Origin of the sequence: Bradyrhizobium sp. BR2003, assembly GCF_009720285.1 — a bacterium.
Classification (GTDB): Bacteria; Pseudomonadota; Alphaproteobacteria; order Rhizobiales; family Xanthobacteraceae; genus Bradyrhizobium; species Bradyrhizobium elkanii.
Genome location: NZ_SMYJ01000014.1, coordinates 53858 through 166916, shown reverse-complemented (window position 1 = coordinate 166916; position 113059 = coordinate 53858). Strand labels below are relative to the sequence as shown.

The 113059-nt window shown below is 65.3% G+C and carries 112 protein-coding genes and 1 pseudogene (1 of these 113 only partly in view); 58 read left to right on the top strand and 55 right to left on the bottom strand.

Annotated features, from left to right (window positions below):
• Positions 1-754, top strand: the 3' portion of a protein-coding gene (locus E2I15_RS09240; protein WP_137479728.1) for an MFS transporter. The gene continues 464 nt to the left of window position 1, outside the view; 754 of the gene's 1218 nt are visible here — the last part of the coding sequence; the start codon falls outside the window, past its left edge; the stop codon is at positions 752-754.
• 28 nt (positions 755-782) lie between these two features.
• Here E2I15_RS09240 and E2I15_RS09235 read toward each other — a convergent pair whose 3' ends face one another.
• Both E2I15_RS09235 and E2I15_RS09230 read right to left on the bottom strand, forming a co-directional pair.
• Positions 783-1430 (bottom strand): Vgb family protein, encoded by a 648-nt coding sequence (locus tag E2I15_RS09235; protein WP_137479729.1) that lies wholly within the window; start codon positions 1428-1430, stop codon positions 783-785.
• A gap of 133 nt (positions 1431-1563) precedes the next feature.
• Complete coding sequence (locus E2I15_RS09230; RefSeq protein ID WP_137479730.1) at positions 1564-2784, bottom strand: winged helix-turn-helix domain-containing protein; 1221 nt, start codon at positions 2782-2784, stop codon at positions 1564-1566.
• A 155-nt stretch (positions 2785-2939) separates the two neighbouring features.
• Between E2I15_RS09230 and E2I15_RS09225 the strand changes: the two genes are divergently transcribed.
• Complete coding sequence (locus tag E2I15_RS09225) at positions 2940-3125, top strand: hypothetical protein (protein ID WP_196238898.1); 186 nt, start codon at positions 2940-2942, stop codon at positions 3123-3125.
• Between the two features lie 5 nt (positions 3126-3130).
• Here the strand turns inward: E2I15_RS09225 and E2I15_RS09220 are convergent, their stop codons facing one another.
• Entirely contained in the window at positions 3131-4222 is a 1092-nt protein-coding gene (locus E2I15_RS09220; protein ID WP_137479792.1) for an adenylate/guanylate cyclase domain-containing protein, read from the bottom strand.
• A 77-nt stretch (positions 4223-4299) separates the two neighbouring features.
• On the opposite strand from E2I15_RS09220, the gene E2I15_RS09215 reads away from it, so the two are divergent.
• Complete coding sequence (locus E2I15_RS09215) at positions 4300-4758, top strand: SRPBCC family protein (protein WP_137479731.1); 459 nt, start codon at positions 4300-4302, stop codon at positions 4756-4758.
• Positions 4759-4765: 7 nt separating this feature from the next.
• On the opposite strand, the gene E2I15_RS09210 is transcribed toward E2I15_RS09215, so the two are convergent.
• The gene (locus tag E2I15_RS09210; protein WP_016842805.1) at positions 4766-5407 is read right to left on the bottom strand and encodes an HD domain-containing protein; all 642 of its coding nucleotides are present in this window, start codon (positions 5405-5407) and stop codon (positions 4766-4768) included.
• 205 nt (positions 5408-5612) lie between these two features.
• Here E2I15_RS09210 and E2I15_RS09205 point away from each other — a divergent pair, with 205 nt between their 5' ends.
• Both E2I15_RS09205 and E2I15_RS09200 read left to right on the top strand, forming a co-directional pair.
• On the top strand, positions 5613-6578 hold the full coding sequence (locus E2I15_RS09205) for a GlxA family transcriptional regulator (protein WP_137479732.1): 966 nt from the start codon (positions 5613-5615) through the stop codon (positions 6576-6578).
• A gap of 86 nt (positions 6579-6664) precedes the next feature.
• Positions 6665-7231 (top strand): histidine phosphatase family protein, encoded by a 567-nt coding sequence (locus tag E2I15_RS09200; protein WP_137479733.1) that lies wholly within the window; start codon positions 6665-6667, stop codon positions 7229-7231.
• A 21-nt stretch (positions 7232-7252) separates the two neighbouring features.
• Here E2I15_RS09200 and E2I15_RS09195 read toward each other — a convergent pair whose 3' ends face one another.
• The gene (locus E2I15_RS09195) at positions 7253-7606 is read right to left on the bottom strand and encodes an MmcQ/YjbR family DNA-binding protein (protein WP_137479734.1); all 354 of its coding nucleotides are present in this window, start codon (positions 7604-7606) and stop codon (positions 7253-7255) included.
• Between the two features lie 202 nt (positions 7607-7808).
• On the opposite strand from E2I15_RS09195, the gene E2I15_RS09190 reads away from it, so the two are divergent.
• The 5 genes and pseudogenes from E2I15_RS09190 to E2I15_RS09170 all read left to right on the top strand — a co-directional run bounded on the left by E2I15_RS09190 (position 7809) and on the right by E2I15_RS09170 (position 11723).
• Positions 7809-8429, top strand: a complete 621-nt coding sequence (locus E2I15_RS09190; protein WP_137479735.1) for a PadR family transcriptional regulator — start codon at positions 7809-7811, stop codon at positions 8427-8429.
• A 23-nt stretch (positions 8430-8452) separates the two neighbouring features.
• Positions 8453-9097 carry an O-methyltransferase gene (locus E2I15_RS09185; RefSeq protein WP_137479736.1) on the top strand — a complete coding sequence of 215 codons (645 nt, stop codon included), beginning with the start codon at positions 8453-8455 and terminating at the stop codon, positions 9095-9097.
• Positions 9098-9205: 108 nt separating this feature from the next.
• Positions 9206-9899, top strand: a pseudogene (locus E2I15_RS09180) (GNAT family N-acetyltransferase).
• Positions 9900-9999: 100 nt separating this feature from the next.
• Complete coding sequence (gene hchA, locus E2I15_RS09175) at positions 10000-10875, top strand: glyoxalase III HchA (protein WP_137479737.1); 876 nt, start codon at positions 10000-10002, stop codon at positions 10873-10875.
• A 143-nt stretch (positions 10876-11018) separates the two neighbouring features.
• On the top strand, positions 11019-11723 hold the full coding sequence (locus E2I15_RS09170; RefSeq protein WP_137479738.1) for a PA1136 family autoinducer-binding transcriptional regulator: 705 nt from the start codon (positions 11019-11021) through the stop codon (positions 11721-11723).
• 48 nt (positions 11724-11771) lie between these two features.
• Here the strand turns inward: E2I15_RS09170 and E2I15_RS09165 are convergent, their stop codons facing one another.
• Positions 11772-12713, bottom strand: a complete 942-nt coding sequence (locus E2I15_RS09165) for a LysR family transcriptional regulator (protein WP_137479739.1) — start codon at positions 12711-12713, stop codon at positions 11772-11774.
• A gap of 98 nt (positions 12714-12811) precedes the next feature.
• On the opposite strand from E2I15_RS09165, the gene E2I15_RS09160 reads away from it, so the two are divergent.
• Both E2I15_RS09160 and E2I15_RS09155 read left to right on the top strand, forming a co-directional pair.
• Positions 12812-14035 (top strand): MFS transporter, encoded by a 1224-nt coding sequence (locus E2I15_RS09160; protein ID WP_137479740.1) that lies wholly within the window; start codon positions 12812-12814, stop codon positions 14033-14035.
• A gap of 62 nt (positions 14036-14097) precedes the next feature.
• Positions 14098-14442, top strand: coding sequence for a Lin0512 family protein (locus E2I15_RS09155; RefSeq protein ID WP_026192671.1), 345 nt, complete (start codon positions 14098-14100; stop codon positions 14440-14442).
• 32 nt (positions 14443-14474) lie between these two features.
• Here the strand turns inward: E2I15_RS09155 and E2I15_RS09150 are convergent, their stop codons facing one another.
• Positions 14475-15356, bottom strand: a complete 882-nt coding sequence (locus tag E2I15_RS09150) for an SDR family oxidoreductase (RefSeq protein WP_137479741.1) — start codon at positions 15354-15356, stop codon at positions 14475-14477.
• A gap of 78 nt (positions 15357-15434) precedes the next feature.
• Between E2I15_RS09150 and E2I15_RS09145 the strand changes: the two genes are divergently transcribed.
• A complete protein-coding gene (locus E2I15_RS09145; RefSeq protein WP_137479742.1) occupies positions 15435-16139 on the top strand; it encodes a glutathione S-transferase family protein in 705 nt (234 codons plus the stop codon).
• On the opposite strand, the gene E2I15_RS09140 is transcribed toward E2I15_RS09145, so the two are convergent.
• Together E2I15_RS09140 and E2I15_RS38700 are read right to left on the bottom strand one after the other, a co-directional pair.
• Positions 16136-16690, bottom strand: coding sequence for a disulfide bond formation protein B (locus E2I15_RS09140; protein WP_137479743.1), 555 nt, complete (start codon positions 16688-16690; stop codon positions 16136-16138). The two genes, E2I15_RS09145 and E2I15_RS09140, sit on opposite strands and share 4 nt — an antisense overlap.
• Positions 16691-16698: 8 nt before the next feature.
• Positions 16699-16857 (bottom strand): DUF5993 family protein, encoded by a 159-nt coding sequence (locus E2I15_RS38700; RefSeq protein ID WP_170991581.1) that lies wholly within the window; start codon positions 16855-16857, stop codon positions 16699-16701.
• Between the two features lie 140 nt (positions 16858-16997).
• Here E2I15_RS38700 and E2I15_RS09135 point away from each other — a divergent pair, with 140 nt between their 5' ends.
• Together E2I15_RS09135 and E2I15_RS09130 are read left to right on the top strand one after the other, a co-directional pair.
• Complete coding sequence (locus E2I15_RS09135; protein WP_137479744.1) at positions 16998-18326, top strand: dicarboxylate/amino acid:cation symporter; 1329 nt, start codon at positions 16998-17000, stop codon at positions 18324-18326.
• A 412-nt stretch (positions 18327-18738) separates the two neighbouring features.
• Positions 18739-19380 carry a glutathione S-transferase family protein gene (locus E2I15_RS09130; RefSeq protein WP_137479745.1) on the top strand — a complete coding sequence of 214 codons (642 nt, stop codon included), beginning with the start codon at positions 18739-18741 and terminating at the stop codon, positions 19378-19380.
• A gap of 33 nt (positions 19381-19413) precedes the next feature.
• On the opposite strand, the gene E2I15_RS09125 is transcribed toward E2I15_RS09130, so the two are convergent.
• The 3 genes from E2I15_RS09125 to E2I15_RS09115 form a co-directional block, all read right to left on the bottom strand.
• A complete protein-coding gene (locus E2I15_RS09125; RefSeq protein WP_137479746.1) occupies positions 19414-19995 on the bottom strand; it encodes a TetR/AcrR family transcriptional regulator in 582 nt (193 codons plus the stop codon).
• Between the two features lie 47 nt (positions 19996-20042).
• Positions 20043-21509, bottom strand: coding sequence for an amidase family protein (locus tag E2I15_RS09120; RefSeq protein ID WP_137479747.1), 1467 nt, complete (start codon positions 21507-21509; stop codon positions 20043-20045).
• 336 nt (positions 21510-21845) lie between these two features.
• Positions 21846-23399: a winged helix-turn-helix domain-containing protein gene (locus tag E2I15_RS09115; protein WP_137479748.1), complete on the bottom strand. Its 1554-nt coding sequence runs from the start codon at positions 23397-23399 to the stop codon at positions 21846-21848.
• Positions 23400-23664: 265 nt separating this feature from the next.
• On the opposite strand from E2I15_RS09115, the gene E2I15_RS09110 reads away from it, so the two are divergent.
• The 3 genes from E2I15_RS09110 (at position 23665) to E2I15_RS09100 (ending at position 25940) form a co-directional block, all read left to right on the top strand.
• Entirely contained in the window at positions 23665-24705 is a 1041-nt protein-coding gene (locus E2I15_RS09110; RefSeq protein WP_137479749.1) for an alpha/beta fold hydrolase, read from the top strand.
• Positions 24706-24784: 79 nt separating this feature from the next.
• Positions 24785-25294, top strand: a complete 510-nt coding sequence (locus tag E2I15_RS09105) for a cytochrome P460 family protein (protein WP_137479750.1) — start codon at positions 24785-24787, stop codon at positions 25292-25294.
• Positions 25295-25571: 277 nt separating this feature from the next.
• Positions 25572-25940 (top strand): ArsC family reductase, encoded by a 369-nt coding sequence (locus E2I15_RS09100; protein WP_137479751.1) that lies wholly within the window; start codon positions 25572-25574, stop codon positions 25938-25940.
• A gap of 45 nt (positions 25941-25985) precedes the next feature.
• Here E2I15_RS09100 and E2I15_RS09095 read toward each other — a convergent pair whose 3' ends face one another.
• Entirely contained in the window at positions 25986-26603 is a 618-nt protein-coding gene (locus E2I15_RS09095) for a hypothetical protein (RefSeq protein WP_137479752.1), read from the bottom strand.
• Positions 26604-26606: 3 nt separating this feature from the next.
• Positions 26607-26768 (bottom strand): hypothetical protein, encoded by a 162-nt coding sequence (locus E2I15_RS09090; protein ID WP_155262286.1) that lies wholly within the window; start codon positions 26766-26768, stop codon positions 26607-26609.
• Positions 26769-27108: 340 nt separating this feature from the next.
• Between E2I15_RS09090 and E2I15_RS09085 the strand changes: the two genes are divergently transcribed.
• The 7 genes from E2I15_RS09085 to E2I15_RS09055 all read left to right on the top strand — a co-directional run bounded on the left by E2I15_RS09085 (position 27109) and on the right by E2I15_RS09055 (position 33576).
• Positions 27109-27864 (top strand): ABC transporter ATP-binding protein, encoded by a 756-nt coding sequence (locus E2I15_RS09085; RefSeq protein WP_137479753.1) that lies wholly within the window; start codon positions 27109-27111, stop codon positions 27862-27864.
• Positions 27857-28600, top strand: a complete 744-nt coding sequence (locus tag E2I15_RS09080; RefSeq protein WP_137479754.1) for an ABC transporter ATP-binding protein — start codon at positions 27857-27859, stop codon at positions 28598-28600. The genes E2I15_RS09085 and E2I15_RS09080 overlap by 8 nt, the downstream gene beginning before the upstream one ends.
• Positions 28601-28640: 40 nt before the next feature.
• Positions 28641-29870, top strand: a complete 1230-nt coding sequence (locus E2I15_RS09075; RefSeq protein WP_137479755.1) for an ABC transporter substrate-binding protein — start codon at positions 28641-28643, stop codon at positions 29868-29870.
• A gap of 64 nt (positions 29871-29934) precedes the next feature.
• A complete protein-coding gene (locus E2I15_RS09070) occupies positions 29935-30798 on the top strand; it encodes a branched-chain amino acid ABC transporter permease (protein ID WP_137479756.1) in 864 nt (287 codons plus the stop codon).
• Between the two features lies 1 nt (position 30799).
• Positions 30800-31768 (top strand): branched-chain amino acid ABC transporter permease, encoded by a 969-nt coding sequence (locus tag E2I15_RS09065; RefSeq protein ID WP_137479757.1) that lies wholly within the window; start codon positions 30800-30802, stop codon positions 31766-31768.
• Between the two features lie 145 nt (positions 31769-31913).
• Complete coding sequence (locus E2I15_RS09060; protein WP_057019846.1) at positions 31914-32558, top strand: DUF47 domain-containing protein; 645 nt, start codon at positions 31914-31916, stop codon at positions 32556-32558.
• Positions 32559-32571: 13 nt separating this feature from the next.
• Positions 32572-33576: an inorganic phosphate transporter gene (locus E2I15_RS09055; RefSeq protein ID WP_137479758.1), complete on the top strand. Its 1005-nt coding sequence runs from the start codon at positions 32572-32574 to the stop codon at positions 33574-33576.
• Positions 33577-33634: 58 nt separating this feature from the next.
• On the opposite strand, the gene sugE is transcribed toward E2I15_RS09055, so the two are convergent.
• Positions 33635-33949: a quaternary ammonium compound efflux SMR transporter SugE gene (sugE, locus tag E2I15_RS09050; RefSeq protein WP_137479759.1), complete on the bottom strand. Its 315-nt coding sequence runs from the start codon at positions 33947-33949 to the stop codon at positions 33635-33637.
• 153 nt (positions 33950-34102) lie between these two features.
• Here sugE and E2I15_RS09045 point away from each other — a divergent pair, with 153 nt between their 5' ends.
• The 10 genes from E2I15_RS09045 (at position 34103) to E2I15_RS09000 (ending at position 44460) form a co-directional block, all read left to right on the top strand.
• Entirely contained in the window at positions 34103-35722 is a 1620-nt protein-coding gene (locus E2I15_RS09045) for a peptide chain release factor 3 (protein ID WP_018271257.1), read from the top strand.
• Positions 35723-35949: 227 nt separating this feature from the next.
• Positions 35950-36561, top strand: coding sequence for a UCP034077 family protein (locus E2I15_RS09040; RefSeq protein ID WP_137479760.1), 612 nt, complete (start codon positions 35950-35952; stop codon positions 36559-36561).
• A 149-nt stretch (positions 36562-36710) separates the two neighbouring features.
• Positions 36711-37295: an NnrU family protein gene (locus E2I15_RS09035; protein ID WP_137479761.1), complete on the top strand. Its 585-nt coding sequence runs from the start codon at positions 36711-36713 to the stop codon at positions 37293-37295.
• Between the two features lie 2 nt (positions 37296-37297).
• Positions 37298-38119: a 3-methyl-2-oxobutanoate hydroxymethyltransferase gene (gene panB / locus E2I15_RS09030; RefSeq protein WP_137479762.1), complete on the top strand. Its 822-nt coding sequence runs from the start codon at positions 37298-37300 to the stop codon at positions 38117-38119.
• A 10-nt stretch (positions 38120-38129) separates the two neighbouring features.
• On the top strand, positions 38130-39740 hold the full coding sequence (locus tag E2I15_RS09025; protein WP_137479763.1) for a class I adenylate-forming enzyme family protein: 1611 nt from the start codon (positions 38130-38132) through the stop codon (positions 39738-39740).
• A gap of 354 nt (positions 39741-40094) precedes the next feature.
• Positions 40095-40751 (top strand): tetratricopeptide repeat protein, encoded by a 657-nt coding sequence (locus tag E2I15_RS09020; RefSeq protein ID WP_016839891.1) that lies wholly within the window; start codon positions 40095-40097, stop codon positions 40749-40751.
• An 86-nt stretch (positions 40752-40837) separates the two neighbouring features.
• Positions 40838-41392, top strand: coding sequence for a hypothetical protein (locus E2I15_RS09015; protein ID WP_137479764.1), 555 nt, complete (start codon positions 40838-40840; stop codon positions 41390-41392).
• Between the two features lie 52 nt (positions 41393-41444).
• A complete protein-coding gene (gene der / locus E2I15_RS09010; RefSeq protein ID WP_137479765.1) occupies positions 41445-42827 on the top strand; it encodes a ribosome biogenesis GTPase Der in 1383 nt (460 codons plus the stop codon).
• Positions 42824-44071 (top strand): MFS transporter, encoded by a 1248-nt coding sequence (locus E2I15_RS09005; RefSeq protein WP_137479766.1) that lies wholly within the window; start codon positions 42824-42826, stop codon positions 44069-44071. The genes der and E2I15_RS09005 overlap by 4 nt, the downstream gene beginning before the upstream one ends.
• On the top strand, positions 44041-44460 hold the full coding sequence (locus E2I15_RS09000; protein ID WP_283810536.1) for a hypothetical protein: 420 nt from the start codon (positions 44041-44043) through the stop codon (positions 44458-44460). Before E2I15_RS09005 ends, E2I15_RS09000 begins: the two co-directional genes overlap by 31 nt.
• 194 nt (positions 44461-44654) lie before the next feature.
• Here E2I15_RS09000 and E2I15_RS08995 read toward each other — a convergent pair whose 3' ends face one another.
• The 9 genes from E2I15_RS08995 to E2I15_RS08955 form a co-directional block, all read right to left on the bottom strand.
• Positions 44655-45881, bottom strand: a complete 1227-nt coding sequence (locus E2I15_RS08995; protein WP_137479767.1) for an ABC transporter substrate-binding protein — start codon at positions 45879-45881, stop codon at positions 44655-44657.
• A 148-nt stretch (positions 45882-46029) separates the two neighbouring features.
• The gene (locus tag E2I15_RS08990; protein ID WP_137479768.1) at positions 46030-47169 is read right to left on the bottom strand and encodes an NHL repeat-containing protein; all 1140 of its coding nucleotides are present in this window, start codon (positions 47167-47169) and stop codon (positions 46030-46032) included.
• 196 nt (positions 47170-47365) lie between these two features.
• Positions 47366-48106, bottom strand: a complete 741-nt coding sequence (locus tag E2I15_RS08985) for an SDR family NAD(P)-dependent oxidoreductase (RefSeq protein WP_137479769.1) — start codon at positions 48104-48106, stop codon at positions 47366-47368.
• Between the two features lie 153 nt (positions 48107-48259).
• The gene (gene purF, locus E2I15_RS08980; protein WP_137479793.1) at positions 48260-49786 is read right to left on the bottom strand and encodes an amidophosphoribosyltransferase; all 1527 of its coding nucleotides are present in this window, start codon (positions 49784-49786) and stop codon (positions 48260-48262) included.
• A 34-nt stretch (positions 49787-49820) separates the two neighbouring features.
• The gene (locus E2I15_RS08975; RefSeq protein ID WP_026192677.1) at positions 49821-50456 is read right to left on the bottom strand and encodes a CvpA family protein; all 636 of its coding nucleotides are present in this window, start codon (positions 50454-50456) and stop codon (positions 49821-49823) included.
• Between the two features lie 189 nt (positions 50457-50645).
• Positions 50646-52115 (bottom strand): DNA repair protein RadA, encoded by a 1470-nt coding sequence (radA, locus tag E2I15_RS08970; protein WP_137479770.1) that lies wholly within the window; start codon positions 52113-52115, stop codon positions 50646-50648.
• A gap of 96 nt (positions 52116-52211) precedes the next feature.
• The gene (locus E2I15_RS08965; protein WP_246668156.1) at positions 52212-52772 is read right to left on the bottom strand and encodes a hypothetical protein; all 561 of its coding nucleotides are present in this window, start codon (positions 52770-52772) and stop codon (positions 52212-52214) included.
• Positions 52773-52998: 226 nt separating this feature from the next.
• Positions 52999-53286, bottom strand: a complete 288-nt coding sequence (locus tag E2I15_RS08960) for a hypothetical protein (RefSeq protein WP_137479772.1) — start codon at positions 53284-53286, stop codon at positions 52999-53001.
• 449 nt (positions 53287-53735) lie between these two features.
• Positions 53736-54461 (bottom strand): sulfite exporter TauE/SafE family protein, encoded by a 726-nt coding sequence (locus E2I15_RS08955; protein WP_137479773.1) that lies wholly within the window; start codon positions 54459-54461, stop codon positions 53736-53738.
• Between the two features lie 473 nt (positions 54462-54934).
• Here E2I15_RS08955 and E2I15_RS08950 point away from each other — a divergent pair, with 473 nt between their 5' ends.
• A complete protein-coding gene (locus tag E2I15_RS08950; RefSeq protein ID WP_155262285.1) occupies positions 54935-55876 on the top strand; it encodes an IS110 family RNA-guided transposase in 942 nt (313 codons plus the stop codon).
• Positions 55877-55926: 50 nt separating this feature from the next.
• Here the strand turns inward: E2I15_RS08950 and E2I15_RS08945 are convergent, their stop codons facing one another.
• The 3 genes from E2I15_RS08945 to E2I15_RS08935 are packed head-to-tail and all read right to left on the bottom strand — an operon-like array spanning position 55927 to position 59583.
• Positions 55927-56709, bottom strand: a complete 783-nt coding sequence (locus E2I15_RS08945; RefSeq protein ID WP_155262284.1) for an exodeoxyribonuclease III — start codon at positions 56707-56709, stop codon at positions 55927-55929.
• An 18-nt stretch (positions 56710-56727) separates the two neighbouring features.
• On the bottom strand, positions 56728-58032 hold the full coding sequence (gene alr, locus E2I15_RS08940; protein ID WP_137482788.1) for an alanine racemase: 1305 nt from the start codon (positions 58030-58032) through the stop codon (positions 56728-56730).
• 48 nt (positions 58033-58080) lie between these two features.
• On the bottom strand, positions 58081-59583 hold the full coding sequence (locus tag E2I15_RS08935) for a replicative DNA helicase (RefSeq protein ID WP_137482787.1): 1503 nt from the start codon (positions 59581-59583) through the stop codon (positions 58081-58083).
• A 468-nt stretch (positions 59584-60051) separates the two neighbouring features.
• Here E2I15_RS08935 and E2I15_RS08930 point away from each other — a divergent pair, with 468 nt between their 5' ends.
• Entirely contained in the window at positions 60052-60357 is a 306-nt protein-coding gene (locus tag E2I15_RS08930; protein WP_155262283.1) for a hypothetical protein, read from the top strand.
• 20 nt (positions 60358-60377) lie between these two features.
• Here E2I15_RS08930 and E2I15_RS08925 read toward each other — a convergent pair whose 3' ends face one another.
• Positions 60378-61631, bottom strand: a complete 1254-nt coding sequence (locus E2I15_RS08925; protein ID WP_137482786.1) for a cyclopropane fatty acid synthase — start codon at positions 61629-61631, stop codon at positions 60378-60380.
• Positions 61632-61889: 258 nt separating this feature from the next.
• Here E2I15_RS08925 and E2I15_RS08920 point away from each other — a divergent pair, with 258 nt between their 5' ends.
• From E2I15_RS08920 to E2I15_RS08910, 3 genes are all read left to right on the top strand, one after another.
• On the top strand, positions 61890-62858 hold the full coding sequence (locus E2I15_RS08920; RefSeq protein ID WP_137482785.1) for a prolipoprotein diacylglyceryl transferase: 969 nt from the start codon (positions 61890-61892) through the stop codon (positions 62856-62858).
• Between the two features lie 92 nt (positions 62859-62950).
• Entirely contained in the window at positions 62951-63556 is a 606-nt protein-coding gene (locus E2I15_RS08915; protein WP_137482784.1) for a TetR/AcrR family transcriptional regulator, read from the top strand.
• Complete coding sequence (locus E2I15_RS08910) at positions 63553-64014, top strand: PaaI family thioesterase (RefSeq protein WP_137482783.1); 462 nt, start codon at positions 63553-63555, stop codon at positions 64012-64014. Before E2I15_RS08915 ends, E2I15_RS08910 begins: the two co-directional genes overlap by 4 nt.
• Before the next feature lie 120 nt (positions 64015-64134).
• On the opposite strand, the gene rplI is transcribed toward E2I15_RS08910, so the two are convergent.
• The 4 genes from rplI to rpsF form a co-directional block, all read right to left on the bottom strand.
• Positions 64135-64737 carry a 50S ribosomal protein L9 gene (rplI, locus tag E2I15_RS08905; RefSeq protein WP_016844289.1) on the bottom strand — a complete coding sequence of 201 codons (603 nt, stop codon included), beginning with the start codon at positions 64735-64737 and terminating at the stop codon, positions 64135-64137.
• A gap of 51 nt (positions 64738-64788) precedes the next feature.
• Positions 64789-65757 (bottom strand): DUF2232 domain-containing protein, encoded by a 969-nt coding sequence (locus E2I15_RS08900; protein ID WP_137482782.1) that lies wholly within the window; start codon positions 65755-65757, stop codon positions 64789-64791.
• Between the two features lie 126 nt (positions 65758-65883).
• A complete protein-coding gene (gene rpsR / locus E2I15_RS08895) occupies positions 65884-66123 on the bottom strand; it encodes a 30S ribosomal protein S18 (protein ID WP_016844287.1) in 240 nt (79 codons plus the stop codon).
• Positions 66124-66129: 6 nt separating this feature from the next.
• On the bottom strand, positions 66130-66594 hold the full coding sequence (gene rpsF / locus E2I15_RS08890; protein WP_028335160.1) for a 30S ribosomal protein S6: 465 nt from the start codon (positions 66592-66594) through the stop codon (positions 66130-66132).
• Between the two features lie 337 nt (positions 66595-66931).
• Between rpsF and E2I15_RS08885 the strand changes: the two genes are divergently transcribed.
• From E2I15_RS08885 to gmk, 9 genes are all read left to right on the top strand, one after another.
• Positions 66932-67648, top strand: a complete 717-nt coding sequence (locus E2I15_RS08885) for a TetR/AcrR family transcriptional regulator C-terminal domain-containing protein (RefSeq protein ID WP_137482781.1) — start codon at positions 66932-66934, stop codon at positions 67646-67648.
• A complete protein-coding gene (locus tag E2I15_RS08880; protein WP_038383697.1) occupies positions 67645-68670 on the top strand; it encodes a fatty acid desaturase family protein in 1026 nt (341 codons plus the stop codon). Before E2I15_RS08885 ends, E2I15_RS08880 begins: the two co-directional genes overlap by 4 nt.
• Before the next feature lie 224 nt (positions 68671-68894).
• Positions 68895-69848, top strand: a complete 954-nt coding sequence (gene fabD, locus E2I15_RS08875) for an ACP S-malonyltransferase (protein WP_137482780.1) — start codon at positions 68895-68897, stop codon at positions 69846-69848.
• Between the two features lie 21 nt (positions 69849-69869).
• Positions 69870-70607: a 3-oxoacyl-[acyl-carrier-protein] reductase gene (gene fabG, locus E2I15_RS08870; RefSeq protein WP_024581467.1), complete on the top strand. Its 738-nt coding sequence runs from the start codon at positions 69870-69872 to the stop codon at positions 70605-70607.
• A gap of 289 nt (positions 70608-70896) precedes the next feature.
• A complete protein-coding gene (locus E2I15_RS08865; protein ID WP_002716125.1) occupies positions 70897-71136 on the top strand; it encodes an acyl carrier protein in 240 nt (79 codons plus the stop codon).
• Positions 71137-71232: 96 nt separating this feature from the next.
• Complete coding sequence (gene fabF / locus E2I15_RS08860; protein ID WP_026192681.1) at positions 71233-72498, top strand: beta-ketoacyl-ACP synthase II; 1266 nt, start codon at positions 71233-71235, stop codon at positions 72496-72498.
• 226 nt (positions 72499-72724) lie between these two features.
• Positions 72725-73975: an endolytic transglycosylase MltG gene (gene mltG / locus E2I15_RS08855; protein ID WP_137482779.1), complete on the top strand. Its 1251-nt coding sequence runs from the start codon at positions 72725-72727 to the stop codon at positions 73973-73975.
• A 212-nt stretch (positions 73976-74187) separates the two neighbouring features.
• Positions 74188-75075, top strand: a complete 888-nt coding sequence (locus tag E2I15_RS08850; RefSeq protein WP_137482778.1) for a YicC/YloC family endoribonuclease — start codon at positions 74188-74190, stop codon at positions 75073-75075.
• A 3-nt stretch (positions 75076-75078) separates the two neighbouring features.
• On the top strand, positions 75079-75732 hold the full coding sequence (gene gmk, locus E2I15_RS08845; protein ID WP_170991745.1) for a guanylate kinase: 654 nt from the start codon (positions 75079-75081) through the stop codon (positions 75730-75732).
• 61 nt (positions 75733-75793) lie between these two features.
• Here the strand turns inward: gmk and E2I15_RS08840 are convergent, their stop codons facing one another.
• The 10 genes from E2I15_RS08840 to lptF form a co-directional block, all read right to left on the bottom strand.
• The gene (locus tag E2I15_RS08840; protein WP_137482776.1) at positions 75794-76855 is read right to left on the bottom strand and encodes a hypothetical protein; all 1062 of its coding nucleotides are present in this window, start codon (positions 76853-76855) and stop codon (positions 75794-75796) included.
• 175 nt (positions 76856-77030) lie between these two features.
• Complete coding sequence (locus E2I15_RS08835) at positions 77031-77534, bottom strand: hypothetical protein (protein ID WP_196238894.1); 504 nt, start codon at positions 77532-77534, stop codon at positions 77031-77033.
• A 32-nt stretch (positions 77535-77566) separates the two neighbouring features.
• The gene (locus E2I15_RS08830; protein WP_137482775.1) at positions 77567-78931 is read right to left on the bottom strand and encodes a caspase family protein; all 1365 of its coding nucleotides are present in this window, start codon (positions 78929-78931) and stop codon (positions 77567-77569) included.
• Between the two features lie 153 nt (positions 78932-79084).
• On the bottom strand, positions 79085-80143 hold the full coding sequence (locus tag E2I15_RS08825; protein WP_137482774.1) for an alcohol dehydrogenase: 1059 nt from the start codon (positions 80141-80143) through the stop codon (positions 79085-79087).
• A gap of 19 nt (positions 80144-80162) precedes the next feature.
• A complete protein-coding gene (gene rsmA / locus E2I15_RS08820) occupies positions 80163-81017 on the bottom strand; it encodes a 16S rRNA (adenine(1518)-N(6)/adenine(1519)-N(6))-dimethyltransferase RsmA (protein ID WP_137482773.1) in 855 nt (284 codons plus the stop codon).
• Positions 81018-82019, bottom strand: a complete 1002-nt coding sequence (gene pdxA / locus E2I15_RS08815) for a 4-hydroxythreonine-4-phosphate dehydrogenase PdxA (RefSeq protein WP_137482772.1) — start codon at positions 82017-82019, stop codon at positions 81018-81020. It abuts the gene before it with no gap.
• Between the two features lie 17 nt (positions 82020-82036).
• On the bottom strand, positions 82037-82984 hold the full coding sequence (locus tag E2I15_RS08810; protein ID WP_137482771.1) for a SurA N-terminal domain-containing protein: 948 nt from the start codon (positions 82982-82984) through the stop codon (positions 82037-82039).
• Between the two features lie 78 nt (positions 82985-83062).
• Positions 83063-85486 carry an LPS-assembly protein LptD gene (locus tag E2I15_RS08805; RefSeq protein ID WP_155262282.1) on the bottom strand — a complete coding sequence of 808 codons (2424 nt, stop codon included), beginning with the start codon at positions 85484-85486 and terminating at the stop codon, positions 83063-83065.
• Between the two features lie 77 nt (positions 85487-85563).
• Positions 85564-86661 (bottom strand): LPS export ABC transporter permease LptG, encoded by a 1098-nt coding sequence (gene lptG, locus E2I15_RS08800; RefSeq protein WP_137482769.1) that lies wholly within the window; start codon positions 86659-86661, stop codon positions 85564-85566.
• Positions 86658-87824, bottom strand: coding sequence for an LPS export ABC transporter permease LptF (gene lptF / locus E2I15_RS08795; RefSeq protein WP_016847429.1), 1167 nt, complete (start codon positions 87822-87824; stop codon positions 86658-86660). The genes lptG and lptF overlap by 4 nt, the downstream gene beginning before the upstream one ends.
• A 370-nt stretch (positions 87825-88194) precedes the next feature.
• On the opposite strand from lptF, the gene E2I15_RS08790 reads away from it, so the two are divergent.
• The 3 genes from E2I15_RS08790 to E2I15_RS08780 all read left to right on the top strand — a co-directional run bounded on the left by E2I15_RS08790 (position 88195) and on the right by E2I15_RS08780 (position 90832).
• Complete coding sequence (locus tag E2I15_RS08790; protein ID WP_137482768.1) at positions 88195-89697, top strand: leucyl aminopeptidase; 1503 nt, start codon at positions 88195-88197, stop codon at positions 89695-89697.
• A gap of 25 nt (positions 89698-89722) precedes the next feature.
• Positions 89723-90175 carry a DNA polymerase III subunit chi gene (locus E2I15_RS08785; RefSeq protein WP_137482767.1) on the top strand — a complete coding sequence of 151 codons (453 nt, stop codon included), beginning with the start codon at positions 89723-89725 and terminating at the stop codon, positions 90173-90175.
• 102 nt (positions 90176-90277) lie between these two features.
• Positions 90278-90832: a hypothetical protein gene (locus E2I15_RS08780; RefSeq protein WP_137482766.1), complete on the top strand. Its 555-nt coding sequence runs from the start codon at positions 90278-90280 to the stop codon at positions 90830-90832.
• Here the strand turns inward: E2I15_RS08780 and E2I15_RS08775 are convergent.
• The 3 genes from E2I15_RS08775 to E2I15_RS08765 form a co-directional block, all read right to left on the bottom strand.
• Positions 90829-92691 carry an ABC-F family ATP-binding cassette domain-containing protein gene (locus tag E2I15_RS08775; protein ID WP_137482765.1) on the bottom strand — a complete coding sequence of 621 codons (1863 nt, stop codon included), beginning with the start codon at positions 92689-92691 and terminating at the stop codon, positions 90829-90831. The two genes, E2I15_RS08780 and E2I15_RS08775, sit on opposite strands and share 4 nt — an antisense overlap.
• 108 nt (positions 92692-92799) lie before the next feature.
• Positions 92800-92970 carry a hypothetical protein gene (locus E2I15_RS08770; RefSeq protein ID WP_246668341.1) on the bottom strand — a complete coding sequence of 57 codons (171 nt, stop codon included), beginning with the start codon at positions 92968-92970 and terminating at the stop codon, positions 92800-92802.
• 223 nt (positions 92971-93193) lie between these two features.
• Complete coding sequence (locus E2I15_RS08765) at positions 93194-93457, bottom strand: hypothetical protein (protein WP_018271306.1); 264 nt, start codon at positions 93455-93457, stop codon at positions 93194-93196.
• 344 nt (positions 93458-93801) lie between these two features.
• Between E2I15_RS08765 and ndk the strand changes: the two genes are divergently transcribed.
• Both ndk and E2I15_RS08755 read left to right on the top strand, forming a co-directional pair.
• The gene (gene ndk / locus E2I15_RS08760; RefSeq protein WP_137482763.1) at positions 93802-94224 is read left to right on the top strand and encodes a nucleoside-diphosphate kinase; all 423 of its coding nucleotides are present in this window, start codon (positions 93802-93804) and stop codon (positions 94222-94224) included.
• Positions 94225-94337: 113 nt separating this feature from the next.
• Positions 94338-95177, top strand: coding sequence for a TerC family protein (locus tag E2I15_RS08755; protein ID WP_137482762.1), 840 nt, complete (start codon positions 94338-94340; stop codon positions 95175-95177).
• 114 nt (positions 95178-95291) lie between these two features.
• Here the strand turns inward: E2I15_RS08755 and ppx are convergent, their stop codons facing one another.
• The 4 genes from ppx to E2I15_RS08735 form a co-directional block, all read right to left on the bottom strand.
• Complete coding sequence (gene ppx / locus E2I15_RS08750) at positions 95292-96794, bottom strand: exopolyphosphatase (protein ID WP_018271308.1); 1503 nt, start codon at positions 96792-96794, stop codon at positions 95292-95294.
• Positions 96795-96806: 12 nt separating this feature from the next.
• A complete protein-coding gene (locus E2I15_RS08745; RefSeq protein ID WP_137482761.1) occupies positions 96807-99011 on the bottom strand; it encodes an RNA degradosome polyphosphate kinase in 2205 nt (734 codons plus the stop codon).
• A 132-nt stretch (positions 99012-99143) separates the two neighbouring features.
• Positions 99144-99821 carry a P-loop NTPase family protein gene (locus E2I15_RS08740; protein ID WP_137482760.1) on the bottom strand — a complete coding sequence of 226 codons (678 nt, stop codon included), beginning with the start codon at positions 99819-99821 and terminating at the stop codon, positions 99144-99146.
• An 88-nt stretch (positions 99822-99909) separates the two neighbouring features.
• Complete coding sequence (locus E2I15_RS08735) at positions 99910-100452, bottom strand: CDP-alcohol phosphatidyltransferase family protein (protein ID WP_016847415.1); 543 nt, start codon at positions 100450-100452, stop codon at positions 99910-99912.
• 160 nt (positions 100453-100612) lie between these two features.
• Here E2I15_RS08735 and purM point away from each other — a divergent pair, with 160 nt between their 5' ends.
• Together purM and purN are read left to right on the top strand one after the other, a co-directional pair.
• Positions 100613-101686 carry a phosphoribosylformylglycinamidine cyclo-ligase gene (gene purM / locus E2I15_RS08730; RefSeq protein ID WP_137482759.1) on the top strand — a complete coding sequence of 358 codons (1074 nt, stop codon included), beginning with the start codon at positions 100613-100615 and terminating at the stop codon, positions 101684-101686.
• On the top strand, positions 101683-102333 hold the full coding sequence (gene purN, locus E2I15_RS08725; RefSeq protein WP_137482758.1) for a phosphoribosylglycinamide formyltransferase: 651 nt from the start codon (positions 101683-101685) through the stop codon (positions 102331-102333). The genes purM and purN overlap by 4 nt, the downstream gene beginning before the upstream one ends.
• An 80-nt stretch (positions 102334-102413) precedes the next feature.
• On the opposite strand, the gene E2I15_RS08720 is transcribed toward purN, so the two are convergent.
• Positions 102414-102617 carry a cold-shock protein gene (locus E2I15_RS08720; protein WP_016847412.1) on the bottom strand — a complete coding sequence of 68 codons (204 nt, stop codon included), beginning with the start codon at positions 102615-102617 and terminating at the stop codon, positions 102414-102416.
• A gap of 360 nt (positions 102618-102977) precedes the next feature.
• On the bottom strand, positions 102978-104126 hold the full coding sequence (gene rnd / locus E2I15_RS08715) for a ribonuclease D (RefSeq protein ID WP_018271312.1): 1149 nt from the start codon (positions 104124-104126) through the stop codon (positions 102978-102980).
• A 696-nt stretch (positions 104127-104822) separates the two neighbouring features.
• Between rnd and E2I15_RS08710 the strand changes: the two genes are divergently transcribed.
• Positions 104823-108290, top strand: a complete 3468-nt coding sequence (locus tag E2I15_RS08710) for an ATP-binding protein (RefSeq protein WP_137482757.1) — start codon at positions 104823-104825, stop codon at positions 108288-108290.
• A 144-nt stretch (positions 108291-108434) separates the two neighbouring features.
• Here E2I15_RS08710 and E2I15_RS08705 read toward each other — a convergent pair whose 3' ends face one another.
• From E2I15_RS08705 to E2I15_RS08690, 4 genes are all read right to left on the bottom strand, one after another.
• Complete coding sequence (locus E2I15_RS08705; RefSeq protein ID WP_155262280.1) at positions 108435-109589, bottom strand: acyltransferase family protein; 1155 nt, start codon at positions 109587-109589, stop codon at positions 108435-108437.
• A 70-nt stretch (positions 109590-109659) separates the two neighbouring features.
• A complete protein-coding gene (chrA, locus tag E2I15_RS08700) occupies positions 109660-110883 on the bottom strand; it encodes a chromate efflux transporter (protein ID WP_210241906.1) in 1224 nt (407 codons plus the stop codon).
• Between the two features lie 401 nt (positions 110884-111284).
• A complete protein-coding gene (locus tag E2I15_RS08695; protein WP_137482756.1) occupies positions 111285-111779 on the bottom strand; it encodes a YciE/YciF ferroxidase family protein in 495 nt (164 codons plus the stop codon).
• Between the two features lie 25 nt (positions 111780-111804).
• Positions 111805-112008 (bottom strand): hypothetical protein, encoded by a 204-nt coding sequence (locus E2I15_RS08690; RefSeq protein ID WP_137482755.1) that lies wholly within the window; start codon positions 112006-112008, stop codon positions 111805-111807.
• A 579-nt stretch (positions 112009-112587) separates the two neighbouring features.
• On the opposite strand from E2I15_RS08690, the gene E2I15_RS08685 reads away from it, so the two are divergent.
• Positions 112588-113010 (top strand): hypothetical protein, encoded by a 423-nt coding sequence (locus E2I15_RS08685; RefSeq protein ID WP_137482753.1) that lies wholly within the window; start codon positions 112588-112590, stop codon positions 113008-113010.
• Positions 113011-113059 lie beyond the last annotated feature (49 nt).

Below are 113059 nucleotides of genomic sequence, written 5' to 3'. Positions count from 1 at the left end.
GCTGATCTCCCACCACGACTGGCGCACCGCGATGCTGATCGTCTCGGGCGTGGTCGGCGCGATCATGATCCCGGTCTCGTTCCTGGTGCGCCGCCCGCCGGCGCTGCAGGGCGACCACACGGAGGCGGTCTCGGAGAACGGCGAGCCGCCGATGTCGCTGGCGCAGGCGCTGCGCTCGCCGCAATTCATCATCCTGATCGCGACCAATTTCTTCTGCTGCGCCACCCATTCGGGCCCGATCATCCATACCGTGAGTTACGCGGTCATCTGCGGCATTCCGATGGTCGCCGCGGTGACGATCTACAGCGTCGAAGGGCTCGCCGGCATGGGCGGCCGCATCGCCTTCGGTCTGCTCGGCGACCGTTTCGGCGCCAAGCGCGTGCTGGTGCTTGGCCTGCTGGCGCAGGCGTTCGGCGCGCTCGGCTACGTCTTCGTGCGCGAGCTTGCCGCATTCTACGCGGTGGCGGCGATCTTCGGCTTCATCTATGCCGGCACCATGCCGCTGTATTCCGTGCTGATACGCGAGAATTTTCCGCTGCGGATGATGGGCACCGTGATCGGCGGCACGGCGATGGCCGGCAGCCTCGGCATGGCGACCGGGCCGTTGGCCGGCGGCCTGATCTACGACACCTTTGCGAGCTACACGTGGCTTTATGTCGGCTCCTGGGCGGTCGGCATCGGCGCGTTCCTGATCATGATGACTTTCCGCCCGATGCCGGCTGCGCGGCCCACCGCAGTGCCTGCGCCGGCGTGAGACCGGCGCGCGCGTGAAGCGATTCGCTTCACGCGCGGCTGCGCTTCGGTCGCCGGATGGCACGCACCTTGTTGTTGGCGGAGCCGCTGCCGCAGAAGAAGCGGTCTTTGCCGTCGGACTCCAGCCCGGAGACGAACACGCCCTGCGGCATCTCCAACCGTTCGATGACGTCGCCGGTCTGCGGGTCGATGCGTCGCACGTCGCTTTCATCGCCTTCCCAGGTGCCGTGCCAGAGTTCGCCATCGACCCAGGAGACGCCGGTGACGAACCGGTTGCTTTCGATGGTGCGCAACACCTTGCCGGTTTCCGGATCGATCTGAACGATGGTGCGATCGCGATACTGGCCGACCCACAGCGAGCCCTCCGCCCAGGCAAGGCCCGAATCGCGGCCGCCGCCGGGTGACGGGATGGTGGACACCACGCGCCCGCTGTTCGGCTCGATCTTCAGAATGCGGTCCTCGGCGATCTGGTAAAGGTGCTTACCGTCGAAGGCGGTGCCGGCATGGGCCGCGATATCGAGGGTGCGGGTGGTGTTGCCGCTGTCGGGATCGAAGGCGACCAGGCGATCGCCGGCCGCGAACCAGACCTGCTCGCCGTCGAAGCTGACGCCGCCGACGTTCTCGACGCCGTCGAAGGGGCCGTATTCCCGGATGATCTCGGCCGTGGCCTTTTTCATGCTGCGCTCCTGTCGCCTGGAGCTTCGGTTCTGATTGAATCAGAACCGAATCTCCAAATTTCCTCTTTGACGCGTTTTCTTCACACGAAGCGATATCCGCTTGGCTCGAAAACGCTCCAATTGCGCCCCGATGCTAGCCGTTCGGCAGCGGGGCAGGGAGTAACAAGGTCGTCGTGAATCCCGGTACCGGCGGCGTCATCCACCGCCGGGCGCGGGCACGGCCGACCGACTGCACCTTGCCGGTGGCGGCCAGCGCGTCGAGCGCACGCTGCACGGTGCGCTGGCTCGCCCCCAGCGCGACCGACAGCGCCGAGCTCGACCAGGCCTCGCCGTCGGCGAGGAAGGCCAGCACCGCGGCGTGCTCCTCCTCGACCGGCAGCGCCAGAACTGTCACCTCACGCCGGCCATGCGGCTCCAGCACAAAGCCGTCAGGCGTGGCGCTGAGGTCGGCGAGCGGCCGCAGCGCGCGGCGCAGCCGTCCGATCTCGACGCGTAGCCGCGCACGGTGTGATTCATCGGCGTGCTTGCCGCGAAACGCCCGCGCGATCAGCGTGCCGCGCGACACGTCCTGCGGCCACGCCTCGCCCAGCGCGCGGGCGAGCGCGAACAGCACCGGCCGTCGCGTCAGCGAGACCGTCGTGCCGATATCGCGCACGACGTAGCGGCAGGCATCGACGACGAGGGCCCTCGATGCCATCAGGGCCTCGACCTCCTCGAGCAGCAGCGGCCGCTCGCTGCCGCGCGCGATCAGACGCGCCGCGGGCGTGGCGAGCAGGCGCGCGGTGCCCTCGACCTCGGCCGCGAGCTCGGCGATGCCGGCGCGGCGTGCGGCTTCCCTCGCGCGGGCCAGCGCTTCGCGTGCCGGCTTGGTCCGCAGCCGCCGCATCGCGATTCCGGCGACGACCAGTTCATGGCCGGCCCGCAGCGCCGGCGGGAACGGCGCCGGGTCGAGGCCATCAAGCATGCGCTCGGCCGCATCGAGGCTCCCGATCAGCAGCAGGCGGCGGATTTCGAGATAGCCGGCATGGGCGGCATTGAGTGCATCGCCTCGAGCCGCGAGCGTTGCGCGCGCCGCGGCGAGGCTCTTCCCGGGAAAGGAAAGGTCGCGCGATACCAGCGCGATCTCGGCCTCCGCCACCACGCAGCGTGCCCGCGCGACCGCTTCGCGCGGGCCGAAGGCGCGACCTGCGCGCCGCAACAGCTCCTTGGCGCGGGCGAAATCGCCGAGCCGGGCCATCGCGATGCCGCGCAGCGCCAGCGCCGGCGCATCGTCGCGCAGGGCCACCCGTTTCAGTGCGCCGAGGGGATCACCCGCCGCGAGCGCGCGCGCTGCAGCTATGATCAGCGAGTCCATTCGAATCCCGACACACTTGTCACTCTCACCCTCCGCGGCCCGATCCTAACCTAGCACATGACGACATGGATCATCTCCCGAGAGATCGAACGATGACCGGTATTGAAACACGAGAAGATTGGGTGAGGGGGCGGCTCAGTGGACGCGGGCCCATCGTGGCGCGCTTTCTGTCGCTGGCAGCGGCGCCGACCTTCGCCGTGATGGCGCTGATTGCCGCGATGGCGCCGGCCGACATGATCTGCGGCGCGATGCAGGGACCGCTGTCATTGCAGGGCATGGTCCCGATGTACGCGCTGATGAGCGCATTTCATCTGGCGCCATGGCTGCGCCTGTTCAAATGACCGGCTCACGTCTCCGGCAAAGTGAAGACCGCGCATGGCCGCGCGATGCCGCGCAATTCATGACTGCCGAGCGCGACCAGCGGCGTCTCGGTCTCGGCGGCGAGGGCGCCCGAAACCAGCACGGTCTGCTCCAGCGGCTTGCAGAGCCCTTCGAGCCGGCTCACCAGATTGACCGCGGCGCCGATCGCGGTGAAGTCGAGGCGGTCGGCGGCGCCGATATTGCCCCAGTGCACCTCGCCGAGATGCAGCGCCGCGCCGAATGGCAGCGGCGGCAAGCCCTGCTTGCGTCGCTCTACGTCGAGATGCGCCATGCCGACGCGCGCCGCCGACACCGCGCGCAATGCCGCCTCGGATGCGCTGTGCGCGCTGGTCGTGACCGGAAAGATCGCGAGCAGGCCGTCGCCGATGAATTTCAGCACCTCGCCGCCGAAGGCGTGGATGGCGCCCGCGATGCGGTCGAACCAGGCATCGAGTGCCGCGATCACCTCGGCAGGCGGATGACTTTCCGACAGGGCGGTGAAGCCGCGGAGGTCGGCAAACAGCAGCGCCGCCCGGATGGTTTCGCCGGTATTGCGTCGCAATGGCGATGCCAGCACGCGCGCTGCGCTGCGCCGGCCGAGATACGCCTCCAGCGCCGCCGTCAGTGTCGCGCGTGCCGCGAGCGCGGCGAGCGGCGCGGCCATGAACCGCGCCGCCGCGCGCAATTGATCCGCCTCGGCAGGTGTGAAAGCGCGTGTCCCGATCCATCCGATGGTCGGGCCATCCGGCCGCGTTCCAATCGTGCCCTCGTGGATCGGGCCGGGCGCGAGGGTTCCGAGCCAGCGCCGGCCGGCGTCGCCGGATCCCACCATATCGGGCATCGCAAAGGGTTGTTCCGGCGCGAATCCGAGCGCTTCGATGACCTCGCCATTGTCGGCACGCCACAGCCAGGTTCGTCTTGCAATCAGGGGGTGCGGAACCTCGAGCGTCAGGGCGCCCCCGGCCAGCGGCAGGCCATCCGTGATAAGGTGGCTACCGAGGTCTGCCAACAACCGGTTGGCGCCCGCGGTCTCGGCGGCGGCGTCGACCAGCCAGCTCAACGTCGAGGACAATTGCATCACGCCATCATGGGGTTGACGCACCGCCCTTGTCACGAATTATCCCTCAGCACCGACTGTCAATGGAGCATGGATCGATGACTGAAGCCTTCATCGTTCAACGCGAGATCCAGATCGCGGCCCCGGCTGCAACCGTGTTCGCCTTCCTGACCGACCCGCAGAAGATCGTGAGCTGGATGGGGCTGGAAGCCGCGACCGAGACGCATCCCGGGGGCCTCTACTTCCTCAAGGGGCTCGGCAGCGATGGCAGCCGCGCCGCGCGCGGTGCGTTCCGCGAGGTCGTGCCGGTGCACCGTCTCGCCTACAGCTTCGGCTGGGAGGGCAGCGAGGAGGTGCCGCCGGGATCGAGCCTGATCGAGATCGACCTGATGGAGCGGGACAACGGCACGCTGCTCCGCATGACCCATAGCGGCCTGCCGAACGCCGCGCAGTGCGAGAGCCATGACAAGGGTTGGGCGCACTATATGAGCCGGCTCTCCCACGCGGCCGCCGGTCGGGATCCCGGGCCCGACCACGGTCTCGCCAACCGCCATTGACGTCGCGTCATGTCGGCCATTTCGAGCCGAGGATGATCGAGCAGAAGTTCATCCTGGTGTAGTTCATGTCCTTCAGCGCCAGCACGTCGGCCTTGACGTTGCCGAAGGTCGTCAGCGGCTTCCTGATGGTGCCGGCGGCGAAATGATCGATGATATTCTCCTTGAAGTTCGCCTCGCGCGGATGGTGCGCGCAGACATGGTCGCGGTGCTCGTGCGGGAAATCGTCATAGGCGATGCCGAGCACGTCCATCTCGACGCCGGCGGTGACCAGCGCAATGGTCGGACGCATATGCTCGGGGACACCGGGCGTGGTGTGCAGGGCGATTGAGGTCCAGACATCCTCGATGTCGCGCTCCGGAACGCCATAGCCCTTGAGGAAGTCGCGCGCGGCGTTGGCGCCGTCGACCTCGAAGCGCAGATCGGGGCTCGCATGAGCAGCGGTGAGGCCCATGTCGTGAAACATGGCACCGATATAGAGCAGCTCGGGGTCGAATTTCAGCTTGCGGCGGTTGCCGGTCAGCGCGCCCCAGAAGAACACGCGGCGGCTGTGATTGTAGAGCAGGTCGTCCTCGGTATCGCGCACCAGCTGGGTGGCGGCGCGGGCCATCGCGCTGTCGGGTACGCGGATGCCGGCGATGATCTCGGTCATTTCAAGACGCTCCTCGATATGGCAAGACGACGCCGTGGCGTGCGAACACGCGAGCCCGGCGCTTGTCTCTGCGGTGTGTAGGGATCGCCGGATGGCGCGATCCGTGGGGTGTTTGTCGTCCGTTTTGACCCGATCCCGCAACGATCGCGCGCCGCCGGATCGGGCCAACCAGACGTCGTTTCGCGCCAGCGGGCAGGGAGAAGGTATGGCGGTTCAGAGAGTCGCGATCGCGATACACGAAGGGGTGCAGGCGCTTGATGTCGCGGGTCCCGTCGATGTGTTCGCGGAGACGAACGGCTTTGTGCCGGCGGGCGATGGCTATGAGACCGTGCTGGTCGGGGCCGGCTGCGAACCGCTGCGCGCATCGAACGGCATGAAGATATCGGCCGACCTCAGCTTCGCCGAGGCACAGGAGAGGTTCGATATCCTGCTCGTCGCCGGCGGGCCGGCACTGCCCGACGCCGCGCAGGATCCCGAACTGACACAGTGGCTGCGCGGGGCGCCCGCGCGCGCCAAGCTCTATGGTTCGATCTGCACCGGCGCCTTCGCGCTCGGCCATGCCGGGCTGCTCGACGGCCACAAGGTGACGACGCATTGGCAGAATGCGCAGCGGCTGGCGGCGCGGTTTCCCGCGGCCGAGGTGATCTTCGACCGCATCTACATTCGCGACGGACATCTGATGACCTCGGCCGGCGTGACCGCGGGGATCGATCTCGGGCTCGCGCTGGTCGCCGAGCGGCACGGGCCGCAGGTTGCGGTCGCGGTGGCCAAGAGGCTGGTCGTGGTGGCGCAGCGCCAGGGCGGGCAGTCGCAATTCAGTCCCTATCTGACCGCGCCGGTCGACGAGGATTCGCCGATTGCGCGCGCGCAGGCGCATGTCATGCAGCATGTCGGCGAGCGCCACACGCTGCAGTCGCTGGCGGAGGCCGTCGGCATGAGCGTGCGCAATTTCGGCCGCGCCTTTGCGCAGAAGACCGGTATTACGCCGCACGAATTCGTCGAGCGGGCGCGGGTCGACGCCGCGCGCCGGCTGCTCGAGGGCTCGGACCGCCCGCTGAAGGCGGTTGCGTTCGATTGCGGCTTCGGCTCGGCCGACCGGATGCGCATCGTCTTCACCGAGCGGCTCGGTGTGTCGCCGGCGCAGTACCGCGCGAGTTTTCGCAAATTGTGACGCCGTTCATGACGCCGACGCTTCATCAGGGATAGGATCGACGGCGCCGCCGTTTCCCGCCACACATGTTCTCCCGCGAGGCCGCCATGGACGCGCTCACGCTCTTCATCATCCGTCACGCCGAAAAGCCTGATGATGCCTGGCCGGGGCCCGGCTTCACCGCGGACGGTGTGCCCGATACCGAGTCGCTGGTCCTTCGGGGCTGGCAGCGCGCCGGCGCTTGGGCTGCATTGTTTGGCACCGACCTCGCCAAGGGCGACTATGCCAAACCTGACGCGATCTATGCCGCGACGCCCGGCACCACGCCCAACCGCGGCCCGAGCAGCCGTCCAGCCGAGACGATCTCGGCGCTGGCGGCGCGTCTTGGCGCGACGCCCAACGAAGATTTCGGCAAAGGTCATGAACCGGCGCTGATCAAGGCGCTGCTGGCGCTGAATGGCGTTGTGCTGCTGTGCTGGGAGCACAAGGCAATCATCGCCGACGTCCTTCCGTTGATACCAGTTAGCAGGGGCAAGCCGCCCACCAAATGGGACGCCAGCCGGTTCGACGTCGTGCTGCGCTTCCATCGCGCTAAGGGCGAAGACAAGTTCGCCTTCAAGGAGCTGTTTCCGAGATTGCTGTCGGGCGATTCCGACAAGCCGTTTGACGGCTGAATAGCGTCGCAGCTTGGCCGATCAGTCGAGACCGAGCGCCTTGCGCGATTTCCGCGTGAGCTTTCCGACAATCAGCGCATGCGCCTGGTCGAGATAGGCCTTGAGCTCGGCATCGGGCAGGGAATCGTTCGCCATCAACTGCACCCATTTGGCGCGCGCCAGATACGGCGCCGGCCGCGCCAGGCCCTGCTCGATCAGCAACTCGTAGGCCATGTTCGAGGTCTTGAACATGAAGCCGCCGGTGCTCTCGATGTAGCCGCCGGCCAGCGCGAACATCTTGCCGCCGACCTTGAACACCGACGTGCCTTCCCATTGCACCACCTTGGTGGCGGCGGGCAGGCGCAGGCAATGAGCTTCGAAGGTCTTGGGGCGCATGAGTCGGAGGGCTGGAAGGCGTTCAAAGGCTTAGGCCAGCCGCATGAAGGTCCACAAGCCCTGGACTGAGCCCGGCCAGCCCTTAGTCGGCACCAGCCGCCGCTTCATCCCGACGTCTCACGAAAACGTGGGTTGCCGTCGTTCTGTCTGTAGGTATATCGTAAGACATGTCTTTAGTAAAGAATGAGCAATGAGAAAATCGATGTTTCATGACCGGGACGATGACGGCTTCCGGTTTGGGTTCTTCACGATGGGGCGGCATGGCCGAGGCGGCCATCGCTTTGGCCGCGGCGGCCATGGCTTCTTCGGGCGGGGTGGCGGTGGCGATTTTCCGGGATCGCGGCGGCTCTCGTCGCAGGACCTGCAACTCGTGATCCTGGCGCTGCTCGGCGAGCAGCCGGCGCACGGCTATGAGCTGATCAAGCGGATCGAGGAGCGGTCGGACGGCTTCTACAGCCCGAGCCCGGGCGTGATCTATCCGGCGCTGACATTCCTCGAGGAGATCGGCCATGCCAGCGTCACCCAGGACGCGGTGCGCAAGCTCTACAGCATCACCGAGCAGGGCAGGGCGCATCTCGGCGAGAACCGCACGACTGCGGATACCATTCTCGAGGCGCTGTCGCGGATCGGCCGCCGCATGGAGGAGGTGCGCGAAGCCTTCGCCGGCGTGAGCGATCTCGATGGCGAAGCGTCCGACGAGGTGCACCGCGCCCGTCACGCGCTGAAGAGCGCACTGCGCCAGAAGCGCGGCTGCGATGCCGCCGAGGCGCGGCGGATCGCAAAGATCCTCGACCGCGCGGCCGCTGAGATCCTGCAGCAATGACGCAGTCGCAAAGGAGACCCTTCATGTACAACGCCGAACCGCACAGCGCGATCCGTGATGCGCGCGTCACGGCCGTCATCGACCGCCTGCAGGCCACCCGCCGGGCGCCGGTGCGCGGCACCCCGATGCGGAGCGGCAGCCGCGACCCGCACGACTATGCCGAGCAGGGATTCTCGATCCACCCGGAGCAGGGCGAGCTGATCTATCTGTTGTGCCGCGGCCTGCGCGCCCAGCGCGTCGCCGAGTTCGCGACCTCCGTCGGAATGTCGACGCTCTATTTCGCCGCCGCGATGCGCGACAATGGCGGCGGCACCGTGATCGGATCGGAGATCGTGCCGGCCAAGGTCGCAGCGGCGAAGCGCAATCTCGCGGAGGCCGGCCTTGCCGATTTCGCCGACATCCGCGAGGGCGATGCGCGCAAGACGCTGCGCGATCTCGGCGGTCCCGTCGACTTCATCCTGATCGACGGCTGGCCGGGCGACAAGGGGCCGACGCTGGCGCGCCAGGTGATCGAGATCGTCGCGCCGCAGCTTCGCGTCGGCGGCTATGTCATGAACGACAATGCCGAGGCGGATTTCCTGGAGTTCGTGCGCGATCCCAACAACGGCTTCGTCTCGATCACGCTGCCGCTCAAGGGTGGCACCGAGCTCTGCCTGAAGGTGGCGTAGCGGGGGTTCACCTGCTGGCGTGATTGTGAGCCGCAACCACACCATGCCATGCTGGATTTTGCCGGGGCTTCTTGCTCTGTTCGAGGAAAATCAGGAGCGAAGCGCCGCATGTCCGAAGCCCCGCCGATTCATCCACTCGATCGCCCAATCTGGAGCGCGCTGACCACGAGACAACGCGAGCTGGCGGAAGGCGGCGCCGACGCCCGCCGCTTTCCGGTCGCGATCGCACCCTTCGCCGACATGGTCGACATCTCGCCGAAGAGCTTTGCCGCGCTCGGCGCGCTGCTGTCGGGACCTGATCGCGGTGCTGTTCACGCCTGATCCTGTCCAAGTGCCGCCGGAGTTCAAGGTACTGCTGGCCGAGACCGGCGAGCAGATGATCGGTGTGCCCGCTGACCATTCTGTGCCCGGCGTCGAGATCGTCACGCTCGGCGCTGCCGACGTTCTTGCGATGATGGCGTTGACGGAGCTGACAAAGCCCGGACCGTTCAGTGCGCGGACGCATGAGCTCGGCAGTTTTTTCGGCATCCGCGTTGGCGGCGAGCTGGTCGCGATGACCGGCGAGCGGATGAAGCCGGGGAACTACACCGAGATGACCGCCGTCTGCGTGCATCCCGAGCATCGCGGCCGCGGCTATGCGCAGGCGCTGCTGTCGGCGGTCGCCCGCCACATCGTGGCGCGCGGCGAAGTTCCATTCCTGCACGTCTTCACCAGCAACGTCCCGGCGATCGCGCTCTATCGCCGCCAGGGCATGGAGATCCGCCGCCGCCTGCACATCACCGCGTTGCAGAAACAGGGATAGGGATGCTCGGTAAAGCGGGTTGAGGGAAATCCCTCATTCCTCGTCGCCGATCTCGTGCTTACCTTTGCCGGATCGCAACACGATGAAAGAGGATATCTCGATGTCCGAGCAATCCCAGGACAAGCGTCCCGTAGCCGATCCGGCGGAGAACAATGCTTTCTTTCCGTCGCCTTATTCACTTGGGCAGTTTACCTCGGCCAGGTCGGATCTCTCCGGCGCGGACTATCCCAACGCCTACAGGGGTGGCCGCTGGAAAATTCTGATGATCGCCGCGGACGAGCGCTATCTGCTGTTGCAGAACGGCACGATGTTCTCGACCGGCAACCATCCCGTCGAGACCTTGTTGCCGATGTATCACCTCGACAAGGCGGGCTTCGAATTCGACATCGCGACCGTGTCGGGCAATCCGGTCAAATTCGAGCTCTGGGCGTTTCCGAAGGAGGACGATGCGGTCAAGAGCATCTACCAGAAATATCTCGCCAGGCTGAAGCAGCCGCTGAAGCTCTCCGACGTGATCGAAAACAAGCTCGGCAAGGAGTCCGACTATATCGCGGTGTTCATCCCGGGCGGCCATGGTGCACTGATCGGCTTGCCTGAAAGCACCGACGTGAAGGCCGCCCTGAAATGGGCGCTCGACAACGACAAGCACATCATCTCGCTCTGTCATGGCCCGGCGGCGCTGCTGGCGTCCGCGGTCGGCGAAGCCAAGGGCGACTATCCCTTCAAGGGCTACAAGATCTGTGCATTTCCCGACGCCATCGATCGGACCACGCCCGATATCGGCTACATGCCGGGCGCGCTCACATGGGCTTTCGGCGAACAGTTGCAGGCGCTCGGCGTCGAGATCCTGAACAAGGACATCACCGGCAAGACCCATCAGGATCGCAAGCTGATCACCGGTGACAGCCCGTTCGCCGCCAACAATGTCGGCAAGGCCGCCGCAAAGGCCCTGCTCGATACGCTGGGCGGGCGCTGAGCGATCGGCGGCTCAACCTGCGGGCGCGGCGAACCCCGCCGCGCCGGCCGGTGCGCGCCTTGCAGGCGGACCTCGCTTGAGGGAAAATCCTCAACGCGCCGGGCCGCGCGCGAGCGGCCTTCCGCAAGACACGATGGCACCGCATGGACCGCTACATCGAAGCCGTGGTTGCGATCGAGGGCAGCGAGAGCTTGCCCGCGATCCAGGCGGCGGTGCGGTCTGCGAGCGTGCCGCTCGGCTACGATCGGTTCGTGATGTTCTCGGCATCGCCGGCACGTGAGGATCTGGTTGACCGGATCTACTGGGTCGAAGGCGACTGGTTCGGCACAGGCGTGACCGTCGATGCCGAAACCTATGTCCGGCATTGCCCGGTGACGCGCAATTTCCTCAGCGTGGACGAGGCGTTTTTCTGGACCAAGGTGATGTCGGCGCGCGGTGAGAAGTACCGCGTGGTGCGCACGCCGCGCGGGCCCGGTTTCCATGGACTGCAGGTTCCGGTGTTCGGGCGCACCGGCCTTGAAGGCGCGATGAGCTTCGCCGGGACGCGGATCGATGCGTCGCCGCGGACCCGTGCGGCGCTGACGATGATCGGCGCCGCGGCCTTCCGCGCCGCTCGCGGACTGATGGAAGCGCACGAGCCGAACGGTGCGTCGAGCCTGTCGCCGCGGGAACGCGAGGTGTTGCGCTGGATCTCCGCCGGACGGCGCCAGGCCGACATCGCGGCATCGCTCGGCCTGTCCGAACGCACGGTCGAGAACCATTTGCGGCGCGCGCGGCTTCGGCTCGGCGTCGCCACGACAGCGCAAGCCATCCGGCTCGCGATCCGCAGCGGCGAGATCGAGGACTGAGGCGCTTGCGGACGGCCGCCGCAGGGCCGGGGAAGCGATCGTTGCGGCTCAGTGTTTCTGCGCCGTCTTCGCCCTGGTCTTCGGCGTATGCATGCCCGCAGCGATCCGGGTCAATGCATCGGCAAATGCACGTGCCGCAGGTCCCAGCGGTTCATCGAGCCGGTGGGCGAGATAGGCCTCCATCGCAAGCGCGGCGTTGCGGCCGAGCGCGCCGGTTTCGACCCGCACAAGGCGGCGCTCCTTCAGGTCGCGCGCCACCTGCCAGAGCGGCAGCCGGCCCCAGCCGAGCCCGGCCAGGATCATGGCGTGCTTGGTGTCCTGATTGCTGACTCTGCAAATCTGCGGCGAGAGCACGCCGAAGCTGCGGCCTTCCGACAGTGGGGTCGGATCCGACAGCACGATCTGCAGATGATCGGCGAGATCAGCCACACTCTTGCGGCCGCGGCGGCCGAGTGGATGGCTTGCGGAGGCGACGGCGACAATCTGCACCGCGCAGATCGCATCGAGCGCGAGGCGGGGATCGCGAAAATCCTCGCCGACCGTGACCGCGAGCGCGCTGCGCCGTTCGGTCAAGCCGGTGATCGGACCGCCCATCGGTTCGACCGCGAGCCGCACGCTGACGGACGGATAGGCCGCCCGCATTTCCGTCAGCGCCGCGCCGACCGCGGCGATCGGAAACAGCGTATCGACGACGAGCGAGAGTTCCGATTCCACCCCGTCGCCCAGGCCGCGCGCCCGCGCCCGCATCGCGTCGACACGAAGCAGCAGGTCGCGCGCGTTGCCCAGCAGCGCCTTGCCCTCGGCCGTCAGCGCCGGGCGATGGCTGGAGCGGTCGAACAGCGTGAGGCCGAGCTCGGCCTCGAGGTTGGCGATGGCATGGCTGACCGCGGATTGCACCCGCGCCAGCTTGGCCGCGGCGGCGCGAAAGCTGCCGCTCTCGGCGATGGCGACAAAGGTGCGAATCTGATCGAGCGTGAGGTTATCGAGCATGATCTATGAAATCGATCAATCGGATGCAAAACATATCACTCCTGTCGATGGTCGTGAAACGCTATCTGTGTGTCGTGAGCCAGGGGCGGAGTGGACGCATGACGATCGAGACGGCCGTGATGCAGCAGAGCGAGGCGAAGCGATGGGCGACGGTCGCCGTCGTGATCGGTTGCGGTATTGGCGCGGCGCTGCAGGTCGGCAAGGTTCCGATCGCCGCATCGATGCTGCAACAGAGCCTCGGCATCGACCTTGCCGCGGTCGGAACGATCGTCGGCATCTTTGCGGTCCTGGGGCTTGTCGGCAGCGTCCCGGCGGGCGTGGTGATTGCCGCGGTTGGCGCGCGCAGGGTGCTGCTGTGCGGCCTCGCAGCCATCACGCTGGGGGCGGCCTCGGGCGCGCTCGCGCCACAGCTCGCTGTGCTATTGGCATCGCGTCTGCTGGAGGGGCTCGGCTTCCTGCTGGTGATGGTCGCGGCTCCTGCATTGCTCGATCGTGTCGTCGATGTCAGCGCACGCGATGTCACCATGGCGGTGTGGAGCTGCGTGATGCCGTTCGGGATCGCGCTTGCGCTGGTCGCCGGCCCGATCTTCGATGGCTGGCGCACGATCTGGTGGGCCAGTGCTGCCTTTGTCGCCCTGCTATTCGTGCTCGCCGGCGTCGTTGTGCCTGAAGTGGCATCGCGGACAGGCCCGACGCGGAGCGGTCTGATGCAGGAAGGTACCGCGCTGGCGCGGCGACGCACCCCGGCGCTTCTGATGGTGCTGTTTGCGCTCTACAGCCTGATGTTCTTTGCATTGTTCAGCTTCCTGCCGATCCTGCTGACCGAGCGGCTCGGCGTGTCCAGCCAAGGCGCCGGCGCGCTCAGTGCGTTGGCGGCGGCCGGCAACGTCGTCGGCAATCTCGCCGCCGGTTATCTGCTTGCGCGCGGCGTCAGCCGCAACCTGCTGATCGCCGTGGCGGCATTCGCGATGGGCGCGTCCGCGCTCGGCATCTTCCTGCCGGCGCTCGGCGGGTGGGGCGCATTCTGGCTGTGCCTGCTGTTCTCCGCGATCGGCGGTCTGATCCCGGCGACGTTGCTTGCAACCGCACCCGCTGCGGCGCGATCGGCGGCGATGGTGCCGGTGATGATGGGCCTGTTGATGACGGGCAGCAATTTCGGCCAGGTCACCGGTCCGATCGCGGTCGGCGCCGTGGTCTCGGCATCGGGCTGGGGCGCGGCCTGCGTCATGGTGGTGGCCGCGGCGATCCTTGCCGGCCTCGCGGCATGGATGCTGGCGCGCGGCGATCACGACAGCGTAAGCGAGGCGACGGACCCGGCTTGACGCCGCGCCCGCAGGAGCCGAAGGAGTGAAGGTCTCTCACGCCAACGACAACAGGAACCTTCATGACACGCGTGCGCTGTATTACCGAAATGGGCATGGGCGTCGACGTCCACGGCCGCGACGCCACCAAGGCCGCCAAGCGGGCCGTCTCGGATGCCATCCGCCACTCCAGCCTCGGCTTCTTCCGCATGCTCGGCAAGACCGCCAACGACATGTTCGTCGACGTCACGATCGCCGTGCCGAATCCCGAGGACGTCGATACCGCAGCGGTCGCGAAGGAATTGCCCTATGGCACCAAGACCGTGAAGGCGATCGCGGGCGGGCTCGAGATTCCGTCCGATCTCGGCAACGACCCGATCCTGATCGCGAACGCCGCCGTCATCGTCAGCTTCGACGACGGCAAGTGACCGAAGCGCGTCAGGCGACCGGCATACGTGCGCTATTCGCCGCCTCTGAAATAGTCGGGCTTGCCGGTCGTCCACGTCTCGCCCCAATGCTGGCCGCCGCCGTCGACGGTCAGCGTCTCGCCGGTGATGAACTTGCCGGAGGGCGCGGCGAGGTAGACGGCTGCCTCCGCAATGTCCCAGGGCGTGCCCGGGCGCATCATCGGATTGGAGCGCGGATAGGTCGCGCGCGCCGCTTCGCTGTAAACGTTCCAGCCCTCGGTCTCGATCGCGCCGGGCGCGATGCAGTTGATGCGGATGTTCAGCGGCGCCCATTCGACCGCGAGCGCGCGCGACAGGCCGATCACACCGGAGCGTGCCGCGATCGAGTGCGCAATGCCGTAGAGGCCGTGCGTCGTGACCACGACGATATTGACGATGCTGCCGGGATGCTTGCGGTCGCGCCAGCGCTGCGCCGCGGCCTGCATCATGTACCAGGTGCCGTTGAGGTTGGTGTTGATGACCGCATTCCAGCCCTTGATCGAGACGTCGATCGCGGGTTGCGGGAACTGGCCGCCGGCGCTGTTGACGAGATGATCGACACGGCCATGCTCGGTCCACAGCGCCTCGAACATCGCGTTGACTGCATCCGGATCCTTGATGTCGGCGACATGCGCGGACGCCTTGAGCCCGCGATGGCCGAGATGATCGACCAGTGCGTCGAGCCTGTCGGCATTGCGGCCGGCGACCACGACATGCGCGCCGAGCCGGGCGAACAGCCATGCGATGGCGCGGCCGATGCCGCCGGCGCCGCCGGATACCACGACCACCCGACCGGCGAGCGCATCGGCCGCGAACACGGTCGGTTGCGTTGCGAGTTCATCGTCGGAGAGGCCGAGCGTTGTGCCTGTTGTTGCGCCTGTCTGTTGATCGTTCATGGCCGGTTGCAGACCTTGCGGCTTCCACTGAGCTCCGTACATTAGCCATCCAACAACAACCCTGCAAAGAATGTCGACATGACCGACTTGTCCGCCTTTTCCATCACAAAACGCTGGCCCGCCCAGCATCCGGACCGCCTGCAGCTCTATTCGCTGCCGACGCCGAACGGCGTGAAGGTCTCGATCATGCTGGAGGAGATCGGGCTGCCCTACGAGGTTCATCTCGTCGACTTCAACAAGGAAGACCAGAAGACGCCGGAGTTCCTGTCGCTCAACCCGAACGGCAAGATCCCGGCGATCCTCGATCCCAACGGTCCGGGCGGCAAGCCGCTGCCATTGTTCGAATCCGGCGCCATCCTGCAATATCTCGCCGACAAGACCGGCAAGCTGTTGCCGGTGGACGTCGCGCGCCGCTACCAGGCCGTCCAGTGGGTGTATTTCCAGATGGGCGGCATCGGACCGATGTTCGGCCAGGTCGGGTTCTTCCACAAATTCGCCGGCAAGGATTACGAGGACAAGCGGCCGCTGCAGCGCTACGTCGCCGAGTCCAGGCGCCTGCTCGGCGTGATGGAGACGCATCTCGCCGGACGGCAGTGGTTCATGGACGATGACTACAGCATCGCCGACATCTCGATGCTCGGCTGGGTGCGCAACCTGATCGGCTTCTACGGCGCGCGCGGGCTCGTCGAATTCGACCAGTTCACGCAGGTCGCCGCCTGGCTGGAGCGCGGTCTCAAGCGGCCGGCGGTGGAGCGCGGATTGAATATTCCGAAGCGTCCCTAACGCACCGACGTCAGCAGCTCATAGACGACCGGATTGTCGGCACAGGCGGCAAAGCCACACTCGAGCGGGGTGGAGAGCACATTCAGTGCCGTCAGCCCGACCACCAGCCACACCGCGCCTTGCGCGAACCTGCCGGGTGAGCTGTCCGGCGCCGCGCGGTGCTCGAACTGGCGGTCGAACAGCAGCATCGCCGCGAGCAGCACGATCGCGGCGATGAAGCCGATCAGCGCCCACGTATAATAGTGATAGCCGAGCAGCGCCGAACCGTAACCGGCATCGCCGGGGAGGATGTGCAGCAGCACCTGCCGGGTCGAGACCGTGGCGCCGAGCACGGCCGTCAGCAGCGACAACGCATAATGGCTCGGCCGCGGCCCGAAGCGGATATTGAGGATCGGCCCGATCGCCAGCAGGGCGAACGGGATGCGCTGCAACAGGCAGAGCGGGCAGGGCAGTTCGTGGAGCAGCAGCTGCGCGGCAAAGGCGGCGGCCAGTACCAGCGCCAGCCCATAGAGCGCGACGGCATTGAGGGTGACGGCCTGCGTGTCGTTCATGGCCGGCCTCAGAACGACAAGGTGAGACGGTCGGTGGCGTGGTGCAGCAAGGTCGCGACGCAGGCGATCAGGATCACCGCGAACAGGCCGATCGTGACGGAACGCGGGCCACGCCAGGCCACCAGCATGGCGATGGTGATGGCGAGAAACAATGCCGCGAATTCCATTCTCAGCCTCCCGATGCGAGCCGGCCGCAGTCTATGACAGATTCGTGTGCGCTCGCGACGGCGCGAATCGGTATTGTCGCTTGCGCGCGGCTCCGCCAAGATGGCATCACCAGTCGAGCTCATCCTAGCCGGGGCACCTCATGACCACAGCCGCGATCAAGCCCGTTGCCCGTCCCCATCATCAGCCCTGGTACAAGATCCTCTACGTTCAGGTGCTGATCGCGATCGTGGCAGGTGTCCTGATCGGATATTTCTATCCGAATCTCGGCAAGGAATTGAAGCCGCTGGGCGACGGCTTCATCGCCCTGATCAAGATGATGATCGCGCCAGTCATCTTCTGCACCGTGGTGCACGGCATCTCCTCGATGGGCGACCTCAAGCGCGTCGGCCGGGTCGGGTTGAAGACGCTGATCTATTTCGAGGCGGTGTCGACGGTGGCGCTTGCGGTCGGTCTTCTGGTCGGCGAGCTGCTGCAGCCCGGCCATGGCTTCAATATCGATCCTTCCACGATCGATCCGAAATCGGTCTCCAACTACGTCACGCAGGCCAAGGAGCAGGGCATCGTGGCCCATCTGATGGCGATCATTCCGGACAGCTATCTCGGCGCGGTCGCGCGCGGCGACCTGTTGCAGGTGCTGCTGATCTCGATTCTCTCGGGCTTCGCCATCGCTCTCATGGGCAAGGCCGGCGAGCCGATTGCGTCCGCGATCGACACGGCCGCGAAGATGTTCTTCGGCATCATCCGGATCATCGTCCGCGTCGCGCCGCTCGGCGCATTCGGCGCGATGGCCTTCACGGTCGGCGCCTACGGCCTCGGCTCGCTGCTGAATCTGGCGGCGCTGATCGCGACCTTCTATCTCACCAGCATCCTGTTCGTGCTGATCGTGCTGGGCGCCATCGCACGGCTCGCCGGCTTCTCGATCATCCGCTTCATCGCCTATATCAAGGACGAGCTCCTGATCGTGCTGGGCACGTCGTCGTCGGAGACGGTGCTGCCGCAGATGATCCAGAAGATGGAGCATCTCGGCGCCTCGCGCTCGGTGGTCGGCCTCGTGGTGCCGACCGGCTACAGCTTCAATCTCGACGGCACCAACATCTACATGACGCTGGCGACGCTGTTCCTGGCACAGGCCACCAACACGCATCTGACGATCTGGCAGGAGCTCGGCATTCTGGGCATCGCCATGATCACCTCGAAGGGCGCTTCCGGCGTCACCGGCGCCGGCTTCATCACGCTCGCAGCGACGCTGTCGATCGTGCCAGATATTCCGATCCAGTCGATCGCGATCCTGGTCGGCATCGACAAGTTCATGAGCGAGTGCCGCGCGCTGACCAACCTGATCGGCAACGGCGTCGCCTGCGTCGTGATCAGTCTGTCGGAAGGCGAGCTCGACAAGCAGGCGCTGCACGAGACCATGGCGCATCCGCTCGAGCTTGGCGAAGCGCTGGAACCGGGCGGGAAGGGCTAGAGCAATGTGAAGTCAGGGGGCCGCCGCAGGGCGGCGCTGCCAAAATATCGAAAACAACCCCATGCAAAGGAGCCGGCGGCAGCCGGCGTTCGATCAAGCAACTTGACACGTCGGGCAACTCAGGGATATTCTTCTAATATTCCGAAATTGCGCATCCATCGTCCCAATGCTGTCGCAGATGGCATTTGCGGGCCTCTGCAACTGACGCTTCCACGTCGCAGGCGGGAGAGGGAAGGCACCTTGTTCGCGGCCGCAGCTGAGGTCGTCGACCCGTGAAGTGGGATGGGCCTGCACCGCAGGATGACGAATATGCGCCAAGCCTTGAGTGCATCATGCGCCATCGCCAGACTGTTGCGCGACCGGCTTACCTCTGCGAGTTCGTACATCCAGCCCGATCCAGGAGCGCTCAACCATGCTCACCGTCTATGGCGAAGGTCGCGGCTTCCGCGTCGTTTGGCTGCTCGAGGAACTGGGATTGGCTTATCGGCTGCGCCCGGTCGATCTGCTCGCAGCCGAGAAGGATCGCGATTTCCTCGCCATCAACCCTGCCGGCTTCATTCCCGTACTGCAGGACGGCGAGACGATCATGGTCGAATCGATCGCGATCCTCGAGTACCTGCTCGCGCGCCACGGCTCAGGCGCGCTTGCCGTCGCCCCTGATGATCCCGCCTTCGCTTCCTATCTGCAATTTCTCCATTTGGGCGAGGCCGGGCTCGCCGGGCCGATGAACGCCGTCATCGTCGGTCGCCAACTGGCGCCCGCAGCCGAGCGAGATGCCCGGGTTACCTGCTGGGCTATCGAGACCTTCGAGGGCCGGCTGGGGTTGGTTATCCGCCGCCTCGCGGACTGCCCCTATCTCGCCGGCGACCGATTCACTGCTGCCGATATCTCGGTGAGCTACGCCCTCCTGCTCGGCCTGCGAACCGGCAACTACGTCCCCGGTCCGACCGAGCGGGACTATCTCGCCCGCACGACGGCACGCCCCGCCTACCTCCGAGCGATGGAAAGCTGCCAGGCCACCAAGGCCTGGGCGGCGAGATCACCGGGATTGTAGTGCCCGAACTGAGTCTCGACGTTCTTTCCGACGTTAAGGTGATGGAGTTCGCGCCAACTGCAATGCAGCCTCAACGCCGCCATCCAAGATCTTCTGCGCTTCGTTAGCGTCGGGCACGGCCCGCGCAAACTGCAGGGTGCCCACCATGAGCCCGAAGATGGCCGTCGCGCGCCGGTGTTTTTCTACAGAATCTGTGCCGGAAAGTAGCGCGGCCAAAGTCGCAACGTACCTTCGCAGTGCCTTCTCGTAGTCTTGCCTGATGGACAGGGGCTGGCGCGCGATTTCGGGAAGCAACGCCGCGGAGGGGCAACCGTCCGCAGGGGTTTCGAGGTGAGCGCGGTTCAGGTATCCACGAACCGCGCCTTCAAGGTCGAGGCCATTGAGCCGATCTTCATCAAGGCGATGCTGCTGACCGCCCAGTGCCAAAGCCAGCGCCTCGCGAACAAGCACCTCCTTCGACTGGAAGTGCGGAGAGAAAGCCCCTTTGGTCAGGCCGGCCTCGCCCATAATCGCCGCAACCCCTGTCGCGGAGATGCCGTGCCGGCGCATGCACTTCGATGCCACATCGACAATGTGCCGTCTTGTCGACAACTTGTGACCTTTCTCGAAACGCATCTCCTCCCAACTCCACTAATGACGCGCAGCTACCATAGGGCACGACGCTAGATTGCGGTCGCCTTGGCGCCCAAAACGCCTTCGATCTTGTGGGCAAGGACCAAAAGCGTCTGGTCGCTACCTATCGAAGCGTCAAGTTCAAGGCCAAGCGGTAGCCCAGCGCGAGAGCGGCCGACGGGAAGACTGATACCCGGCAGCCCCACGCTGCTCGCCGACACGGTGTGGTTCGCCAAGGCGAGGTAGCTGACGTCCTGTCCCGCAACACGGACGGTCGCCTGTTCTTCGATCAGGGGCGCGGGGCATGGTGTGGTTGGTTGCAGAATGACCTGCGCTCCGTCAGTGACGAACGCCCTGTCGAGACGGCGCTGGATTTCAGGCCGGCTCACGTTGAGCGCAGTCTGATAGGCCTTTGCTGAGACAGCGCCTGCGCCGCCGGGCAGGACGATGTGCCCCCATGCTTGCCGAAGTTGGGGCTTAAGCCCGTCGTAGATCGCCTCGAACGTGATCGGAATGTCGTGACGACGAAGGAAATCCGAAATCGCGCCCATCGTCTCGTGAGCGAAGATGCCCCATGTCGCAGCTTGGATGAGAGCGTTGAAATCGTCACCAAGGTCGACCTCAATAACCTCGGCGCCGGCGTCCCGTAGCTGCCGAACCGCCTCGCGGAACCGGATCTCGACCTCCGAGTCCACCAGATCGAGGAATTGCCGGGGCGCGAAGGCCAGTCGAGCTCCTTTCAGATCGTTGCCGTCGTCGGAGGACTCGGCAGTTTGTTCACCCGTCACGACCTGATCCAACAAGATGCAGTCCTCGACGCTTCGGGCGAATGCACCCGTCGTGTCGAGCGTATGGGAGATCGGAGCAACGCCGTTGCGCGGCCAACGTCCGGTCGTTGGCTTGAATCCCACGACCCCACAGAAGGATGCGGGCACCCGGATCGACCCGACGGTATCACCGCCCAACGACGCGGGAACGAGGCCTGCGGCGACAGACGCGGCGGAGCCGCTTGAGGAGCCGCCCGCAACGCGATCTCTTGCGTGCGGATTCCTCACTTGGCCGTAACGTGCGTTGTGACCGGTCAAGCCGTAAGACATCTCGACGAGGTTGTTCTTCCCGAAGACCAAGGCACCCGCACCCTTGATGGCGCGGACAGCGTCCGCATCCTCGCGCGGCACGAAGCGAGCAAGGCTATCGAGACCTAGGCTCGTAGGCAGCCCTTTCGTCAGATAACTGTCTTTCACCCCGAGCGGGACACCGAGTAGCGGAGCCGCCGATCCGGCAGCCCGTGCCTTGTCCGCATCTCTTGCGGCCGCCAACACGGCCGCCTCGTCGATGGTGATGAAGCTGTTGAGTTCGGCAAGCGTCCGGGCGCGAAGCAGCAGCGCCGCTGTGTACGCTTCGGATGTGATATGGCCTTCACGAATGGCTGCTGCAGCCGCTGCTAGTCCCAGCGACGAAGGATCCACTAATTCTCGTGGTTCGCTACGACCTGAAACGGTGCTGGTGTCGTCCATGAAGTCCTCGCAAAGAGCCTGTTGCGGCATTCCGCAGCCGCTCAACAGCGGTTCAGCTCGATGCCATTACGATCATAATATTAAATTACGATCGTAATTCAATAGAGGTGTCTGCGTTCTCTGGACACATGAGCGTGAGGTGTTGACCGGGTGGTGAGCCGTCAATCATCGGGAGAAGACGTCCGCTTTGGGTCAAACTGGCAGAACCCAACGTCAGCATAATGCGTCTGCTTTCGGGCCCGACCGCCCCCGTCGACGCTGACCATCACGCCGAAGCTGCCAGGCAGGTCGCGCGGCGTACCACGGGTGAATGGTCGTCGCGCCCTCCGGGCGGCGTCAGTCCGGGACGCCGGCCGCCTTGAGCGTCTCACGATAGGTTGCGGACATCTCCTCCACCGGAAACGGAATCCGCGACAGGAATCCGGAGATCGTGAACTCCGGGTCCACCTTGAGCAGCTCGCGCGCGATCTGGGCCGCGCGTGCGTTGTCGCCGGTCTTCACCAGCGCGACGATCAGCACGCGCAGCGCCACCGCGAAGCGGCGGTTCTGCGCCAGCGCCTTGTCGGCCCACATCACCGCCTCAGGGAAATTCCGGTCGAGCACCGCGCAGATCGCCAGCGCCGCGGCGGCGAACCAGCCGCGCGGGTCGCGCGGGTTCAACCGTTGCGCGCGCTCGATCATGGCACGGCCGGCTTGCTGATTGCCGCGCATCGCCTCGATCCAGCCGCCGAGCACCAGCGCCATCGCCGAGTTCGGGTTGATTGCCAGCGAGCGCTCGAACAGGTCGCGCGCGGGCTCGATCTCGTCGGCCATGTTCCAGATCGCGAACGCCGCCATCCACAACACCTGCGGATCACCAGGCGCGAGCTCGACCGCGCGCCAGGCCTGCGCGACCGCGCGTTCGCGGTAAGCATCGTTCGGCTTCAGCCAGCCCTGGACATGGCGCATCGCATGACAATAGGCGGAGGCCGCCAGCGCCGGCGCGTAGGACGGGTCGAGCGCCAGCGCCTGGTCGAGGCAGTCGAGCGCCGCTTCCATGCTCTCGGGCGTGAACTCGTAACGCAGGCTGTAGGCGCGCAGCAGCAGGTCGTAGGCGTCGAGCCTGTCCGGCGGCGCGGCGCGTACCCGCTCGGCCTCCGCGACGAGCAAGGTCGGCTCGATGGCGCCGACCACGTTCTCGGTGATGCGGTCCTGCAGGTCGAACACGTCGGTGGCCGCGCCGTCGAAGCGGTCGGCCCACAGATGCGCGCCGGAAGTGGCGTCGATCAGCTGTCCGGTGATGCGCAGCCGATCGCCGCCGCGGCGGACGCTGCCCTCGAGCACATAGCCGACGCCGAGATCGCGCCCGACCTGGCGGATGTCGACCGCCTTGCCCTTGTAGGTGAAGGCGGAGTTGCGCGCGATCACGGTGAGACGGCTGCAACGCGCGAGCGCGGTGGTGATGTCCTCGGCGATGCCGTCGGCGAAATAATCCTGCTCGGGATCGCCGCTCATATTGGTGAAGGGCAGCACCGCGATCGACGGGCCCTCGCTCGGCCGCGGCGGGCCGGCACTGTCTGCAACCGGACGATCGTGCGCGGTGTCCTCCCTGACATCGCCGACAAAGCGGAGACCCTTGCGGGGCAGGGTGCGGATCAGCCGCTGCTCCTCGCCATTGTCGCCGATCGCGGTCCGCGCGGCGTTGATCCGGCTGCTCAGCGTCGCTTCCGAGACGATCCGGCCGTGCCAGACGGCGGCCAGCACCTCATCGCGGCTGACCACCCGATCACGGGCGCGGATCAGGAACTCGATGAGGTCGAAGACCTGCGGCTCGACGGCTAGCAGGGCATCGCCACGGCGCAGTTCGCGGCGCTCGGAATCGAGGGTCAAGTCGTTGAAATGGTAAGTCAAATTCGATAGTCCGGCGGCCGGCGGCTGAATGCGGGGCGGAACCTAGAGCCTTTTCCGTTTCGATGGAATCGGAACGGAGCTCTAGATTCTTATTTTGACGCGTTTTCTTCACGCGAACCGGTGTCCACTTCGCTTGAAAACGCTCTAGCACAGGCGGCCCGGAGCCAAAATCACGACGGTCTGAAGGACAAGTCCACGTCCTCTGAAAGCGGACGGGGGCGGTCTCTGCAATAGTCCATCCCGACACCAGACGCAGGAGATCGCCATGTCCCAATCCATCAATCAGCAACGCCGCCGCTTCCTCGGCATCGCCGGCGGGATCCTTGCCGCTTCCAGGCTCGGCTTCATCGGTTCGGCTCAGGCCCAGTCCAAGCCGGCACTGCCCGCGATCAAGGCCGGCGCCCACACCTCGATCGGTCCCGTCAAGCAGATCAATGCCGGCGTGCTCGATACCGGCTATGTCGAGATGGGGCCTGCGTCCGGTCCCGCGGTGATCCTGCTGCACGGCTGGCCCTACGACATCCACAGCTATGCCGACGTCGCGCCGGCGCTGGCCGAGGCCGGCTACCGCGTGATCGTGCCGCATCTGCGCGGCTATGGCACCACGCGCTTCCTCTCCGGCGACACCATGCGCAGCGGCCAGCCGGTCGCGGTCTCAGCCGACATCATCGCGCTGATGGACGCGCTGAAGATCGAGAAGGCTGTGCTCGGCGGCTATGATTGGGGCGCGCGCACCGCCAACATCATGGCGGTGCTCTGGCCCGAGCGCTGCAAGGCCATGGTCTCGGTGAGCGGCTACCTGATCGGCAGCCAGGCCGCTGGCAAGATGCCGCTGCCGCCGAAGGCCGAGCTGCAATGGTGGTACCAGTTCTATTTCGCGACCGAGCGCGGCCGTGAGGGCTATGCCAAGAACCGGCACGATTTCAACAAGCTGATCTGGCAGCTGGCGTCGCCGCAGTGGAAGTTCGACGACGCCACCTACGACCGCAGCGCGGCCGCGTTCGAAAACCCTGATCATGTCGATATCGTGATCCACAATTATCGCTGGCGGCTCGGGCTCGCCGAGGGCGAGGCGAAGTACGATGCGTTCGAGAAGACGCTGGCCCAGGCGCCGGTCATCGCGATCCCGACCATCACGATGGAGGGCGATGCCAACGGCGCGCCGCATCCGGAGCCCGCGGCCTACGCCAAGAAGTTCTCCGGGCATTACGAGCATCGCCAGCTGCCCGGCGGCATCGGCCACAATCTGCCGCAGGAAGCGCCGGAGGCCTTCACCCAGGCCATCATCGACGTCAGCAAGGTCTAGAGCGTTTTCGAGCGAAGTGGATACCGGTTCGCGTGAAGAAAACGCGTCAAACAAGAATCGAGAGCGCGGATCAGGGATCATGAGACAGGTTGTGAAATGGGCAGCTGCCGCGATCGCGGCAGCCTGCATCAGCGCGTCATTGCCGTTCGCCGTCGGGCATGCCGATGACGCGGCACCGGCGTCGCCGATCTTCGGCGTGAAAATTCCAGGCGGCTATCGCGACTGGAAGCTGATCGCGGTCGGCGAGGAGACCGGGCTCGACGAGTTGCGCAGCGTGCTCGGCAACGCGACCGCCGTGAAGGCCTATCAGGACGGCGCCGCGCGTTTCCCCGACGGCACCGTGCTGGTCAAGCTGGCCTGGAAGCGCAAGCCGGTTGCGGGCCTCGACGGCGCCTTCATCACGGGGCCTGCGACCACGGTCCAGGTCATGGTCAAGGACGCCGCCAGATATGCCGCGACCGGCGGCTGGGGTTTTGGTCGCTTCATCGACGGCAAGCCGGTCGATGCCGCGCAGCACGAGACCTGTTTCGCCTGCCACGAGGCGCACGCCAGCGATCACGATTTCGTCTTCACGCGCTATGCGCATTGAGCGCCGGCATTATCGGTGTGGAGACTGCTTTTTCTCGCCATAACCCCGCTGTCATCGCCCGGCCTGTGTGCAATCGCGCACATGGACCGGGCGATCCAGTATTCCAGAGGCGGCTGTGAGATTCGGAGATGCCGCGGCGTACTGCGTCCCCGGTCGAGCCGGGGGACGACACCGAGTATGGGCACTACGCCTTCTTCACATCCTCGTGCGGTCTGATCTGGCGTTGCGGTGACAGCGGCGCTAGTTTCCCCGCCGCAATCGCATGCGGGGAACGGCTTTGACCATCACCATCTACGGCATCAAGAACTGCGACACCATGAAGAAGGCGCGGGCCTGGCTCGACGATCACGGCGTCGCCTACGACTTCCACGACTACAAGACCGCCGGGATCGCCAAGGACAAGCTCAAGCAGTGGAGCGAGGAGGTCGGCTGGGAAGCGCTGCTCAACCGCGCCGGCACGACCTTCAAGAAGCTGCCCGATGCCGACAAGGAAGGGTTGAACGAACGCAAGGCGCTGGCGCTGATGGCCGAGCAGCCGTCGATGATCAAGCGCCCGGTGCTCGATCTCGGGGGCAAGCGCGTCGTCGGCTTCAAGCCGGACATCTATGCCAAGGAAGTGCCGGCAAAGGCGCGCAAGAAGGGCTGAGGCGCTTCCAGCGATGGGATGAGCGCTTCGCGTGAAGCAACGCGTCTAGATCAGCTCGACTGAATCATGGCTCGCCGGACGATCTGCGGGCACGAACCTGCGGTCGATCACGGCCCGCTCCGTGACCACAGGGGCCGACTTCGCAGCCACGCCCATCAGATTGTGCAGCCGAAAGCGGCCCTCGATGCTGATCGCCTTGTAGGAGCCGACGATGTGTTCGACGGTATCGCCGCGTCCGAACGGCAAGAGCAGCCGTTCATAGGAGACCTCCTTGCCGTCGGCGTCGGTGACCTCCGCAACGGTGTAGGTCGGGCGCTTGCGCGCCAGGCAGGCGCGATAGGACAGGATGACGCCGGCGTAGCGCTCCGGGCCGATCGCGTCATCGAGATAACGGTTGGTGCGCTGTCGCGGTTCGACGTGCTCGTTGCCATAGGCCGTGGTCAACCTCGCGCCTTCCTGCGTGATCAGGAAACGCGCGGCCTCGCCGCTGCCGATCACGTCAAAGCTCATCATGTCGGCGCGCTCGTCGGCGCTGCCCTCGGTATGGAAGTCGCACACCAGGGGAACCGCGTCCGGCATGCGCAGCGCGCGCAGCCAGGCGTTCAGCAGCACACGCTGCGTGATCGATTTGACCACCGATGGATCGGCGCTTCTGAATTGCATCGGCTAGCCGAGTTCGAGCACATCCCCGAACGGGATGCGGCCGGGGACAAGTTCATCGATGTGCGGGATGGTTTGGCTGCGGGCATAAAGTCGCAGCCACGTGCCGGGGAAATCACGTTGCGGGATCGACTTGACGACCGAAGAACTGGCGCGCTCGAAATGCAAGGCTCTAGCCATTCATCATGCAATGGCCCGGAGCTTCGGCGAGAGGCGCAAATATTCTATGAAAGCGGGAGTCCGGAGCAAAACACCGTTAACGACCGCTTTCCCGAGGCGCAAAGCGCGCCGAAATGCCATTCGACTAAGGATCAACCGGAACCGGTCACGCGGATGCCGCACTGCACAGCTTTGCACCTTGCGTAACTGCCGCAGATGACGGCATATTCCGGCCCGGAGGCGACGGGCCCCGGACGGTTTCCAAGACGGATCGGACGCCTGTCGGACACGAAAAAAGCTGGCCACGCGGGCGAGGGGCTTCGCAGCGATGGCGGATGGGGGAATCTATTTGGCCGATGAGTTCATCCTCGAAACCAGCGGATTGACCAAGGAATTCGCGGGTTTCTTCGCCGTTCGCGACGTCGCGTTGAAAGTGCGTCGGGGCAGTATCCATGCGTTGATCGGGCCGAACGGCGCCGGCAAGACGACCTGTTTCAATCTGCTGACCAAATTCCTGAAGCCGTCGGCAGGCCAGATTCGCTACAAGGGCCACGACATCACCGCGATGCCGCCGGCCGACGTTGCGCGGCTCGGGCTGGTCCGTTCGTTTCAGATTTCGGCGGTATTTCCGCATCTGACCGCGCTCGAGAACGTTCGCGTGGCGCTGCAGCGGCAACACGGTTCGTCGTTCGATTTCTGGCGTTCGAAAAGCGTGCTCGACCGCTTCAATCCGCGCGCCCGCGAACTCCTGAACGACGTCGGCTTGAGCGAATTCGCCAACACGCCGGCGGTCGAGATGCCGTACGGCCGCAAGCGCGCACTTGAAATTGCAACGACGCTCGCGCTCGACCCCGAGATGATGCTGCTCGACGAGCCGATGGCCGGCATGGGCCACGAGGACATCGACAAGATCGCGGCGCTGATCAAGCGGATCTCCGCGAAATACACCATCCTGATGGTCGAACATAACCTCTCGGTGGTGGCCAATCTCTCCGACATCATCACCGTGCTGACGCGCGGGCAGGTGCTGGCGGAGGGCAACTACGCCGACCTCTCCAAGGACGAGCGCGTGAAGGAAGCCTATCTGGGAGCGGGTCATGGCTGAGGCAAAACTGGCGGAGAAGCCCGTGGCTGCGGCCGGCGCCGACGTGCTGACGGTCAAGGATTTGCAGGCCTGGTACGGCGAATCCCACATCCTTCACGGCATCAATTTCAACGTGAAGGCCGGCGAGGTGGTGACGCTGCTCGGCCGCAACGGCGCCGGCAAGACCACCACGTTGAAGTCGGTGATGGGCGTCATCGGCAAGCGCTCCGGCTCGATCCGCTTCGACAATCAGGAAATCATCCGCGCCACCTCGGACAGGATCGCGCGGCTCGGCATCGCATTCTGTCCCGAGGAGCGCGGCATTTTCGCCAGCCTCGACGTGCGCGAGAACCTGCTGCTGCCGCCGGTGGTGCGCCCGGGCGGCCTGTCGCTCGACCAGATCTTCACGCTGTTTCCCAACCTGAAGGAGCGCCTCACCAGCCAGGGCACCAAGCTCTCGGGCGGCGAGCAGCAGATGCTGGCGATCGCGCGCATCCTGCGGACCGGCGCGCGCTTCCTGATGCTGGACGAGCCGACCGAAGGGTTGGCGCCGGTCATCATTCAGCAGATCGGGCACACCATTGCGCGCCTGAAGTCGCAGGGTTTCACCATCCTGTTGGTCGAACAGAATTTCCGTTTCGCCTCGACCGTCGCGGACCGCTACTACATTGTCGAGCACGGCAAGGTGATCGACGGCTTCGCCAATTCCGAGCTGTCGGCCAACATGGACAAGCTCCATACCTATCTCGGCGTCTGATATCGCCAGAACCAGAAAATTTAAGACGAGGGAATACGACATGAAGAACAAGGTTTCCGCGCTCCTGCTCGGCACCGCGATGGTGCTCTCGGCTGCAAGCGTCGCCTCCGCCCAGGAAAAGCTCGACAAGACGGTCAAGATCGGCGTGTTGTCCGATCAGTCCGGCCTTTACGCCGACCTCGCCGGTCCCGGCTCGGTGCTGGCGGCGCAGATGGCGGTCGAGGATTCCGGCCTGAAGGCGAAGGGCTGGACCATCGACGTGATCTCCGGCGACCACCAGAACAAGCCGGATATCGGCACCACTATCGCCCGCCAGTGGTTCGACGTCGACAAGGTCGACACCATCGCCGACGTGCCGAATTCCGGCGTCGCGCTCGCGGTCAACAACGTCGTGAAGGAAAAGAACGGCGTCTACATCAATTCGGGCGCCGCCACTTCGGATCTCACCAACGCGCAGTGCTCGCCGAATACCGTGCACTGGACCTACGACACCTACATGCTCGCCCACGCCACCGGCCAGGCGCTGGTGAAGGCGGGCGGGGACACCTGGTTCTTCCTGACCGCCGATTACGCGTTCGGCGCGGCGCTCGAGCGCGACACCACGGCCGTCGTCACCGCCAATGGCGGCAAGGTGGTCGGCGGCGTCAAGCATCCGCTCAACACCGCTGACTTCTCCTCCTTCCTGCTGCAGGCGCAGGCCTCCAAGGCCAAGATCATCGGCCTTGCCAATGCCGGAGGCGACACCACCAACTCGATCAAGCAGGCGGCCGAGTTCGGCATCGTCAAGGGCGGCCAGAAGCTCGCGGCGCTGCTGCTGTTCCTCACCGACGTCAAGGCGATCGGGCTCGAGACCGCGCAGGGCCTCAACTTCACCGAGACGTTCTACTGGGACCTCAACGACAAGACCCGCGCCTTCTCCAAGCGCTTCTCGGAGCGGATGAAGAACAGCGCGCCCCCGACCATGGTGCAGGCCGGCGTCTATGCGGGCCTCACGCATTACTTCAAGGCGCTGGAAGCGCTCGGCGGCAATCCGCATGACGGTGCCAAGGTGGTCGCGAAGATGAAGACGATCCCGACCGACGATCCGCTGTTCGGCAAGGGCGAGGTCGAGGCCAATGGCCGCGTCACCCACGACGCCTATCTGTTCGAAGTGAAGAAGCCCTCGGAGTCCAAGGGACCGTGGGACTTCTACAAGCTGGTCGGCACCGTGCCGGGCAACCAGGCCTTCACGCCGCTCGACAAGAGCACCTGCCCGCTTCTGAAGAAGTGACGATCATGCCCGCCGGCCATGGGCGTGGCCGGCGGGCTTCATCTATCCAGCGAAAGCTCATTCGATGCAGGCTCTCTACGCACAGCTTCTGGTGGGACTGATCAACGGCTCGTTCTACGCGCTGCTCAGTCTGGGGCTCGCCGTCATCTTCGGCATGCTCAACATCATCAATTTCGCGCATGGCGCGCTCTACATGATGGGCGCCTTCGTGGCGTATTTCCTGCTCAACCTGGGCGGCATCAATTACTGGTGGGCGCTGATCATCGCACCCGTCGTGGTCGGCATCTTCGGCATGATCCTGGAGCGGACCATGCTGCAATGGCTGACCGGCCTCGACCATCTCTACGGACTGCTGCTGACCTTCGGCATCGCGCTGATCGTGCAGGGCGTGTTCCAGAACTATTTCGGCTCCTCGGGCCTGCCTTACTCGATCCCGGATCAGCTCAAGGGCGGCGTCAATCTCGGCTTCATGTTCTTACCCGTCTATCGCGGCTGGGTCGTCGTCTTCTCGCTCGTGGTGTGCCTTGCGACCTGGTTCCTGATCGAGAAGACGCAGCTCGGCGCCTATCTGCGCGCCGCGACCGAGAATCCGACGCTGGTGCGCGCGTTCGGCATCAACGTGCCGCGCATGATCACGCTGACCTACGGGCTCGGCGTCGGTCTTGCCGCGCTCGCCGGCGTGCTGTCGGCGCCGATCAACCAGGTCCGCCCGCTGATGGGCGCCGATCTCATCATCGTGGTGTTCGCGGTGGTCGTGATCGGCGGCATGGGCTCGATCATGGGATCGATCATCACCGGCTTCGCGCTCGGCGTGATCGAGGGACTGACCAAGTATTTTTATCCCGAGGCCTCCAACACCGTGGTGTTTGTCCTGATGGTGGTGGTGTTGCTGGTGAAGCCAACGGGACTGACGGGACGGGCGGCTTGATATGTCAGCATTGACCGACGATACACTTCCGATCACGCCGCGCGCGATGCGCGACGAGATGATCGTATTCGCTGCGATGGCGCTGCTGCTGGCGATCGTGCCGTGGACGGGGATCTATCCGTTCTTCGTCATGCAGGCGCTGTGCTTCGCGCTGCTCGCCTGCGCCTTCAACCTCCTGATCGGCTATGGCGGCCTGCTGTCGTTCGGCCACGCGATGTTCCTCGGCACCGCCGGTTACGTCTCGGCGCACGCGCTGAAGGTGTGGGGACTGTCGCCCGAACTCGGCATCCTGGTCGGCACCGCGGCCGCGGCCTTGCTCGGCCTCGCCACCGGCTACATCTCGATCAAGCGGCAGGGCATCTATTTCTCGATGATCACGCTGGCGCTGTCGCAGCTGCTCTACTTCATCTACCTGCAGGCGCCGTTCACCCATGGTGAGGACGGCATCCAGGGCATCCCGCAGGGCCACCTGCTCGGGATCTTCGACCTGTCGAAGCCGATGGTGCTCTATTACGTCGTGCTGGTCGGCTTCCTCGCCGGCTTCCTGCTGATCTACCGCACCATCAACTCGCCGTTCGGCGAGGTGCTGAAGTCGATCCGCGAGAACGAGCCGCGGGCGATATCGCTCGGCTACAAGACCGACCAGTACAAGCTGCTCGCCTTCATCCTGTCGGGCACGCTGGCGGGCTTTGCCGGCTCGCTGAAGGTGTTCGTGGCGCAGAATGCCTCGCTCACCGACGTGCACTGGTCGATGTCCGGTGAAATCGTGCTGATGACGCTGGTCGGCGGTCTCGGCACCATCTTCGGCCCGGTGGTCGGCGCCTTCGTGATCATCGCCATGCAGCAATATCTCGCCGGTTTCGGCCAGTGGGTGACGGTGATCCAGGGCGTGATCTTCGTGGCCTGCGTGCTGCTGTTCCGGCGCGGCCTGGTCGGCGAGCTGGCCCACCTGTTGCGGCGGTCGCTGTAGGGCAGGTCTCGGCGATTTTCGGCCGACATAGCGGTGGACGACCGCCCGTTTGGGCGGTCGATCCCGATGCTTTCCCCGCCAGATGCTCTATGACAGTTCTGTGACAGCCGCTAAAAGGGCTGCCCCGGAACGATGGAACTGAGACATGCTGCGGTGGTTTCGCGCTTTCCTGCCCAAGGAAGAGCGCTTTTTCGACCTGTTCGCCCGCCACGCCCGGACCTCGGTGCAGTGCGCATTGGCGTTGCAGGACATGCTGAAGGGCGGGGAGGAGACACCCGTCTTTTGCCAGCGCGTCAATCAGTTCGAGAACGACGCCGATAGCGTCACCCGCGAGGTCCTGACCGCGGTTCGCCGCACCTTCATCACCCCGTTCGATCGCGGCGATATCAAGAACCTGATCACCTCGATGGACGACGCGGTCGACCAGATGCAGGCGACCGCAAAGGCGGTCATGCTGTTCGAGGTGCGCGAGTTCGAGCCGCCGATGCGCGAGATGGGCGGCCTGATCGTCGAATGTGCCAATCTGGTCGGCCGCGCGCTGCCCCTGTTGCAGTCGATCGGCCACAACGTCTCGATGCTGACCCAGATCACCGAGGAGCTGACCAAGCTCGAGGGCCGGGTCGACGATCTCCAGGATATCGGGCTCAAGGAGCTGTTCCTGAAGCACCGCGACGCCAACACGATGGACTACATCGTCGGCGCGGAGATCTACGATCATCTCGAGAAAGTGGCTGACCGCTTCGACGACGTCGCCAACGAGATCAACTCGATCGTGATCGAGCAAGTGTAGCGGAGTCGTTCACGTGGACGCCACGCTGGGTCTTCCGATTCTGACCATCCTGATCGCGGTCGCGCTGCTGTTCGACTTCCTGAACGGCCTGCACGACGCCGCGAACTCGATCGCGACCATCGTCTCGACCCGCGTGCTGCGGCCGCAATATGCGGTGTTCTGGGCGGCGTTCTTCAACTTCGTCGCGTTCCTGGTGTTCGGCCTGCACGTTGCCAATACCATCGGCACCGGGATCATCGAGCCGTCGGTGGTGGATGCGACCGTGATCTTCGCCGCGCTGGTCGGCGCGATCGTCTGGAACGTGATCACCTGGGCGCTGGGCATTCCGTCGTCGAGCTCGCACGCGCTGATCGGCGGCCTGGTCGGCGCCGGCATGGCGAAGGCGGGCATTTCGGCGGCGGTGTGGAGCGGGCTCTCCAAGACGTTGCTCGCGATCGTGCTGTCGCCGCTGGTCGGCTTCCTGCTGGCGCTGGTGCTGGTCGCGATCGTGTCCTGGCTCTCGGTGCGCTCGACGCCGTTCGCGGTCGATCGCGCCTTCCGCATCCTGCAATTCGCCTCGGCGTCGCTCTATTCGCTCGGCCATGGCGGCAACGACGCGCAGAAGACCATGGGCATCATCGCCGTGCTGCTCTATTCGCAGGGCCATCTCGGCGACACCTTCGAGATTCCGTTCTGGGTGGTGCTGGCCTGCCAGAGCGCGATGGCGCTGGGCACCTTGATGGGCGGCTGGCGGATCGTCCGCACCATGGGGCTGCGGATCACCAAGCTGACGCCGATGCAGGGTTTTTGCGCCGAAACCGGCGGCGCCGCGACGCTGTTCATGGCGACCTATCTCGGGGTTCCCGTATCGACCACACACACCATCACCGGCGCCATCGTCGGCGTCGGCGCGGCACGGCGGCTCTCCGCCGTGCGCTGGAATGTAGCGAGCTCGATCGTCTACGCCTGGGTGATCACGATCCCGGCGTCGGCCGCGGTCGCAGCCGCGAGCTATTGGGCGGTGCAGATTCTGAGGTAGCGTTTTCGAGCGAAGCGGAAGCCGGTTCGTGTTAAGAAAACGCGCCCCAAGGAAGTCATCAGCCGACCAGCTTCAGCCCGACGATGCCGGACACGATCAGCCCGATGCTGGCCAGCCGCATCGCGGTCGCGGGTTCGCCGAGCAGGATGATGCCGAGCGCCGCGGTGCCGACCGCGCCGATCCCGGTCCAGACTGCATAGGCGGTTCCAATCGGCAGCGTCTTGAGCGCGAGGCCAAGCAGGATCACGCTGCCGGCCATCGCCGCCAGCGTCAGCACCGACGGCACCAGCCGCGAGAAACCTTCTGTATATTTCAGCCCGATCGCCCAGCCGATCTCGAGCAGGCCAGCGGTGAACAGAATGGTCCAAGCCATCACGAACCCTCCAGAAAAGGCAGGGTCGTCCCCGCGAATGGTATGGTGAGGAGAAGGTCGTCCTTCCGGTGCCTATATGGGGACGGTGCGGCCGTTCCGCATTGCGACAAAACGCCCTTGATTGCGCCCGTTTTCCCTGCCAAATGCCCCGCCATGTCCGACATTTCAGTTTCAGCCGAATCGCCGTCCCGCTCGCCGCTTTCAGAGGAAGTGGCGCGACGGCGCACCTTCGCGATCATCTCGCACCCGGACGCCGGCAAGACCACGCTGACGGAAAAGCTGCTGCTGTTCGGCGGCGCCATCAATCTCGCGGGCCAGGTCAAGGCCAAGGGCGAGCGGCGCAACACGCGCTCGGACTGGATGAAGATCGAGCGCGAGCGCGGCATCTCGGTCGTCACTTCGGTGATGACCTTCGAGTTCAACGACCTCGTGTTCAACCTGCTGGACACGCCGGGCCACGAGGACTTTTCGGAAGATACCTACCGCACGCTGACCGCGGTCGATTCCGCGGTCATGGTGATCGACGCCGCGAAAGGCATCGAGGCGCGCACCCGAAAGCTGTTCGAGGTGTGCCGGCTGCGCGACATCCCGATCATCACCTTCATCAACAAGATGGACCGCGAGAGCCGCGACACCTTCGAGCTTCTGGACGAGATCGAGAAGACGCTGGCGCTCGACACCACGCCGATGACCTGGCCGGTCGGCCGCGGCCGCGACTTCCTCGGCACCTATGACGTCGTCAATGGCGGCGTGCGGCTGCTGGAGGGCGGCGGCGCCAAGACCGGCGCCACCGAGCAGATCGACATCGCCGATCTCGGCAAGCGCAACCCCAATCTCGACGTCGCCGAGGTCAAGGACGAGCTCGCGCTGGCCTCGGAAGCCTGCAAGCCGTTCGAGCTCGCGGCGTTCCGCGAAGGCCATCTGACGCCGGTCTATTTCGGCAGCGCGCTGCGCAATTTCGGTGTCGGCGATCTGCTGGAAGGCCTCGGCAAGTTCGCGCCGGCGCCGCGCGCGCAGGACTCGGATTTGCGCAAGGTCGAGGCATCGGAGCCGCGCATGAGCGCATTCGTGTTCAAGATCCAGGCCAACATGGATCCGAACCACCGCGACCGCATCGCCTTCGCCCGGCTGTGCTCGGGCAAGCTCAGCCGCGGTATGAAGGCCAAGCTGGTGCGCACCGGCAAGAACATGAGCCTGTCGAGCCCGCAGTTCTTCTTCGCGCAGGACCGCTCGGTCGCCGACGAGGCCTTTGCCGGCGACGTCGTCGGCATTCCGAACCACGGCACGCTGCGGATCGGCGACACCCTGACCGAGGGCGAGGATCTGACCTTTGTCGGCGTGCCGAGCTTCGCGCCGGAAATCGTCCGCCGCGTCCGGCTGACCGATGCGATGAAGGCGAAGAAGCTGAAGGAAGCCTTGCAGCAGATGTCGGAGGAGGGCGTCGTGCAGGTGTTCCGCCCGCGCGACGGCGCGCCGGCGCTGGTCGGCGTGGTCGGCCCGCTGCAGCTCGACGTGCTGAAGGCGCGGCTCGATGCGGAATATTCGCTGCCGGTCGAGTTCGAGATCTCTGAATTCTCGCTGGCGCGCTGGATCTCGTCCGACGACCGCAAGCAGCTCGACGCGTTCATCGCCGCCAACAATTCCGGCATCGCCGACGACGTCGACGGTGATCCCGTGTTCATGGCCAAGAACGAGTTCTATCTCGGCTACACCCGTGAGCGCGCCGAGGGCATCACCTTCTCCAACGTCAAGGACGTGAAGAAGAAGGCGTAGCCTCCGCAGACTCGGTGTCGTCCCCCGGCTGGACCCGGGGACCCGGTACGCCGCGGCCTTAGCGGTCAATCACAGCGGTCTCTCGAATACGGGATCGCCCGGTCGAGCGGGGCGATGACAGACAGTGCGGTGATGGCGATAAAAGCGCGAGGACGTGAACGCGGCCCCGCTTGCCGCGGTCCGGCTGCGGCACCATTTTCCCCGGAGCGCAATCCGGGTTCGCCTGCATGCTCCGACGCGTCGTCATCTGCCTCGCTTTTGCCGTGCTGGCCTTTGCGCTCGCGGGCGCTGCCTCCGCGCGGCAGCGGCATCAGACCAACCCGGTGCCGTTCGCGCACACGCCCTGCAGCGTGCTCGACAGCGGGCCCTGCATCCCATCCTATTGCAGCGTGTTCAACCACGGGCCATGCCTGCCCGAGATCGATTATCCGTACGGCGAAAATCTCCAGCTCACGATCCTGACCGTGCCACCGCAGGATCAGGCCGAGAAGTACCGCAAGCCGGATCATGATCTCGATACCATCGGCGATCTCTTCGCCGCGCTGCGCGCCTGCTGGGCGCCGCCACCGCCGGACGACGCGCGCGAGGGCATGCAGATGTCGGTGCGCTTCAGCTTCAAGCGGACCGGCGAGATGATCGGCGCGCCGCGCCTGACATTTTCGACGCGCGGCATCCCGGCCGACACCCGCACCACCTACCTCAATGCGATCAATGCCTCGCTGGATGCCTGCCTGCCGCTGAAATTCACCGGCGGATTGGGCGGGGCGCTGGCCGGCCGGCCGATCATGATCCGCTATGTCGACAACCGCGAGCTGGCCAAATCGGCCGACAAGCCGTGAGACACGTCGTTCCGGGGCGCGCTTTACCTCGAGATTCCGGGCCCGGCCCTGCGGGTCATCCCGGAATGACGGAGCGCGTGGCTGACGCATTGCCACCCGCCCGGCGAAGGTGATACGCGAGGGCATTGATCGATCAGGGGAGGAACATCGTGGGACTGCTCGTCATGATCCTGGGTCTCGTGCTGTTCCTCGGCGTCCATGTGCTGTCCAGCCTGCGCGAGATGCGCGCCGGCCTGATCAAGGCGATGGGCGAGGGCGTCTACAAGATCGCCTATTCGCTCGCCTCCGCGGCCGGGCTCGTGCTGATCATCTGGGGCTTTGCGCATTATCGCGCGACCGGATGGATCGACGTCTGGACGCCGCCGACAGCGTTCAAGCACATCGCGGTGGCGCTGATGCTGCCCGCCGTCATCCTGGTCGTCGCCTCCTATCTCCGCGGCCGCATCTACACCACGCTGAAGCATCCGATGCTCGCCGGCGTCAAGCTGTGGGCGTTCGCGCATCTGCTCGCCAATGGCGATCTCGGCTCGATCATCCTGTTCGGCTCGTTTCTCGGTTGGGCGGTCTATGACCGCATCTCGCTGAAGCGCCGCGCGGATGCCGGCGCGCCGCCGATTCCGGTGGGGGGCCCAACCAACGACCTGATCGCGATTGCGGTCGGTGTCATCGTCTATCTGGCGCTGGCGTTTGCGTTCCACCCGGTCGTGATCGGCGTGCCTGTCATGGGAGCCTGACTATGTCTGTTCAATCCGCCATCAAGCGCAAGACCGCGCCCGATCTCCGCGCCCGCAAGAACGGCGAGCCGATCGTGATGCTGACGTCGTACCATGCGCACACCGCGGCGCTGCTCGACAAGCATTGCGACGCCATCCTGGTCGGCGACTCCCTCGGCAACGTGATGCATGGATTCGAGACCACGGTGCCGGTCACGCTCAACATGATGATCCTACAGGGCCGCGCGGTGATGCGCGGCTCGCAAGCTGCGCTGGTCGTGGTCGACATGCCATTCGGCTCCTATGAAGAGTCGAAGGAGCAGGCGTTCCGGTCGGCGGTGCGGATCATGAAGGAGACGCTGTGCGGCGCGGTCAAGCTCGAGGGCGGCGTGCGGATGGCCGAGACGGTGGCGTTCCTGTCCGAGCGCGGCATTCCGGTGATGGGTCATATCGGGCTGACGCCGCAATCGATCAACACGCTCGGCTCGTTCCGCGCGCAGGGGCGCGAGGAGGAGAACTGGGCGCCGATCGAGAACGACGCCAGGGCTATCGCGGAGGCGGGCGCGTTCTCGATCGTGGTCGAGGCGGTCGCCGAGCCGCTGGCGCGCAAGATCACGCAAGCGATCGCCGTTCCCACCATCGGTATCGGCGCCAGCGCGGCCTGCGACGGCCAGGTGCTGGTGCTGGAGGACATGCTCGGCCTGTCGTCGCGCGCGCCGAAATTCGTACGCCGCTACGGCAATCTCGGCCCCGCGATCGAGGAGGCGGTCGCTGGCTATGCGCGCGACGTGAAGAGCCGCGCCTTCCCGGGGCCGGAGCACGTCTACGGCATGAAGAAGAGCTGACGGGGCAGACATGGACTGGTCGCAGCACGCAATTCCGCCGATGCGGCTCGAGCCGCGCTTCGGCGACCGCGTCGTGCCGGCTTTTCCGGAACGGCCCGGCAGCCTGTGGGCGATGATCGCGGACGCCGTTGCGCAGAACGGCGACGGCGAGGCGCTGGTCTGCGGCGCGACGCGGCTGAGCTGGCGCGAGGTCGCGGAGAAATCGGCCAAGGTCGCGGCGGGCTTTGCAAAACTCGGCCTTGCGCCCGGCGACCGCGTCGCGATCCTGCTCGGCAACCGCATCGAATTCGTGCTGATGATGTTCGCCGCCGCGCATGCCGGGCTGGTCACGGTGCTGCTCTCGACGCGCCAGCAGAAGCCCGAGATCGCCTATGTGCTGAACGATTGCGGCGCGACGCTTCTGGTCCATGAAGCCACGCTCGCGGATCGCATCCCCGATGCCGCCGACATTCCCGGTCTCAAGCATCGCATTTCCGTCAGCGACGGCGGCGCGTCGCAATTCGCTGGCCTCGCCGACAACGCTCCGGCCCAGGCACCGGCACAGGTGAGGGAAGAGGACACCGCGATGATCCTCTACACCTCGGGCACCACGGGCCGGCCGAAGGGCGCCATGCTCGCGCATTGCAACATCATCCACTCCTCGATGGTGTTCGCCTCGTGCCTGAAGCTGACCAGGGCCGATCGCTCGATCGCCGCGGTGCCGCTCGCGCATGTCACCGGCGCGGTCGCCAACATCACGACGATGGCGCGCTGCGCCGGCGCACTGATCATCATGCCGGAGTTCAAGGCCTCGGAATATCTGAAGGTCGCGGCGCGCGAGCGCGTCACCTACACGGTGATGGTGCCGGCGATGTACAATCTCTGCCTGATGCAGCCGGATTTCGACAGCTACGACCTGTCGAGCTGGCGGATCGGCGGCTTCGGCGGCGCGCCGATGCCGGTCGCAACCATCGAAAAACTCGACGCCAAGATTCCCGGGCTGAAGCTTGCGAATTGCTACGGCGCGACCGAGACCACGTCGCCCTCGACGCTGATGCCGGGCGAACTGACCGCCGCCCATATCGACAGCGTCGGCCTGCCGTGCCCCGGCGCCGAGATCGTCGTGATGGGCGCCGACGGCCGCGAACTGCCACGCGGCGAGATCGGCGAGCTCTGGATCCGCAGCGCCTCGGTCATCAAGGGCTACTGGAACAATCCGAACGCGACCGCCGAGAGTTTTACGGCCGGCTTCTGGCATTCCGGTGATCTCGGTTCGATCGACGCGGCGAACTTCGTCCGCGTGTTCGACCGCCAGAAGGACATGATCAACCGCGGCGGACTGAAGATCTATTCCGCCGAGGTCGAGTCCGTCCTGGCCGGCCATCCCGCCGTGGTCGAGAGCGCGATCATCGCCAAACCGTGCCCGGTGCTCGGCGAGCGCGTGCACGCCGTGATCGTGACCCGCACCGACGTGAATGCGGAGAGCCTGCGCGCCTGGTGCGCCGGGCGGCTCTCCGACTACAAGGTGCCGGAGACCATGGCGCTGACATCAGTGCCGCTGCCGCGCAACGCCAACGGCAAGGTGATCAAGCGGCAGCTGCGCGAGAGCCTATCAGCAGGGGCGCAGCGGGCGTCGACGTAGCATCCACGAACTCGGTGCGGTGCACCTCCCCGCTTGCGGGGTCGAGACGAGCGTAGCTCGCTCTTAGGTCGGATCGCATCGTCGGATGCGATCCGGGTAGGGGCTCTCTTCGCACAGGGACACTTTCATTGATCCGACTCGTGGAGACTCCCCAGCCCAACCCTCCCCCGCAAGCGGGAGAGGGAGCCGGCCGCTGTCGTATGCCGCTGCAAACGTCCCCCGTTAACGCTTTGATCCGCCTCGCTTTGCCTTGCCTCCGCCACACCATTAGGGTAACGCCGCCGCGATGTGGGGATCGGGTAGGGGCTGGGCCCCACCGATGGCAGCGGTCCCGAGGGGATGGGATAGCCTTAAGTGTCTGAATTATTTGACGAAGTCGACGAGGAAGTCCGTCGCGATCAGCTCAAGAAGCTGTGGGACAAGTACTCGCTCTTTATCATCGCCCTGGCGATCTTGATCGTTGCGGGCGTCGGTGGCTGGCGCGGCTACCAGTATCTCGAGGCCAGGAAGGCCGCCGAGGCCGGCGCGGCGTTCGACCGCGCCGTCGAACTGTCCGATCAAAACAAGCACGCCGAGGCCGAGGCCGCCTTTGCCGCCCTCATCACCAAGGCGCCGTCGGGTTACCGCAACCTGGCGCGGCTGCGCATGGCCGCAGAGGTCGCGACCCGCGATCAGCCGGCTGCCGCGAAGCTCTACGACGAGATCGCAGCCGACCGCAGCGTCGGCGGTCCCGAGCAGGACCTGGCGCGGATCCGCGCCGCGCAGATCCTGATGGAGACCACCACCTATCCGAACATGCTGCAACGGCTGGAGGCGACGGCAACGGCGAAGGACTCGACGTTCCGCCATTCCGCGCGCGAGCTGCTGGCGCTGTCGGCCTGGCGCGCCAACGATGCCACCGCCGCGCGGCAGTGGCTCGACCAGATTGCCAATGACGGCGAGACGCCGCCGAGCATGCGCTCGCGCGCCGAGGCGCTGCAGGCCTTGTTGCCGCCGGTCGCGAAAAGCTGACTTGAGGCATGATCCGGAAAAGTGGGAACCGGTTTTCCGATCGGATCATGCCCAGACAAAACCCGAGTTTGAGTGAGAGATCGACCATGCGCCGCTCGCAACGCCTGATCGCAGCCGCAGTACTGACAGCGCTTTGCAGCGTGCTGGCGGGTTGCGGCGGTGGCGGCATGTCCAATTTCGATCCGAGCGACCTGCTCGACTTCCTCGATACCAAGAAGAAGCTTCAGGGCGACCGCAAGCCGGTATTCCCCGAAGGCGTGCCCGGCCTCGAGCAGGGCGTGCCGAAGGAATTGTACAAGGGCTCGCAGCAGGAACAGCTCGATCAGCAGAACGCCGCGGCAGCCGCCGCCCAGCCGGCCCCGCCGCCGGAGCCGCCGAAGGGCGCCAAGAAGCACGCCAAGGGCAGGGCAGCGCCGGCCGCAGATCAGGCGGCTGCGCCCGATGCCGCAGCCGAGGAGGGCGCGCCCGCCGCGCTGCCGCCGGAGCCGAAGCCGAAGAAGATCGTCCGCCGCCGCACCACCGCGCCACCCGCCGACGATCAGCAGGCGCAGCCCGCGGCGCCGGCCCAGCAGACCCAGACCACGCAACAATCCGGCGGCGCCTTCCCCGCACCGCTACCGAGCGGCGGATTTAGCCGCTAGGCTCCTGCTTCAATTCATTGACGCGCGCCGCGACGCGGCGCCTGGATGATCCATGTCTTTTACCATCGCCATTATCGGCCGGCCCAATGTCGGAAAGTCGACGCTGTTCAACCGGCTGGTCGGCCAGAAGCTTGCGCTGGTCGACGACGAGCCCGGCGTGACACGTGACCGACGCGAGGGCCAGGCCAAGCTCTACGACCTCGACTTCACCATCATCGATACTGCGGGCCTCGACGAAGGCGCCAAGGGCTCGCTGACGGCGCGGATGCAGGAGCAGACCGAAACTGCGATCGAGCTCGCCGACGCCCTGATGTTCGTGATCGACGCCCGCGTCGGCCTGACGCCGACCGATCGTGCCTTCGCCGACTTCGCGCGAAAGGCCAACAAGCCGGTGGTGCTGGTCGCCAACAAGGCCGAGGGCAAGCATGGCGAGATCGGCGCGATGGAATCCTACGCGCTCGGGCTCGGCGATCCCGTCCAGATCTCGGCCGAGCATGGCGAGGGCATGGGCGACCTCCACGAGGCGCTGAGCGCGCTGGTGCCGGAGACACCGGAGCAAGACGACGAGCTCGAGGATGACGAGGACATCTCGGAGGAGGAGGCCGCGCAGCGCCCGATCCGCGTCGCCATCGTCGGCCGGCCGAATGCCGGCAAGTCGACGTTGATCAACCATCTGCTCGGCGAGGAGCGGCTGCTGACCAGTCCCGAGGCCGGCACCACGCGCGATTCCATCGCGGTCGAGATCACTTGGCAGGGCCGCCAGTTCCGGGTGTTCGACACCGCCGGCCTGCGCCGCCGCTCGCGGATCGAGGAGAAACTGGAGAAGCTCTCGGTCGCCGACGCGTTGCGCGCGGTGCGCTTTGCCGAAGTCGTCGTGATGATGATGGACGCGCAGAACAAGTTCGAGGAGCAGGACCTGCGCATCGCCGACCTGATCGAGCGCGAAGGCCGCGCCATCGTGCTCGCGGTCAACAAATGGGACCTCGTCGAGCGCAAACCCAACCAGATCTCGCAACTGCGCACCGATGCCGACCACTGGCTGCCGCAGGTCAAGGGCGCGCCGATCGTCGCCGTCTCCGGCCTGATGGGCGAGGGCATCGACCGCCTGATGACGGCGATCCAGGAGGCCTATGCGGTCTGGAACCGGCGCTTGCCGACCTCGGCGCTCAATCGCTGGTTCGAGCAGGCGATCCAGGCCAACCCGCCGCCGGCGGTCTCGGGCCGCAGGCTGAAGCTGAACTACATCACGCAGGTGAAGGCGCGCCCGCCGAGCTTCGTGCTGTTCTGCTCGCGCGCCGACGCGATCCCGCGATCCTATCTGCGTTACCTCATCAACTCGCTGCGCGAGACCTTCGATCTGCCGGGCACGCCTGTTAGAATCACGCTGCGCGAGAAGGCCAATCCGTTCGCACACAAGCGCAAACGGCCGTCGTGAGCGAAGGGGGGGAGAGCGACACGGTTGCTGAAGCGCAACCGCGCAGCGGCGCGGTGATCTTCATCTTCATCACCCTGCTGCTCGACATGCTCGCGATCGGGATCATCATCCCGATCCTGCCCAAGCTGATCGAGGGCTTCGTCAACAACGACACCGCCAACGCGGCGCGCATCTTCGGCGTGTTCGGCTCGATCTGGGCCTTGATGCAGTTCGTCTGCTCGCCGATCCTCGGCGCACTGTCCGATCGCTTCGGCCGCCGGCCGGTGGTGCTGCTGTCGAATTTCGGTCTCGCCGCCGACTATGTGCTGATGGCGCTGGCGCCGAACCTGATCTGGCTGTTCATCGGGCGGGCGATCTCGGGCATCACCTCGTCGAGCATCTCGACCGTGTTCGCCTATATCGCCGACGTCACCGCGCCGGAGCAGCGCGCCGCGATGTTCGGCAAGATCGGCGTCGCGTTCGGCGCCGGCTTCATCCTCGGACCGGCGCTCGGCGGCCTGCTCGGCGAGATCGATCCGCGGCTGCCGTTCTGGGCGGCGGCGGGTCTGAGCTTCGTCAACGGGCTCTACGGCCTGCTCATCCTGCCGGAATCGCTGCCCGTGGAGCGGCGCGCGCCGTTCAAATGGAAGAGCGCCAATCCGATCGGCGCGCTGCATTTTCTGCGCTCGAACCGGACGCTCGCCGGCCTGTCGCTGGCGACGTTCTTCGGCCAGCTCGCGCATGTCGTGCTGCCCTCGGTGTTCGTGCTCTACGCCACCTATCGCTATGGCTGGGACACCGGCGCCGTCGGTGCGACGCTGGCGCTGGTCGGCCTCTGCGGCATGATCGTGCAGGGCGCGGCGATCGGCCCGATCGTGCAGCGCCTCGGCGAGCGCAACGCGCTGTTCCTCGGCCTTGTCTGCGGCGCCCTGGGCTTCGTGATCTTCGGCGTCGCGCCGACCGGCCAGCTGTTCTGGATCGGCATTCCCGTGATGGCGCTGTGGGGCCTCTCGGGCGCTGCGACGCAGGCGCTGACGACGCAGCTCGTCGCCGCCGACCAGCAGGGCCAGCTGCAGGGCGCGACATCGAGCGTGCAGAGCATGTCGGAATTGATCGGCCCGTTCCTGTTCACGCTGATCTTCGCGTATTTCATCGGCGACAACGTGCCGGTGAAGCTGCCCGGCGCGCCGTTCTATTTGGCCGGCGCGCTGCTGCTGCTCGCGCTCGCCATCGCCTGGCGCGCGACGGCGGCGAAGAAAGCCTAGGGCTGGCAAAGCCGCTCGCCGAACGGATCCACCACGAGACGCTCTATTCCGTCGCGATGAACGAGAATCCCGAATTGATGGCGATGCCGCGCGATGTCGACATCAAGAAGGTCGCGCTGATGAAGGCCGAGGCGAGGGATCCCGATCTCGCGCTGCTGCGCTGGGCGGCGGCGCGGGGGCTGCTGCTGAGCTCGTTGTTCGGCATGTTGTCGCTGACCGAGGCGGAGCGCGACCGCCTGTTCGCGCGATTGCTCGACGACAGCAAGTGGACCGCGATGGAGCAGGGTGCGACCGAGACAACAAAGCTGTCCAGGACGACGGCGGCACGCGCGGCATCGCCGCGGCCTGCACCGGCCACAAAGCCGGCATCGGCGCACAAGCGCGGCTGAATTTTCGGCGCTGCCGAAAGCTCAACGCCGCCCAAGCGGAATATGGATCGCTTGGCGGCGTTGGATCGAAGTAAGAAGATGCAAAAAGTCATTGCGGGGCGATGCGCAGCATCGAACCCGGAATCTCGAGATTCTCCGGGGCGCACTCGCCCCTGAGGTTCGCGCGTTGCGCGCCCGGAATGACCGCTACGCGGTCACTTCTTCACCAGCGGACAGTCGCTGGCCTCAAGCGGCTTCGCGGCGTCTTCCGGCGCGATGGTGGCGATCAGCTTGTAATAGTCCCACGGGTATTTGGACTCTTCGGGCTTCTTCACCTCGAACAGATAGGCCGGAATCAGGCGCCGGCCGTCGGCGCGCAGCGGGCCCTTGCCGAACAGCGGGTCGTCGGTCGGCAATTCCTTCATCTTGGCGACGACCTTGGCGCCGTCATGCGGATTGCCGCCGAGCGCTTCCATCGCCTTGAGATAGTGCAGCACCATCGCGTAGTTGCCGGCCTGGGTCATCGACGGCATCGCGTTCTTGCTGGCCAAAGCGGCGAACCGCTTCGACCAGGCGCGGGTCTGGTCGTTCATGTCCCAGTAGAAGGATTCGGTGAACGTCAGGCCTTGCGCGGTCTTCAACCCGAGCGAATGCACGTCGTTGATGAACAGCAGTAGCGCCGCGAGCTTTTGGCCGCCGGAAACGATGCCGAATTCGGCCGCCTGCTTGATCGCATTGGTGGTGTCGCCGCCGGCATTGGCGAGGCCGACCACCTTGGCCTTGGACGATTGTGCCTGCAGCAGGAACGACGAGAAATCGGCGGTGTTGATCGGATGCTTGACGCTTCCGAGCACCTTGCCGCCATTGCCGTTGACGACCGCGGTGGTGTCGCGCTCAAGCGCGTGGCCGAATGCATAGTCGGCCGTCAGGAAGAACCAGGTGTCGCCGCCGGCCTTCGTCAGTGCCTTGCCGGTGCCGTTGGCCAGCATGTAGGTGTCGTAGGTATATGAAATCGTGTTCGGCGTGCAGGCCTTGCCGGTGAGGTCGGCGGTCGCTGCGCCCGAATTCAGCAGGACGATGTTCTTCTCCTTGGCGAGGTTGTTGACCGCAAGCGCCACGCCGGAGTTCGGCGTGTCGGCGATCGCATCGACCTTCTCGTTGTCGACCCACTGCCGAGCGATGTTGACGCCGACGTCGGGCTTGTTCTGGTGGTCGCCACTCAGGACGTCGATCTTCCAGCCCTTCTTGAGCAGGCCGGAATCCTCGACGGCCATCTTGATCGCGACCACCGAGTTCGGTCCGCCGATGTCGGCATAGAGGCTCGACATATCGTTCAGCACGCCGATCTTGACGGTCTTGTCCTGCGCGAACGCAGAGGTTGAGAAGCCGAGTGCAGCGCAAGCAAGAAGCGCGGCGCAGCGCCGCGCAAACGTCGTTGTCATGAAATTCCCTCCACTGTCTAAAGCTCGGGCAGCCCTCTTGCGGAGCCTTTTTGCCGGTCGCTCAGGTTCCCGCTTACCCTTTCCCGGGGGAGGCGGCAATCCGTATAAAGCCGCATGAACTGCGTCGAACCGTCATCCCGCATGCTGCTTATTTGAGTGCGTCCGAGGTCAGCCTGAATTTCTGGATCCGCTTTCCGGTGTCGACCTCGGCGGTATAGACGTTGCCCTGGGCGTCGACCGCAAGCGCGTGCACCCAGTGGAATTGCCCGGCGTTGCGGCCGTTGCGGCCGAAGCTGCCGACCACCGCGCCGTCGTCACGCCTGATGATGCGGATCTCGTTGTTCTCGCCGTCGGCGGAGAGCAGGTAGGTCTGCTTGGGATCGGACCACAGCGCGATGTCCCACACCGCGCCGTTGCCGAGCGTGCTCTTCTCGAAGAAGAACTCCTTCACGAAGCTGCCGTCCTTCCTGAACACCTGGATGCGGTTGTTGATGCGGTCGCAGACATAGACCAGTCCGTCATTGGCGATCTTCACGCAGTGCACCGGATTGCCGAACTGCTGCGCGACCTGCGCCTTCGGATCGTAGGGCGGCTGCTTGGCGTCATCGGGCTTGTTGCCATAGGCGCCCCAGTGCCGCTTGTAGGCGCCGGTAGTGGCATCGAACACGATGACGCGCCGGTTGCCGTAACCGTCGGCGACGTAGATCTCGTTGGCCTCCTTGTCGATCGCGGTCTCGGCGGGCTTGCCGAGCTGGGTGGTGTCGTTGCTGCCCTTGCTCGGCGCGATCGAGCCGATCTGCGCGACGAACTTGCCGTCGAGGGTGAACTTGAGGATCGCATTGTCATTGTCGGCATTGCCGCCGATCCAGACGAAGCCGCGCTCGTCGACCTCGATGCCGTGCTCGCGGCCAACCCACTCATAGCCGTCACCCGGGCCGCCCCAGGACCGCAGCAGATTGCCGTCAGCGTCGAATTCGAGCACCGGCGGCGCCGAGACGCAGCATTTTGAGCGTGGCGGATTGAGACTCGCGCCCTTCTCGTCGTCGGTCAGCGAGCGCGGCCGGTGGATCATCCAGATATGGCCCTGCCAATCCACCGTGATGCCGCCGACCTGGCCGAGGATCCAGTTGTTCGGCAGCGGCTTTGGCCAGGACGCGTCGACCGCGAAGGTCGGGACGTCGCCGGCCCCGGCGGGCGCGTGCAGAGTGAGAAGGGCCGATGATGCGATGCAGGCGGAGAGAAACAATCCGGACAGAATGGAGCGCGCGCGATTGAACGTCGGCGTCATTGGTTGCCTCCCGAGATTTTTCTTGGCGGGCTGTTCCGCTTGGGAGCGCAGTCAATCGTGAGGCGGGAAGCGAGTCAATCGCAAGGAGGTGCGTAGCCCGGATGGAGCGAAGCGAAATCCGGGGCCGGTTTCTCCGCGTAGAGACTATCCCGGATTACGCTTCGCTCCATCCGGGCTACGTGAGGGAGAACCGCGCTCACGCCGGCGGCTGGAAGGTCCGCAGGGTGCGCGCCTTGTAGTCGTAGAGCTTGCCGGTCTCGGTCCAATCAGGCGAACACATCGGCACGATGAATTCGGCGGCCATGTCGGGCGTGTCCAGCGTCATCGGGTCTTCGCCGGGAAACACCTGCGCGCGCATCCGGGTGCGGATCGGGCCGGGGCTGAACAGGTTGACGCGGAGCGCCGTGTTGGCGGCCTCGTTGGCCCAGGAGCGCACCAGTGCCTCCAGCGCGGCCTTCGAGGCCGCATAGGGGCCGAGATAGGCGTTGGCCTTGTGGGCCACGCCCGACGTCACGAACACCGCGCGGCCGGCGTCGGACTGGCGCAGCAGCGGGTCCATGCAGCGGATCAGCTGGAAGTTGGCGGTGACGTTGATCGCGAACACGTCGTTCCACGGCTTCAGCTCGATATGGCCGAGCGGCGAGGAGGGACCTGCGGTGCCGGCATTGCCGACCAGGATGTCGAGCTTGCCGTGGCGCTCATGCAGCGCGAGCCCGAGCCGCGCGATGCCGTCGTAATCGGTGAGCGAGAGCGGCACGAGGGTGGCGCTGCCGCCGGCCGTGCGGATCTCGTCGTCGAGCTCTTCCAGCCCGCCTTGCGTGCGCGCCACCGCCACGACATGCGCGCCGGCCTTGGCCAGCGCGACCGCGGTCGCGTAGCCGATGCCGCGCGAGGCGCCGGTCACGAGGGCGATACGGGAGGCGAGGGGTTTTGTCATGAGCGTAACTCTATCGTCGTCGTCCCTGCGAAAGCAGGGACCCATACGCCGCGGCGGTCGTGTTGTGTAAAGGTGTTCGTAACCGATGCCGCCCGAAAAAACGAGGGCCGGTGGTTATGGGTCCCTGCTTTCGCAGGGACGACAGTGGTGGCCTCAGCTCGCCTCCGCCAGCAGCGAGAGCTGGCGCGGCGGCGCCTCGGTTTCGCTCTGGTCGGTGAGGTGGGTCGGATAGGCGCCGGTGAAGCAATGGTCGGCGAATCTCGGATTTGCCGGATCACGCCCCTCATAGCCCATCGCGCGGTACATGCCGTCGATCGACAGGAAGGCGAGCGAGTCGGCGCCGATGATGTCGCGCATCTCCTCGAGCGAATGGGTGGCGGCGAGCAGGCCGCCGCGGTCCGGCAGGTCGATGCCGTAATAGTCGGGATAGAGGATCGGCGGCGAGGCGAGACGGAAATGCACCTCGCGGGCGCCGGCGTCGCGCATCATGCGCACGATCTTCTTCGAGGTGGTGCCGCGCACGAGGCTGTCGTCGATCAGGATGATGCGCTTGCCCTCGATCGCGGCACGGTTGGCCGAATGCTTCATGCGTACGCCGAGCTCGCGCACGCTCTGGGTCGGCTGGATGAAGGTGCGCCCGACATAGTGGTTGCGGATGATGCCGAGCTCGAACGGCACGCCGGAATACTGGCTGTAGCCGACCGCGGCGGGCACGCCGGAATCCGGCACCGGCACCACGACGTCGACCTCGGGATGGCTCTCGCGCGCGAGCTGCGCGCCGAACGCCTTGCGCACGTCGTAGACCGAGCGGCCGCCGACGATCGAGTCCGGCCGGGCGAAATAGATGTATTCGAAGATGCAGGGCCGGGCCGGCTTCGGCGGAAACGGCTTGTGGCTGTGCGCGCCGGCCTCGTCGAACACGATGATCTCGCCGGGCTCGATGTCGCGGACGTATTTCGCGCCGATCATGTCGAGCGCACAGGTCTCCGAGGTCAGGATCGGACAGCCGTCGAGATCGCCGAGCACCAGCGGGCGGATGCCGAGCGGGTCGCGCGCGCCGACCAGCTTCTTGTTGGTCAGCGCGACCAGCGCATAGGCGCCCTCGATGGTGCGCAGCGCCTCGATGAAGCGGTCGATGAAGCGGGTGCGCTTGGACTGCGCCACGAGATGCAGGATCACCTCGGTGTCGGTGGTCGACTGCATCATGGCGCCGCCCTTGACCAGCTCGCGCCGCAGGGTCAGGCCGTTGGTGAGGTTGCCGTTGTGGCCGACCGCAAACCCGCCGGCGCTGAGCTCGGCGAACAGCGGCTGCACGTTACGCAGGATGGTGCCGCCGGTGGTGGAGTAGCGGACATGGCCGACCGCGGCGTTGCCGGGCAGGCGCTCGATCACTTCGCGGCGGGAGAAGGCGTCGCCGACCAGGCCGAGGCGGCGTTCACTGTGGAAGCGGCTGCCGTCGAAGGAGACGATGCCGGCAGCTTCCTGGCCGCGGTGTTGCAGGGCGTGCAGGCCGAGTGCGGTGATCGCGGCGGCCTCGGGATGGCCGAAGATGCCGAACACGCCGCATTCCTCGCGGAGCGTGTCGCCATCGAGATCGGGGTGATATCTGAGAGGGTCCTGCAGTTCGATCGGGCCGAGGTCGAGATCCATTTGGTCGGTATGATCCGAAGGAGTCTGCATCTCGTTCATCGCCTCTCGTAAGGGCCCAAATAGTTTATCGGCCCGCGGGTTTCTCGATCAGCTTTTTCAAGCTGTCACGCGCAGGTTTGCTATAGCCATCACCCGACGCCGGCGTCGCCTGATCATTGGTATCGGCCGCAGAATCGTCGTCTGGCTTATTCTTCTTGAACTTCTTTAAGATGGTGTTCTCGGGGTCGTCAGGCAAGAGCGACATCAGCCAATCCCCGGTTCCCTGCAGCACCACCCGGGACTTCGCCCCGGTCACCCAATCAGGCCGCTGCTTGTCCGGAACCAGCCAGGTGAAGAACATGAACGCCACGACCACGATCAGGAGGCCGCGGGCGAGCCCGAACAGGAAGCCGAGGGTGCGGTCGAGCGCGCCGATCCGGGAATCCAGGATCATGTCCGAGATCCGCACCGTGACGATCGAGACCACGATCAGCGTGCCGATGAAGACGCCGGCGACCACGACCACCGCTGCGACCGTGTCGTTGTTGAAGTAGGTCTTGGCGGTCGGCAGAAGCTTCGAGAACGCATACAGCGTGACCAGCGCGGCGGCGCCCCAGGCCGCGATCGACAGGATCTCGCGCATGAAGCCGCGCACCATCGCGAGCAGGCCCGAAATCAGCATCACGCCGAGCAGGACGAGATCAAGTATCGTTATGGGCATCGGCTGGTCAGGTCCGCTGGGTACGTTTCGGTACGCTGTTAAGGGCTTACGTTGTTAAGGGCTCTCGCGAATCGGCAAAGTCGGTGCCGTCCTAACTGAGGCGCATTGGGGGCATCCGGCAAGGCCAGAGCGCCGCCTGTCCCGCGCGGCGGATGTATAGCGGCGGGGGGCTGATACGTCACGCCCGCTTTAGCTGGTCTCGCGACGGAATCGGGCCGGTGTGGCATTTTTCTCAGCCGTATCAGGGCCTCCGGAGCCGCCCGGGTCGCGCCGGCCGCCCCGGGGCGTCCCGCGTGCCGCAATTTCGGCGACCAGCGCGGTGAGATTGCCGACGCTGTTGAGGGTGAGCCCTGAATCGCCGCCGCTCTCGCCGCGGGCCGATTCGGGCAGGATGGCGCGGCCGAAGCCGAGCTTGAGGGCCTCCTTGAGCCGGGCCGGGGTCTGCGCCACCGGGCGGATCGCGCCCGATAGCGAAATCTCGCCGAAATAGACCGCATCCGTCGGCAGCGGCGCATTCACCAGCGAGGAGACCAGCGCGGCCGCCGCCGCAAGATCCGCGGCCGGCTCCTGGATGCGCAGGCCGCCGGCGACATTGAGATAGACGTCATGTCCGGACAATTTGACGCCGCAATGCGCTTCCAGCACCGCGAGCACCATCGACAGCCGGCTCGGATCCCAGCCGACGACGGCACGGCGCGGCGTGCCGAGCGACGTCGGCGCCACCAGCGCCTGCAATTCGACCAGCACCGGACGGGTGCCCTCGATGCCGGCAAACACCGCCGTGCCGGGACTGCCGAGCTCGCGCTCGGAGAGGAACAATTCGGAGGGGTTGGTGACCTCGCGCAGGCCGAGGCCGGTCATCTCGAACACGCCGATCTCGTCGGTCGCGCCGAAACGGTTCTTCACCGAGCGCAGGATGCGGAACTGCTGCGAGCCTTCGCCCTCGAACGACAGCACCGCATCGACCATGTGCTCGACCACGCGGGGGCCGGCGATCTGGCCGTCCTTTGTCACATGGCCGACCAGGATGATCGCAGCGCCGGTTTTCTTGGCAAAGCGAATGAGGGCCTGCGCCGAGGCGCGGACCTGGGTCACCGTGCCGGGCGCGGATTCCACCGTGTCGGTCCACATGGTCTGGATCGAGTCGATCACGATCAGGCGCGGCACCGCGCCTTCCGACAGCGTCGCGACGATGTCCTCGACCGACGTTTCCGAAGCCAGCTGCACCGGCGCGTCCGCGAGCCCGAGCCGTTCGGCGCGCAGCCGCACCTGGGCGACCGCCTCCTCGCCGGAGATATAGACCGCGCGGTGGCCGGCACGCGCCATCATGCTGGTCGCCTGGGTCAGCAGCGTGGATTTTCCGATGCCGGGATCGCCGCCGACCAAAAGCACCGAGCCGCGGACGAAGCCGCCGCCGGTGACGCGGTCGAGCTCGGCCATGCCGGAGGACAGCCGCGGCGCGTCCTGGGTCTTGCCGGACAGCGATTCCAGCGCAAACGTCCGTCCCTTGCGCTTGCTGCGGATCGAGACCGGCACCGAGCCTGTGGTGTCTTCCTCGGCCAGCGTGTTCCACTCGCCGCAGGAGTCGCACTTGCCCTGCCAGCGATTATACGCCGCGCCGCAGTTCTGGCAGACGAAGGAGAGGGTGGATTTGGCCATGGAGCAGGTGAGTCGCGCTATCGCGCATGATGCATAGCACGGTTCGGCCGCCGCGCACGATCCATCGAAGACCGAGTGCCAGATGGCGGGGCCGGCTCAGCGCGAGAATACCCGCGTTCCGCCCGGCCAGCGCGGCTTGTCTCCGACCGGGCTTGCGCCGATTTCCCAGCCGACGCCGCCCCACAGCACGTCGACAGCACCAAGTTCGCCGGCGCTGTCACGGACGTAAAACACGTTCGGCTTGGCGTTGACTTCCAGCGGGCCGTTGCTGCCGCTGGGCTGTCGCCTCAGCGCGCACCAGACGTCGGCCAGCCTGCTCTCGTGACTCTGACCCAGTTTGGCGAGGATCTCCTTGTCGCTCGAGGCTGCGCTCAGGATGAAGGTCTGCAACGATGCGCCGCCGCTATCGTCCTCGATCTTGTTCGTGAAGCGCTGCGCGAAGGTCGCGCCCAACCAGGAAATCCTGACCGGCGCGCTCGAGGCGATATCCTCCTTGAAATGTTCCCGCGCGACGAATTTTTCGGCGCGGGGAATTGCCGAGGTCGACGACGGATCGGACGGTTCCTCGCTTTTCGGCTGCAGGGAACATGCAACGCGGTCAGCAGCGGCAACGGCACCCGGTTGTCCCGGCCTCGTATCGTCTGCCGCGACGCTCAAGCCATGTGTCGCCAGAACAACGGTCAACCACAGGGTGAAGCTTGGTTGGCGCATCTTGTTGTTGTCCCTGAATCCGCTGTGCTCGCAGAGACAAGGTAAACCGCATCTTGCAGATGTAAATCAAAGATCAGGTTTCTGGTTAAGGATAAAAAGTAAGTTCAACTACAGCGCGAATTTGAATCAAATGCGCTTCGCGCAAGGGAACTGCTCTCGTTTGTGCGCGCGGTCAAACGTCGATGTCCCGCCTCGACAGCAGCAGCGGCGGATTCTCGCGCGGCATCAGGCTCGTCGGCAGAGCCCGGCAGCATCGCGCCTGCGCGCGCAGCGGATCGCTCCAGCTCCAGCGAACCCGCCACGACGGATTGTTCGCGTAGGCCGGAATGCGCCAGACCCAGATCGTCTCGTAAACGCTGTCTCCCAACTGCGCGACATCGGGCGTTGCCGTCGGCCAGAACGCCGAGCCGGCAACGGCGAACGTCACAATCGCCGTAGTCGTGATCATCATCTTGCGCATCGCGCGCCTGCCTTTCCCGCCTGTCGTGGGCTTTGACAACCCGCGACTCCCAATGCTTCGACTTGCGATCCCGTATTCGTCAGGCCGACATCGGCGACATCAGGCGCCGAGCTCTGTGCCCGATCTGCACGCCATGTGTCGCTGAACTCGTGTCGCCTGAAACTCTCGGGACTCGCATCCGGGTCGTCGATCAACCCTGTGATGCCTGCTGGAGCAAAGTTCTTTTCCGCAAACGATCAAGTGCAAGTAATGAGATTGTCATAAACGCAGTGGCCGGATGGTGGCAATCCGGATAACAACGGAAGCCGAGGGTTCAACAAAACTCTTTCGGGGTACACGCCACCCGATGCGCAAAGCCCCGTAGAATTACGACATCATCGGGAGGATGTTGGTGTCACGGTGAAATCCGTTTGCAGAAGGCCCGGTCTCACGCTGCCGATGTCGGAATTTTACTGCGTCATTGCAGACCACAGCAACGCCGTGCCCGCCGCCAGCATGATACCGTCCATGATCAGGCGGAATGACTCCGGCTTCAGCTGCAGCACGAAGCGCTTGGCGATGAAGGCGCCCGCCATCAGCGAGGCGCCGGCGATCAGGCCCTTCAGCGCGATGTCCGGCGTCAGCGCGCCGAAGCGCTCGAACGTCACCGACTTGCTGACATAGAGCCCGAGCGAGCTTGCCGCCTCGGTGGCGAGGAACGCACCCTTGCTGAGACCGTAGAACAGGAACAGCGGCACGCTGAGCGGACCGGTCGAGGCCACGATGCCGGTGAGATAGCCGATGAGCGCACCGCCGATTGCAAGATGCCAGAGATTGGCCTCCAGCCTGTGCCGCGCCAGCCAGTGCCGCACCGGCACCATCGCGATCAGGAATACGCCGATCGCGATATCGACTGCATGCGAGGGCAGGGCGAGCAGGGTGCGCGCGCCAAGCGCGGCGGCCGGGATGCCCGTGATCGAGTAGGCGATGCAGGCACGCCAGTCGACCTCGCGCCACCAGGCGAGGATGCGCGACAGATTGGCCATCACGGCGGCGACGGCCATGATCGGCACCGCCTGCTTCGGCCCGTACTGATGGACCAGCACCGGCATCAGCATGATCGACGAGCCGGTGCCGACGATGCCGGAAATGGTGCCGGCGACCAGGCCGACGATGAGGACGAAGAGGAAGCCCACCTGCGCGCTCCGGTGAGGTGATCCCGAGCCATGCTGAATGCGTGTCCCGGGAGAGGGGCTCAGTGTGACCTCATGGTTCGAGACGGCGCAAGGGCGCCGCCGAACCATCGACGCGCCATCGTGCGCCGAGCAGCAAGACTTGGACAAATCAAGACCTGGACAAATTATGTCGCGAGAATGCGGAGGTATGACTCGAACCACATATTCGGTGTCGTCCCTGCGAAAGCAGGGACCCATAACCACCGATGCTGCTTGTTGAACGATGCTGGGACGACGAGTCCCGTTCTCAACACCCGCTGCGGCGTATGGGTCCCTGTGTCTGGAGAGTCTGTCATGATGGGGTGGGTGGGAAGCCGTTGGGTCCTTGGCGCTTGACGCCGTGAGCCGGCTCGGTCTCCCGCCCGTTCCATCTACAAACCTGAACAGTTGCACGAGGCTGCGTCAACAGACCTCGCATCACAGGGACAGGCACCATGATCATATCCCTTCGTTACGTCGGAATCGACGTCTCCAAACACCATCTCGATATCTTTGATGAGGCCGTCGGAGTGCCGGAGCGCATCGCCAACGCGCCACATGCCATCACAGAGCTGGTGGCGCGTTGGCGATGCGATGCGTTGGTGGTGTTTGAGGCGACCGGGGTCTATGACCGCGAACTCCGCGAGGCATTGCGCCAGGCCGGCATCCGCTTCGCCCGGATCAACCCAGCACGAGCCCGCGACTTTGCCCGCGCCTGTGGACAGCTCGCCAAGACCGATCCGATCGACGCGCGCATGCTCGCCGCCTTTGCCCGCGCCATGCGGCCCGAGACCGAAGCCGTCATCACGCCAGCTCGCGAAGCCCTCACATGGCTGGCCAAACGGCGTGATCAAATGGTTCTGACGCGCAGCCAGGAGAAGAACCGTCGCAGCGAAGCCGCTGACCGTGCCATCGTCAGCCGCATCTCCCGCTTCATCGACTTTCTCGACGAGGAGATCGCCGAGATCGAGGCCGAGATCAGCGCGCTCATCAAGGCCGAGCCCGAGATCTCGGAAGATGCCCAGCTGATGCGCACGGTACCTGGCGTGGGGCCGGTCGCATGCACGCAGCTGATCGCCCAGATGCCGGAACTCGGCCGCATCGGGCCCAAGCAGGCAGCTGCCCTTGCCGGACTGGCTCCCTTCAATGTCGACAGCGGTACCTGCCGTGGCAAGCGCAAGATCGGCGGCGGGCGCAAGCGCGTCCGCGATGCCCTCTATATGGCCGCCCTGAACGCCGTCCGGCGCGCCGACCCCTTCAAGGTCTTCTATGCAAGGCTGCGCCAGGCCGGCAAACCGGCCAAGCTTGCCCTCATTGCCGTTGCTCGAAAGCTGCTCACCATCCTCAACGCCATGATGCGCGACAGAAAGCCCTATCGGACAGCCCCTTCAACATAACAGTTGCCTGCTTTCGCAGGGACGACAGCGTCATTGTGGTTCGAGCGCGATCACTTCAGCACCACCCACGCCGGCGCGTGATCGCTGGCGCCGTCCTCGCCGCGGATGGCGCGATCGACGCCGGCTTTCACGAGCCGCGGCGCCACTGCGGGGCTGAGCAGGAGATGATCGAGCCGGAGGCCTGCATCGCGTGGCCAGCGCTGGCGCTTGTAGTCCCAGAAGGTGAACATCGGCGCGTCCGGATGCAGGGTGCGGATCGCATCGCACCAGCCCTGATCGACCAGCGCCTTGAAGGCGGCGCGGCTCTTCGGCTGAATCAGCGCATCCTTGTCCCAGGAGCGCGTCGGGTAGATGTCGAACGGCGTCGGCGCGACATTGTAGTCGCCGGCGAGCACCACTGCGACGTCCTCTTTGAGCAGCTTGGCGGCATGGGCGCGCAGCCGCTTGAACCAGGCGAGCTTGTAATCGAATTTCGGCCCGGGCTGCGGATTGCCGTTCGGCAGATAGAGGCTGGTGACGACGATGCCGCGCACTGCGGCCTCGATGTAGCGCGCTTCGTGATCGCCGGCATCGCCGGGCAGGGCGGTGCGGATCAGCACCGGCTCGGCCTTGCGCGCCAGGATGGCGACGCCGTTCCAGGTCTTCTGTCCCCGCCACACCGCGCCGTAGCCGGCCTGCTCGAGCGCAGCCGCGGGAAACTCGGCGTCGCTGGCCTTCAGCTCCTGCAGGCTGACGACGTCGGGCTTCGCGGTCTTGAGCCAGCGCAACAGGTTGGGCAGGCGGCGGTTGACGTTGTTGATGTTGAAGGTCGCGATCTTCGTGCGCACCGGCAATCGCGAACCTTGATCATGTCAGGTGGACGTCGCCGTTGGCTCGGCGGCCGGCAATGGCGGCGGCGCAGCGGGCGCTGCCGTCGGCAAGGCCGGCGGCGCCGCTTGCGTGGCGGCCGGCTCGCTGGTCTCGGCGACCGTATCGCTTCTCGCAGCGACGGCATCGCCGCCCTTGTAGATGCGCACGAAGCGGCGGCCGAGGCTGGTCAGCACCTCGTAGCCGATGGTGCCGAAATGATGCGCGACCTCGTCGACCGTGATGCCTTCGCCGATCAGCGTCACCATGTGGCCGCGCCGCACGGCATTCTTGTCGAGGTCGGTGACATCGACCGCGATCAGGTCCATCGAGACGCGGCCGGCGATCGGGCAGCGCTTGCCGGCGACCACGACCTCGGCGCCGCGGGTGCCGTCATTGGCGCTGGCGGCGCGGAAATAGCCGTCGGCATAGCCGGCGGAGACGATCGCAAGCCGGGTTGGCCGGCGCGCGGTCCAGGTGCCGCCATAGCCGACGGTTTCGCCGCGATCGATGTTGCGGATCTGCACGATGCGCGCCTTGAGATCGACCACCTGCTGCATCGGGTTGTCGGCCTCCGGCGTCGGATTGACGCCGTAGAGCGCGCAGCCCGGCCGCACCATCTCGAACTGGAATTGCGCGCCGAGAAACACGCCGGAAGAATTCGCCAGCGAGGCCGGCACGCCGGTGAACAGGCTCGCGATCTCGCGGAAGCTCGCAAGCTGCTTGGCGTTGGCGGGATTGTTGAGCAATTCGGCGGAGGCGAGGTGGCTCATCACCAGTGTGATGCCGTGGTCGCCGGCATTGATCCGCGGGATGATGCCCTGCGCCTCGCTGACCGTGAGCCCCAGCCGGTTCATACCGGTGTCGATATGGATGGCGGCGCCGCCGGACCAGCCGGAGCGGCGGCAGAACACGTCCCATTCGGCGAGCTCGTTGAGATCGCCGATCACCGGCTTGCAGTCGATCCTGGCGTAGGCGTCGCCGGTGTTCTGGAAGAAGCCGCCGAGCGAATACACCGTCGCCTCGGGAGCGGCCGCGCGCACCGCGGCGGCCTCCTCCACGCTGGCGACGAAGAAGGTCTTGCAGCCGGCCTTGGCGAGCGCCCGCGAAACCTGCTCGGCGCCGCAGCCATAGGCGTTGGCCTTGACCACGGCGGCGCATTCGGCCGGCACCGCGGTCTTCTCGAGCTTGCGCCAATTGGCGATGATGGCATCGAGGTCGATGGTGAGGATACCGCTGGCGGTCGGGTGGGCCGCCAGCAAACTGGCCTCGGGTGTCAGCTGCGATTTCGCGTCAGTCACGATGTTCATGGCTCAGTTGTACGCGGGTGCCTTGCGTCGTTCAACCGAGTCCGGATCTCAGTGCCCGTGATCCGGAACCTGACCGTCGGGTGCGAGGTCGCCGAAGCGCGTCACGCTGGCCTCGAAGTGCAGATCGACCGTGCCGGTCGGACCATGGCGCTGCTTGCCGATGATGACTTCGGCCTTGCCGTGGGCAAGGTCCATGTCCATCTGCCACTTCTCATATTCCGGCGTGCCTGCGCGCGGCTCCTTGTTGGCGAGGTAGTATTCCTCGCGATAGACGAAGATCACGACGTCGGCGTCCTGCTCGATCGAGCCGGATTCACGCAGGTCGGACAACTGCGGCCGCTTGTCGTCGCGGTTTTCGACCTGACGCGACAGCTGCGACAGCGCGATGATCGGAACGTTCAGTTCCTTGGCCAGCGCCTTCAGGTTGGTGGTGATCTCGGTGATTTCCTGCACGCGGTTGTCGGTGCCGCGTTTGCCCGAGCCCTGCAGCAGCTGGATGTAGTCGATCACGATCAGGTCGAGGCCCTTCTGGCGCTTGAGCCGTCGCGCCCGCGCGGTGAGCTGCGAGATCGAGAGACCACCGGTTTCGTCGACGTAGAAGGGCAGCGATTGCAGCTCGATCGAACAGTCGCGGATCTTCTCGAAATCGAGCTCGGAGATGCCGCCGCGACGGATCGAACTCGAGGGGATGCCGGTGCGCTCGGCGAGAATACGGGTGGCGAGCTGTTCGCCGCTCATTTCGCAGGAGAAGAAGCCGACACAGCCGCCATTGACTGCCTTGGTGGTGCCGTCCGCCTGGACCTCGGGCACATAGGCTTTGGCGATGTTGTAGGCGATGTTGGTGGCGAGCGATGTCTTGCCCATGCCGGGACGGCCGGCGAGGATGATGAGGTCGGACGGCTGCAGGCCGCCCATCTTGGCGTCGAGGTCGCGCAGACCGGTCGAGATGCCCGACAGCTTGCCGTCGCGCTGGAACGCCTTCGCCGCCATGTCGACGGCGATCGTCAGTGCCTGTGCGAATCGCTGGAAGCCGCCGTCATAGCGGCCGGTTTCAGCAAGGCTGTAGAGCTGCCGTTCGGCGTCCTCGATCTGGGCGCGCGGCGCGAAGTCGACCGGCGCGTCGTAGGCGACGTTGACGATGTCCTCGCCGATCTGGATCAGGTTGCGGCGCAGGCTGAGATCGTAAACAGTGCGTCCGTAGTCCTGGGCGTTGATGATGGTGGTCGCTTCGGCGGCAAGCCGGGCGAGGTATTGGCCGACCGTCATGCCGCCGATGTCGAGCTCGGCCGGCAGGAACGTCTTCAGGGTCACGGGGTTCGCGACCTTGCCCATCCGGATCAGGCTTCCGGCGGTCTCATAGATTTGCTGATGGATGGTCTCGAAGAAGTGCTTCGGTTCCAGGAAATCGGAGACCCGGTAGAAGGCGTCGTTATTGACCAGGATTGCGCCCAGCAGGCCCTGTTCCGCTTCGATGTTGTGCGGCGCACTCCGGTAGGCCGGGGATGCGGCGTCGGGCGCGAGCTTGTGGACGTTCGAATCAATCAAGGCCATGGACGAGCTTATTCTTCTGATTTCGTCGTTACTGAGATTTTCGGATGTGGGGCCCGCGATGAAGCGCCAGCCCGGCACGAAGCGAAAGGACGGATGTTTCTTATGCACGATTCACACAACGCGAGGTGTGAATCCGAAACAGTCGGATGCATTCCGCTTGACGGGGGGGGGGGTTGTTCGAAACCGGGCGGGACCCGGCCGATCAGCACTGTCGTTGGCAAAAATCGGACGCCGTCTGAACCTTTTGCCAAGCGAGCGGACCCATGGAGAGGCGAGGCGGCTGTTGGCGTCGATTTCTCAGACCAGGATGAGGAAGGCCAGCGCGATCAAGGCGGCCACCACGCCAGTGGCGATCAGGGCGTAGTCGGTCGCGATATCGCGCTGCGGGTCCAACATCGTCTGATGTGTTTCTCGGGTCATTCCGGACCACTACGACAGCCCGGGACAGACCTCTGTGAAGCAGATCACATGCGCCGCATTTTTTTGCGGCAGGTTCGCGGGAACGACCCGGCGGATTCCGGGTTGTCTTCGCTCAGGGAAGATACGGCGGCGATGGCTCGAGAGTTTCAGACAGCGCGATCAGGGCTCGGCCGGGCAGGTGGCATGGACCGTCGCTGGCTGGCGGCGCTTGTCGATGCCATGGAGCAGGCGGCGCGTCCGGAGGTCCGCAATGTTCCCTGCGATGCCGGGTTGATTTCCGCCGCTGCGGCCCATCTGGCCCGTCCCGCACCGACCTTCGCCCATTGCAGGTCGGTCTACAGCCTGCGCAACTAGCAGCACCTGTTCCTTCAGACCTATTCGCCGGCGAGTTGCAGGCGGGGCTTGGCCGCGCCGGCCTCCTTCAGCCGCAGACGGGCTTCTTCGCCGCCGATATAGTCGCGGGTGGTCGGGACGACGCCCTGGCGCTTGGTGAGCTGCAGCTGGAAGTTCATCATGTTCTGCACGCGGAACGACATCTCCGAGGCAGCCAGGTAGAATTCCCACATCCGGGCAAAGGTCTCGTCGTAGAGCCGCACGGCCTCCTCGCGCCGCGCCATGAACCGCTCGCGCCACGCCTTCAGCGTCTCGGCATAGTGCAGGCGCAGGATCTCCATGTCGCAGATCAGCAAACCGGCCTTCTCGATCGCCGGCATGACCTCGGACAGCGCCGGAATGTAGCCGCCGGGGAAGATGTATTTCCGGATCCAGGGGCTGGTGACGTCGGGGCCGGTCGAGCGGCCGATCGAATGCAGCACCATGACACCGTCGTCGCTCAAGAGTTCGGCGCAGCGCGCAAAGAAGGTTTCATAATAGGCGACCCCGACATGCTCGAACATGCCGACCGAGACGATGCGGTCGAACGGCCCGGGGATGTCGCGGTAATCTTGCATCAGGAAACGCGCGGAGTGCGCCAGGTTCCGCTCCGCCGCCCGCGCGTTGGAAATCTGCAGCTGCTCGGTCGACAGCGTGACGCCGGTGACGTCGGCGCCGCTCATCTCGGCGAGATAGAGCCCAAGGCCGCCCCAGCCGGAACCGATGTCGAGGATGCGGTGCCCGGGCTTGATCAGGAGTTTTGCGGCGAGGTGGCGCTTCTTGGCGAGTTGGGCATCGTCCAGCGTCGTGTCCGGTGTCTCGAAATAGGCGCAGCTGTATTGCTTGTCCGCGTCGAGGAACAGGGAATAGAGGCGGCCGTCGAGATCGTAATGACGGGCGACATTGCTCCTGGATCGGCCGCGCACGTTGATCTGCTGGGCGCGGCGTCCGAGGAAGCGCACCCACGCCTGCAGCCTCGCAAAGTTCGGCAGCATGGCTGCCTGACCCATCAGGACCGCCAGCACGTCGGCGATGGTGCCTTGCTCCACCACGAACGTGCCGTCCATGAAGGCTTCGCCGAAATAAAGCTCGGGATCGACCAGGACGCGGAGTTCGGCCGCTCGCGTCATAAAGCGCACGGCGACCGGTACGCCCGTGCCGTCACCGCAGGTGAATTGAGCGCCGCTCGCGGTCGTGAACGTGATCGAACCGCGGCGGATGAAGCGCCCCAAGAAGTATCGCAACAATCGGTCCATCGAAATACCAACGGAACGGCAAGCTGCACACCGACACCACCGGAGTTGATCACTCCAATGTGTCCCCGATCTCAAGATAGGCAGGGAATTAGATCGCGCTATTGCGTTGTGGTCAAAGCCGATATTCCAAAATGTGACAATTGCGTGGATGCGTCATGGGTGCGCTTCCATTCGCGCGATAATCGGCTAAAAGGTGACCGCCGCGGCCGATCCACTAGGCGCTGGCGGCGATTTTTCCGGAATCTGGAGACTTAAGGAATGTTGAGCCGAGCCCTCAGTCTGGCGACGGTGGCGCTTCTGATTGGCTGCCTGTCAGCCGTATCGGCGCAAGCGCAAAACCTCGAGGCCGGCAAGAGCCCCTCCCAGATCTTCGCAAGCACCTGCACAGCTTGCCACAAGAGCCCGCGCGGCCTGCTGAAGTCGGTGCCGGCCGGTTCGCTGCCGGGCTTCCTGCGCCAGCACTACACGACCTCCGGCGACATGGCCGGCGTGCTTGCGTCCTATCTGATTTCCAACGGCGCCAACGACCCGCGCTATCAGGCCAAGGATCAGCCCAAGGGGACCAAGGACGGCGCCAAGGGCCGGGACGGCCGGCAGGAAGCCAACCAGTCGCCGGAGCAGCCGTCCGAGCGTCCGGCCCGCCGACGGCACCAGGATGCAGCGCCGCAGGAAGGAGCCAAACCCGACGCCGATGGCTTGAATCCCGAAGGACGTCCAGGTCGCCACGGCAAGCGGATGGTCCGCCCGAGCGAGGCGCCGGAGGGCGCGAAGCCGGATGACGGCCAGACGCCGCAGGCCGCCGGCGAGGGCAAGCCTTCGCGGCAGAAGCATGGCCGCCGCGGCAAGCCGGTCGAGGAGCCGAAGTCCGAGGACGGGTCCAAGAGCGGGGCTGCGACCAGCGAGCCCAAGACCGAGCCCAAGGCAGCTACCAAGCGCGAGGACAAGGGTGAAGCCGAGAAGCCGGCGAAGCCCGCCGCCGAGCCCGACACCGCAAAGGTCGACGCGCCGAAGAGCAATGGCGGCGGCGAACCGGCTGCCGTGCGACCCGATCCGGTTCCGCAGGTCACACCGGCGCCTGCAGCGGCCGCGCCTGCCGCGTCCGAGCCGGCCGCAGCCGCAACGCCTGCTCCGGCGCCAGCCGCGCCGCCGGTGACTGCGACCGCGCCGCCGCCACCTCCGCCGACGACGCCGGGCTCCGGCCCACCGGAAGCTCCGACCTCGAAGTAATCGCCAACGCCGGGCCGCAAGGTCCCGGCGTATTCGTTTGACCGTTATTAGAGCAATGCTCTAGAGTGTTAATCTAGTGAGGAGAGGACGACTTGAGCACGGCGCGCGAAGATCTGCTGGCGGCAGGACTGGCGGTGTTCGACCGCGACGGGTTTGAGGGTGCGACGGTGGCCGAGATCCGCTCACGCGCGCGCGCGTCCAACGGCAGCTTCTTCCACTTCTTCACCTCGAAGAAGGAGCTCGCCGGCACCCTGTTCCTGGAAATCCTGCAGGCCTATCACGCCGCGATCATCACCTCGGTCGACGACAGCTGCGGCGCCGGCGAGGGCGTTGCGCGGCTGATCCACGCCCACCTCGATTGGGTCGTGAGCAATCGACGCGAGGCGCGATTCCTGTTCGAGATTTCGCGCAGCGAGTGGGGCGAGGAGGTGCGCGGCGCGCAGCGCAGCGAGAATTCGCGGCTCACCGACGGCATCGAGCGCTGGCGCGCGCCGCTGCTCGCGCGTGGCGAATTGCTGCCGATGAGCGCCGTGCTGTTCTTCAGCCAGATCATCGGGCCGGCGCAGATCTTCTGCCGCGCCTGGCTGTCGGGCCGCCATACCGGCGATCCGCGCGAACAGGTTGATACGCTGATCGCCTGTGCGATCCGCGCGGTGGTGGCGCCGGGTGCGCCGGAGCGAGCAGGAGGAACGTCATGAGCGAGACCGATCCGGACTTTGCACCGATCGCGACACGAATTCGCGACAATGTCGGCCGGCAGGGCTTCATGGGTCTTGTCGGTGCCGAGGTGGCCGAGCTGTCGCGCGGCACGTGCACGCTCGCGGTCGACCGCCGTCCGGAGCTGTTGCAGCAGCACGGCCTGTTTCACGGCGGGGTGACGGCGTTTCTGGTCGACAACGCCACCACGATCGCGGCGGCGACGTCGCGCGGCCAGCCGGCGCTGACGGCGGAGTACAAGCTGAACCTGCTGTCGCCGGCATCGGGCGATCGCCTGATCTGCCGGGCGCGTGTGATCAAGCCGGGACGTCAGGTCGCCGTCGTTGCGGCCGACGTGTTCTGCGTCATCGACGGCAAGGAGAAGCACACCGCGACCGCATTGGCGTCGATTGCGATGCTCGACGACCAGGCGGCGGCACGAATCCAAAGCCCGGCCTGATCGAGGCCGAGCTTCTTAGCGTTTTCGAGCGAAGTGGATACCGGTTCGCGTGAAGAAAACCAGAACCGAGAGCATCGGTTCGGAATCGATGCTCTCGTCGGTTGGACGATGGCGAGAAGCTTACTTCTCTTCGGCGGCCGGTGCCGGCGCGGCTTCCTCGTCGTGCTGGGCTTCCGGATCGAAGAATTCGCCGGCGGCGGCGAGCGCCTCGGCGGCAGCGTCCTGGTCTTCCTGGCGGGTCGAGATGTCCTCGCCGCGCTTGATCCGCTCGGCCTCTTCGGCGGAGCGGGCGACCGTCACGGTGACGCTGGTCTCGACCTCGGGGTGAACGGCGATCGTCACCTTCTGCGCGCCGATCACCTTGATCGGCGAGTCGAGCCAGACCTGCGGGCGCGACACCGTCACGCCGTCGGTCGCCAGCGCGGCGACGATGTCGCGCACCGTGACCGAGCCGAACAGCTGGCCGGATTCGGAGGCCTGGCGGATGATGACGATGTCGCGGCCGTCGATCTTCTCGGCGACCTTGGCGGCTTCGCCTTTGGCCTTGATGTTGTTGGCCTCGAGCTCGGCCTTCATGCCGTCATACTTGGCGCGGTTCGCCTCGGTGGCGCGCAGCGCCTTGCCGCGCTTCAGCAAGAAGTTGCGGGCGAACCCGTCCTTGACGCGCACGACTTCGCCCATCTGGCCAAGCTTGGCAACGCGTTCGAGCAGAATGACTTCCATTTTCGTTCTCCTTTAGATGCTAAGTACGGGTTCAAGTGGTTGGATCGAATCTCAAGCCGCGGGCAAAGGCGGCGGTCTTGTCTGCAGATAGCGCTGGCGCAGCCCGAACACGGCGTCGGCAATGCCGAGCGCGAACATCGCCACGATCGGCCAGCCGAACATGGCGACGACCGCATAGATGCCGCCGAGCCAGAAACCGCGATTGGCGAGCGACAGCGTCAGGGTATGCAGCACCGCAAAGCCGACCAGCGCGTAGGCGATCACCAGCGCCGTAGTGACGATCTGCGCCAGCAGCGCAAGCATGCCGCCGACGAAGCTGGCGCCTACCGCCACGATCAGCGCGAGCAGCGTCATGGCGGGGAGTGCGGTGCTACGGAACTCCGGCCACGGTCGGTTCAGTCGCCCGGAGGTTTGCGTGATCTTGCCGGCGAGCCAAAGATTCAGCGTCAGCGTCACCATGGAGATGACCGTCGCCGCGAGCGGCGCGAAGATCACCAACGCGTCGACCAGTCGTTCGATGTCACCGCTGGGCTGCGCTTCGCCGGCGCTGAGCATCTTGAGCAGGCCGCGCCGCAGCGTGCCGGCGATCGTTTCGGCATCGGTGCCGAGCGTGAGCAGCGCGACGGTCGTGGTGATGATGGCGAAGGCTGCAATCCAGAGCAGGATGCGGCCGACGGGGTACCATTCAAGCGCAGGCTGCTGCTGCTTGGCACTGTCGCCGGCTGCGCCCGCGATCGGCCGTCCGAGCAGGGCGAGGTGGCCGAGCCACCAACCGGGCACGGCGACCATCATGGCAAATGCGATGCTGTAGGGAAGGCCGAAGATCGTGCCGAGAACGGATGCCGCACCCACTCCACCAATAGCGGCGGCGAGGGGACCCCAGCCGAGCGCCGCCACCATGATCGGCAGCGGTGCGAGATAGAACAGCAATATCGAGATCAGCGCGCCCGAACTGATCGAGGCGAACATCAGCGCCGACGCGGCGCCGGCTGCAAGAGCAACGGTGAATATTCCGATCATCAGCTGTCCCGCCCCCTTTGAGCGGTTAGGGGTCCTGCATCGAGAACCCCAACCATCGGCGACCGGACGACCCGGAAGCCTTATGAGAATAGACGGCCGGCGGCGCGCGCCGCCGGCCGTCGTCAATTAGCGAATGACGTAAGGCAGCAAGCCGAGGAAGCGCGCGCGCTTGATGGCGCGGGCGAGCTCACGCTGCTTCTTGGCGGACACGGCCGTGATGCGGCTCGGCACGATCTTGCCGCGCTCGGAGACGTAACGCATCAGCAGCTTGGAATCCTTGTAGTCGATCTTCGGCGCATTCGCGCCCGTGAACGGGCAGGACTTGCGACGACGGAAAAACGGACGGCGGGCACCAGCATCAGCCATGCTTCTTTACTCCTCGGTCGCAGCTTCTTCGTCGCGCGGACGGCGCGGACCACGGTCGCCACGGAAGCCACCCTCGCGGTCACCACGGAAACCGCCTTCGCGGTCGCCACGGAAGCCACCACCACGGTCATCGCGCTCGCGATCGCGATCGGCCTTGCGCATCATCGCGGACGGGCCTTCCTCGTGCTCTTCGACGCGCACGGTGAGGTAACGGATGACGTCTTCGTTGATCCGCTCCTGGCGCTCGATCTCGGTGACGACAGCCGACGGTGCGTCGATGTTCATCAGCACGAAATGCGCCTTGCGGTTCTTGTTCATGCGGTAGGTGAGGGAGCGCACGCCCCAGCTCTCGGTCTTGGTGACCTTGCCGCCGCCCTGTTCGACGATCCCCGTCATCTGGGCCGTCAGTTCATCCACCTGCTGGGTGCTCGCATCCTGACGCGCGAGAAAAACATGCTCGTAAAGAGGCATGGTTGTCCTTTCCTGTGTTGGCGCGGTTTCCGGCGACAAGCCCTTCGAGACCTTCGGAAAGGACTCGAGCTGCTCAGAAGGCGGGAGCACGGGACGACGGGCCGACTGGCCCTGCCACATCAAAATCAACGGGTGAATTTGCTGAGACCGTCCGTTCAGCTCCCGGCCGGAGCCCACGAATGGCGCGCTTATACGGATTTTGGCCGCGAAAGCAAGGGTTCTTGGCTCCGGATGCGCGAGGCGTCATAGCCCTCCGGGCCGTTTGACGCAACCTCAGGCGCTTTCCCGTTGATTTCTTTGTTTGTATGTCATACAAATATTCTTGGGAGGACGAGATATGGGTTCGGAGACCGCCAGCGGCACGTCTGCGCCCGATCCGAAGCACGCGGTTCGCGCGACGCGGTCGGCGGGGCGCAAGATGCGCTCGCTGCTGCTCGATGCCGCCAGCCGCCTGTTCAAGGAACGCGGGCTCTCGGGCACCTCGATCGCCGATATCGCCGCGGCCGCCGACGCCTTTCCGAGCCAGATCACCTATTACTTCCGCACCAAGGAAGCGCTGTTCGTCGAGGCGGCCAGCCGCGACATGCTCTATCTCGCGCGCGCGACCGAGCAGGCCGCCCTGAATGCCCACACCCCGCGGGACTACAGCCACGCCCTGGCCGAGACCGTGACCGCGACCGACACGGTCGCCTTTTTCGCGGAGGCCTTGACCCTCACGCGGCGCCGGCAGGACCTCGCGCCCCTCGTCGAGCGCACCATCGAACGCCTGCACAGCGAGGGCGCGCGCGCCTATGCGGGCCAGGTCGAGCGCCATGGCTGGCGGTCGCTGCGCGCACCCGAGGAGAGCTCGCGGCGGTTCTGGGCAATCGCGATCGGTGTGATCGTCGAAGGTTTCGCCATGGGCCGTGCTGCCGACGAGATGTGCCGCGAATTGCTGCGCGCGCTCGGTGAGCAGGCGACATCAACTTCGACGTCGGCCAATGACGGGACGCGTCTGCGGCTGGTCGGCGATCACAGCACTTCATCCTCAACGAACGGGGAGACAAGCACATGACCGCGCTTCGCATGCGAGCCCGCGATTTCCTGACCGAGGACGAACTGGTCGCGGTGCGCGAGCGCACGACGTGGAAGGGCGCAGCCCTGATCGTGCACGCCTGGGCGCTGATCCTGGGCGCGATCGCGCTGGTCGCGTGGTGGCCCAATCCGCTGACCTATCTGCTCGCGGTTGCGATCATCGGCTCGCGCCAACTCGGGCTCGCGATCCTGATGCATGACGGGGCGCACGGCTGTCTGTCGGCGGACGAGAGGACCAACCTGACACTGAGCCAGTGGTTCTGCGCCTATCCGATCTTCGCGGAGACCCGCGGCTATCGCCGTTATCATCTGCAGCATCATGCGCGGACGCAGCAGGAGGATGATCCAGATCTCGTGCTGTCGGCGCCGTTTCCGATCACGAAGATGAGCTACCGCCGGAAGTTCTTCCGCGATATCACCGGGCAGACCGGCTACCAGCAGCGCAAGGCGCAATTGCTCAATGCGATCGGGCCGAAGGAGTGGCCGTTGTCGCGGCGCGCCGCCAACTTCTGGCAGAAGCTCGGGCCGCAATGCGTCACCAACGCGCTGCTGTTCGCGGGGCTCGCCGCCGCGGGCGTGTGGTGGGCCTATCCGCTGTTGTGGCTGGTGCCGTTGCTGACCTGGATGATGGTGATCACGCGCATCCGAAACATTGCCGAACACGCCGTCGTGCCTGACAGCTCCGATCCCCTGCGCAACACCCGCACCACGCGGGCCAACGTCCTCGAGCGTCTGTTCATCGCGCCGTACTACGTGAACTACCATCTCGAGCATCATTTGCTGTTCTACGTGCCCTGCTACAACCTGCCGCGCGTCCATCGCATCCTGAGCGAAAGCCGCTATGCCGGCCGGATGGAAGTGCAGCCGGGCTACGCCGCCGTGCTGCGGCTTGCGACCGCCAGGCCCGCGAATGAGGATCGTCCGGGGCAACTGGTCAACAGCGCACGCCGGGCGAGGGCCGGCGCCAAGGTTAACGCCGACCAGAATGCCGGCGGGTTCTAGCCCGGAGCCGGACCGGCATCCCCAGGGTTCCTCCGTCGCGGCTTGACAGCACCGCCTCCGTCAGTGTCTTACGGCCCGGTCCGAGGCCGGTTGCAAGGCTTGGTTTGCAAGGGATTGGCCCGGACCCGCTGTGGCGCGTTTTGCGCGACGCGGATACCGTTTTCCCCTGCGGCAGGCCTAAAGGGCCTGCGCGGAGACCACGCTCAACAAGGTAGGGATCGCCGATGACGGCAGCATTTACGTTTCCCGGGCAGGGCTCGCAGGCGGTCGGCATGGGCAAGGCCCTGGCCGATGCCTTTCCGGCGGCCAAGGCGGTGTTCGACGAGGTCGATTCCGCGCTGGGCGAGAAGCTGACCGCGATCATCTGGGATGGTCCCGGCGAGACATTGCAACTCACCGAAAATGCCCAGCCCGCCCTGATGGCGGTGTCGATTGCCACCTTGCGCGTGCTCGAGAGCGAAGCCGGCTTCTCGGTCGGCCGCAACGCGGCCTTCGTTGCCGGGCACTCGCTCGGCGAGTATTCGGCGCTGGCCGCCGCGGGAAGCCTCTCCGTCAGCGACACCGCGCGGCTGCTCCGCACCCGCGGGCTCGCGATGCAGAAGGCGGTGCCGGTCGGCGTCGGTGCGATGGCCGCGCTGCTCGGTCTCGACTACGAAACCGCCGTGGCGGTCGCCAACGAGGCGGCGCAGGGACAAGTCTGCCAGGCCGCCAACGATAATGGCGGCGGCCAGGTGGTGGTCTCCGGCGACAAGGCCGCCGTCGATCGCGCGGTCGAAATTGCCAAGACCAAGGGCGCCAAACGCGCCATGCTGCTGCCGGTGTCGGCGCCGTTCCATTGCAAGCTGATGCAGCCGGCGGCCGACGCGATGGCAGAGGCGCTGTCCGGCGTGACCATCAAGGCGCCCTCGGCGCCGCTCGTCAGCAACGTGCTGGCCTCCGCCATATCAGATCCCGACGAGATCCGCCGCCGCCTGATCGAACAGGTCACCGGGACCGTGCGCTGGCGCGAGTCGGTTGCCTATATGGCAGGGCACGGCGTGACGCGGTTCTTCGAGATCGGCGCCGGCAAGGTGCTGAGCGGCCTCGTCAAGCGCATTGCCGACGGTGCGGTCGGCGTGCCCGTCGGCGGTCCGAACGATATCGCTGCGGCCAAGGACGCGCTCGCAGCTTCGGCTTGAAGCAGCCGGAAGGAGAATTCGATGTTTGATCTGACTGGCAAGACGGCGCTCGTCACGGGCGCAACCGGCGGCATCGGCGGCGCGATCGCGCAGGCGCTGCATGCGCAGGGCGCGACGGTAGCGATCTCGGGGACGCGGCGCGAGGTGCTGGACGGTTTTGCGGCCAAGCTCGGCGAGCGCGTGCACGTGCTGCCCTGCAATCTCTCCAGCAAGGATGATGTCGAGGCGCTGGTGCCGGCAGCGGAAGCTGCGATGGGGCAGGTCGACATCCTGATCGCCAACGCCGGCATCACCCGCGACAACCTGTTCGTGCAGCTGCGCGACGAGGATTGGGACGACGTGATCGCGGTCAACCTGACCGCGACGTTCCGCCTGGCGCGCGCCGCGACCAAACTGATGATGCGCAAGCGCTTCGGCCGCATCATCGCGATCACCTCGATCGTCGGCGTCACCGGCAATCCCGGGCAGGGCAACTACACCGCGTCGAAGGCCGGCATCATCGGCCTGATCAAGACGCTGGGCGCCGAATACGCCAAGCGCGGCGTGACCGCCAATTGCATCGCGCCGGGTTTCATCAAGACGCCGATGACGGATGCGCTCAACGACAAGCAGCGCGAAACCATCCTGGCGAAGGTTCCTGCGGCGCGCCTGGGAACGCCCGAGGACATCGCCGCTGCGGCGGTCTATCTGGCCTCGAACGAGGCCGCCTACGTCACCGGACAGACGATTCACGTCAACGGCGGGATGGCTATGATTTGAGCTGCTTGCTGGCTCTCGCAATGCGGCGAAAAGCCGTTTTCGGGAGCCGGTTCAGGCGTGTAGTCAAGGCTTGGGAAGTATGGTAGCTGAACCCCCCATGGATGGGCAAAGAACGCCATTGCAGGATTTTGAAACCCTGTATATTGGCGTGGCGACGCCTGCCGTTCGCCGGGGCTTTAATCGGCTACGACCGGGCCGAATCAAGACTATGCGCGACTGAGTAATCGAGACGACCACGATGGCTCGTATCGTCTTGGGGTCGGGTCCAATGGAACAACGAGGTTGAACGATGAGTGAGATTGGCGAGCGGGTTAAGAAGATTGTGGTCGAGCACCTTGGTGTCGAGCCCGAGAAGGTGGTCGATAGCGCGAGCTTCATCGATGACCTCGGCGCCGACAGCCTCGACACGGTCGAGCTCGTGATGGCATTCGAAGAAGAATTCGGTTGCGAGATTCCCGACGACGCGGCGGAGACGATTCTGACCGTCGGCGACGCGACCAAGTTTCTTGAGAAGAACGCGAAGAGCTGACGCCGATCGCGAATTTGACGGGGCCGGACGGACCGCGATCGAGCGGTCCCCCGGCTTCTTATTATCAGCAGCGCATTGCTGGCCGGAGACGTGGAAATGAGACGAGTTGTCGTCACGGGGCTGGGCATGCTTACACCGCTCGGCTGCGGCGTTGACGCAACTTGGGCGCGCATCCTCGCCGGAGACAGCGGCGGCAAGAAGATCGACACGTTCGACGTGTCCGACCTGCCGAGCCAGGTCGCCTGCTACATTCCGCGCGGCGACGGCTCCAACGGCACCTTCAATCCCGACCAGTGGATGGAGCCGAAGGACCAGCGCAAGGTCGACGACTTCATCCTCTATGCGATGTGCGCGGCCAAGCAGGCGCTGGACGATGCCAACTGGCATCCGAAGTCGGATGAGGACCAGTTCGCCACCGGCACGATGATCGGCTCCGGCATCGGCGGCCTCACCGGCATTGCCGAGACTGCGGTGCTGCTGAAGGAGCGCGGACCGCGCAGGGTCTCTCCCTTCTTTATTCCGGGCCGCCTGATCAATCTGGCCTCCGGCTACGTCTCGATCGAGCACGGCCTGAAGGGGCCCAATCATGCGGTGGTCACGGCGTGCTCGACCGGCGCGCATGCGGTCGGCGACGCAGCGCGGCTGATCGCGCTCGGCGACGCCGAGGTGATGGTCGCGGGCGGCGCCGAATCGCCGATCTCGCGCATCGGCATCGCCGGCTTCTGCGCGGCGCGTGCGCTGTCCACCGGCTTCAACGAGACCCCGCAAAAGGCATCGCGGCCTTACGACAAGGATCGCGACGGCTTCGTGATGGGCGAGGGCGCCGGCGTCCTGGTGCTCGAGGAATACGAGCACGCCAAGCGCCGCGGCGCGAAGATCTATGCCGAGGTGACCGGCTATGGCCTGTCGGGCGATGCCTTCCACATCACCTCGCCGCCGCCGGACGGCAATGGCGGCTTCCGCAGCATGAGCATGGCGCTGAAGCGCGCCGGCCTTGCCGCATCCGACCTCGACTACATCAATGCGCACGGCACCTCGACGCAGGTCGGCGACGAGATCGAGCTCGGCGCGGTCGAGCGTCTGCTCGGCAATGCGGCCTCGAAGGTCTCGATGTCGTCGACCAAGTCCGCCACCGGACATCTGCTCGGTGCGGCCGGCGCGATCGAGGCGATCTTCGCGATCCTGGCGATTCGCGATAACGTGGTGCCGCCGACCATCAATCTCGACAATCCGTCGGTGCAAACGGCGATCGATCTTGTGCCGCATACGTCGCGCAAGCGTGACGTCAATGTGGCGCTGTCCAATTCCTTCGGTTTCGGCGGCACAAACGCTTCCGTGATCGTGCAGCGCGTGACCAATTAGTAGGTCTTTAGAGCGTTTTCGAGCGAAGTGGGTACCGGTTCGCGTGAAGAAAACGCGTCAAAAACGAGAATCCAAAGTCCCGTACCGATTCGATTGGAACGGGACTTTAGAACTAGTCCACCGTTTTGCCGTATTCCGCGGTGACTCCTAATAGCGGGCGCATGCTATTGGCAGGGCAGGGGTTTGTCCGGCCACGATTCAACCGGCAGGATATTGGTTTGCATCGATGAGTGAGAGGCCGCCCATTTCACCGAGGAGTCCACGCGCCGCGCTGGAGCCCGAACAGCTTCCGCCGCCGCCCAAGCGCTCGGATCGCGCCCGCAATCCCTTCGTGATCGTCGGCAATGCCATCTTCACCATCCTGATCATCCTGATGATCGGCGCCGGAGCGACGTATTACTACGGCAAGCAGGCCCTGGAATCGCCGGGACCGCTGCAGGAAGACAAGATCGTCAACATCCCGGCGCGCGCCGGCAAGCGTGACATCGCCGACGTGCTCTCGCGTGAGGGCGTGATCAACGTCAATCCGTGGGTCTTCATCGGCGGCGTGTTCGCGCTGAAGGCAAGCTCCGATCTCAAGCCCGGCGAATATTCGTTCCAGAAGAATGCCAGCCTGCGCGACGTCATCGCCACCATCGTCGACGGCAAGGTGGTGCAGCACGCCATCACGATACCGGAAGGCCTGACTTCCGAACAGATCGTGACGCGGCTCTCCGACAACGACATCTTCACCGGCTCGGTGCGCGAGATCCCGCGCGAGGGCACGCTGCTGCCGGAGACCTACAAATTCCCGCGCGGCACCACGCGCGACCAGGTGATCCAGCGCCTGCAGCAGGCGCAGAAGCGCGTGCTTGCCGAAATCTGGGAACGCCGCAACACCGACACGCCGCTGAAATCGCCGGACCAACTGGTGACGCTGGCCTCGATCGTCGAGAAGGAAACCGGCCGCGCCGACGAGCGCAGCCGCGTGGCCGCCGTGTTCGTCAACCGCTTGCGCCAGCGGATGAAGCTGCAGTCCGATCCGACCATCATCTACGGACTGGTGGGCGGCAAGGGAACGCTGGGCCGTCCGATCAAGCGCAGCGAGATCACGCAGCCGTCGCCGTACAACACCTATGTGATCGATGGCCTGCCGCCCGGACCGATCGCCAATCCCGGACGCGCCTCGCTGGAGGCGACCGCCAACCCGGCGCGTACCCGCGATCTGTTCTTCGTCGCCGATGGAACCGGCGGCCACGCCTTCACCGAAACCTACGACCAGCACGCGAAGAATGTCGCCAAGCTGCGCGCGTCGGAGAAGCAGATCCAGAACGACACCGTCGAGCCCGCGGATGATCCGGCGCCTGCCGCCGCGGCGCCCGGCGCCGACACCAATCCCACGGCGACGACGCCGAAGCCCACCAATCAAAAGAAGCCGCCGCGCGGTCGGCAGGGCGCAGCCCGGCAGACCAATTCGCCGCCGGTGGTGCAGCGCTAAAGCGCGATCGTCATCGCGCTTTAGCTTCTTGTTTGAGCATGATCTTTCGGAAAACCGCTACACACTTTTCCGGATCATGCTGTAGCTCTGCGTTTCCGGCGGTGGAACGTAATTCCACTTTCACGGAATCCGTTTTAAGGTCGCACCGGCTCCCCGCGAGTCTCGCAGGCTCCGGGTGAGTCCCATATCCTTGTGTTGGAGAGTTTCACGCGATGGCGCTGTCGAGCATGACTGGCTTTGCCCGAAGCCATGGCGCAAGCGGTCCCTATACGTTCGAGTGGGAGCTGAAATCGGTCAATGCCAAGGGCTTTGACCTGCGGTTGCGGCTGCCGCCGGGCTGGGACGAACTGGAAGCGCTTGCCAAGAAGCGGGCCGGCGAGCTGCTGTCGCGCGGCACGGTCTACGCCAATCTCAGCGTCAAGCGCACCGACGCGGCGCAGACGATCCGGATCAATGAGGACGTGCTCGCCGCCGTGGTGAAGGTCGCCGGCACGCTCGCGCAGCGGATCGACGCGGTGGCACCGAGCATCGACGGACTGCTCGGTATCAAGGGCGTCATCGAGGTGGTCGAGCCTGAGAGCAACGAGGACGAGGACAAGGCGGCGCGCGAGGCGGCAGCGATGGCCTTCGAGCAGGCGCTGGGCAGCCTTGTCGAGATGCGCCGGCGCGAGGGCGAAGCGCTGGGGCAGATCCTGATGCAGCGGATGGACGAGATCGAGCGGCTCGCCAAGCGCGCCGAGACCGCTCCCGGCCGCAAGCCCGAGGCGATCAAGGCGCGGCTTGCCGAGCAGATCGCAGCGCTGCTCGAGACGTCCGACCGCTTCGATGCCGACCGCCTGAACCAGGAGGCGATCCTGATCGCCACCAAGGCCGACATCCGCGAGGAGCTCGACCGCATCGCCTCGCATATCGCCCAGGCGCGCGAGATGATCGGCAAGGGCGGTCCGGTCGGGCGCCGGCTCGACTTCCTCGCCCAGGAATTCAATCGCGAGGTGAACACCTGCTGCTCGAAGTCGAACGACGTCGAGCTGACCAACACCGGGCTTGAGATGAAGAACGTGGTCGAGCAGTTCCGCGAACAGGTCCAGAATCTGGAGTGAATGATGACGGCGCAGGGTTTTGACGGCGTTGAGCGGCGCGGACTGATGTTCGTCCTGTCGTCGCCCTCGGGCGCCGGCAAGACCACGCTGTCGCGCATGCTGCTGGAGCGCGAGCCGGGCCTGAAGATGTCGGTGTCGGCGACGACGCGGCCGATGCGGCCCGGCGAGGTCGAGGGCCGCGACTATTTCTTCGTCGACAAGAAGAAGTTCGAGACGATGGTCGAGCACGCTGAACTGCTCGAATGGGCCACCGTATTCGACAACCGCTACGGTACGCCGCGCGCGCCGGTCGAGGCTGCCCTGTCGGTGGGACAGGATGTTCTGTTCGATATCGACTGGCAGGGCACGCAACAGCTCCATCAGAAAGCCAGCGCCGATGTGGTGCGGGTGTTCATCCTGCCGCCGTCGGCCGCCGATCTCGAGAAGCGGCTGCATACCCGGGCGCAGGATTCGGAAGAGGTCATCCGCGGACGGATGAGCCGCGCCAGCCATGAGCTGAGCCATTGGGCGGAATACGACTACATCGTCGTCAACCACAATGTCGACGACGCCTTTGCCGAGGTGCAGTCGATCCTGAAGGCCGAGCGCCTCAAGCGCGAGCGCCGCACCGGCCTCACCGAATTCGTGCGCGGCCTGCAGCGTCAGCTCGAGAAGTAGTGGTCGGAACCGTGACGCGATCGCAGGGCGATCGCATCACGGTCATTTCCTTGAGTGCACTCTAGTTCGCAGCGCTGCGCGCAAGCCGCTGCAGCATCGCGGCGATCTGCTTGTTGTCCTGCTCTCTTTGGTCCCTATCGCGCGCAGTCTCCCGCCGAGCAGCCGCAGTCTCGGCGCGGCGTGGAGCGGGGGGCGTCTCTGCACGGCGCGGCACGGGTGTCTCGGCGCGGCGCGGCGCAGCCTCGGACAGACGCAGCGGACGGTCCCGGCTGACGACCGCCATCGGTGGCGCCGGCTCGGTGTGCAGCGAATCCCACGGCGCGTGCCACTCGTCCTCGGTCTGGTAGGGCGCCGAGCGCCTGCGGGTCAGACCGAATACCAGCGCGCTGACCATGCCGGCCAGCGCCAGCGCTCCAACCATCACGATCAGCAACATCTGCGTCGACGACGATGATTTCTCCACCGACGCCTCGGCCGTGGCGGGGGCGGCAGGTGCCGGCGCGGCCGCCTGTTGCGGTGTCGCGTCAGCCTGCGCGACCACGGTCGGCGGGTCCGCGGCGCGCCGGGTTCCGTTGGTTCCGGCCATGCTCGAGGCATCCAGCCACCTGGCGTTCACGTCGGACGGCTGGGCGTTGGCACCCTGAGCTGCCGGATCGATCGCCGCTGCCGTTGCGCCGGCCTGGCTGGCGTCGGCGCTTGGCGCAGGCACGGCTGCGGCCTGAGGCGAGGGCCACTCGGCATGGGCATCGGCGACTGATTTGCGCATCGCCGGTTGTTGCGGCGCGGGCTGGCTCTGCGGCGCCGGCTGGCTCTGTGGCGGCGCGTCGGCCGTTGTGGTTTCGGGCGCGGCTGCCGCTGGCGGCTGCTGAGCGGTCGTGGTCGCCGTCTTGGCCGCCTTGTTCTTGGCCTCGCCGAGATACCAGCACTTCTTCTTGCTACGATCGAGATGGTAGAACCAGTGGCTTCCCGCAGGCGCGGTTCCCTTGGGGGCGGACAGACAGCTGTCCGCCGTGTTGGTGCTATTGGCCGTATTGGCGGCGGTCTGGGCCATGGCGCCGAAACTGGCACCGGCCAGCATGCTGGCGGCAAGCGCCGCAGCGAACTTCGCTGAACGATTTGACATACGCGTCCCCGGTATCTCTTTTTTTACGCAAACGCTGGAGATCCCAATCTCGGCAAAGAGTTGGGTCGCAATGCGCCGCAAATCCGGAACGGGTAGGGCTTAATTGGGGCTCCCAGCTTGCCGCAATTGCGGCGGGCCGAAGGCGAGGGCGTTCACTGGCTCCATAGGGCGCGGTTTATCGCTTGGACGCGGTCCAGTGGCCCTTGCAGCCGTCGGATCGCACGAACGAGCCGGAACCGCTGCGGCCCGAGAAACGGCCCGAACTCGTCCAGCTCAAACCTCCAGCGGATCCGCTGCCAGTCGTGGATCCGTTGGGGCTGACATGTCCGGAGCTCAGCTCTCCCGAAATCGCGCCGCCTGATATCACCAATCTTTCGGTGCTGGAGCCGCAAGGCGAACCCTGGGCGACAACCACCCATGAACCGTCGAAATTGCCACCACCCTCGTTGCTGGTTTTCCTCGCGGCGCGGCGCGGCGCCTCCGAACTCTTGCTTTGCGCCGGCCTTGATGGCGTGACGGTGCGCGGCGCTGTGCGGGTCCCGGACAGCGACTTCTCGTCATTGCCGATACTGCCACCGCTGCTGCCGGACTGCGCCAGCGCGGCCGTGGACCCGAGCGCGGCAATGAGCAGCGCGGAAAGCAGCATGGGTCGAGGCAGCAGGTGAAACATGTTCTTCATTGCAACCGTGTCCAATGTGGTCGTCATCAAATTCAGTGTCCGGTGCCGTCGGCGCAGACGGCATCGATAATGCGACAGGATTTCCCGGCCTTGCCGCATTCGTCAAGCGCGGCAGTCTTGGCGCGATCAAGTGCGTCGCGCTGGATCAACGACCAGGACTTGGCTGATATCGCGAACGCGCCGCAGCGCGAGCCGTAAAAGGAAAGCTCGACGGTGCACTTGGCGCCGCCGCATTTGGCGCGCGCGTCCTCGACCGCGGCGCGCCGCGACGCGTGCTTCCAGGAGATGCCCCATTTGTCGATGTCGGGGCCATAGACGATTGATCCCCAGGGCTGCAGGTCCTCCATCTTGCGCAGCCGCGTCAGCACCCCCTCGGTCGCTTCGCCGGTCGGCGTCATGGCGACCTTCTCCTGGAATTTGCTGATCGCCGCGCGCATTCCGTTCCTGCTGTCGAGCGGCTCGGGATCGAAATTGTGCTCATAGAGACGATCGCTCAATTCACGCAGCAGTGCCGGGTCCTTGATCGGAATACGGTCGGGATCGGGCCGCAACGTGCTCGGCGACTGCGGCTCGGGTTGCGGCGCGACTGCGACCTTCTGCTCGGCCGGAGCCGCTGGCGGCACGAAATAGAAGGTGCCGTCGATCGGCGACGAGGACACCCAGGGCTGTTGCGAACCGCCGGTCTCGCGTTTCACGGCAAGCCCGACCTGATTGAAGGTCTGGAAGATGTCGAGACCGGCGAGCTTGATCGTGGCGGCCAGCGCCTTGGTATAGGGGCTGTGGCCGCCGGTGCCGTCCTGCGCGACGTTGCCGGGCTGCGTGGCATAGGAGATCAGCGTGCCCTCGGGGGCGCGCATCTGCGCGAGGCCGCCGTCGGCCGCGCGCAGCCCGCGTCCGCCGAACGGGTTGTTGCGGCAGGCATCGAGGATCACCATGTTGAGCCGCGTGCCGGAGCCCTGCATCTGCCTCAGCACCAGGTTGACGTCGAGCATCTGGAAGTCGACGTCGGCCTCGCGGGTGGCGTTGGCGCTGACCGGCACGAGATAGTTCGCGCCGGACACCTGGACGCCATGGCCCGCATAATAGAACAGCGCGACGTCGGCGCCCTGCACCTGCCGGCCGAAGCTTTGGACGGCGATGTCCATGGCCGGCTTGTCGAGATCGAGTTGGGCGCGTCCGCCGATCAGGGTGAAGCCGAGGCCCGCCAGCGTCTCGGCCATCAGGGCGGCATCGTTGCGGGGATTGTCCAGTCGCGTCACGTTCTGGTAGGCGGAATTGCCGATCACCAGCGCAACGCGCTTTTCGGCCGCGGCCTGCGCCACGCCGACGAGTGCCTGCCACAGCAGTATCAGCACCGCCGCAGCCGCCAGGCGCCTGCCTTGCACAGCCCCGTGCATCCCCGCGATCCTCTCAGCCTCGCTGGCAGATTACCAGCGCGCGGGGGAGGACAAAAGCGGCCGTCCGGGCAGCAAGGCGCGGCCAATTGAGCTCGGAGACGTCACACAGGGAGTAATCCCGCCGGTGGTTGGCGGCCGGCGGGATTGCTTCGGCTAGTTCTTCAGGACGATGCGTCCGACGACCTTGCCGGCGCGCAGCTCGTCGATCCATTTCTGGACGTCGGCCATCGGCTCTTCCTTCATCGGCGTCGGCTTGATCTTGCCGGCGCGGGCGAGCGCCATCAATTCCTGGCCTTCGGCCAGCGTGCCCACCATGAAGCCTTCGATGGTCATGCGCTTGTAGACCCACTGCACCATCGGCAGCGTGAACTGGCCGCCCATCAGGCCGGACACCACGATCTTGCCGCCGCGCGCGACCGTCGACACTGCAAACGCCATCGACTTCTCGTTGCCGGCAAAGTCGACGACGCCGTCGAAGCCGCCGTCGCTCTCCTTCAGCATGCGCTTGACGACATCGGGCTCTGCCGGGTCATAGGCGGCCGCCGCGCCGTTCTTCAGCGCGGTCTCGCGCGCCGCGGCGCTGAGATCGGCAACGGTGATCGGCTGCTTGAACATCGCCTGCGCGAATGACAGGCCCATCATGCCGACGCCGCCGAGGCCGATCAGCAGCAAATTGCGCTGGCGCGGACGATCGACCAGGCGCTTCAGCGCGCCATAGGCGGTGACGCCGGAGCACATCAGGGTGGCGGCCTGGTTGACCGGCAGCGGATCGTAATCGAGCAGGTATTTCGCGTCGGGCACCAGCACATGGGTGGCGAAGCCGCCGTCGATCGAGACGCCGAGGAAGCGCTGCTTGACGCAGAGATTCTCGTCGCCGGCGAGGCAGTCGCGGCACTGGCCGCAGCCGATCCAGGGGAAGACTGCCTTCTTCGTCCCGATCAGATCCTTCGGCGCATCGGGGCCGACCTCTTCGACCACGCCCGCGATCTCATGGCCGAGCGTGAAGGGCAGGCTCATGCCGCGGGTGGTGTCGAGCTTCTTGCCGCCGCCGAGATCGGCGTAGCCGTCCTGGATGTGGAGATCGGAATGGCACAGGCCGCAGCGCTCGATGCGCACCAGCACCTCGCGTCCCTGGGGCCTCGGCGTGTCGACGATGGTTTCGCACAGCGGTGCATCGAATTTGACGAGGGATTGGCGAACCATACGCGCCATTACGTTTTCTCCTGTTGTTCTATTTTGTGGCCCGTATATCGGCCAATTCCCTCGCCATGGCAACAAAGCCCGCGACCGGAATGGTTTCGGCGCGCCGCGTCGGGTCGATACCGGCTGCTGCAGCAAGCCGCGCCGGATCGACCGACAGCGATTTCAGGCTCTGGCGCAGCATCTTGCGGCGCTGGCCGAAGGCGGCGGCCGCGACCTGCTCGAGCATGCGGCGATCGCACGGCTCGGGCGCGGCGCGCGGTATCAATCGTACCACCGAGGACGTGACCTTCGGTTGCGGCACGAAGGCCGCGGGCGAGATGTCGAACAGGATCTTGGTCTCGGCGCGCCAGTTGGCGAGCACCGCGAGCCGGCCAAACGCTTCCTCGTCCTCATGGGCGACGATGCGCTCGGCGACCTCGCGCTGGAACATCAGGACCATCATATCGTACCAGGGCGGCCACGGCTCGATCGACAGCCAGTCGACCAAGAGCTGGGTTGCGATGTTGTAGGGCAGGTTGGCGACGATCTTGGCCTTGGCGCCGTCGAGGAAGGGACGCGGATCAAAGCGCTGCGCGTCGCCATGCACGATCTCGATGCGGCCGGGATAGCGCCTGGCGATGTAGTCGAGCGCGGCCAGCGCCCGCTCGTCGCGCTCGATGGCGATTACGCGCTTGGCACCCAGCGCAAGCAGCGCGCGCGTCAAGCCGCCGGGACCGGGGCCGACCTCGATCACGGTGGAGTCTTCCAGCGGGCCCGCGGCGCGAGCAATGCGCGCGGTGAGGTTGAGATCGAGCAGAAAATTCTGGCCCAGCGATTTACGCGCCGACAGCGAATGCTCGCGAATGATGTCGCGCAGCGGCGGCAGATCGTCGATCGCGCTCACTTAGCTTGATGCCGCGGCCATGCGCGCGGCGAGCCGGAGGGCGGCGATCAGGCTCGACGGATTGGCCTTGCCGGTGCCGGCGATATCGAATGCGGTGCCGTGATCGGGCGACGTCCGGATGAAGGGCAGCCCCAGGGTGACGTTGACGGCGTCCTCGAACGCGACGGTCTTGATCGGGATCAGCGCCTGGTCGTGATACATGCAGATCGCACAGTCATAGGTCTTGCGCGCGGCTGCGTGGAACATGGTGTCGGCCGGCAGCGGGCCTCGGACGGCAATGCCATCGCGGCGCAGGATCTCGACCGCGGGCGCGACGATCTCGACGTCTTCCATGCCGAGCGTGCCGTCTTCGCCGGCATGCGGATTGAGGCCGGCAATGGCGAGCCGCGGCGCCGCGAGGCCAAACCGCGCCTTCATGTCCGCGACCACGATCCTTGCAGTCGACACGATCAGGTCGGTCGTCAATTGCGCCAGCGCTTCGCGGACCGACACATGGATCGTCACCGGGACGACGGCGAGCGCCGGCGACCACAGCATCATCACCGGCTGCGGCGCGTGCCCGCCGCTTGCGGCGAGCTCGGCCAGGAACTCTGTGTGGCCGGGATGCCGGAAGCCGGCGCGGTACAGTACGTTCTTGGCGATCGGATTGGTGACGACGGCGCTGGCCTTGCCGGCGGCGACATCGGCGACGGCCTGCCGGATCGATGCCAGCGCCGCATCCGCGCTCGTGCCGTCGGGCTGGCCCGGTCGCGCCGTCGCCGCCTTGCCGGTCGCAACCACGGGGAGGGCGCGTGCGAACGCCGCGGATGCCTCCTCGGCGCCGACCTCGGCCAACTCGATGGCAAGCCCGAGCGCCTTGGCGCGTTCGGCAAGCGCGGCGCGGTCGCCGAGCAGATAGAACGGCGGGAGATCGAGTTCGCGGCGTCGCAGCCATGCGGCGAGCGTGGTGTCGGGGCCGATGCCTGCGGGCTCGCCGGATGTCAGTGCGAGAGGTTGAGCCATGCGTCAACGTTAGTCGATCATCGCCCGCCTGGATATTCGATCATCGCGGCTTTCCGGACTTCCTGCAGGTAGGCTTTCGACTTCGCCTCGTACTTCTGCACGTACATCTTGTCGCGCATCTCACGCTTCTTCGGCGTGTCGACGGTGGTTGCCTTCCTGCCGCACAGGGCGACCATTTCGATGCCCTGCTTGGTGACCTCGGGAGGCGTGAGGTGGCCGACCGGGGTCTTGTCCAGGATGTCGCGCAGCGACTGCGGCAGGTCGGCCGAGGTCTTCACGACGATTTCGCGGATCGCGGCGTTGCGCATCGCCTTGAAGAAGGTGTTGGCTTCCTCGCAACTGGTGACGCGCTCGCGCAGGCTGTCGGCTTCCTTGCGGCGCCCCTCGAACTCCGACTGCGGCGCGCCGCGGGGCACGATCAGAACGACCGGCTGCATCCTGTATTCGAACGCCTCGGCCTCGGCCGCCCCTCCGGTCTCCTTGACCGCGTTGGCCACGTCCTTTTCGCCAACCTGCAGGCTTTCCTTGAAGCGGCCGCGGACCAGGCTGGTCCAGACCATGTCGGCCCTGATGCGCTGCTTCAGCGTATCAGGGCGGATGCCCTTGCCCTCGAGCACCTTGGTGAGCTGGTCGCCGGAAAGCCGCATCCGCTGCGCCATGCCGCCGAAGGACTGGTCGATATCGCCGGCGGAGGGGTCGACGCCGAATTTCTTGGCTTCCTTGATCTTCAGCTTCTCGTCGATCAGTTCGTCGAGGACGGTCTTCCGATCGGGCGTCTTGCCGCCGGTCAGGGCGTTCAGCTTGGCGCGCTGCTCGATGTCGTAATTGGTGATGGGCTCGCCATTGACCATCACGGCGATGGTCTGGGCATGCAGTCGCGCACCGCCTCCGAGCAGGAGGATAAGAGCGAGCAGGAAACTCAACACTAGCTGATAGCGGCGCGTTGGCAGGCTAGCGGTCGTCATTATCGTCATGTCAGCCGTTTAAACCAATTCAAGCCGGAGCCACAGGCAATCCACGCCCTCCGCCAGACCGCTCGCTCGCTACTGCATACCAGCCGAACTGCTGGTCGTGGAGGTTTGGGCGATCGTCCGCAGCCCGATCTGGAACATGAACGCGTGGCTGAGGACGGGCGGCGTCGAGCCGGCCTGATAGGTATAGGACGTGACATAGTTGGCGGCCAGCACGAAGCAGTCGTCCACATAGCCCGCGCCGAACGCGTACTGGTTGATTTTGTTCGCTTCAAGGTCCCAGCGCGCCGCGCCCTGAACCACCCAGTTCGCCGCTACCTTGATCGATCCGCTGGCGAGGATGCCCTCGCGGCGCGTCAAATAGCCAAGTTCCGGCTGCGCGGCATAGTCGCCGTACATCAGGCTGACCGACCAGCGGTCGAAGTTCGCGCTGGCCTGGGCCTCGAACCGGTTGATGTTCCAAGTCGCCTCGTCCATCCGCGAGCGGACGCTGAACGTGTAGGTACGGTTGGGCGAGTAGGCGAGGCTGGCGACATAGTCCGAGCGCGGATTCTGCAAGCCGGAGTCGACGCCGGTGTTGGTGACGTCGGCGACCGCGAACGAGTTCAACCCGAACATCTGGTAGGACTGTCCGAACATCGCCTTGACGCTGCCGCCACGATCGAACTGCGTGGTGGCCTGCACGCCGACATTGGCGCGGCTGCCGCCCTCGACGCGGTCGTAGCCGGAGAACTTGTCGACCGCGAACAGGTTCGAGGTGTCGAACATCAGGCTCTGCGCGTCCTCGTTCGGAAGCTTGCCGGCGTCGGGCTCGTTGGGCCGGATGATGACCTGCGCGATCGGCTCGACGGTCGTCGTGCCCCACGGTTGCACGTTGATGAAGGGGTAGCGGTATTCGAAGCCGACGGTCGGCATCAGGCGGACCGTCTGGGTGTCGCCGACCGGCAGGAAGTTGGAAACGCCCGGCTGGTTCGAGATGTCGGCGTTGATGGCATCGGCGCGGACGCCGACGAACGGCGTCCAGATCTGGCCGAGCGGGTCGGTATAGGATTTGCGCCACTGCGCCTCGGCGGTCAGCCTGGTGTAGGTGCCCGGCATGCCGCGCAGCAGGCACTGCGACGGCGTCCGCGCCATCGGGTCCGCGGATGTGGTCGTGCACAACGGGTTAAGGGGGTTGGCGGCCTGTGCCGTGATCGGGTCGAACACCGCGGTTTCGCGGGTCAGGTTGGTGAAGTTCACCTTGTAGCTGAACTCGCCACCGAAGATCGGGCTGTTGATCACGTTGTTGTAGTCGATGACAGGCGCGACCACCGGAACCTGGTTCTGGTTGCCGGAGTAGCTGAGATAATAGATCGCGCGCGCGTCGAAGAAGCTGCGGTTGCCGACGCCGGTCAGATAGAGCTGCGAGATCGCCTCGGTCGGCAGCGACAGGAACGATCCGAACGGATCCTTGTACTGGGCCAGCCGGTAATCGGACATGAAGTAGTAGTCGGACAGCAGCACGCCGTCCCAGCCCCAGGTCCACTTGTCGTTCAGCGCGAACTGACCCTTGGTCTCGACGCCGCCGCGGAACTGGCGGTCGCCGGGCTGGCCGGCGAAGGCGCCCTGATCGAGCTGGTCGATGCCGTAGAGCCGGATCTGATAGGCGCCGTTCGACAGACGCTGGCGGAATTCGCCCTGGAACAGCACGCCCTGCTTCGACGTGATGCGCGGATTGAAGGTCGCGTCGAAGTCCGGCGCGAGCGCGAAGTAATACGGAATTTCGACGCCGACGCCGAACGCCGAATACGTCGTGAAGCCCGGCATCAGGAAGCCGCTCTTGCGCTTCACGGTCGGATCGGGCGTCGAGAAATAGGGCAGATACGCCATCGGAACGCCGAAGAATTCGAGCTGGGCGTTCTCGAAATAGAGCATCTTTTCGGTCTGGTTATGGATGATGCGCGCGCCCTTGACCTGCCAGAGCGGCGGCTTCTTCGGATCATCCTTACATGGCGCGCAGGCGGTATAAACGCCGTTGTCGAACACCGTGTAATTGCCGCTGGACCGATCGGCACGGGTCGCCGCCATGCGGGTCTGGTCTTCAGTGTCGACGCGCAGCGAATCGACGAAGCCGTCGCGGTAGTCGTCGCTGAGATCCACGATGTTGGCGTAGGTGATCTTGCCTTCCGCATCGGTCATGCGGATGTTGCCTTCGGCATGAAGACGCTTGGTCTTCTGGTCGTAGATGACCTTGTCGGCCTCGACGCTGGTGCCGTTGTAGAACATCTGGACGTTGCCGACGGCCGAGATGCGCTGGTTGTTGTAGTCGTAATCGACCTCGGTCGCCTGAACCAGCATCTGCCCGTCATTCTTGGCTGGCGGGCGGGGCGGCTTCGGCGGACGCGGATTGTAGGTGAAGGCCTGCGCGGCAGCCGGCGCCGACGCGACAATGTCGAGCGCGCTGACCACGACGAACGCGGCGAGGAGAGCTGAGATCGAAACGCCAAACGCGGCCATGCGGCTCCGTTGACGGCGCAGGGCACTGCGCCGCCCGGGAGCAGGCGACCTCAACTGGCGGGCGGCGACGATAGCCACTACCCGTCCTCCTGGTACAGCAAGGCTAAGAAACCGGTGAGGCTGCCCACAACGACAGGCAACCACGCCGCAGCGATGGGATGCATCAACTCAGCCTTGCTCAAATCTTCAGTTACTTTCGACAGCACGTAGAGCAGAAAGCCTGCGCCCACGCCACTCAAAACCATCTTCTGCACGCCGCCCATCCGAAAGAAGCGGAGGCTCACAGAAGCCGCCAACATCACCATCGCAGCCAGCAAAAACGGCTGTGCGATGAGCTTGTGATACTGCAAGCGATAGCCAGCCGTCGCGAACCCTGAACTCTCCGACGAACGGATGTAGTTCGGCAGTTGCCAAAAGGACACAGTTTCCGGGGTGGAGAAACTGTTGCGCACCTGTGCCGGGGTAAGGGTGGTGGTCAGGTAGAAGGTGTCCTGATCCACCGGAGGCTTATCGAGGGTGAATCGGCGCACGCCCTTGAACACCCAACGGCCGTCTTCGAGCGCCGCTTCGCGCGCTTCGATTCGCTCCTTGAACTGAAGCGTCGTATCGAATCGGAACACGGTGAGGCCGGTCAGCCGGACGCCCTGCTGCTCGCTGCGGGCCGCATTGATGATCGCCTGACCCTCGTCGTTGATCTGGTTCAGCCAGAAGCCGGACGCGTCCTGAATGCCGCCGCCGGGCGCCGAGCCGAACAACTCGGCCTCCATGCGTTTGGAGAGCTCGCGCAGATTGGCCGACACCGGATTGTAGGCGGTGGTCGCGAAGATGCCGAGTAAGATCGCACTGGCCAGCGCCGGCGAGATGAATTGCCAGGCCGAGACGCCGGCGGCGCGTGCCACGACGAGCTCCAGCCGCCGCGACAAGGCGAGGTAGCAGGTCATGGCGCCGATCAGCACGCAGAACGGCATCAGCTTCTCGAGCAGCTGCGGCACCCGGAATAGCGAAGTCTCCGCCACCGTGATCGCGGAGGCCGAGACGAGGCCCGACGTCTTGCGCACCATCTCGATGTAGTCGACCAGCACGAGCAGCACGAAGATGCCCGCGAACACTCCCACCGCCGCGATCACGAAGCGGCCGGCGAAATAACGCCCGAGTGTGTTTGTGACCATGCTCATGCGGTTGCCGGCCTCCGGAAGAGGCGCGCAATGCGCTCGTTGTTCCTGTTGATCGCTTCCATCAGCCGTGGCGGCGGTTCGACGACCACGCCGCCGACGATCATCCAGATGCCGATGCCGATGCCGCCGAACAGCATCAGATACTGCACCAGCGCCGCGAGCGGCGTCTTCACCGCCATGACGGAGCAGGCGAACCCGACCATGCGCAGGCCGAACACCGCGAATACCGAGCCGCCGATCGAGAAATTGCGGCTTTGGCGCGTGGTGCGCGGCGCGCCGAGGAAAGCGAAGGTGAGGGCAGCGAACGCAAACGGATAGATCGGCGCCATGAAGCGATCATGCAGCTCCGCGAAGAACTGGCCCGAGAGCTGCTGATAGGTCTTGTCTTCCTCGTCCGGCCACATCAGTTCCCAGAGATAGCGCTCGCGAATCCCGAGCGTGACGTCGCGGCCCTGCGAGAATTTCGACATGTCAAAGGCGTAACGGGCGAACGCGACCAGCGCCGGATCGCGCTTGCCAACCTCGAACCGTTGGAGATTGCCGTCATAGAGCACGAGGTACGAACCTCGATCGGTCTTCTGCACGGTGCCGTGGTCGGCGATGATGGTGACGCGCTCCTGCGGATCGCGGCGATCGTCGACGAAGACGCCGCCGAGCACGCCGCCGGGCAGGCGCTCGCGGATGCGAATCGTCAAGTTCTGGTCGAGCTGGGCGAAGCGGCCGGGCTGCAGGATGTTGGTCAGCACGTCGGCGGTGATCTCGGCGTCCCACTGCTTGATTCGACGCATGCCGTCGGGGGCGAGATAGGCGCCGATGAAGGCGACCAGCGCCGCCACCACGCAGGTGGCAAGGAAGAACGGCCGGAACAGTCGGATCGGCGAGAAGCCCGCCGCGTTCATGACGATGATTTCGGAATCGGTCGCGAGCTTGTTCAGCGTATGGGAGATCGCGATCATCAGCGCGATCGGGGCGATGATCAGCACCAGGGCGGGAATCACGAGACCGGTGATGCCGAGGAAGGTGAGGATGGTCTGACCCTGGCTGGTCATCAGGTCGATGCCGCGCAGCGCCTGCGTAATCCAGATCACGCCGGTGAGGCTGACCAGGACAAGCGCAAACGACGCCAGCGTCGTTTTAAAGATGTACTTGTCGATCGACCCCATCGCTACCGCACGACCCCCAAAGACCCCTGCACGCAACCAAACGCACGGCTTTCGACCATCCCCGTCAACCCGGGTTCCCCTATGGTCGAGCCGCGGACCCGTCCGGCTCACTCTCTAGTCACTCTCTCACTACCATCCCTTTGATCCGTCAACAAAATGGCCGGGCCAAGGCACGCTTAATTTATGGTTAATTAATCGCTTTTGTGGCCTTCGGGCCACTCCGGCGCTTGGCAGCGACGCAGCCGACAGGTCATAGTGCGTGACAAGCTTGGTCCGGTCTGGTTCCGGACCGCCATCGCAATGCTCACCCCGCGTGCCGGAAGGACCGCCTCAGGTCCGAGCAACACCCTGAGTTCTGGAGGATTTTCCTATGTCCGACGCCGTCAAGGTCGGCTTTGTCCCATTCTCCGCGGCCGCTCGCGGTATTCTGGTCGTCTTTTGCGACGACCAATTGAAGCTGGGAGCCGTCGCCCGGAAGGCGCTGGGTGCTGCCGCCGAGACGGTCAAGCGGGCCGCGGCCGCCAACCAGTTCAAGGGGAAGAGCGGGGCAATCCTCGACATCCTGGCGCCGGAGGGAATCAAGGTCGAGCGGCTGATCGTGATCGGCACCGGCAAGCCGGCCGACCTCAAGGAGAAGGATTTCCTCAAGTTTGGCGGCGCGGTGGCTGGCAAGCTCAATGCCGGCAGCGGTTCGATGAACGTGATCGCGGAACTGCCCGATGCGGCGATGGCCGCCGGCCAGGCCGCCGCGATCGCCACCGGCATCCGTCTGCGCGCCTACAAGTTCGACCGCTACAAGACCAAGAAGAAGGACGGCGAGGACGGCGCCCTGCGGGCCGACGTCTCGATCGCCGTCGACGATGTTGCCGCCGCCAGGAAGGCCTATGCGCCTGAAGCCTCCGTCGTCGACGGAGTGAATTTGGCGCGCGAACTCGTCAACGAGCCGCCGAATGTGCTGTATCCCGAGGAATTCGCACGCCGCGCCAGCCAGCTTCGCAAGCTCGGCGTCAGCGTCGAGGTGCTCGACGTCAAGGCGATGACCAAGCTCGGCATGGGCGCGCTGCTCGGCGTCGCACAGGGATCGGCGCGGCCCGGCCGCACCGTGATCATGCGCTGGAACGGCGGCAAGAAGAGCGAGGCACCGGTCGCGTTCGTCGGCAAGGGCGTCTGCTTCGACACCGGCGGCATCTCCATCAAGTCGGCCGGCGGCATGGAGGACATGAAGGGCGACATGGGCGGTGCGGCCTGCGTGGTCGGGCTGATGCATGCGCTCGCGGCGCGCAAGGCCCGCGTCAATGCGGTCGGCGCCATCGGCCTTGTCGAGAACATGCCCGACGGCAATGCGCAGCGGCCGGGCGACATCGTCACCTCGATGTCCGGCCAGACCATCGAAATCATCAACACCGACGCCGAGGGACGCCTCGTGCTCGCCGACGTGCTCTGGTACGTCGCCAAGAAGTTCAAGCCGAAATTCATGGTCGATCTGGCCACGCTGACCGGCGCGATCATGGTCGCGCTCGGTACCGATCACGCCGGCATGTTCTCCAACAACGACGAGCTCGCCGAGCGCCTGACCAAGGTCGGCCTGGAGACCGGTGAGAAGGTATGGCGCATGCCGCTCGGTCCCGAATACGACAAGCAGATCGATTCGCAATTCGCCGACATGAAGAACACCGGCGGGCGCAACGGCGGCTCGATCACGGCAGCGCAATTCCTGCAGCGCTTCGTCGATGGCACGCCGTGGGCCCATCTCGACATCGCCGGCACCGCGATGGGCGCGCCGAAGACCGAGATCAATCAGAGCTGGGGTTCGGGTTTTGGCGTCCGGCTGCTCGAGCGGCTGGTCTCCGACTATTATGAAGCCAAGAAATAGCAAGAAATAGAGTGTCGGCCGGCGCATGACCGAGGTTCTGTTCTACCATCTGCAGAACATGACGCTGGAGAGCGTGCTGCCGCCGCTGCTCGAGAAGTCGCTCGAGCGCGGCTGGCGCGTGGTCGTGCAATCGACGTCGCAGGAGCGCGCCGAGACGCTCGACGCGCATCTGTGGACCTACAGCGACGATTCATTCCTGCCGCACGCGACCTCGCGCGTTGCCGACGCGCAGGACCAGCCGATCATCCTGTCGATCGAGGAGGGCAACCCGAATCGGGCCAATGTCCGCTTCCTGGTCGACAATGCGGCGTTGCCGGCCGACTGCGACAGCTACGAGCGGCTGGTCCTCGTGTTCAACGGCGACGACCCCGACGCGGTGGCCTCGGCCAGGGAAAGCTGGACGGCTTGCAAGGCACGCGGCTTCGAGGTCACCTATTGGCAGACCGACGAGCGAGGACGCTGGCAACGGCGCCAATAGCGATAGCTACTAATTAATGATAATTCGACGTTTCTTAGGGCGGGCCACGGTCATGCCGCAAAGTGATGTTCGGACAAGCCCTTAGGTGAAGGGGTAGGAGCTTTGTCGATCGTGCGGGACGGAACATTCAGTCGGAAGTCGCTGCTGGCCTTGCTGGTGCTTGCACCGGCACTTGCCGGCTGTTCGGGCGCCGGATCCGACTTGTTTTCGCGCGATGCGGAATGGTTCTCGCGTCCCGGGCGGGTGTTCATCCGCAACATCTCGATCGAATCGCCGCCGCTGACACCGGACAAGCCGGTAACGAACGACGATCTCGTCAGTGCCGACGGCAGCTGTCCAGGCATGGCACCGCCGCCGGGCGCCACCGATGCCAACGCGCAGGCCGGCGGTGCACCGCCGCCGCAACCAACCGGCGGCAGCGTTGCACTCGGCCACACTGAATGCGACGTCGTGCGCGGCATCGGTGCTCCCGACAGTGTGAACCTGTCCAGTGGGCCGGGCGGCGAGCGTGTTGCGGTCGTGACCTGGTCGCGCGGCGCGCGCGCCGGCATCTACACGTTCTCCTCAGGGCGCCTGTCGTCCGTCGAGCGCGGTCCGGACCCTGTGCCGGAGCCGAAGCAGGCAAAGCCGAAGAAGAAAAAGACCTCGCACGGCTAATTCGCCGCTTCGTCGAGTTCGGCGCTGGCTTCCAGCCAGTCTTCCTCGGCGCGCTGTAACGCGCTCTCGGCGCCGGCGCGCGCCTTGGTCAGTTGCGCGGCCTGCTTGGGGTCGCGCGTAAAAATATCCGGCAATGCGAGCGCGATATCGATCTTGGCGATGATGCCGTTGATGCGCTCGATCTCGGCCTCGGCTTGCGTGACCCGCTGCCTTGGCGAAGCGCGCTTTTCACTGCGGGTGCGCTCCGGCTTGGCGGGCTCCTTGACGCGCTCGCGCGAGGCCGGCCGGCCGTCATTGGCCGACAGGATCATGCGTCGATACTCGTCGAGATCGCCGTCATAGGCCGTCACGGTCTGGTTCGCCACGACCCACAGGCGGTCGGCGCAGGCCTCGATCAGATAACGATCGTGCGAGACCATCATGACGGCGCCGGGGAATTCGTTGATCGCCTCCGCCAGCGCCGCACGGCTGTCGATATCGAGATGGTTGGTCGGCTCGTCCAGGATGATCATGTTCGGGCCGTAGAACGTGGCAAGTCCGAGCAGCAGCCGCGCCTTCTCGCCGCCCGACAGGCTCCTCACCAGCGTGTCGCCGGCCTTGCCGGAGAAACCGATGGCTCCGACGCGGCCGCGCACCTTGCTCTCCGGCGCCTCCGGCATCAGCTTGCGGATGTGATCATAGGGCGAGCCGTCGAGATTGAGCTCGTCGACCTGGTGCTGGGCGAAATAGCCGACCGACAGCTTGTCGGCCCTCGTGATCTTGCCGGCAAACGGCGCGAGCTTGCCCGCCAGCAGCTTGACCAGCGTCGACTTGCCGTTGCCGTTGGCCCCGAGCAGCGCGATGCGGTCGTCGGTATCGACGCGCAGCGTCACGCGATTGAGCACCGGCTTGCCGGGCTCGTAGCCGACCGAGACGTCGTCGACCGCGATGATCGGCGGCGACAGCAGCTTCTCCGGCGCCGGGAACGAGATCTCATGAACGTCCTGGGTCACCAGCGCGGTGATCGGCTTCATCCGCTCCAGCATCTTCACGCGCGACTGCGCCTGCCGTGCCTTCGAGGCCTTGGCCTTGAAGCGGTCGACGAAATCCTGCAGGCGCTTGCGCTCATCGGCCTGCCGCTTGGCGTGCTTGGCGTCGAGCAATTCGCGCGCGGCGCGCTGTTCCTCGAACGAGGAATAGGTGCCCTTGTAGAGCGTCAGCTTGCCGCGATCGAGGTGCAGGATCTGATCGACCGAGGTATCCAGGAGGTCGCGGTCGTGGCTGATCACGATCACCGTGCGCGGATAGTTGGCGAGGTGGTTCTCGAGCCACAACGTGCCTTCGAGATCGAGATAGTTGGTCGGCTCGTCCAGCAGCAGAAGGTCGGGCGCGGAGAACAGCGTCGCCGCCAGCGCGACGCGCATGCGCCAGCCGCCGGAAAACTCCGCGCACGGCCGTGCCTGGTCTGATGTCGAGAAGCCGAGGCCGGAGAGGATCGCCGCGGCACGGGCGGGCGCGGAATGGGCGTCGATGTCGACCAGCCGGGTCTGGATTTCGGCAATCCGGTGCGGATCATGCGCCGTCTCAGCCTCGCGCAGCAGCGCGTCGCGCTCGAGATCGGCCTTCAGCACGACGTTGATCAGGCTTTCGGGCCCGTCGGGCGCTTCCTGCGCGAGGCTGCCGATACGCCAGCGCGGCGGAAGCGCGATGCTGCCGCTCTCGGTCGGAATGTCGCCCCGGATGGCGTGAAACAGCGTCGATTTGCCGACGCCGTTGCGGCCGACAAATCCGACGCGGGCTCCGGGCACAATTTGCACCGAACTGTTATCGATCAACAGCCGTCCGGCGATCCGGACCGAAATGTCAGTGATGGAGAGCATGCAGCGTTGTCACCGGACCCGCCGCCAAACGCAACCCGTCTGTTTGTAAAATCTCTCCCGGGCGCTGTCGCAAAAACGCAATTGGGCTGCTGGTCAGCCCCTCAACATTTAATGGCGATCGCCTTCCCGTCGTTGCATCTCGTCGAGGAGCTGCTGCAGGCGAGACGAAAGCGCGGGCTCTGGCCGCATGCTTTGCTGAAGCCGTTCACCCACGGCATCGCAGATGTAACGGCAGGTCTTGTGATCAATCTGATCGGCGTCGCTGTCGATCTTGCTCATTGTCATCGTCATGGCATGTCTCTCGGCGAGTTCCACCTCGCATGTTCGAGTAGCTCCTCGCCATGACAAGTCGCGACCCCGAATTTGGTTTCCGCGCCTTACTCTCGCTTTGAGGTAGTGGGCCCCAGCATATGCCCGGGTTCCGCGGCGGACCTGAAAAAAGCCCCGGCGCGAGGGCCGGGGCGAGAAGCAAGTCAGGGGAGCAGTCGACAGATTCGATGGATCAGTAGCAGCGGTTGACCAGGCGCCAGCGGGGGCCCCACGGGGTCGGCACGACGCGGCGTACGTAGCAACCGCCACCGTAGCCATAACCGCCGTAATAGGCCGGACCGCCGACGATGACGCGCGGGCCGCCCCACCAGCCGTGGTGCCATCCACCGTGCCAGCCGCCATGCCAACCACCCCACGCCGAGGCGGAGGTCGGGGCGAGCGCGGCGGCACCGAGCGAAACCGCGGCGACGGCGGCAAGCGAGAGTTTGCGTAACATGATCGTCTCCTCGATGTATGGGCGCGCGCGACGCGCCCGCGGTGACATTTCCCGAGACGTCCTGTGAGGCTTGCGGATGGGGCCAGCAAGGCGTCCGATCGCTGCAGAGCCTATCGAGCTGGAGCTGAACGGCAGCGGCACGGCGCCGACAGAATGGGTTCACCTAGATGAAATCGCGGTAAGCTGGCCGAGCCAGCCGCGATCCGGAGGGCACCCGAACGACGGTTTTCGTCTTGAAAATGCGTCAAAACTAAAGGCTAACGCGTCACAGGGTCGCTTGCCGTTACCCCATCCCGCCGATATAAGCCCCCGCAACTCCCAGCCACGTTTACAAGGACGAAATCATGGCGATTGAACGCACCTTTTCGATCATCAAGCCCGACGCCACCGAGCGCAACCTGACCGGCGCGGTCAATGCGGTGATCGAGAAGGCGGGCCTGCGGATCGTGGCGCAGAAGCGCATCCGCATGACCCGCGGCCAGGCCGAGACCTTCTACGCCGTGCACAAGGCGCGTCCGTTCTTCGGCGAACTGGTCGACTTCATGACCTCGGGCCCGGTCGTGGTCCAGGTGCTGGAAGGCGAGGGCGCCATCCTGAAATATCGCGACGTGATGGGCGCGACCGATCCGTCGAAGGCCGCCGAAGGCACCATTCGCAAGCTCTATGCGAAGTCGATCGGCGAGAATTCGGTGCACGGTTCGGATGCCCCGGAGACCGCCGTGATCGAGATCGCGCAGTTCTTCTCTGGTAACGAGATCGTCGGCTAACGCCGCATCACTGGACGTGGCACGGTCTCCAGCGGAGACCGTGTCGAAAACAAACCGGGGAGCGGCGGACGACCGCCGCCAAGGGGCGGCCGCAAGGCCGAATAGGACTCGCTGTGGACTGGCTGTGGCAGATCTTTGATCCGGCGTACATCGGCGCGTTCTTCACCGAATTCAAGAACGAGATGGCGACGCCGACCTTCTGGGTCGCCGTCGGCAAGATCATCTGGATCAACGTCCTGCTGTCGGGCGACAACGCGCTCGTGATCGCGCTCGCCTGCCGCGGGCTCGCGCCGCGCCAGCGGCTGTGGGGCATGATCCTCGGCGCCGCCGCGGCGGTGCTGCTGCGCGTCATCTTCACCGGCATCGTCGCCAGCCTGATGGAGCTTCCCTATTTGAAGCTGGTCGGCGGACTGGCGCTGATCGTGATTGCCGCCAAGCTGTTGGTGCCGGAGCAGGAGGACGAGGACAGCGTGCACGCAGCCTCGCATCTGTGGGCCGCGGTTCAGATCGTCGTCGTCGCCGACATCGTGATGAGCCTCGACAATGTGATCGCGGTGGCCGCCGCCGCCAATGGCAGCGCGCCGTTGCTGGTGCTCGGTCTTGCGATCAGCGTTCCCCTGATCGTTGCCGGCGCGGCGCTGATCATGGCGCTGCTCACCAAGCTGCCGGTCCTGGTCTGGGCCGGTGCCGCGCTGCTCGGCTGGATCGCGGGCGATGTCATCGCGACCGATCCGGCCGTGCATCCGAAGCTGGACGCACTGTTCGCCGGACCGCTCGGTGCCAAGCTCGATTCCTGGCTGACGTCGGTCGGGATGTCGCCGCAATTCGCGCATGGCGGCAATGGCGGCGAGATCACGCTCGCGGTGCTCGGCATCATCGTGGTGCTGGTCGTGGGGTCGATCTGGCGCCGCCACGCACTCCGCAAGGCCAAGCACGCCGCCAAGGCGGCGTGAGCCCTAAATCGCGATGCGATTGGGTCGAGCTAATTGTTTGAGCGTGATCTCCGCGCGAACGCATTCCGCGTTTGTCGCGAGGGAAAACCGCTTCGCACTTTTCCGGATCATGCTCTAGCGCCGCACGATCGAGCCGACGCGCCCGACCAGCCGCGCCAATTGCTTGAAGCGGCTGCCGACGCGGTCGGCGACCAGATCCACCATCCGGTGCTCGAACACCAGCATCAGCTTGCGGCCCTGGGTGCGGAAATGGGTGGCCGGCAGCACGCCGGTGCGCGCCGCCGTGATCAGATGCGCGACGCGGAACGCGGCGCCGAGCACGCGGGCGCGCTCGTCCATCGCTGGCGTCACTAGCGCGCGGATCTGCGGCGGCGGCTCGTTCTCCTCGCTGAGGCCGGCGTAGCGATAGAACACCGAGAGCGCGACGAAGGCGCGCCCCTGATGCGTGATCGAGCCGAAATTGCCGTTCATGATCAGGCTGAGGGTTTCCTCGCCGCGATGATCGGGATGCACCCGCCAGCCGATATCGGAGAGCAGGCAGGCGACATGCCGCAGCCTGCGGTCTTCCTCGGTCTCGCGCAGCCTGACGACACGCACCAGCCGGTCGGTCCACGCCGTCAGCTCCTGGGCGTGGCGGGCCGAGCGCGACAGCAATTCATTGAGGTTCTGCGCGGCGCAGAGCAGCCCGTCCTTGGCGCGTTCGGCCGGAGGCAGCATCTCGTAGAGCAGGCCCTCGCGCACGCCGAAGGTCGAGAACACGATGGTCTTCGGCTGGGCCACGCGGATGATGTATTCGAGCACGAGCGCGGCGTAGGCCAATAGCGGCCGCCGCGCATCGGCGACCGACTCGATATTGGCCAGCATGTTGGTGGCCGCCAGCCGCCGCAGCCGCTGCGCGAAATCGAGCGCGTCGGCCGCCGGGATCGAATAGCCGTGCATCACCTTGAGCGGGTAGCCGCTCTGGATGATGTGAATGCGCGCCAGCGCACGCCAGGTGCCGCCGACCGCATAGAAGGTGCGGCCGCGGCCGGTCTTGAGCTGGGCGACGCCGAGCAGCTCGTTCTTGACGATGCGTTCGGCGCGCTTGAGCGATTTGTTCGAGAGGTCCTGCAGCGCGAGGCTGCCGAGCGGCAGCGTCACGCCGCTGCGCACGCGGTTGCCCTTGACGTCGATCAGTTCGAGCGAGCCGCCGCCGAGATCGCCGACGATGCCGTTCGGATTGTGCACGCCCGAGACGACGCCGAGCGCGGACAGTTTCGCTTCACGCGGCCCGGTGAGAATCTCGATCTTGGCGCCGCAGATGCGCTCGGCCTTGGCGATGAAGTCCGGACCGTTCTTGGCGTCGCGGCAGGCTGCGGTCGCGATCGCGTAGACGCGGCCGACCTGCTGGATTTTGCACAGCGCGCGAAAACGGCGCAGCGCGGTCAGCGCCTTATTGACGGCATCGGTTGCGAGCAGGCCGGTGCTCTGCACCTCGCGCCCGAGCCCGCACAGCGCCTTCTCGTTGAAGATGGTGATGAGGCTGCGCGCCATCGCCTCGTAAACCACGAGACGAACCGAGTTCGAGCCGATATCGATGACAGCGACGCTGGAAGCGCGCTTCCGCGGTCGCTTCACCGTAAGGCCCCCTTAAGACGATGGCTGCTGTCGCTCGTTGCGACGCGTGAGACGGCGCGGTGAAGATTCCTTGAGAGACTTACCACGGCCGGACAGACTCGGATTTGTCATGAAGTAGTCATGCAGATTGAAGGGCTCTTCGCCTTTCGCGGCCTTCATACGCGTTGACGATCCATCCGGCAACAATTGCCAGCTTTGCTCGGTGTCCTTCAGGTTCGCGACCATGATCTGTTCGAGAACCTGCTGATGCACCGTGGGATTTTGCAGCGGACAGAGAACCTCGACGCGGCGGTCGAGGTTCCGCGGCATCATGTCGGCGGACGAGATATACACAGCAGCTTTTGTGCTCGGCAGGCCTTGGCCCATGCCGAAGCAATAGATTCGGCCGTGTTCCAGGAACCGGCCGATCACCGATTTGACGCGGATGTTCTCGGACAGTCCCGGCAGCCCCGGCCGCAGGCAGCAGATGCCGCGCACCACGAGCTCGACCGAGACGCCGGCCTGCGAGGCCTCGTACAGCGCGTCGATGATATCAGGGTCGACCAGCGCGTTCATCTTCATCCAGACCGCGCCGGGCCGGCCGTGCTTGACGTGGGCGATCTCGCCGTGGATGTGCTCGATGATCCGCTTGCGCAGCGTCAGCGGCGACACCGCCATCTTCTCGATGTCGCTCGGCTCGGCATAGCCGGTGATGTAGTTGAAGACCCGCGCGACGTCGCGGCCGATGATCGGATCCGAGGTGAAGTAGGAGAGGTCGGTGTAGATGCGCGCGGTGACTGGATGGTAGTTGCCGGTGCCGGTGTGCACATAGGTGGTGAGATTGCCGCCCTCGCGGCGCACCACCATCGACAGCTTGGCATGCGTCTTCAATTCGATGAAGCCGTAGACCACCTGCACGCCGGCGCGTTCGAGGTCGCGGGCCCAGCGGATATTGGCTTCCTCGTCGAAGCGTGCCTTCAGCTCGATCAGCGCGGTCACCGACTTGCCGGCTTCGGCGGCCTCCGCCAGCGCGCGCACGATCGGCGAATTGTTCGAGGTGCGATAGAGCGTCTGCTTGATCGCGACCACGTCGGGATCGCGTGCCGCTTGTTGCAGGAACTGCACCACGACGTCGAAGGATTCGTAGGGGTGATGGACCACGAGGTCCTTCTGGCGGATGGCGGCGAAGATATCGCCGCCATGATCGCGCACCCGCTCGGGATGCCGCGGCACATAGGGCGGGAATTCGAGGTCGGGGCGATTGAGGCGAGTGAGCTGCGACAGCTCGTTCATCGCCAGCACGCCGTCGACCAGGATCACTTCGTCGTCGGCCGCCGACAAGGCGTGCTGCACGAAGATGCGCAGCTCTTCGGGCATCGTGGCCTCGATCTCGAGCCGGATCACCGACCCGCGGCGGCGGCGCTTGAGCGCGGTCTCGAACAGGCGAACGAGGTCTTCGGCCTCTTCCTCGATTTCGAGTTCGGAGTCCCTGATGATGCGGAATGCGCCCTGGCCCTTGACGGTGTAGCCGGGGAACAGGCGGCCGATGAACAGACCGGTTGCCTGCTCCAGCGTGATCAGCCGCGCCGGAGCGCCTTCCTTGGTGGAGGGGATGCGGATGAAGCGGTCGATCTTGCCGGGCATGCGGATCAGCGCGTTCATCGCCTTGCCGTCGGCGATCCGCGACAATTGCAGCGCTACCGTGAAGCCGAGATTCGGGATGAACGGGAAGGGATGCGCCGGGTCGATCGCCAGCGGCGTCAGCAGCGGGAAGATGTTGTGGAGGAAGTGATCCTCGATCCAGCTGCGCTCGGACCTGGTGACGTCGCGGCCGTCGACCAGCTGGATGCCGACCTTGGCCAGAATATCCCGCAGGTCGCTCCAGATCGCCTGCTGGTCGGAGGCGAGCTGCGAGACGGTCTTGTTGATCATCACAAGCTGCTCGGCCGGCAGCAGGCCGTCCGGACTGCGCTCGGTAATGCCCTCGCGGACCTGCGCCTTGATGCCGGCGACACGGACCATGAAGAACTCGTCGAGGTTATTCGCCGAAATCGACAGGAAGCGGACCCGCTCCAGCACGGGATGGCCGAGATTGACCGATTCCTCGAGCACCCGCCGGTTGAAATGCAGCCAGGAGAGCTCCCGGTTGATGAAGCGCTCGGGGCTGGTCGCGATTGCGGGAAGGGCGGGAAGTTCCGCCTCTTTTTCTTTGATTTCAGTAGCTTGTGCCGAGTCCATCAAGTGCTGGTCCAATTCAGGGCAGGGGCCGGGGCGGTCTAGCCGAGCGCCGCTGAAACCATGTGATATTGCGATGACGTTTCGATGACATTGATGTTCCGCTCGCCTGCGCCGTCAAGCCGCGGGGATGGATCAGGCATCGCGCAACAGCTCCGCCGCCAGCGCCCGTGTGACGGGACGGCCGAGCCGGAGTGCCTCGGTATCGAGCAGCTCGACCGCCTGCCGGACGGCAACGTAGGAACGCTCGATCCGGTTGCTCAGATAGCTGACGAGCGGTTCGTCCACGCTCATCTGGCGGTCGGCGCAGAACTTGACGATCAGGCCGCGGAACAGCTGGTCGTCCGGCGGCAGCAGCGTCACGGTCGGCACCGCACGGAGCCGCGACCGCAGGTCGCGCAATTCGATCTCGAACCCCGACGGCGGAACGCGCGCCGTGATCAGCACATAGGCATCGTCCTGGCGCGCCAGATTCATCAGATGAAACATCGCGCGCTCGTCGAAACCCGCCGGCCTCAGGTCCTCGACGACGAGCGCACCGGTCGCAAGCGCGGTCGGCACCGTGTCGGCGGTCAGCGCATGCGCCGCGGTCGAGCGCGCGCCGGCGGTCTCGGCCCAGATCGCGGCGAGGTGGCTTTTGCCGGAGCCGTCAGGCCCGACCAGCAGCATGATTCGGTTCGGCCAGTCGGGCCAGCCGTCGATCAGCGCCAGCGCGGCCTCATTGGCAGGGCCCTCGAGGAAATCGTCGCGGGTCAGCTTCTCCTCGTGCGGCAGGGCCAAGGCCAATTGACGAGGTTGAACGCTACTGGCCACACAAGTCTCCAAACCACTTTATTTTAGCCATGCGCAAACGCGTCGCGTTTGTCGCGGGAAAACCGGCTTCGACTTTTCCGGATCCCGCCTACCGAGCTTCGATCGTACTCATGTGCCGCACCCACTCCACGAGATAGAGGGACACCGAACCCAAAGTAAAGATCGTGACCAGGCCCATCAGGATCCAGTCGTAAGGATGCGGCTCGAAGCCGAAGCCGAGCGAGGCCAGCACCAGCGCCGCGAACGCGACCTGCGCCACCGTGTTCAGCTTCGACACCATCAGCGGCTTCATCTCGACCGGCTTGTCGAACAACCATGACACAATCACGGCGGAGACGATCATGATGTCGCGCGAGACCACGAGAATCACGATCCAGCGCGGCACCGCGCCCCAGATTCCGAGCGCGACATAGATCGACACCAGGAGCGCCTTGTCGGCGAGCGGATCGAGCAGGGCGCCGAGCTCGCTCGTCATGTTGAAGCGCTTGGCGAGGAAACCGTCGACCGCGTCCGAGACGCCGGCGATCACGAAGATCGCGAACGCAATCTCCATCTGGCTGGACACGATGGCCCAGACGATCACCGGCACCAGGATGATGCGGCCGAGGGTGATGATGTTCGGAATGCTCAACTTGAATCGCTTCCCGGCTAGAAGCCTGATTTTACTCGATATCCGGCTCTTTTGCGCAGCCGCCTTGTGTTATCTACATAGTATCGCGGCAGCGGCGCCGCGAGCCATTGCGCGGGGGCGGAATTCCTCGTAACCAGCCCCTGATCATCTGGAATTGGGCATGACCGAGCGCAAAAACGGGCTCACTTACGCGGATTCGGGTGTCGATATCGACGCCGGCAATCGACTGGTCGATCTGATCAAGCCGATGGTGCGGGCCACCGCGCGGCTTGGCGCGGACGCCGAGATCGGCGGTTTCGGCGGGCTGTTCGACCTCAAGGCCGCCGGCTTCAAGGATCCGGTCCTGGTGGCCGCGACCGATGGCGTCGGCACCAAGCTGAAGATCGCGATCGAGACCGGCATTCATGGCGGCATCGGCATCGATCTGGTCGCGATGTCGGTCAACGACCTCGTCGTGCAGGGCGCGGAACCGCTGTTCTTCCTCGACTATTTCGCCTGCGGCAAGCTGCACCCGGAGGCCACCGCGCAGATCGTCGCCGGCATCGCCGAGGGCTGCCGCGAATCCGGTTGCGCGCTGATCGGCGGCGAAACCGCGGAGATGCCCGGCCTCTACAAGGATGGCGATTACGACCTCGGCGGCTTCGCGGTCGGCGCGGCCGAGCGCGGCACGCTGCTGCCGACCGCGGATATCGCGGCGGGCGATGCCGTGATCGGGCTGGCTTCCTCCGGCGTGCACTCCAACGGCTATTCGCTGGTGCGCAAGATCGTCGAGCAGTCCGGCGTTGCCTATGACGCTCCGGCGCCGTTCGCGCCGGTCATGACGCTCGGCGCGGCGCTGCTGACGCCGACCAGGCTCTATGTGAAATCCTGCCTGCGCGCGATCCGCGAGACCGGCGCGGTGAAGGGGCTCGCCCACATCACCGGCGGCGGCTTCACCGACAACATTCCGCGCGTGCTGCCGAAGCATCTCGGCGTCGGCATCGATCTGGCGCGGCTGCCGGTGCTGCCGGTGTTCAAATGGCTGGCCGAGCAGGGCGGCATCGCCGAGCTCGAGCTGCTGCGCACCTTCAACTGCGGTATCGGCATGATCGCGATCGTCAAGGCTGATGCGGTCGACGCAGTGACCGAGGCCTTCACCGCCGGCGGCGAGACCGTGACGCTGCTCGGCGAGGTGATCGAGGCCAGTGGCGAGCATCGCGTGGTCTATAACGGTCATCTCGATCTCTCGCGATGAAGCGCCGCGTCGCCATCCTGATCTCCGGCCGCGGCTCCAACATGGCTGCGTTGATCGAGGCTGCGAGGGCGCAGGATTTCCCGGCCGAGATCGTGGCTGTGATCTCGAACCGCGCCGACGCTGCCGGGCTCGAAAGGGCGGCCGCGAGCGGCATTGCGACCATCGTCATCGAGAGCAAACCGTTCGGCAAGGACCGCGCCGGCTTCGAGGCCGTGCTGCAGCGCGCGCTTGACGACAGGCAGGTCGAGCTGATCTGCCTCGGCGGCTTCATGCGGCTGTTCACCGCCGAGTTCGTACGGCACTGGTACGGGCGGATGCTCAACATCCATCCCTCGCTGCTGCCGTGTTTTCCCGGCCTCGATCCGCACGGCCAGGCGTTGCGCGCAGGGGTCAAGCTGTCCGGAGCGACGGTGCATTTCGTGATCCCGGAGACCGACGCCGGACCGATCGTGATGCAGGGCGCGGTCACGGTCGCTGACGACGACACGGCCGAGACGCTCGCCGCGCGCGTGATCACCATCGAGCATCGCATCTATCCGGAGGCGCTGCGGCTTCTGGCAAGCGGCCGGCTCAAGCTCGAAGGCGACCACTGCAAGACGCTTGGGAGCGCGCCGACGGACAGCACGCTGATCGCGCCGGCGCCTTAGCGCGCGGTAGCAGCATGAGAGGTCCCCCGGGGTGATGCAGCCGGGGGAGGCGTCCGGATGAATTCCGCTGGCAGCGGCGTTCAGTGAACCTTGAGGTTCTCGGCCGACGCCTTGCCGCGGTTCTCCACCAGCTCGTACTCGACGGACTGGTTCTCGTTCAATGTGCTGAGGCCCGCGCGCTCGACCGCCGAGATGTGGACGAACACATCCTTGTCGCCGACGGCTGGCTTGATGAACCCGTAACCTTTGGTCGGGTTGAACCATTTGACGGTACCCTTCGGCATCGTCTCTCTCCCAGTTTAGACATAAAAAAGACGCGGCCACGTTTTCCACGTGCCACGCCACAAGCGGACTTTGCGCTGTCTGTTCACTTCCCGGGTCGTCAGATCCAAAGTCTTCAAGTCCGAAGTTTCGCCTCTCGAAGCCCTGTACATCGAAGCCTTGGATAGCAACGTCGCGAAACGCACAGTCGAACGGCCGCAATCCGATTGTGGAGGGATTGCAACACGAAAATTGCGCCTTAGCAAGCGCGGTGGTTTTGCGCGACGCAACCTCAGCCTGTGCCGGTCGAACTCCGGCGCAACGCGTTCGGCCACTGGCCGACTGCCGGTGGAACCTGGCGGGCACCAAGCGAACGGCGCGCGCTAGCCTCGGTCCACCCGCACCACGCGGCCCTTGTCGATCGCGAGCGCGAGCTGGCCGTGCTTGAGCTTGAGCGCGGCCTCGCCGAACAGTTCGCGCCGCCAGCCGTGCAGGGCGCCGACCTCGGCCTGATCGCTGGCCGCGATCTGCTCGAGATCGTCGACGGTGGCGATCACCTTGCTGGCGACGCCGTGCCGCTCCGAGGTCATGCGCAGCAGCACCTTCAACAGCTCGACGGTCGCCGCACCGTTGGAGTTGTTTCTCGGCTTTTCCAGCTTGGGCAGCGTCGCCTGATCGCGGGCGAGCCCGCGCTGCACGGCAGCAATGATGTCTGCGCCCCATTTGGAGCGCTCGAAGCCCTTCGGCAGCGAACGCAGATTGCCGAGCTTCTCCAGCGAGGTCGGCGCATGGGTGGCGATATCGCCGACCGCATCGTCCTTGAGCACGCGCGAGCGCGGCACGTCGCGGCTCTGCGCCTCCTGCTCGCGCCAGGCCGCGACCTCGATCAGCACCGCGAGCTCGCGCGGCTTGCGCACGCGGGTCTTGAGCCGCTCCCAGGCACGCTCGGGATGGAAGTCGTAGGTCTTCGGCGAGGTCAGGACCTCCATCTCCTCGCTGACCCAGTCGCTGCGGTCGCGCTTCTTCAGATCGGCGTCGAGCGCCGCGAACACTTCGCGCAGATGGGTCACGTCGGAGACGGCGTAATGCAGCTGCTCGTCGCTCAGCGGCCGGCGCGACCAGTCGGTGAAGCGATGGGTCTTGTCGGGGCGGTGGCCGGTGACGCGGTCGACGAGCTGGTCGTATGCGATGCTGTCGCCATAGCCGAGCACCATGGCGGCGACCTGGGTGTCGAAGATCGGATGCGGGATCGTGCCGGAGAGGTGCCAGACGATTTCGATGTCCTGCCGCGCGGCGTGGAATACCTTGAGCACAGCCTCGTTCGACATCAGGTCGAAGAACGGCTTGAGGTCGATGCCGGGTGCCAGCGCGTCGACCACGACGGCTTCTTCCGCGCTCGCCATCTGCACGACGCAGAGCAGCGGATAGTAGGTCGTCTCCCGCAGGAACTCGGTGTCGACAGTGATGACCTTGTGTTTGGCGAGCCGGTCGCAGGCGGCGGCGAGGTCGGAGGTCGTGCTAATCAAATCCATGAAGTGTCCATAACGGCTTGACCACACGCGTTCTGCCGAAAGGGCAGCTATGTCAAGGGTCTTGCAGGGATTTTGGCCCTGCGCGGGGTGAGGGACGGGCTATTTTTGAATTGATTGGGCGTGATTCGAGGGGGGTTCCGGCATGATCGGGCCGACAATTCGTCCGTCGTCCCGGCGGAGGGCCAGGACCCATAATCCTTCGAAATTAGCCGGCCGGGGGATCGCGGCCCCGGCCTCGCGTGGCAATCGGCACTTGGGATAATGGGCCCCGGCTCTCGCCAGGACGACATTGAGCGTGTGGCGCGGTCTGTGAGTCACACATCCACATCCTCGCGGCGCTGAAGCGTCCGAGTTATAGCGCGCAAAATCGAATGGCTTCGCGCGTCACTCCGTGGCTCGCCGGGCGCCTTTGTCGCGCCGAGTGCCGAACATGCAGGAGGTCGGATGATGGCGCCCGAGGAGGCGACCCTGGTTCGCCTACAGACTTGGCGAACGCCATCGCAGTCGGCGAAGGGCCAAAATACCAGCGCGTGCGCTATCTCGAATATCCGAGCGACCGAGCGCAGAGTGCGTCTTCGATCGGTCTGCTCCTTGTTTTCGCACTTTGTGAACGCGTCCAGTCTGGGGTAAACAAGCCCTTTGGCATCGTCGAACGAGGCCCATTGTCGCCAATGGCCCGCAGTCGGACGGATCACAATGCCGGAGAAACAGCCAGGCGCCGATATGGAGGCTGCTCTCAAGCACTGGCTCGAAACCGTTGATCTCGGCCAGTACAGCGACCTCTTTGTACTGCATCGCATCGGTTTGGACATCCTGCCCGATCTGACCGAGCAGGATCTGGTCGAACTTGGACTTCCGCTGGGAGATCGCAAGCGCTTGCAGCGCGCGGTTGCTTCCCTGACCGGTTCGGCAAAAGGTCCCGCCGGCGGCAGGAGCGTCGCGGAAGCCGCAGCGGTGAGCGCCGAGCGGCGCCAGCTGACCGTGATGTTCTGCGACATGGTCGGTTCGACCTCGCTGTCCGAGCAGTTCGATCCCGAAGACGTCCGCGACATGATCGCGAGCTTCAGGGAAAAGTGCGTTAGCGTGGTCAAGCGGTACGAAGGCTTCGCAGCCCGCTACCTCGGGGACGGCATTCTGGTCTATTTCGGCTATCCGAATGCGCATGAGGACGACGCCGAGCGGTCGGTGCGCGCGGCGCTCGAAATTGTACGGAGCCTGTCGTCGGCGAGAGCGAGTGACGCCCGCGACGTTGCAAGTCATGGGCCCAGTGTGCGCATCGGGATTGCGACAGGCCTTGTTGTCATCGGAGACCTGATTGGACAGGACACCGAGGAGCACGATTCCGCAGTCGGCGAGACGCCAAATCTGGCTGCCCGTCTGCAGGCCTTGGCGCCTCCAGACGGCGTCGTCATTGCGTCTTCGACGCAATCCCTGCTGAGAGGAAAGTTCGACTACCAGGACTTCGGATTTCATGCGCTGAAGGGGATATCCGCGAAGGCCCAGGCCTGGCTCGTGGTTCGGCCCTGCCGCGCCGAGACGCGATTTGCCGCAGCCATGGGCTCCAGATTGACGCCGCTGGTCAACCGCACCGAAGAGTTGGCGTTGCTGCTCACGCGTTGGCAACAAGCGAAAGCCCGCGAGGGGCAGGTGGTGCTGCTGACGGGCGAGCCGGGAATCGGAAAGTCCAGGATCGTCCAGGAATTGCGGGAGCGGATCGCAGGTGATCAGCAGGGACAAGTTTCGTTCCAGTGCTCTCCCTATTACAGCAGCACCGCTTTTCACCCCTTCATCGAGCACCTCAAATTCGCGCTCGGCCTTGACGGCGAGAACGCGTCTGCGCTTTGGCTGACAAAGCTTGAAGCTGGTGTCGCCGCCTCGAACGGCGAGGCGGACACAGTGGTGCCGATCCTTGCGGCGTTGCTTTCAATTCCCACCGGGGACCGCTACGCGGCCCTGGATCTCTCGCCGCAACAGCTGAAGGATGCGACGATTGCCACGCTCGTCAACCATCTGCTCGCGCAAGCGCGCGAGCAACCGCTCCTGATCGATTTTGAGGACGCACATTGGATCGATCCCACCTCGCGGGCCGTGCTCGATCGGCTGGTGGAGAACGTCCGCAACACGTTGATCCTCGTCGTGATCACCTCTCGTCCGGAGTTTCAGCCGGGTTGGAAGGATCGCGCGCACACCGTCAGTGCGAACCTCAAGCGTCTCGGCCGACAGGTCCGCACGATATTGGTCGAACGTGTGGCTGGAGAAAAGGAGCTTCCCAGAGAGGTGATTGAGGACATCATTGTCAAAACCGATGGCGTGCCGCTCTTCCTTGAAGAGCTGACCAAGGCCGTTCTCGAATCCGACGTCTTGACTGAGCAACATGGACGCTACGTCTTGTCCGGTCCGTGGCATCAGCTCGCTATCCCCGCGACGTTGAACGATTCCCTGATGGCCCGCCTCGACCGGATGGGATCGTTCAAGAAAATCGCACAGATCGGTGCCACCATCGGCCGCGAGTTCTCTTATGAGATCCTTCGCGAGGTTGCCGAGGCACCGGCGGACCAGATCGAAGCCGCCCTGAACCATCTGGAGGCAGCCGGATTGATCGTCCGCTTCGGCTTTCTGCCGGAGGCGCTCTACTCGTTCAAGCACGTGATGATCCAGAATGCGGCGCATGAAAGCTTGTTGCACAGGGAACGAAGGACGCTGCACGCCAGGATCGCACGCGTACTGGCCGAAAAATATCCGGAAAAGATCGAGCGCGAGCCGGAGCTTCTCGCCTACCACCTGACCGAGTCCGGCCAAAGCGAGCCGGCTGCGGGTTTCTGGCTCAAGGCCGGAAAGCAGGCCGCGATGAAGGGCGCTACTCTGGAGGCGATCGGTCATCTGCGTCGTGGGCTCGGGGTTCTGCAAGCCTCACCCGGCATGCAGGGCCGAAACGAGTCCGAGCTTGAGCTTCGCATCGCCCTGGGCACCGCCCTGATCGCGGCAAAGGGATACGCCGTCCAGGAAGTCGAGGAGAACTATGTTCGCGCGCTCGAACTCGGCCGGCATCTTGACAACACGGCAAAGGTCTTTGCGGCGACGCGCGGACTTTGGGTGTGCCACTTTATCCGCGGGGATCTCGCACGAGCGCATGAGCTGAGCGCGGAGCTGCTGCAGTTCGCAAGGCGCGAGGCATCGAACCGAGGATCGTCCGCGACGCAACAGACGGGATATCTGATCGAGGCGCATCGGGCGATTGCGATGACCATGCTGTACCGCGGGCGGTTTGTCGCCGCCGAACATCACCTTCATCGCTTCAGGAATCTGTACAGTCCTGATCTACACGGCGCCCTGACGGCAACGCATGGCATCCATCCTGGCATCGTCTCGCTCTCGTATCTCGGGTACGTCTCGTGGTTTCTGGGCCGTCCTGACGCGGCGCGCCGACATAGCCAGCAGGCTATTTCGGAAGCGGAAGACCTTCGTCACCCCTTCACGCTGTCGTTTGCGTTGACGTTCGGCGCTTACGTTTGCCAGCATCTCCGCGATGTCGAAGGGACCCACGATTACACCAACAGGGCGCTAGCCCTCTCATCGGAACACGGCTTCCTGCATTGGAAGCATCAGACAACCATCCTGCGAGGATGGGCGATGACGGAGCTTGGGAATGTCGATGAGGGGTTGAACCAGATGCGAATGGGTATCGACGGCTACGAGGGGATGAGCGCCTGGCTCGCCAGTTGCTGGTTCAGGAGCCTGCTCGCGAAGGCTTATGCAAGTGCCGGCTTGCCGGATGCTGCCTTGCACGAACTCGACGGCGCATCGGCGATCGGGAGAAAAACGGGAGAGCATTTTTACGAAGCCGAGATCTATCGTCTGCAAGGTGAGATGACGCTCAATTACGCGAAATCATCGTCCGTCGAATCCGCCGAGCGAATGTTCCTCGCCTCGATCGAGCTCGCGCGCGGGCAAAGCGCGCGGTCCTTTGAATTGCGGTCAGCTGTCAGCCTGGCGCGCCTTTGGCGACATTCCGGCAAACAGGCGCGAGCGGCTGAGCTGTTGCTACCCGTCGTCCGAACGTTCACGGAAGGTCTATCTACGCCCGACGTCAAGGAAGCGCTCGAGCTGGCGCATGAACTGGCAATGGAAATGCCCGGAGATCATGAATGGAGCGGGCGGGTCTAAGGATCCCGAGGTGCCCCCGGGCGCCATACGCCCGCTTGCGCCTGACCGTCGTCACCACGCATCGCAGATGAATGACGGTGTTCGCCTCGGCCCAAGGTTCGCGACGGCGGCAACGTCGGGTTCCGGCGGTTTGCGCCGGATTGATCAGCGGTTGGCGATGCTGCTGGCTTCGATTGGCGGGGCAACGTCGTCCCGATCGATCCGCGCTTCACCCGCGCGAATGCGCGACGGCCAGCCGTGGCGGGAGGCCAGCATCGTCAGTCCGTCCCTGACGAGATAGTGCGCGGGACCTTCGAGGAAGCGCCAGACGAACCACGCCAGCACAACCATGCCCGCGACCACGAGCGCGGTCGACAGCGCGTCCGGCGTTGGCGTGATCAAGAGCAGGATGACGTAGCCGAGCTGCAGGTGCAGCAGATAGAGCGGGTAGGTGATGCCGCCGACGGCCCTGATGAGGCTTTCCGGCAGGGCGACGGACTTGACGCGGGTGGCGGCGAACACGATGCCGAGCGAGACGATGCAGATCGCCGTCACCACCATGGGATCGAAGCTGCCATGGGTGTGGACGCCGAGCCGCTCCAGCTTGTGCACGGCCTGGAACGTCGCCGTGCCCATCGCGAGCGACAGCAGGCTGTACAGCCTGCTGTCGCGCCGTCCGCGGTAATGCTCATAGATCAGGAGGCCGACGGCGAAGAAGCCGCTATCGTCGGCCATGAACAGTTTCTCGAACAGGGGGATGTCGAGGGTCAGCTCGTTGGCGAAGGTGATCGCAATCCATGCCACGATGATCGTGTCGATCCGCCGTGGGAAGATGCCCCAGGCCAGGAATAGCGCGACCCAGGCGTAAAACACCACCTCGATCACCAGCGACCAATAGGCGTCGTCCATGTAGGGCTGACCGAGCATCGGGGCTGCGATCAACAGGTTTGCCAGCCATTGTCCCCACGTCACGTGAAAGTACGCGTGGCCCAGCAGCAGCGTCGCGAGGAAGGTCAGCGTCATGCAGATGACGAAGGTCGGGTAGATGCGGCTGAAGCGGGCGATTGCAAAGCCGATCGGCGTACGGCCTTCGGCGGAATAGGCAATGACGAAGCCAGAGATCGCGAAGAACACGGGAACGCCCAGGAAGCCGTATTGCGCGATCGGGGCGAGGTACGGCAACGCCACTTGCTGAACGCCGTGCGACGCGGTGCCCCAGAAGCCGTAGTGATACAGGATCACGGCTCCGACCGCGGCGAGCCGCAGCAGGTCCAGCACGGGAACCCGGGTCGGATCCGGTTGTTTAGAAACGCTCGGCATATATCCGCCATTGTGGCGGCGAGGCATGAAGGCGTTCTTAATCCGCCCGGCGAAACGACCGCGCGATCGTTCACGATTGCAGGAGCCCCGTGGCGATGCCGGCGGCCGCGCTGAGCACAACCACCACGAGCGGCGGCGCGCGCCACGCCGTGAGCAGGACGAAGCCGGCCAGCGCGATGCCGAAATCGAGCGGACGGTGCACGCTGCTGGTCCACACCGGATTGTAGAGCGCGGCCCCCAGAATGCCGACGACGGCGGCGTTGACGCCGCGCATCATCGCCTGCGCCGCCGGCCGTTTGCGAAAGCGATCCCAGAACGGCAGCGCCCCGAGCAGGACGAGAATTCCCGGCAGGAAAATGCCGACGAGGCCGACGATCGCGCCCGGCATGCCGCCGATCACGGCGCCGAGATAGGCGGCAAAGGTGAATAGCGGGCCCGGCACCGCCTGAGCGGCGCCGTAGCCGGTCAGGAATGCATCGTCGCCGATCCAGCCCGGCGTCACCACGGCTTCGCGCAGCAGCGGCAGCACGACGTGGCCGCCGCCGAACACCAGCGCGCCCGAGCGGTAGAAGGCTTCGAACAGGCCGAGCCCGGGCCATGTCCGCGACAGCAGCGGCAGTCCGACCAACAGCGCGACGAACAGGATCAGCGCTGCGACGCCAACGCGGCGCGATACCGGCATCGCGATATGGGTGACGCCGTTGGCCTGTTGCGCCCGGCAGAACCAAAGCCCGGCGATGGCGCCGAGAACGATGGCGCCGATCTGCGCGATCGACGACGAACTGGCGAGGATGACGAGTGCCGCGACGGTCGCGATCGAGGCGCGTTCGCGGTCGGGGCAGAGCGAGCGCGCCATGCCCCAGACGGCCTGGGCGACGATCGCCACCGCAACCAGCTTGAGGCCGTGCACCAGGCCGGTACCCGCAGGGCCGCTCAATCCGCTGGCGCCGAAGGCAAACAGCACCAGCGCGATCGCCGAGGGCAGCGTGAATCCGGTCCAGGCCGCCAGCGCCCCCAGGTACCCCGCGCGCATCAGGCCGAGCGAAAAGCCGACCTGGCTGCTCGCAGGTCCCGGCAGGAATTGGCAGAGCGCGACCAGATCCGCATAGGCCTGCTCGTCAAGCCAGCGCCGGCGGGTGACGAACTCGTCGCGGAAATAGCCGATATGAGCGATCGGGCCGCCGAAGCAGCTGACGCCGAGCTTGAAGAAGATGAGCAGCACCTCCAGCGGCGAGTGCGCTGAGCTCGCGGTGGCGGGCGGTGTGCCAGGCTGGGGGACGTCGGTGTCGTTCAAGCGTCATCATTCCCTGACTGCGTCCCAAGGTCAGGACTCATCAGGGCCAGCATATCGCCATTCGATGACGTTTGAGGGCGCTATTTCTCGCTGTCCTCAGCCAGTTCAACCGAGAGCCGATGTGTGCGGCTCACTCGTAGCGCATGTTCTTCGACGGTCGGCGCGCCGCGGGCATCGCCAGCACGACGAGACACAGCGCGATCAGCGCCAATCCCACAAATTCAAATGCAAATGCGTCCACGGGCCATTCTCCCCATTAGCAACAGTTAGACTTGTTGGTGGAGCGTTGACGCGCTGTTAAGCCTTATGGTTACCGCAGCCGGCCTCGGCGCATGGTGGAGGGTGAGTTAACGCTCACATGCGCCGTGGAATGGGGACCCCATCCTGCTGCGGCCACGGCGTTACGCGGCGAGGGCGTCCTGGTTGATCTCGCCCTTGGCGAGCGCCGTCAGCAGCGTGTCGACGTGCCGCTCTTCGTCGAGACTGTCGTGCAAGAGCCGCTGGTCGTCGCGCAGATTGAGCTGACCGGCGAGGGCGGCCGCGCTGCCATAGGCGGCGATCTCGTAATGCTCGAGCTTCTGCGCCGACGCGACGAGGCCGGCATCGCGCAAATTGTCGTCGGGCAGCAGCGAGACCATCTTGGCGGTCTCGTGGATCAGCGCCTGCATGGCCTGGTCGGTGTGCTCCAGCGGATCGGCGCCGTGCATCCGCAGCAGCGATTTCAACCGCTCGCCCTGCACGATGGTCTCGCGGTGATGGCGGCTGAACGCATCCTTGAGCGACGGATGCGAAGCGATCTCCGCCATCCGCGCCAGCGCCACGGCGAGCTGCTCCTCGACGCTTGCGAGCTCCTGAAGCTCGGCGACATACATGTCCTTGAAGCTGGTGATCCTCATCGTGAAATCCTTCTTGTTTCGGCGTTCAGGCGCTATGGCCGCCGGAACCGGAATCGATCGGCGTTTTCTTGGCACGTTGTGGCGTCATCTTCGCCGGGTCCGGTTGCCCGGGCACGCCGCGCGGCCCGAGTTGCTGGCGCTGCATATCGTCCTCGGAGAAGGGCGGCTCGACGCCGTTCGGGTTGCTGCGCTCGATCGCGGTTTTCAGGTCGTCATCGCGCTGGTTCATGCTGGCGCTCCATCATCTCGGCGGCACGGAACCTGGATCGGACGAGGTCGCACGTTCCGCGCTGCCCGGCCAACGATGTGCGCGCGAAATCGTTGCAAACAAATCAGGGGCGCGACGCCACGCCACCAGCCGGGATGCACAGGATGGAGGGCCAACGGGAGCTGCGCGAGCGGCGATCGCTTGGGCGTACTTGGGCGTGGACCCGGCCTTTTCTTGCTCGCCGTTTGGTTGTTGTCTGGCATCATAGTTGAGCGAGACGGGTCGATGTCCATTGTTGGAGCGTCGATGCCCGATTGAAGCGCACGTCTATTTTGGGATGGCAGATGAATTCCCCGACGGTTCGCATTGTAGCCACGCCGAGAACGGCTCAGTGGATCAAGAGTTCGTATGACGCCTATTTTCGCGCCGTGACCAAGACGGAAATTCCTGTCCTGTCCGGACGAACTGAAGCCAAATCGGGCAGATGATACCAACGATCGTCTTTGGGTGATTACCGTGCGGGATCCCTCGTACGATCATATCATCGATTGGCACACATGACCGCATTGCGCGCGCGATCGACGTATCGGAATCTGCCTTGTGGTTGCCTGGATCGCCGCCTTCTATGCTGCGGTGTTCCTTGTCTTCGAACGTGGAGCATGGATCGCAATCCTTGCGTTTTGTGGTCTCATCTGCCTGAGTGCATTGATTGTCTGGTTTGCAGCGATGCCGAATAGGCGGAACTTCTCGTCTTTCACGAGAGCGGAATTTCCGATTGAACTGACCCAGGCGATCAAGCAAACCGCGCGACGCAAGCAGGTGTTCTCCATGGTTGGGAAGATCGTGGGGGGCGCCGGGGGGCTGGCTGCGGGTGGTGCCGTGCGTGCCGTCATCGATAGCGATGGCGCTGCAAAAGTTGCAGGGGAGCTATCGAAAGCGCTGCTCGAAGCTGGCGGCGACGTGATGACCGAGACCCTGGCTCACCGTCCGGTGCCCTTACAATCCGAGATGGGGGCCGGATAATTCGCCGGGTCACCCGGCCTTTGCTGGTGCTTTTTCGTGCGTGAGTGGC

What these genes read in the sequence shown, in the direction of transcription:
- E2I15_RS09235 (WP_137479729.1), bottom strand. Translation starts at nt 1,430, where the DNA reads ATGAAAAAGGCCACGGCCGAGATCATCCGGGAATACGGCCCCTTCGAC.
- E2I15_RS09230 (WP_137479730.1), bottom strand. Translation starts at nt 2,784, where the DNA reads ATGGACTCGCTGATCATAGCTGCAGCGCGCGCGCTCGCGGCGGGTGAT.
- E2I15_RS09220 (WP_137479792.1), bottom strand. Translation starts at nt 4,222, where the DNA reads ATGCAATTGTCCTCGACGTTGAGCTGGCTGGTCGACGCCGCCGCCGAG.
- E2I15_RS09215 (WP_137479731.1), top strand. Translation starts at nt 4,300, where the DNA reads ATGACTGAAGCCTTCATCGTTCAACGCGAGATCCAGATCGCGGCCCCG.
- E2I15_RS09210 (WP_016842805.1), bottom strand. Translation starts at nt 5,407, where the DNA reads ATGACCGAGATCATCGCCGGCATCCGCGTACCCGACAGCGCGATGGCC.
- E2I15_RS09205 (WP_137479732.1), top strand. Translation starts at nt 5,613, where the DNA reads ATGGCGGTTCAGAGAGTCGCGATCGCGATACACGAAGGGGTGCAGGCG.
- E2I15_RS09200 (WP_137479733.1), top strand. Translation starts at nt 6,665, where the DNA reads ATGGACGCGCTCACGCTCTTCATCATCCGTCACGCCGAAAAGCCTGAT.
- E2I15_RS09195 (WP_137479734.1), bottom strand. Translation starts at nt 7,606, where the DNA reads ATGCGCCCCAAGACCTTCGAAGCTCATTGCCTGCGCCTGCCCGCCGCC.
- E2I15_RS09190 (WP_137479735.1), top strand. Translation starts at nt 7,809, where the DNA reads ATGTTTCATGACCGGGACGATGACGGCTTCCGGTTTGGGTTCTTCACG.
- E2I15_RS09185 (WP_137479736.1), top strand. Translation starts at nt 8,453, where the DNA reads ATGTACAACGCCGAACCGCACAGCGCGATCCGTGATGCGCGCGTCACG.
- hchA (WP_137479737.1), top strand. Translation starts at nt 10,000, where the DNA reads ATGTCCGAGCAATCCCAGGACAAGCGTCCCGTAGCCGATCCGGCGGAG.
- E2I15_RS09170 (WP_137479738.1), top strand. Translation starts at nt 11,019, where the DNA reads ATGGACCGCTACATCGAAGCCGTGGTTGCGATCGAGGGCAGCGAGAGC.
- E2I15_RS09165 (WP_137479739.1), bottom strand. Translation starts at nt 12,713, where the DNA reads ATGCTCGATAACCTCACGCTCGATCAGATTCGCACCTTTGTCGCCATC.
- E2I15_RS09160 (WP_137479740.1), top strand. Translation starts at nt 12,812, where the DNA reads ATGACGATCGAGACGGCCGTGATGCAGCAGAGCGAGGCGAAGCGATGG.
- E2I15_RS09155 (WP_026192671.1), top strand. Translation starts at nt 14,098, where the DNA reads ATGACACGCGTGCGCTGTATTACCGAAATGGGCATGGGCGTCGACGTC.
- E2I15_RS09150 (WP_137479741.1), bottom strand. Translation starts at nt 15,356, where the DNA reads ATGAACGATCAACAGACAGGCGCAACAACAGGCACAACGCTCGGCCTC.
- E2I15_RS09145 (WP_137479742.1), top strand. Translation starts at nt 15,435, where the DNA reads ATGACCGACTTGTCCGCCTTTTCCATCACAAAACGCTGGCCCGCCCAG.
- E2I15_RS09140 (WP_137479743.1), bottom strand. Translation starts at nt 16,690, where the DNA reads ATGAACGACACGCAGGCCGTCACCCTCAATGCCGTCGCGCTCTATGGG.
- E2I15_RS38700 (WP_170991581.1), bottom strand. Translation starts at nt 16,857, where the DNA reads ATGGAATTCGCGGCATTGTTTCTCGCCATCACCATCGCCATGCTGGTG.
- E2I15_RS09135 (WP_137479744.1), top strand. Translation starts at nt 16,998, where the DNA reads ATGACCACAGCCGCGATCAAGCCCGTTGCCCGTCCCCATCATCAGCCC.
- E2I15_RS09130 (WP_137479745.1), top strand. Translation starts at nt 18,739, where the DNA reads ATGCTCACCGTCTATGGCGAAGGTCGCGGCTTCCGCGTCGTTTGGCTG.
- E2I15_RS09125 (WP_137479746.1), bottom strand. Translation starts at nt 19,995, where the DNA reads ATGCGTTTCGAGAAAGGTCACAAGTTGTCGACAAGACGGCACATTGTC.
- E2I15_RS09120 (WP_137479747.1), bottom strand. Translation starts at nt 21,509, where the DNA reads ATGGACGACACCAGCACCGTTTCAGGTCGTAGCGAACCACGAGAATTA.
- E2I15_RS09110 (WP_137479749.1), top strand. Translation starts at nt 23,665, where the DNA reads ATGTCCCAATCCATCAATCAGCAACGCCGCCGCTTCCTCGGCATCGCC.
- E2I15_RS09105 (WP_137479750.1), top strand. Translation starts at nt 24,785, where the DNA reads ATGAGACAGGTTGTGAAATGGGCAGCTGCCGCGATCGCGGCAGCCTGC.
- E2I15_RS09095 (WP_137479752.1), bottom strand. Translation starts at nt 26,603, where the DNA reads ATGCAATTCAGAAGCGCCGATCCATCGGTGGTCAAATCGATCACGCAG.
- E2I15_RS09080 (WP_137479754.1), top strand. Translation starts at nt 27,857, where the DNA reads ATGGCTGAGGCAAAACTGGCGGAGAAGCCCGTGGCTGCGGCCGGCGCC.
- E2I15_RS09075 (WP_137479755.1), top strand. Translation starts at nt 28,641, where the DNA reads ATGAAGAACAAGGTTTCCGCGCTCCTGCTCGGCACCGCGATGGTGCTC.
- E2I15_RS09070 (WP_137479756.1), top strand. Translation starts at nt 29,935, where the DNA reads ATGCAGGCTCTCTACGCACAGCTTCTGGTGGGACTGATCAACGGCTCG.
- E2I15_RS09065 (WP_137479757.1), top strand. Translation starts at nt 30,800, where the DNA reads ATGTCAGCATTGACCGACGATACACTTCCGATCACGCCGCGCGCGATG.
- E2I15_RS09060 (WP_057019846.1), top strand. Translation starts at nt 31,914, where the DNA reads ATGCTGCGGTGGTTTCGCGCTTTCCTGCCCAAGGAAGAGCGCTTTTTC.
- sugE (WP_137479759.1), bottom strand. Translation starts at nt 33,949, where the DNA reads ATGGCTTGGACCATTCTGTTCACCGCTGGCCTGCTCGAGATCGGCTGG.
- E2I15_RS09045 (WP_018271257.1), top strand. Translation starts at nt 34,103, where the DNA reads ATGTCCGACATTTCAGTTTCAGCCGAATCGCCGTCCCGCTCGCCGCTT.
- E2I15_RS09040 (WP_137479760.1), top strand. Translation starts at nt 35,950, where the DNA reads ATGCTCCGACGCGTCGTCATCTGCCTCGCTTTTGCCGTGCTGGCCTTT.
- panB (WP_137479762.1), top strand. Translation starts at nt 37,298, where the DNA reads ATGTCTGTTCAATCCGCCATCAAGCGCAAGACCGCGCCCGATCTCCGC.
- E2I15_RS09025 (WP_137479763.1), top strand. Translation starts at nt 38,130, where the DNA reads ATGGACTGGTCGCAGCACGCAATTCCGCCGATGCGGCTCGAGCCGCGC.
- E2I15_RS09015 (WP_137479764.1), top strand. Translation starts at nt 40,838, where the DNA reads ATGCGCCGCTCGCAACGCCTGATCGCAGCCGCAGTACTGACAGCGCTT.
- der (WP_137479765.1), top strand. Translation starts at nt 41,445, where the DNA reads ATGTCTTTTACCATCGCCATTATCGGCCGGCCCAATGTCGGAAAGTCG.
- E2I15_RS08995 (WP_137479767.1), bottom strand. Translation starts at nt 45,881, where the DNA reads ATGACAACGACGTTTGCGCGGCGCTGCGCCGCGCTTCTTGCTTGCGCT.
- E2I15_RS08990 (WP_137479768.1), bottom strand. Translation starts at nt 47,169, where the DNA reads ATGACGCCGACGTTCAATCGCGCGCGCTCCATTCTGTCCGGATTGTTT.
- E2I15_RS08985 (WP_137479769.1), bottom strand. Translation starts at nt 48,106, where the DNA reads ATGACAAAACCCCTCGCCTCCCGTATCGCCCTCGTGACCGGCGCCTCG.
- purF (WP_137479793.1), bottom strand. Translation starts at nt 49,786, where the DNA reads ATGCAGACTCCTTCGGATCATACCGACCAAATGGATCTCGACCTCGGC.
- E2I15_RS08975 (WP_026192677.1), bottom strand. Translation starts at nt 50,456, where the DNA reads ATGCCCATAACGATACTTGATCTCGTCCTGCTCGGCGTGATGCTGATT.
- radA (WP_137479770.1), bottom strand. Translation starts at nt 52,115, where the DNA reads ATGGCCAAATCCACCCTCTCCTTCGTCTGCCAGAACTGCGGCGCGGCG.
- E2I15_RS08960 (WP_137479772.1), bottom strand. Translation starts at nt 53,286, where the DNA reads ATGCGCAAGATGATGATCACGACTACGGCGATTGTGACGTTCGCCGTT.
- E2I15_RS08950 (WP_155262285.1), top strand. Translation starts at nt 54,935, where the DNA reads ATGATCATATCCCTTCGTTACGTCGGAATCGACGTCTCCAAACACCAT.
- alr (WP_137482788.1), bottom strand. Translation starts at nt 58,032, where the DNA reads ATGAACATCGTGACTGACGCGAAATCGCAGCTGACACCCGAGGCCAGT.
- E2I15_RS08935 (WP_137482787.1), bottom strand. Translation starts at nt 59,583, where the DNA reads ATGGCCTTGATTGATTCGAACGTCCACAAGCTCGCGCCCGACGCCGCA.
- E2I15_RS08930 (WP_155262283.1), top strand. Translation starts at nt 60,052, where the DNA reads ATGCGCCGCATTTTTTTGCGGCAGGTTCGCGGGAACGACCCGGCGGAT.
- E2I15_RS08925 (WP_137482786.1), bottom strand. Translation starts at nt 61,631, where the DNA reads ATGGACCGATTGTTGCGATACTTCTTGGGGCGCTTCATCCGCCGCGGT.
- E2I15_RS08920 (WP_137482785.1), top strand. Translation starts at nt 61,890, where the DNA reads ATGTTGAGCCGAGCCCTCAGTCTGGCGACGGTGGCGCTTCTGATTGGC.
- E2I15_RS08910 (WP_137482783.1), top strand. Translation starts at nt 63,553, where the DNA reads ATGAGCGAGACCGATCCGGACTTTGCACCGATCGCGACACGAATTCGC.
- rplI (WP_016844289.1), bottom strand. Translation starts at nt 64,737, where the DNA reads ATGGAAGTCATTCTGCTCGAACGCGTTGCCAAGCTTGGCCAGATGGGC.
- E2I15_RS08900 (WP_137482782.1), bottom strand. Translation starts at nt 65,757, where the DNA reads ATGATCGGAATATTCACCGTTGCTCTTGCAGCCGGCGCCGCGTCGGCG.
- rpsR (WP_016844287.1), bottom strand. Translation starts at nt 66,123, where the DNA reads ATGGCTGATGCTGGTGCCCGCCGTCCGTTTTTCCGTCGTCGCAAGTCC.
- rpsF (WP_028335160.1), bottom strand. Translation starts at nt 66,594, where the DNA reads ATGCCTCTTTACGAGCATGTTTTTCTCGCGCGTCAGGATGCGAGCACC.
- E2I15_RS08885 (WP_137482781.1), top strand. Translation starts at nt 66,932, where the DNA reads ATGGGTTCGGAGACCGCCAGCGGCACGTCTGCGCCCGATCCGAAGCAC.
- E2I15_RS08880 (WP_038383697.1), top strand. Translation starts at nt 67,645, where the DNA reads ATGACCGCGCTTCGCATGCGAGCCCGCGATTTCCTGACCGAGGACGAA.
- fabD (WP_137482780.1), top strand. Translation starts at nt 68,895, where the DNA reads ATGACGGCAGCATTTACGTTTCCCGGGCAGGGCTCGCAGGCGGTCGGC.
- fabG (WP_024581467.1), top strand. Translation starts at nt 69,870, where the DNA reads ATGTTTGATCTGACTGGCAAGACGGCGCTCGTCACGGGCGCAACCGGC.
- E2I15_RS08865 (WP_002716125.1), top strand. Translation starts at nt 70,897, where the DNA reads ATGAGTGAGATTGGCGAGCGGGTTAAGAAGATTGTGGTCGAGCACCTT.
- fabF (WP_026192681.1), top strand. Translation starts at nt 71,233, where the DNA reads ATGAGACGAGTTGTCGTCACGGGGCTGGGCATGCTTACACCGCTCGGC.
- mltG (WP_137482779.1), top strand. Translation starts at nt 72,725, where the DNA reads ATGAGTGAGAGGCCGCCCATTTCACCGAGGAGTCCACGCGCCGCGCTG.
- E2I15_RS08850 (WP_137482778.1), top strand. Translation starts at nt 74,188, where the DNA reads ATGGCGCTGTCGAGCATGACTGGCTTTGCCCGAAGCCATGGCGCAAGC.
- gmk (WP_170991745.1), top strand. Translation starts at nt 75,079, where the DNA reads ATGACGGCGCAGGGTTTTGACGGCGTTGAGCGGCGCGGACTGATGTTC.
- E2I15_RS08840 (WP_137482776.1), bottom strand. Translation starts at nt 76,855, where the DNA reads ATGTCAAATCGTTCAGCGAAGTTCGCTGCGGCGCTTGCCGCCAGCATG.
- E2I15_RS08835 (WP_196238894.1), bottom strand. Translation starts at nt 77,534, where the DNA reads ATGAAGAACATGTTTCACCTGCTGCCTCGACCCATGCTGCTTTCCGCG.
- E2I15_RS08830 (WP_137482775.1), bottom strand. Translation starts at nt 78,931, where the DNA reads ATGCACGGGGCTGTGCAAGGCAGGCGCCTGGCGGCTGCGGCGGTGCTG.
- E2I15_RS08825 (WP_137482774.1), bottom strand. Translation starts at nt 80,143, where the DNA reads ATGGCGCGTATGGTTCGCCAATCCCTCGTCAAATTCGATGCACCGCTG.
- pdxA (WP_137482772.1), bottom strand. Translation starts at nt 82,019, where the DNA reads ATGGCTCAACCTCTCGCACTGACATCCGGCGAGCCCGCAGGCATCGGC.
- E2I15_RS08810 (WP_137482771.1), bottom strand. Translation starts at nt 82,984, where the DNA reads ATGACGACCGCTAGCCTGCCAACGCGCCGCTATCAGCTAGTGTTGAGT.
- E2I15_RS08805 (WP_155262282.1), bottom strand. Translation starts at nt 85,486, where the DNA reads ATGGCCGCGTTTGGCGTTTCGATCTCAGCTCTCCTCGCCGCGTTCGTC.
- lptG (WP_137482769.1), bottom strand. Translation starts at nt 86,661, where the DNA reads ATGAGCATGGTCACAAACACACTCGGGCGTTATTTCGCCGGCCGCTTC.
- lptF (WP_016847429.1), bottom strand. Translation starts at nt 87,824, where the DNA reads ATGGGGTCGATCGACAAGTACATCTTTAAAACGACGCTGGCGTCGTTT.
- E2I15_RS08790 (WP_137482768.1), top strand. Translation starts at nt 88,195, where the DNA reads ATGTCCGACGCCGTCAAGGTCGGCTTTGTCCCATTCTCCGCGGCCGCT.
- E2I15_RS08785 (WP_137482767.1), top strand. Translation starts at nt 89,723, where the DNA reads ATGACCGAGGTTCTGTTCTACCATCTGCAGAACATGACGCTGGAGAGC.
- E2I15_RS08775 (WP_137482765.1), bottom strand. Translation starts at nt 92,691, where the DNA reads ATGCTCTCCATCACTGACATTTCGGTCCGGATCGCCGGACGGCTGTTG.
- E2I15_RS08770 (WP_246668341.1), bottom strand. Translation starts at nt 92,970, where the DNA reads ATGAGCAAGATCGACAGCGACGCCGATCAGATTGATCACAAGACCTGC.
- E2I15_RS08765 (WP_018271306.1), bottom strand. Translation starts at nt 93,457, where the DNA reads ATGTTACGCAAACTCTCGCTTGCCGCCGTCGCCGCGGTTTCGCTCGGT.
- ndk (WP_137482763.1), top strand. Translation starts at nt 93,802, where the DNA reads ATGGCGATTGAACGCACCTTTTCGATCATCAAGCCCGACGCCACCGAG.
- E2I15_RS08745 (WP_137482761.1), bottom strand. Translation starts at nt 99,011, where the DNA reads ATGGACTCGGCACAAGCTACTGAAATCAAAGAAAAAGAGGCGGAACTT.
- purM (WP_137482759.1), top strand. Translation starts at nt 100,613, where the DNA reads ATGACCGAGCGCAAAAACGGGCTCACTTACGCGGATTCGGGTGTCGAT.
- purN (WP_137482758.1), top strand. Translation starts at nt 101,683, where the DNA reads ATGAAGCGCCGCGTCGCCATCCTGATCTCCGGCCGCGGCTCCAACATG.
- E2I15_RS08720 (WP_016847412.1), bottom strand. Translation starts at nt 102,617, where the DNA reads ATGCCGAAGGGTACCGTCAAATGGTTCAACCCGACCAAAGGTTACGGG.
- rnd (WP_018271312.1), bottom strand. Translation starts at nt 104,126, where the DNA reads ATGGATTTGATTAGCACGACCTCCGACCTCGCCGCCGCCTGCGACCGG.
- E2I15_RS08710 (WP_137482757.1), top strand. Translation starts at nt 104,823, where the DNA reads ATGCCGGAGAAACAGCCAGGCGCCGATATGGAGGCTGCTCTCAAGCAC.
- E2I15_RS08705 (WP_155262280.1), bottom strand. Translation starts at nt 109,589, where the DNA reads ATGCCGAGCGTTTCTAAACAACCGGATCCGACCCGGGTTCCCGTGCTG.
- E2I15_RS08695 (WP_137482756.1), bottom strand. Translation starts at nt 111,779, where the DNA reads ATGAGGATCACCAGCTTCAAGGACATGTATGTCGCCGAGCTTCAGGAG.
- E2I15_RS08690 (WP_137482755.1), bottom strand. Translation starts at nt 112,008, where the DNA reads ATGAACCAGCGCGATGACGACCTGAAAACCGCGATCGAGCGCAGCAAC.